The 115,343-nt window shown below is 74.4% G+C and carries 104 protein-coding genes (1 of these 104 running past the window's edge); 40 read left to right on the forward strand and 64 right to left on the reverse strand.

Translation table 11 applies throughout. The features are described from left to right. Window positions 1–167: 167 nt before the first annotated feature. Complete coding sequence (locus ACI792_RS11925; protein WP_456602773.1) at window positions 168–818, reverse strand: ferritin-like fold-containing protein; 651 nt, start codon at window positions 816–818, stop codon at window positions 168–170. Window positions 819–1,295: 477 nt separating this feature from the next. Between ACI792_RS11925 and ACI792_RS11930 the strand changes: the two genes are divergently transcribed. From ACI792_RS11930 to ACI792_RS11945, 4 genes are all read left to right on the forward strand, one after another. Next, on the forward strand, window positions 1,296–2,840 hold the full coding sequence (locus tag ACI792_RS11930) for a DEAD/DEAH box helicase (RefSeq protein WP_456602774.1): 1,545 nt from the start codon (window positions 1,296–1,298) through the stop codon (window positions 2,838–2,840). A 77-nt stretch (window positions 2,841–2,917) separates the two neighbouring features. Beyond that, entirely contained in the window at window positions 2,918–4,039 is a 1,122-nt protein-coding gene (locus tag ACI792_RS11935; protein WP_456602775.1) for an outer membrane protein assembly factor BamB family protein, read from the forward strand. A 49-nt stretch (window positions 4,040–4,088) separates the two neighbouring features. After that, complete coding sequence (locus ACI792_RS11940; RefSeq protein ID WP_456602776.1) at window positions 4,089–5,009, forward strand: alpha/beta fold hydrolase; 921 nt, start codon at window positions 4,089–4,091, stop codon at window positions 5,007–5,009. Further along, entirely contained in the window at window positions 5,006–5,884 is an 879-nt protein-coding gene (locus ACI792_RS11945) for an oxygenase MpaB family protein (RefSeq protein WP_456602777.1), read from the forward strand. The genes ACI792_RS11940 and ACI792_RS11945 overlap by 4 nt, the downstream gene beginning before the upstream one ends. On the opposite strand, the gene ACI792_RS11950 is transcribed toward ACI792_RS11945, so the two are convergent. The 5 genes from ACI792_RS11950 to ACI792_RS11970 all read right to left on the reverse strand — a co-directional run bounded on the left by ACI792_RS11950 (window position 5,881) and on the right by ACI792_RS11970 (window position 9,269). Next, window positions 5,881–6,738, reverse strand: coding sequence for a RecB family exonuclease (locus ACI792_RS11950; RefSeq protein ID WP_456602778.1), 858 nt, complete (start codon window positions 6,736–6,738; stop codon window positions 5,881–5,883). The genes ACI792_RS11945 and ACI792_RS11950 overlap by 4 nt on opposite strands. A gap of 36 nt (window positions 6,739–6,774) precedes the next feature. Beyond that, complete coding sequence (locus tag ACI792_RS11955; protein ID WP_456602868.1) at window positions 6,775–7,632, reverse strand: PHP domain-containing protein; 858 nt, start codon at window positions 7,630–7,632, stop codon at window positions 6,775–6,777. A 50-nt stretch (window positions 7,633–7,682) separates the two neighbouring features. Next, window positions 7,683–8,318, reverse strand: a complete 636-nt coding sequence (locus ACI792_RS11960) for a PH domain-containing protein (protein ID WP_456602779.1) — start codon at window positions 8,316–8,318, stop codon at window positions 7,683–7,685. A 4-nt stretch (window positions 8,319–8,322) separates the two neighbouring features. After that, window positions 8,323–8,481 carry a hypothetical protein gene (locus ACI792_RS11965; protein ID WP_236825822.1) on the reverse strand — a complete coding sequence of 53 codons (159 nt, stop codon included), beginning with the start codon at window positions 8,479–8,481 and terminating at the stop codon, window positions 8,323–8,325. Window positions 8,482–8,645: 164 nt separating this feature from the next. Next, the gene (locus ACI792_RS11970) at window positions 8,646–9,269 is read right to left on the reverse strand and encodes a DUF6758 family protein (RefSeq protein WP_456580595.1); all 624 of its coding nucleotides are present in this window, start codon (window positions 9,267–9,269) and stop codon (window positions 8,646–8,648) included. A gap of 85 nt (window positions 9,270–9,354) precedes the next feature. Between ACI792_RS11970 and ACI792_RS11975 the strand changes: the two genes are divergently transcribed. After that, the gene (locus tag ACI792_RS11975) at window positions 9,355–9,771 is read left to right on the forward strand and encodes an NUDIX domain-containing protein (protein ID WP_456602780.1); all 417 of its coding nucleotides are present in this window, start codon (window positions 9,355–9,357) and stop codon (window positions 9,769–9,771) included. A 22-nt stretch (window positions 9,772–9,793) separates the two neighbouring features. Here the strand turns inward: ACI792_RS11975 and ACI792_RS11980 are convergent, their stop codons facing one another. From ACI792_RS11980 to ACI792_RS12000, 5 genes are all read right to left on the reverse strand, one after another. Continuing rightward, on the reverse strand, window positions 9,794–10,303 hold the full coding sequence (locus ACI792_RS11980; protein WP_091928934.1) for a MaoC family dehydratase: 510 nt from the start codon (window positions 10,301–10,303) through the stop codon (window positions 9,794–9,796). A gap of 91 nt (window positions 10,304–10,394) precedes the next feature. Next, window positions 10,395–10,937, reverse strand: a complete 543-nt coding sequence (locus ACI792_RS11985; protein WP_456602781.1) for a DUF6912 family protein — start codon at window positions 10,935–10,937, stop codon at window positions 10,395–10,397. A 26-nt stretch (window positions 10,938–10,963) separates the two neighbouring features. Further along, on the reverse strand, window positions 10,964–12,343 hold the full coding sequence (locus tag ACI792_RS11990) for a WS/DGAT/MGAT family O-acyltransferase (RefSeq protein WP_456602782.1): 1,380 nt from the start codon (window positions 12,341–12,343) through the stop codon (window positions 10,964–10,966). 63 nt (window positions 12,344–12,406) lie between these two features. Continuing rightward, the gene (locus tag ACI792_RS11995; protein WP_456602783.1) at window positions 12,407–13,708 is read right to left on the reverse strand and encodes an AAA family ATPase; all 1,302 of its coding nucleotides are present in this window, start codon (window positions 13,706–13,708) and stop codon (window positions 12,407–12,409) included. Beyond that, on the reverse strand, window positions 13,708–14,532 hold the full coding sequence (locus ACI792_RS12000; RefSeq protein ID WP_456602784.1) for a flagella basal body P-ring formation protein FlgA: 825 nt from the start codon (window positions 14,530–14,532) through the stop codon (window positions 13,708–13,710). The genes ACI792_RS11995 and ACI792_RS12000 overlap by 1 nt, the downstream gene beginning before the upstream one ends. 201 nt (window positions 14,533–14,733) lie before the next feature. Here ACI792_RS12000 and ACI792_RS12005 point away from each other — a divergent pair, with 201 nt between their 5' ends. After that, entirely contained in the window at window positions 14,734–14,988 is a 255-nt protein-coding gene (locus ACI792_RS12005; RefSeq protein WP_456602785.1) for a helix-turn-helix domain-containing protein, read from the forward strand. Between the two features lie 4 nt (window positions 14,989–14,992). On the opposite strand, the gene ACI792_RS12010 is transcribed toward ACI792_RS12005, so the two are convergent. Further along, window positions 14,993–15,562: a hypothetical protein gene (locus ACI792_RS12010; RefSeq protein ID WP_456602786.1), complete on the reverse strand. Its 570-nt coding sequence runs from the start codon at window positions 15,560–15,562 to the stop codon at window positions 14,993–14,995. Between the two features lie 86 nt (window positions 15,563–15,648). On the opposite strand from ACI792_RS12010, the gene ACI792_RS12015 reads away from it, so the two are divergent. Both ACI792_RS12015 and ACI792_RS12020 read left to right on the forward strand, forming a co-directional pair. Further along, the gene (locus ACI792_RS12015; RefSeq protein WP_456602787.1) at window positions 15,649–16,371 is read left to right on the forward strand and encodes a LysM peptidoglycan-binding domain-containing protein; all 723 of its coding nucleotides are present in this window, start codon (window positions 15,649–15,651) and stop codon (window positions 16,369–16,371) included. 37 nt (window positions 16,372–16,408) lie between these two features. Then, window positions 16,409–16,945 (forward strand): Rv3235 family protein, encoded by a 537-nt coding sequence (locus ACI792_RS12020; RefSeq protein ID WP_456602788.1) that lies wholly within the window; start codon window positions 16,409–16,411, stop codon window positions 16,943–16,945. 12 nt (window positions 16,946–16,957) lie between these two features. Here ACI792_RS12020 and ACI792_RS12025 read toward each other — a convergent pair whose 3' ends face one another. After that, entirely contained in the window at window positions 16,958–17,590 is a 633-nt protein-coding gene (locus ACI792_RS12025) for an anti-sigma factor family protein (protein ID WP_456602789.1), read from the reverse strand. Beyond that, window positions 17,587–18,117 carry a sigma-70 family RNA polymerase sigma factor gene (locus ACI792_RS12030; protein WP_456602790.1) on the reverse strand — a complete coding sequence of 177 codons (531 nt, stop codon included), beginning with the start codon at window positions 18,115–18,117 and terminating at the stop codon, window positions 17,587–17,589. Before ACI792_RS12030 ends, ACI792_RS12025 begins: the two co-directional genes overlap by 4 nt. 299 nt (window positions 18,118–18,416) lie before the next feature. Here ACI792_RS12030 and ACI792_RS12035 point away from each other — a divergent pair, with 299 nt between their 5' ends. The 9 genes from ACI792_RS12035 to ACI792_RS12075 all read left to right on the forward strand — a co-directional run bounded on the left by ACI792_RS12035 (window position 18,417) and on the right by ACI792_RS12075 (window position 27,328). Then, window positions 18,417–19,181, forward strand: a complete 765-nt coding sequence (locus ACI792_RS12035) for a class I SAM-dependent methyltransferase (RefSeq protein ID WP_456602791.1) — start codon at window positions 18,417–18,419, stop codon at window positions 19,179–19,181. Further along, window positions 19,178–20,077, forward strand: coding sequence for a hypothetical protein (locus ACI792_RS12040; protein ID WP_456602792.1), 900 nt, complete (start codon window positions 19,178–19,180; stop codon window positions 20,075–20,077). Before ACI792_RS12035 ends, ACI792_RS12040 begins: the two co-directional genes overlap by 4 nt. A 63-nt stretch (window positions 20,078–20,140) precedes the next feature. Then, window positions 20,141–22,483, forward strand: coding sequence for a CDP-alcohol phosphatidyltransferase family protein (locus ACI792_RS12045; protein WP_456602793.1), 2,343 nt, complete (start codon window positions 20,141–20,143; stop codon window positions 22,481–22,483). Then, complete coding sequence (locus ACI792_RS12050) at window positions 22,480–23,469, forward strand: zinc-dependent alcohol dehydrogenase (protein WP_456602794.1); 990 nt, start codon at window positions 22,480–22,482, stop codon at window positions 23,467–23,469. Before ACI792_RS12045 ends, ACI792_RS12050 begins: the two co-directional genes overlap by 4 nt. Window positions 23,470–23,473: 4 nt before the next feature. After that, window positions 23,474–23,872: a 6-pyruvoyl trahydropterin synthase family protein gene (locus ACI792_RS12055; protein ID WP_456602795.1), complete on the forward strand. Its 399-nt coding sequence runs from the start codon at window positions 23,474–23,476 to the stop codon at window positions 23,870–23,872. Further along, entirely contained in the window at window positions 23,869–24,948 is a 1,080-nt protein-coding gene (locus tag ACI792_RS12060; protein ID WP_456602796.1) for a glycosyltransferase family 4 protein, read from the forward strand. Before ACI792_RS12055 ends, ACI792_RS12060 begins: the two co-directional genes overlap by 4 nt. A 19-nt stretch (window positions 24,949–24,967) precedes the next feature. Further along, window positions 24,968–25,966, forward strand: coding sequence for a lysylphosphatidylglycerol synthase transmembrane domain-containing protein (locus ACI792_RS12065; RefSeq protein WP_456602797.1), 999 nt, complete (start codon window positions 24,968–24,970; stop codon window positions 25,964–25,966). Further along, window positions 25,959–26,678: a RibD family protein gene (locus ACI792_RS12070; protein WP_456602798.1), complete on the forward strand. Its 720-nt coding sequence runs from the start codon at window positions 25,959–25,961 to the stop codon at window positions 26,676–26,678. The genes ACI792_RS12065 and ACI792_RS12070 overlap by 8 nt, the downstream gene beginning before the upstream one ends. Next, on the forward strand, window positions 26,675–27,328 hold the full coding sequence (locus ACI792_RS12075; RefSeq protein WP_456602799.1) for a GTP cyclohydrolase II: 654 nt from the start codon (window positions 26,675–26,677) through the stop codon (window positions 27,326–27,328). Before ACI792_RS12070 ends, ACI792_RS12075 begins: the two co-directional genes overlap by 4 nt. A gap of 54 nt (window positions 27,329–27,382) precedes the next feature. Here the strand turns inward: ACI792_RS12075 and secA are convergent, their stop codons facing one another. After that, window positions 27,383–30,412, reverse strand: coding sequence for a preprotein translocase subunit SecA (gene secA, locus ACI792_RS12080; RefSeq protein ID WP_456602800.1), 3,030 nt, complete (start codon window positions 30,410–30,412; stop codon window positions 27,383–27,385). 83 nt (window positions 30,413–30,495) lie between these two features. Between secA and ACI792_RS12085 the strand changes: the two genes are divergently transcribed. Both ACI792_RS12085 and ACI792_RS12090 read left to right on the forward strand, forming a co-directional pair. Then, window positions 30,496–30,888, forward strand: coding sequence for a pyridoxamine 5'-phosphate oxidase family protein (locus ACI792_RS12085; RefSeq protein ID WP_456580618.1), 393 nt, complete (start codon window positions 30,496–30,498; stop codon window positions 30,886–30,888). A gap of 118 nt (window positions 30,889–31,006) precedes the next feature. Further along, window positions 31,007–31,504: a GNAT family N-acetyltransferase gene (locus tag ACI792_RS12090; protein ID WP_456602801.1), complete on the forward strand. Its 498-nt coding sequence runs from the start codon at window positions 31,007–31,009 to the stop codon at window positions 31,502–31,504. A 34-nt stretch (window positions 31,505–31,538) separates the two neighbouring features. On the opposite strand, the gene hpf is transcribed toward ACI792_RS12090, so the two are convergent. The 18 genes from hpf to ACI792_RS12180 all read right to left on the reverse strand — a co-directional run bounded on the left by hpf (window position 31,539) and on the right by ACI792_RS12180 (window position 52,567). Continuing rightward, window positions 31,539–32,231, reverse strand: coding sequence for a ribosome hibernation-promoting factor, HPF/YfiA family (hpf, locus tag ACI792_RS12095; protein WP_456580620.1), 693 nt, complete (start codon window positions 32,229–32,231; stop codon window positions 31,539–31,541). A 40-nt stretch (window positions 32,232–32,271) separates the two neighbouring features. Further along, on the reverse strand, window positions 32,272–33,069 hold the full coding sequence (locus ACI792_RS12100; RefSeq protein ID WP_456602802.1) for a ComF family protein: 798 nt from the start codon (window positions 33,067–33,069) through the stop codon (window positions 32,272–32,274). Window positions 33,070–33,160: 91 nt separating this feature from the next. Beyond that, window positions 33,161–34,891 (reverse strand): LpqB family beta-propeller domain-containing protein, encoded by a 1,731-nt coding sequence (locus ACI792_RS12105; protein WP_456602803.1) that lies wholly within the window; start codon window positions 34,889–34,891, stop codon window positions 33,161–33,163. Then, window positions 34,888–36,615, reverse strand: a complete 1,728-nt coding sequence (gene mtrB / locus ACI792_RS12110; protein WP_456580623.1) for an MtrAB system histidine kinase MtrB — start codon at window positions 36,613–36,615, stop codon at window positions 34,888–34,890. Before mtrB ends, ACI792_RS12105 begins: the two co-directional genes overlap by 4 nt. A gap of 85 nt (window positions 36,616–36,700) precedes the next feature. Beyond that, entirely contained in the window at window positions 36,701–37,417 is a 717-nt protein-coding gene (mtrA, locus tag ACI792_RS12115) for an MtrAB system response regulator MtrA (protein ID WP_456580624.1), read from the reverse strand. 226 nt (window positions 37,418–37,643) lie between these two features. Further along, entirely contained in the window at window positions 37,644–39,128 is a 1,485-nt protein-coding gene (gene ahcY, locus ACI792_RS12120) for an adenosylhomocysteinase (protein ID WP_456602804.1), read from the reverse strand. Window positions 39,129–39,257: 129 nt separating this feature from the next. Then, window positions 39,258–40,091 carry a class I SAM-dependent methyltransferase gene (locus ACI792_RS12125; RefSeq protein WP_456602805.1) on the reverse strand — a complete coding sequence of 278 codons (834 nt, stop codon included), beginning with the start codon at window positions 40,089–40,091 and terminating at the stop codon, window positions 39,258–39,260. Between the two features lie 64 nt (window positions 40,092–40,155). Further along, on the reverse strand, window positions 40,156–42,030 hold the full coding sequence (locus tag ACI792_RS12130; RefSeq protein ID WP_456602806.1) for a glycosyltransferase: 1,875 nt from the start codon (window positions 42,028–42,030) through the stop codon (window positions 40,156–40,158). Window positions 42,031–42,153: 123 nt separating this feature from the next. Further along, on the reverse strand, window positions 42,154–44,430 hold the full coding sequence (locus tag ACI792_RS12135) for a hypothetical protein (RefSeq protein ID WP_456602807.1): 2,277 nt from the start codon (window positions 44,428–44,430) through the stop codon (window positions 42,154–42,156). After that, complete coding sequence (locus ACI792_RS12140) at window positions 44,427–44,849, reverse strand: GtrA family protein (protein ID WP_456602808.1); 423 nt, start codon at window positions 44,847–44,849, stop codon at window positions 44,427–44,429. Before ACI792_RS12140 ends, ACI792_RS12135 begins: the two co-directional genes overlap by 4 nt. Next, window positions 44,849–45,961 (reverse strand): glycosyltransferase family 2 protein, encoded by a 1,113-nt coding sequence (locus tag ACI792_RS12145; RefSeq protein ID WP_456602809.1) that lies wholly within the window; start codon window positions 45,959–45,961, stop codon window positions 44,849–44,851. Before ACI792_RS12145 ends, ACI792_RS12140 begins: the two co-directional genes overlap by 1 nt. Before the next feature lie 173 nt (window positions 45,962–46,134). Further along, window positions 46,135–47,004, reverse strand: a complete 870-nt coding sequence (locus ACI792_RS12150) for an HNH endonuclease family protein (protein WP_456602810.1) — start codon at window positions 47,002–47,004, stop codon at window positions 46,135–46,137. A 90-nt stretch (window positions 47,005–47,094) separates the two neighbouring features. Further along, entirely contained in the window at window positions 47,095–48,270 is a 1,176-nt protein-coding gene (gene manA / locus ACI792_RS12155) for a mannose-6-phosphate isomerase, class I (RefSeq protein WP_456602811.1), read from the reverse strand. An 82-nt stretch (window positions 48,271–48,352) separates the two neighbouring features. Further along, window positions 48,353–49,297, reverse strand: a complete 945-nt coding sequence (locus ACI792_RS12160) for a DUF808 domain-containing protein (RefSeq protein ID WP_456602812.1) — start codon at window positions 49,295–49,297, stop codon at window positions 48,353–48,355. Window positions 49,298–49,372: 75 nt separating this feature from the next. Continuing rightward, on the reverse strand, window positions 49,373–50,518 hold the full coding sequence (locus ACI792_RS12165) for an SIS domain-containing protein (protein WP_456602813.1): 1,146 nt from the start codon (window positions 50,516–50,518) through the stop codon (window positions 49,373–49,375). Window positions 50,519–50,531: 13 nt separating this feature from the next. After that, entirely contained in the window at window positions 50,532–50,741 is a 210-nt protein-coding gene (locus ACI792_RS12170; protein ID WP_456580635.1) for a Trm112 family protein, read from the reverse strand. Next, window positions 50,738–52,117, reverse strand: a complete 1,380-nt coding sequence (locus tag ACI792_RS12175) for a phosphomannomutase/phosphoglucomutase (RefSeq protein WP_456602814.1) — start codon at window positions 52,115–52,117, stop codon at window positions 50,738–50,740. The genes ACI792_RS12170 and ACI792_RS12175 overlap by 4 nt, the downstream gene beginning before the upstream one ends. A gap of 99 nt (window positions 52,118–52,216) precedes the next feature. Then, complete coding sequence (locus ACI792_RS12180; RefSeq protein WP_456580637.1) at window positions 52,217–52,567, reverse strand: DUF3499 domain-containing protein; 351 nt, start codon at window positions 52,565–52,567, stop codon at window positions 52,217–52,219. Window positions 52,568–52,859: 292 nt separating this feature from the next. On the opposite strand from ACI792_RS12180, the gene ACI792_RS12185 reads away from it, so the two are divergent. Both ACI792_RS12185 and ACI792_RS12190 read left to right on the forward strand, forming a co-directional pair. Then, complete coding sequence (locus ACI792_RS12185; protein ID WP_456602815.1) at window positions 52,860–53,255, forward strand: metallopeptidase family protein; 396 nt, start codon at window positions 52,860–52,862, stop codon at window positions 53,253–53,255. A gap of 64 nt (window positions 53,256–53,319) precedes the next feature. Further along, a complete protein-coding gene (locus ACI792_RS12190) occupies window positions 53,320–54,153 on the forward strand; it encodes a hypothetical protein (RefSeq protein WP_456602816.1) in 834 nt (277 codons plus the stop codon). Between the two features lie 28 nt (window positions 54,154–54,181). On the opposite strand, the gene ACI792_RS12195 is transcribed toward ACI792_RS12190, so the two are convergent. From ACI792_RS12195 to ACI792_RS12210, 4 genes are all read right to left on the reverse strand, one after another. After that, on the reverse strand, window positions 54,182–55,027 hold the full coding sequence (locus tag ACI792_RS12195; RefSeq protein ID WP_456602817.1) for an SDR family oxidoreductase: 846 nt from the start codon (window positions 55,025–55,027) through the stop codon (window positions 54,182–54,184). Further along, entirely contained in the window at window positions 55,024–56,019 is a 996-nt protein-coding gene (gene rfbB, locus ACI792_RS12200; protein WP_456602818.1) for a dTDP-glucose 4,6-dehydratase, read from the reverse strand. The genes ACI792_RS12195 and rfbB overlap by 4 nt, the downstream gene beginning before the upstream one ends. Window positions 56,020–56,151: 132 nt before the next feature. After that, window positions 56,152–56,964, reverse strand: coding sequence for a hypothetical protein (locus ACI792_RS12205; RefSeq protein WP_456602819.1), 813 nt, complete (start codon window positions 56,962–56,964; stop codon window positions 56,152–56,154). 123 nt (window positions 56,965–57,087) lie between these two features. After that, the gene (locus ACI792_RS12210) at window positions 57,088–57,318 is read right to left on the reverse strand and encodes a WhiB family transcriptional regulator (protein WP_456580700.1); all 231 of its coding nucleotides are present in this window, start codon (window positions 57,316–57,318) and stop codon (window positions 57,088–57,090) included. A gap of 382 nt (window positions 57,319–57,700) precedes the next feature. Here ACI792_RS12210 and cofD point away from each other — a divergent pair, with 382 nt between their 5' ends. From cofD to ACI792_RS12225, 3 genes are read left to right on the forward strand one after another with little or no spacing between them, the layout of a single operon-like run. Further along, complete coding sequence (gene cofD / locus ACI792_RS12215) at window positions 57,701–58,651, forward strand: 2-phospho-L-lactate transferase (protein WP_456602820.1); 951 nt, start codon at window positions 57,701–57,703, stop codon at window positions 58,649–58,651. Continuing rightward, window positions 58,648–59,718, forward strand: a complete 1,071-nt coding sequence (locus tag ACI792_RS12220) for a coenzyme F420-0:L-glutamate ligase (protein WP_456602821.1) — start codon at window positions 58,648–58,650, stop codon at window positions 59,716–59,718. Before cofD ends, ACI792_RS12220 begins: the two co-directional genes overlap by 4 nt. Window positions 59,719–59,756: 38 nt before the next feature. Continuing rightward, window positions 59,757–60,362, forward strand: a complete 606-nt coding sequence (locus ACI792_RS12225; protein WP_456602822.1) for a dTDP-4-dehydrorhamnose 3,5-epimerase family protein — start codon at window positions 59,757–59,759, stop codon at window positions 60,360–60,362. A 28-nt stretch (window positions 60,363–60,390) separates the two neighbouring features. Here ACI792_RS12225 and ACI792_RS12230 read toward each other — a convergent pair whose 3' ends face one another. From ACI792_RS12230 to ACI792_RS12255, 6 genes are all read right to left on the reverse strand, one after another. After that, on the reverse strand, window positions 60,391–61,551 hold the full coding sequence (locus tag ACI792_RS12230; RefSeq protein WP_456602823.1) for a hypothetical protein: 1,161 nt from the start codon (window positions 61,549–61,551) through the stop codon (window positions 60,391–60,393). Window positions 61,552–61,715: 164 nt separating this feature from the next. Further along, the gene (locus ACI792_RS12235; protein ID WP_456602824.1) at window positions 61,716–62,924 is read right to left on the reverse strand and encodes a hypothetical protein; all 1,209 of its coding nucleotides are present in this window, start codon (window positions 62,922–62,924) and stop codon (window positions 61,716–61,718) included. Window positions 62,925–63,072: 148 nt separating this feature from the next. Beyond that, entirely contained in the window at window positions 63,073–63,963 is an 891-nt protein-coding gene (locus ACI792_RS12240) for a DNA-3-methyladenine glycosylase family protein (protein ID WP_456602825.1), read from the reverse strand. 70 nt (window positions 63,964–64,033) lie between these two features. After that, window positions 64,034–64,804 carry an SDR family NAD(P)-dependent oxidoreductase gene (locus ACI792_RS12245; protein ID WP_456602826.1) on the reverse strand — a complete coding sequence of 257 codons (771 nt, stop codon included), beginning with the start codon at window positions 64,802–64,804 and terminating at the stop codon, window positions 64,034–64,036. A gap of 22 nt (window positions 64,805–64,826) precedes the next feature. Beyond that, window positions 64,827–65,951, reverse strand: coding sequence for a mannose-1-phosphate guanylyltransferase (locus ACI792_RS12250; RefSeq protein WP_456602827.1), 1,125 nt, complete (start codon window positions 65,949–65,951; stop codon window positions 64,827–64,829). A 25-nt stretch (window positions 65,952–65,976) separates the two neighbouring features. Next, window positions 65,977–66,942 carry a glycosyltransferase family 2 protein gene (locus ACI792_RS12255; RefSeq protein WP_456580651.1) on the reverse strand — a complete coding sequence of 322 codons (966 nt, stop codon included), beginning with the start codon at window positions 66,940–66,942 and terminating at the stop codon, window positions 65,977–65,979. 97 nt (window positions 66,943–67,039) lie between these two features. Between ACI792_RS12255 and glf the strand changes: the two genes are divergently transcribed. Further along, window positions 67,040–68,227, forward strand: a complete 1,188-nt coding sequence (gene glf, locus ACI792_RS12260) for a UDP-galactopyranose mutase (protein WP_456580652.1) — start codon at window positions 67,040–67,042, stop codon at window positions 68,225–68,227. 30 nt (window positions 68,228–68,257) lie between these two features. Here glf and glfT1 read toward each other — a convergent pair whose 3' ends face one another. The 4 genes from glfT1 to ACI792_RS12280 all read right to left on the reverse strand — a co-directional run bounded on the left by glfT1 (window position 68,258) and on the right by ACI792_RS12280 (window position 71,986). Then, window positions 68,258–69,163 (reverse strand): galactofuranosyltransferase GlfT1, encoded by a 906-nt coding sequence (glfT1, locus tag ACI792_RS12265; RefSeq protein ID WP_456602828.1) that lies wholly within the window; start codon window positions 69,161–69,163, stop codon window positions 68,258–68,260. Then, entirely contained in the window at window positions 69,160–69,927 is a 768-nt protein-coding gene (gene wzt, locus ACI792_RS12270) for a galactan export ABC transporter ATP-binding subunit Wzt/RfbE (RefSeq protein ID WP_456580654.1), read from the reverse strand. The genes glfT1 and wzt overlap by 4 nt, the downstream gene beginning before the upstream one ends. A gap of 10 nt (window positions 69,928–69,937) precedes the next feature. Further along, entirely contained in the window at window positions 69,938–70,762 is an 825-nt protein-coding gene (wzm, locus tag ACI792_RS12275; protein WP_456602829.1) for a galactan export ABC transporter permease subunit Wzm/RfbD, read from the reverse strand. Between the two features lie 87 nt (window positions 70,763–70,849). Further along, a complete protein-coding gene (locus tag ACI792_RS12280; RefSeq protein ID WP_456602830.1) occupies window positions 70,850–71,986 on the reverse strand; it encodes a glycosyltransferase family 4 protein in 1,137 nt (378 codons plus the stop codon). Between the two features lie 135 nt (window positions 71,987–72,121). Between ACI792_RS12280 and rfbA the strand changes: the two genes are divergently transcribed. Then, window positions 72,122–72,985, forward strand: a complete 864-nt coding sequence (gene rfbA / locus ACI792_RS12285; protein WP_456602831.1) for a glucose-1-phosphate thymidylyltransferase RfbA — start codon at window positions 72,122–72,124, stop codon at window positions 72,983–72,985. 131 nt (window positions 72,986–73,116) lie between these two features. Here rfbA and ACI792_RS12290 read toward each other — a convergent pair whose 3' ends face one another. Then, complete coding sequence (locus ACI792_RS12290; protein ID WP_456602832.1) at window positions 73,117–74,334, reverse strand: glycosyltransferase family 4 protein; 1,218 nt, start codon at window positions 74,332–74,334, stop codon at window positions 73,117–73,119. Between ACI792_RS12290 and ACI792_RS12295 the strand changes: the two genes are divergently transcribed. The 4 genes from ACI792_RS12295 (at window position 74,257) to ACI792_RS12310 (ending at window position 78,754) form a co-directional block, all read left to right on the forward strand. Then, entirely contained in the window at window positions 74,257–75,219 is a 963-nt protein-coding gene (locus ACI792_RS12295; protein ID WP_456602833.1) for a glycosyltransferase family 2 protein, read from the forward strand. The genes ACI792_RS12290 and ACI792_RS12295 overlap by 78 nt on opposite strands. A gap of 208 nt (window positions 75,220–75,427) precedes the next feature. After that, complete coding sequence (locus tag ACI792_RS12300; protein WP_456580660.1) at window positions 75,428–76,240, forward strand: ABC transporter permease; 813 nt, start codon at window positions 75,428–75,430, stop codon at window positions 76,238–76,240. Further along, window positions 76,237–77,571 carry an ABC transporter ATP-binding protein gene (locus ACI792_RS12305; RefSeq protein WP_456580661.1) on the forward strand — a complete coding sequence of 445 codons (1,335 nt, stop codon included), beginning with the start codon at window positions 76,237–76,239 and terminating at the stop codon, window positions 77,569–77,571. The genes ACI792_RS12300 and ACI792_RS12305 overlap by 4 nt, the downstream gene beginning before the upstream one ends. 13 nt (window positions 77,572–77,584) lie before the next feature. Further along, the gene (locus ACI792_RS12310) at window positions 77,585–78,754 is read left to right on the forward strand and encodes a class I SAM-dependent methyltransferase (protein WP_456602834.1); all 1,170 of its coding nucleotides are present in this window, start codon (window positions 77,585–77,587) and stop codon (window positions 78,752–78,754) included. A 21-nt stretch (window positions 78,755–78,775) separates the two neighbouring features. On the opposite strand, the gene ACI792_RS12315 is transcribed toward ACI792_RS12310, so the two are convergent. Together ACI792_RS12315 and ACI792_RS12320 are read right to left on the reverse strand one after the other, a co-directional pair. Continuing rightward, on the reverse strand, window positions 78,776–80,089 hold the full coding sequence (locus ACI792_RS12315; RefSeq protein WP_456602835.1) for a glycosyltransferase: 1,314 nt from the start codon (window positions 80,087–80,089) through the stop codon (window positions 78,776–78,778). Window positions 80,090–80,136: 47 nt separating this feature from the next. Next, the gene (locus ACI792_RS12320; RefSeq protein ID WP_456602836.1) at window positions 80,137–83,151 is read right to left on the reverse strand and encodes a rhamnosyltransferase WsaF family glycosyltransferase; all 3,015 of its coding nucleotides are present in this window, start codon (window positions 83,149–83,151) and stop codon (window positions 80,137–80,139) included. 254 nt (window positions 83,152–83,405) lie between these two features. Between ACI792_RS12320 and ACI792_RS12325 the strand changes: the two genes are divergently transcribed. Beyond that, entirely contained in the window at window positions 83,406–84,524 is a 1,119-nt protein-coding gene (locus ACI792_RS12325; RefSeq protein WP_456602837.1) for a glycosyltransferase family 4 protein, read from the forward strand. Here the strand turns inward: ACI792_RS12325 and ACI792_RS12330 are convergent. The 3 genes from ACI792_RS12330 to ACI792_RS12340 all read right to left on the reverse strand — a co-directional run bounded on the left by ACI792_RS12330 (window position 84,514) and on the right by ACI792_RS12340 (window position 90,088). Further along, window positions 84,514–86,937, reverse strand: coding sequence for a hypothetical protein (locus ACI792_RS12330; RefSeq protein WP_456602838.1), 2,424 nt, complete (start codon window positions 86,935–86,937; stop codon window positions 84,514–84,516). The two genes, ACI792_RS12325 and ACI792_RS12330, sit on opposite strands and share 11 nt — an antisense overlap. After that, window positions 86,934–87,233 (reverse strand): hypothetical protein, encoded by a 300-nt coding sequence (locus ACI792_RS12335; RefSeq protein ID WP_456602839.1) that lies wholly within the window; start codon window positions 87,231–87,233, stop codon window positions 86,934–86,936. The genes ACI792_RS12330 and ACI792_RS12335 overlap by 4 nt, the downstream gene beginning before the upstream one ends. A 317-nt stretch (window positions 87,234–87,550) precedes the next feature. Continuing rightward, a complete protein-coding gene (locus ACI792_RS12340; protein ID WP_456602840.1) occupies window positions 87,551–90,088 on the reverse strand; it encodes an N-acetylmuramoyl-L-alanine amidase in 2,538 nt (845 codons plus the stop codon). A gap of 611 nt (window positions 90,089–90,699) precedes the next feature. Here ACI792_RS12340 and ACI792_RS12345 point away from each other — a divergent pair. The 3 genes from ACI792_RS12345 (at window position 90,700) to ACI792_RS12355 (ending at window position 93,800) form a co-directional block, all read left to right on the forward strand. Beyond that, a complete protein-coding gene (locus ACI792_RS12345; protein WP_456580669.1) occupies window positions 90,700–92,094 on the forward strand; it encodes an LCP family protein in 1,395 nt (464 codons plus the stop codon). Continuing rightward, window positions 92,094–92,891: a TIGR03089 family protein gene (locus tag ACI792_RS12350; RefSeq protein ID WP_456602841.1), complete on the forward strand. Its 798-nt coding sequence runs from the start codon at window positions 92,094–92,096 to the stop codon at window positions 92,889–92,891. Before ACI792_RS12345 ends, ACI792_RS12350 begins: the two co-directional genes overlap by 1 nt. Before the next feature lie 87 nt (window positions 92,892–92,978). Further along, window positions 92,979–93,800 carry a DUF1028 domain-containing protein gene (locus tag ACI792_RS12355; RefSeq protein ID WP_456602842.1) on the forward strand — a complete coding sequence of 274 codons (822 nt, stop codon included), beginning with the start codon at window positions 92,979–92,981 and terminating at the stop codon, window positions 93,798–93,800. Window positions 93,801–93,839: 39 nt separating this feature from the next. Here the strand turns inward: ACI792_RS12355 and ACI792_RS12360 are convergent, their stop codons facing one another. Genes ACI792_RS12360 through ACI792_RS12370 form a run of 3 tightly spaced genes read right to left on the reverse strand, consistent with a single transcriptional unit; the run spans window position 93,840 to window position 96,752 of the window. Continuing rightward, the gene (locus tag ACI792_RS12360; protein WP_456580672.1) at window positions 93,840–94,994 is read right to left on the reverse strand and encodes an acyl-CoA dehydrogenase family protein; all 1,155 of its coding nucleotides are present in this window, start codon (window positions 94,992–94,994) and stop codon (window positions 93,840–93,842) included. A gap of 23 nt (window positions 94,995–95,017) precedes the next feature. After that, window positions 95,018–95,524, reverse strand: coding sequence for a 5-(carboxyamino)imidazole ribonucleotide mutase (purE, locus tag ACI792_RS12365; protein WP_456602843.1), 507 nt, complete (start codon window positions 95,522–95,524; stop codon window positions 95,018–95,020). A 10-nt stretch (window positions 95,525–95,534) separates the two neighbouring features. After that, on the reverse strand, window positions 95,535–96,752 hold the full coding sequence (locus tag ACI792_RS12370; RefSeq protein ID WP_456602844.1) for a 5-(carboxyamino)imidazole ribonucleotide synthase: 1,218 nt from the start codon (window positions 96,750–96,752) through the stop codon (window positions 95,535–95,537). Window positions 96,753–96,832: 80 nt separating this feature from the next. On the opposite strand from ACI792_RS12370, the gene ACI792_RS12375 reads away from it, so the two are divergent. Continuing rightward, window positions 96,833–98,002 carry an acyltransferase family protein gene (locus ACI792_RS12375; RefSeq protein ID WP_456602845.1) on the forward strand — a complete coding sequence of 390 codons (1,170 nt, stop codon included), beginning with the start codon at window positions 96,833–96,835 and terminating at the stop codon, window positions 98,000–98,002. Between the two features lie 63 nt (window positions 98,003–98,065). Here ACI792_RS12375 and ACI792_RS12380 read toward each other — a convergent pair whose 3' ends face one another. The 4 genes from ACI792_RS12380 to ACI792_RS12395 all read right to left on the reverse strand — a co-directional run bounded on the left by ACI792_RS12380 (window position 98,066) and on the right by ACI792_RS12395 (window position 103,732). Beyond that, on the reverse strand, window positions 98,066–101,026 hold the full coding sequence (locus ACI792_RS12380; RefSeq protein WP_456602846.1) for an AAA family ATPase: 2,961 nt from the start codon (window positions 101,024–101,026) through the stop codon (window positions 98,066–98,068). Then, complete coding sequence (locus ACI792_RS12385; RefSeq protein ID WP_456602847.1) at window positions 101,023–102,171, reverse strand: exonuclease SbcCD subunit D; 1,149 nt, start codon at window positions 102,169–102,171, stop codon at window positions 101,023–101,025. The genes ACI792_RS12380 and ACI792_RS12385 overlap by 4 nt, the downstream gene beginning before the upstream one ends. Window positions 102,172–102,247: 76 nt before the next feature. Continuing rightward, the gene (locus ACI792_RS12390) at window positions 102,248–102,823 is read right to left on the reverse strand and encodes a PH domain-containing protein (protein WP_456602848.1); all 576 of its coding nucleotides are present in this window, start codon (window positions 102,821–102,823) and stop codon (window positions 102,248–102,250) included. Between the two features lie 66 nt (window positions 102,824–102,889). Further along, window positions 102,890–103,732: a biotin--[acetyl-CoA-carboxylase] ligase gene (locus ACI792_RS12395; RefSeq protein WP_456602849.1), complete on the reverse strand. Its 843-nt coding sequence runs from the start codon at window positions 103,730–103,732 to the stop codon at window positions 102,890–102,892. Window positions 103,733–103,916: 184 nt separating this feature from the next. Here ACI792_RS12395 and ACI792_RS12400 point away from each other — a divergent pair, with 184 nt between their 5' ends. The 4 genes from ACI792_RS12400 to ACI792_RS12415 all read left to right on the forward strand — a co-directional run bounded on the left by ACI792_RS12400 (window position 103,917) and on the right by ACI792_RS12415 (window position 108,205). Further along, window positions 103,917–105,545 (forward strand): acyl-CoA carboxylase subunit beta, encoded by a 1,629-nt coding sequence (locus tag ACI792_RS12400; RefSeq protein WP_456602850.1) that lies wholly within the window; start codon window positions 103,917–103,919, stop codon window positions 105,543–105,545. Beyond that, window positions 105,542–105,757 carry an acyl-CoA carboxylase subunit epsilon gene (locus ACI792_RS12405; protein WP_456602851.1) on the forward strand — a complete coding sequence of 72 codons (216 nt, stop codon included), beginning with the start codon at window positions 105,542–105,544 and terminating at the stop codon, window positions 105,755–105,757. The genes ACI792_RS12400 and ACI792_RS12405 overlap by 4 nt, the downstream gene beginning before the upstream one ends. Further along, window positions 105,754–106,362 carry a Maf family protein gene (locus ACI792_RS12410; RefSeq protein ID WP_456602852.1) on the forward strand — a complete coding sequence of 203 codons (609 nt, stop codon included), beginning with the start codon at window positions 105,754–105,756 and terminating at the stop codon, window positions 106,360–106,362. Before ACI792_RS12405 ends, ACI792_RS12410 begins: the two co-directional genes overlap by 4 nt. A gap of 82 nt (window positions 106,363–106,444) precedes the next feature. Continuing rightward, window positions 106,445–108,205 (forward strand): acetyl/propionyl/methylcrotonyl-CoA carboxylase subunit alpha, encoded by a 1,761-nt coding sequence (locus ACI792_RS12415; protein WP_456602853.1) that lies wholly within the window; start codon window positions 106,445–106,447, stop codon window positions 108,203–108,205. 66 nt (window positions 108,206–108,271) lie between these two features. Here the strand turns inward: ACI792_RS12415 and ACI792_RS12420 are convergent, their stop codons facing one another. The 3 genes from ACI792_RS12420 to ACI792_RS12430 all read right to left on the reverse strand — a co-directional run bounded on the left by ACI792_RS12420 (window position 108,272) and on the right by ACI792_RS12430 (window position 113,974). Further along, window positions 108,272–110,662: a hypothetical protein gene (locus tag ACI792_RS12420; RefSeq protein ID WP_456602854.1), complete on the reverse strand. Its 2,391-nt coding sequence runs from the start codon at window positions 110,660–110,662 to the stop codon at window positions 108,272–108,274. 79 nt (window positions 110,663–110,741) lie between these two features. Beyond that, window positions 110,742–112,463 (reverse strand): reprolysin-like metallopeptidase, encoded by a 1,722-nt coding sequence (locus ACI792_RS12425; protein ID WP_456602855.1) that lies wholly within the window; start codon window positions 112,461–112,463, stop codon window positions 110,742–110,744. Between the two features lie 107 nt (window positions 112,464–112,570). Then, window positions 112,571–113,974 carry an NAD(P)H-quinone dehydrogenase gene (locus ACI792_RS12430; protein WP_456602856.1) on the reverse strand — a complete coding sequence of 468 codons (1,404 nt, stop codon included), beginning with the start codon at window positions 113,972–113,974 and terminating at the stop codon, window positions 112,571–112,573. Between the two features lie 113 nt (window positions 113,975–114,087). On the opposite strand from ACI792_RS12430, the gene ACI792_RS12435 reads away from it, so the two are divergent. Continuing rightward, the gene (locus tag ACI792_RS12435) at window positions 114,088–114,543 is read left to right on the forward strand and encodes a gamma-glutamylcyclotransferase family protein (protein ID WP_456602857.1); all 456 of its coding nucleotides are present in this window, start codon (window positions 114,088–114,090) and stop codon (window positions 114,541–114,543) included. A 56-nt stretch (window positions 114,544–114,599) separates the two neighbouring features. On the opposite strand, the gene ACI792_RS12440 is transcribed toward ACI792_RS12435, so the two are convergent. Next, window positions 114,600–115,343: the 3' portion of a hypothetical protein gene (locus ACI792_RS12440; protein ID WP_456602858.1), read on the reverse strand. 183 nt of this gene lie beyond the right edge of the window; only the last 744 of its 927 coding nucleotides appear in the window; its start codon lies off the right edge, out of view; it ends in the stop codon at window positions 114,600–114,602.

A 115,343-nucleotide genomic window follows, 5' to 3' on the forward strand; every position in this document is an offset into this window, starting at 1 on the left:
CCCCCCCCCCCCCCCCCCCCCCCCCCCCCCCCCCCCCCCCCCCCCCCCCCCCCCCCCCCCCCCCCCCCCCCCCCCCCCCCCCCCCCCCCCCCCCCCCGGACGCGCTCCACGCCACAGGGGACGGCACGTGGCCGCGGTGTCGGCCGGAGGCCGACGATGTCATCGCGTCAGGGGTTGAGGCCGAGCGCCTTCATCCGGGCCGTGTGGGCCTGCGTGATGCGCTCGATGAGCCGGCCGATCCCCGAGAGGTCGCCGGTGCCGGAGACGATCAGCTCGGCCAGCGGGTCGTGCTCGGCGATCACCGCTTGCGACCTGGTCATCGCCTCCCCCACCAGCCGCCGCCCCCAAAGCGCCAGCCGGCCGGCGACGGTGCGGTCCGCGGCGATCGCGGCGCGCACCTCGCGGACGGCGAAGTCCGAGTAGCCGGTGTCGGCCAGCACCTCGAGCACCAGGCCCCGGTCGGGCTCGGGCAGGAAACCGGCGATCTCCCGGTAGAAGTCGGCGGCCAGCCCGTCGCCCACGTAGGCCTTCACCAGACCCTCCAGCCAGGTGCTGGGCCGGGTGCTCTCGTGGAAGGTGTCGAGCGCCGAGACGAACGGGGCCATCGCCGTCGCCGGGTCCACGCCCAGCTCCTCCAGCCGGGCGGCGAGCCGGAAGTGGTGCCCGATCTCGGCGGCGGCCATCCGCGCGAGCGCGGCCCGGCCGGTGAGCGTCGGCGCCATGCGGGCGTCCTCGGCCAGCCGGTCGAACGCGGTGAGCTCGGCGTAGGCCAGCACCCCGAGCAGATCGGCGACCGCCGTGTTCTCGACCGGGGGCACGGCATCTCCTGGGCTCGGCGACGAGGGACGCGCGCGTGCCCCGGAGGAGTGAGGCACCCGACACCGGGGAGCGCGGCGCCGAGAGGCTATCCGCTGCTCGCGCTAGCATGGGAATCGGCGGGCCTCCGGGCACGCTCGTACATCTGTGCGCTGACGACCGCTGGACGACGCCCCCCGGGCTGTCTCCCGGGCCGTGGCGAGGTCCGGTTCTGCTGGCCGCGTCGGCGCAGGAACCGATCCCGCGACAACCGACCCGGGACGGGCGCGAGGCGGCGACACCGCTGCCGCAGCCGGTCCCCCAGCACACCAGAGGCGAGAGCACTGACCTCCATCGAGCAGACCCCCACCGACACCACCGCCCCGGAGCTGGAGCACGCCGAGACCGGCGCGCCCGCTCCCGAGGAGCTGGAGCAGACCGTCGAGGAGCTCGGCGGCGCCCCCGTCGCCCCTGACAGCCCGCTGTTCAGCGACTTCGACGTGCACCCCGACATCGTGGCCGCGCTGGCCGACGCCGGGATCACCCGCACCTTCGCCATCCAGGAGCTCACGCTGCCCCTGGCGCTGGCCGGCAACGACCTCATCGGCCAGGCCCGCACGGGCACCGGCAAGACCCTCGGTTTCGGCGTCCCGCTGCTGACCCGCGTGACCCCGCCGAGCGAGGGGGCCGACGGCGTTCCGCAGGCCCTGGTCGTCGTCCCCACCCGCGAGCTGTGCGTGCAGGTCGCGCGCGACCTCGGGACCGCCGGCGCCACGCGGGGCATCCGCGTGCAGGCCATCTACGGCGGCCGCGCGTTCGAGCCGCAGATCGAGTCCCTGCGCAGCGGCGTGGAGGTCGTCGTCGGCACGCCGGGCCGGCTGCTGGACCTCGCCCAGCGCGGCGACCTGATCCTGGGCAAGGTCCGCGTCCTCGTCCTCGACGAGGCCGACGAGATGCTCGACCTGGGCTTCCTGCCCGACATCGAGCGGGTCCTCGCGATGGTGCCCGAGAAGCGCCAGACGATGCTCTTCTCCGCCACCATGCCCGGCCCGATCGTGACCCTGTCGCGGTCGTTCATGACCCAGCCGACCCACATCCGGGCGCACGGCAACGACGAGGGCTCGACGGTCCCGCAGACCACCCAGTTCATCTACCGGGCGCACAACCTGGACAAGCCCGAGCTGCTCTCCCGGGTGCTGCAGTCGCGCGACCGCGGCCTGGTCATGGTGTTCTGCCGCACCAAGCGCACCGCCCAGAAGGTCGCCGACGAGCTCGTCGACCGCGGGTTCGCCGCGGCCGCCGTGCACGGCGACCTCGGGCAGGGCGCCCGCGAGCAGGCGCTGCGGGCGTTCCGCAGCGGCAAGGTCGACGTCCTCGTCGCCACCGACGTCGCCGCGCGCGGCATCGACGTCACCGGCGTCAGCCACGTCGTGAACTACCAGTGCCCCGAGGACGAGAAGACCTACGTGCACCGCATCGGCCGCACCGGCCGGGCCGGCTCCACCGGTGTCGCGGTCACCCTGGTCGACTGGGACGACATCCCCCGGTGGCAGCTGATCAACAAGGCGCTCGGCCTGGGGTTCGACGACCCGCCGGAGACCTACTCCACCTCGCCGTGGGTCTACTCCGACCTCGACGTGCCCGAGGGCGCCAAGGGCCGCCTGCCCCGCTCGCAGCGCACCCGCGAGGGTCTGGAGGCCGAGACGCTCGAGGACCTCGGCGAGACGGGGAAGCGCAACCGCCCGGCGGGCCGCGGCGACGCGCGCGGCCCGGCCGAGCCCAGCCGCACCGGCGACGACGAGCAGGCCGGCGGCGGCAAGAGCCGTCCGCGGCGCCGGACCCGGCGCAGCGCGGGCGGGGCCGGCGAGGGCGGTGCGGCCGCCCCGGAGGGCGACGCCTCCGCCGACAGCGTCCCCGCGGCCTCCACCGAGGGCGGCAGCGCCAAGCCGCGCCGCCGTCGCCGCCGCCGTGGCGGTGCCGGACGGAGCGGCTCCGGCGGCGAGGGGGCGGGCGCGGAGCACTCGGGCGCCGACGCCGCGTCCTGATGAAGGACCACCCTCCCCCCCACGCCTCGCACGCTCGGCGTGGGCCCCTGGAGGGCGGCCGTTCCAGCCTGGTGCAGATGCCGCTGCGGGTCTGGATCTGGGTCGCTGCCACGCTGGCGCTGGTCGTCGTCGCCACCCTGCTGTGGCGCGGGTCGGACGCCGCCGCCACCTCGAGCACCACCGCCGCGCCGGCCGACGTCCCCCCGGGGACGCCGGCCGGCGCCGTCTCGTTGGGGTGGTCGGCCGCGAGCGAGCCGTTGCCCGGGGACGTCGTCGCCGAGGGCCGGGTGCTCGTCGGCTCGCCGCACGGCGTGCGGGCGCTGGACCCGGTGACCGGCGCGGAGGCCTGGCACTACACGAGGGACAACGCACGGCTCTGCGGGCTCACCGTGACCGACGGCGTCGCGGTCGCGGTCTTCCGCACGGAGGACCGCTGCGACGAGGCGGTCGCCCTCGACGCCGGGACCGGGGTGCGCGCCTGGACCCGCAACGTGAACTTCCGGCCGGAGGTCACCCTCTCCGCCACCGACCGGATCGTCCTGGCCGGCACCCCCACCGGGATCGTCACCCTCGACCCCCTCGGCGGCGGCATCCGCTGGCGGTACGCGCCGCCGGAGGGCTGCACGCTGCTCGGCTCCGCCGCCGGGGACGCCGGCGTCGCCGTATTCCACCAGTGCGCCGACTCCCCGGACGCGCAGCTGCGTCTGCTCGACGGGTTCGACGGCGACGAGCACTGGACCCGCGACCTGCGGGTGCCCGACGGGCAGACCGCCGAGCTGGTCGGGGCCGCCCTGCTGGTGGCTGTGCGGCTGGGTGAGGAGGTCCAGCTGCTCTCGGCCGCCGACGGCGCCCTCCTCACCACCCTCCCCGCCGGCGCCGGGGACACGGTCGGGCAGGAGGCCACCGACACCGCCGTGCTGATCCGGGCCGGGGGCACGCTGACCGCCCTGGACCCGCAGTCGGCACGACCGCTGTGGGACGTCCCCGCGACCGGCCTGCCCGGGCAGCCGACCACGACCCCGGACGGCGCCCCGGCGCTCCCCGTCCCGACCGCCGACGGCGTCGTCCACCGCGACCCCGCGACCGGCGACGAGCTCGGCCGGTCCGAGGCGACCGCGCTCCCCGGCGGGGCGGTGGCCACCGTCGTCGGCCCCGTCGTGGTGCTCGCGCTACCCGGCGAGGTCCGCGCCTACCGCTGAGGCGGTACCCGTGCGGCATCGCCGCCGCGAGCGGGGTTCACTGGGCACCATGGTCCTGCCCGGCGGCCCCGACGCCCACGCCATGTCCCTCGCCATCGCGCCCGACGACCTCCGCCAGCTCGCGCAGCACGACGCTGTTCCGCGCACGTTCGCCGGTGGCGCCGGGCCGCTCGCCGCCCTGGACACCGGGCGGAGCGCCGAGCGCGGCACGGTCCTGATGGTGGCCGGTTACACGGGCAGCAAGGAGGACTTCGCGCCCCTGCTGCGGCCGCTGGCCGCCGCCGGGTACCGGGTCGTGGCGCTGGACCAGCGCGGGCAGTACGAGTCGCCCGGACCCGACGACCCGGCCCAGTACTCGGTGGAGACGCTGGGCGACGACGTCCGCGCGGTGGCCCGGGTGCTGCGCGAGGAGTCCGGCGCACCGCTGCACCTGGTGGGGCACAGCTTCGGCGGGCTGGTGACCCGCGCCGCGGTCCTCGCCGAGCCGGCCCTCTTCACGACGTTCACGCTCCTGGGCTCCGGGCCCTCGCGGCTGACCGGGCGCCGCGCCGAGCTGCTCGACCACCTCGGCCCGCTGCTGGACGCCGGCGGTGTGCCGCTGGTGCACCAGACCCTGGAGCAGGTGGCGATGACCGACCCCAGGGCGCAGGCCGTGCCGGCGCCGACCCGGGAGTTCTACTCCCGGCGGTTCCTGCGCAACTCCGCCGCGGGGCTCCGCGGCATGGCCGCGGCGATGCTCGCCGAACCCGACCGGGTGGCCGAGCTCAAGGAGACCGGGGTGCCGATCCTGGTGGCGCACGGCGAGGCCGACGACGCGTGGATGCCGCACGTGCAGGCCGACATGGCAGAGCGACTGGGCGCCCGCCACGAGGTGATCGACTTCGCCATCCACTCCCCCACCGTCGAGAACCCACCCCGGACCCTCGAGGTGCTCTGCGACTTCTGGTCGAGCGCCGGAGGCCGGTCGTGAGCCGGCTCGCTCCCCTGCCCTCGCCCGATGACTGGACCGAGGAGGAGGACCGGCTGGGCTTCTTCGGCCCCGGCAGCGTGACGTGGCGGATCCACAGCGACCCCGCCTACCACGTCGGCGCGATGGGGTCCCTGATGCTGCAGGCCCTGCACCCGGTCGCCATGGACGGCGTGGCGCGCAACTCCACCGGGTTCAAGGACGACTGGTGGATGCGGATGACCCGCACCGGCCAGTACATGGAGACGGTCGTCTTCGGCCGGCGCACCGAGGCCCGCCGGATGGCCGCCCGGGTGCGGGGCTACCACCGCAAGCTGTCGGGCGTGGACGAGACGACCGGCCGGGCGTACCGCGTCGACGACCCGGACCTGCTCCTGTGGGTGCACAACTGCGCGGTCCGGTCCATCTTGACGACGGCGCGCCGGGCCGGCGTCGCGGTCTCGGACGAGGAGGCCGACCGCTACGTGGCCGAACAGGTCGCCTTCGCGCACCTCGTCGGCGTGCCGCTGGAGACCGTGCCGCGGTCGGTGGCCGCGCTGGACGCCTACTTCGAGGAGATCCGCCCCTCGCTCGCCGCCACCCCCGCGGCCGTGAAGGGCATCCGCGACCTGTTCCTCCCGCCGATGCCCGGGTGGCTGCAGCTGCTGACGCCGGCCCGGCCGGTGTGGGGCAGCCTGGCCGGGCTCTGCTTCGCCCTGCAGCCCGCCTGGGCCCGGCAGCTGTACTCCCTGCCCGGGCTCGCGCTGACCGACGCCGCGGCGACCGCCGGGCTCAGGGCGTTCCGGGCCGCGTTCCTGGCGCTCCCCGACCGCGCGTACCGGTCCCCGATCGTGCGCGCCGGCTACGCCCGCGTGGCCGACGCCTCGTCCGCGGCTTAGGACTCGTCCTCGGGGAGGAAGCTCCAGGGCTCGCGGGCGGACCCCGCCGCCTGGCCGGCCGGGCAGCTCGACCGGAAGTCGCACCACCCGCACTGCCGGCCCGGTACCGCCGGGAAGGCCGCGTCGGGGTCCTCGCCCGCGGCCACCGCCTCGCTCGCCGCCTGGATGTCGATCGCCACGTCCTCGGCCCGCCGGACGTGGTTGACCAGCGAGCGCTCGGTGTGCTCGAACGCCGCGACGGTGCCGGTGGGCACGTGGTGCAGCTCGACGCGGTTGCACGGCCGGCGCAGCGTGCGGCGGACGGCGAGCACGTAGAGCGCGAGGGCCTGGGAGCCGCGCGCCTCGTCGTCGGTGCTCGGCGAGCGGCCGGTCTTGTAGTCGACGACGACCAGCTCGTCGCCGCGCTCGTCGATGCGGTCGACCCGGCCCGAGAGCGTCATCCGCTCGGTCATCGTGCTCACCGTCCGCTCCCGCGCGCGGGGCTCCTGGGTGGGGTCGACGTCGGCGAGGTAGTCGGAGAGCCAGCCCGCCGCCCGCGCCCGCCAGCGGTCGGACTGCTCGGCGTCGCGGAAGCCGGCCGGGCTCCACGCGCCGATCAGCAGCTGCCGAGCGGCGCCGGGCGTGCGGCGCTCGAGGGGCAGGTCCCACCACGAGGAGAGCACCTGGTGCAGCGCCGTCCCGACCGTGTGGTGGGCGAACCGCGGGCCGCGCGGCGGGCTGGGCCGGTCGACGTTGGCGAACCGGTAGCGCCGGGGGCAGTCGGAGAAGTCGGCCAGCGACTTCGGCGAGGCGCGCAGCAGCCGGCGGGGCATGCCGGGCAGCACCGCCTGGCCGCCGTCGGTCGGGTTGCGCATGCCGGTCACGGTAGCCGCGGGGGGCGACGACCCGGCTCAGTCGCCCCAGGGCGCGGCGCCGGTGCCGGCCGCCACCAGCCGTTCGAACTCCTCCGGGTCGGTCGTGCACGCGCCGAGCGGCGTCGCCTTGTTGGTGCCGTGGTGGTCGCTGGATCCGGTGACCAGCAGGTCGAGCTCGGCGGCCAGGCCGCGCAGGTGGGCGCGCTGCGCGGCGGTGTGGTCGGGGTGGTCGACCTCCAGGCCGAGCAGCCCCGCCGCCGCCATGGCCGCGATCGCGTCGTCGCCCACCACCCGCCCGCGCTTGGTGGCCAGCCCGTGGGCGAAGACGGGGACGCCGCCGGCCGCCCGCACGAGGGCGATCCCCTCGCGGACGTCGGTGTCGGCCTTGCTCACGTAGTAGGGGCTGCGGTGGTGCAGCAGCCCGGCGAACGCCTCGTCGACGGTGCCCACGACGCCCGCGCGGACCAGCGCCCGCGCCACGTGCGGCCGGCCGACCACCCCGCCGCCGGCGTGCTCGACCAGCTCCGCCCAGGACACCGGGTACCCGTCGTCGGCCAGCGCCTGCACGATCCGCTCGGCGCGGCCGAGGCGCTCGTCCCGCAGCCGGGCCCGCTCGGCGGCGAACACCGGGTGCAGCGGGTCGAACAGGTAGCCCAGCAGGTGCACGCTGACCGGTGGCCCGTCGGAGGGGAACCAGCGGCAGGAGAGCTCCATGCCGGGGACGACGGTGAGCCCGGCCGGGCGGTGCTCCTCCGCCGCCGCCCAGCCCGCCGTCGTGTCGTGGTCGGTGAGCGCCACGACGTCCAGCCCCGCGGCCCGCGCGGCGGCGAGCAGCGCAGGGGGGTCGTCGGTGCCGTCGGACACCGAGGAGTGGGTGTGCAGGTCGATCCGCATCACCGGTCAGCCTCCCCCACGGCGGCCCGCCGCACCCGGTGGGCGGCCGGTCACGGCTGCCGCGGCCGGATCGGCGGGATCGGCTCGGTGTCGCGCCGTCCACCGGTGGCGACCGGCCCGGCCGGCGGCGGCGCCTCGGGGTTGCCCTCGTCGTCCCCGGAGGAGGCGCTGCCCCAGTCGCTCCCGAACAGCAGGCCGCTGACCTCCCGGTACAGGTCCCCGGCGCGCGGGAGGAAGGTGATCTCCGACAGGCCCTGCTGCTGCCCGGCGGACTCGAAGCGGAAGGTCCCGTACCCCAGCAGCTGGCCGAGGAAGGTCTCCTTCCACGTGAGGTCGGTGATCCGGCGCAGCGGCAGCAGGGTGACGGTGCGGACGATGACGCCCGAGGTCAGCAGCACCCGCCGCCGGCTGACGATGAAGTGCCGCATCCACCACTCGCCGACGCGCATGCCGTAGGTGCCCAGCGCCACGAGGACGACGAGCATCCCGATCGTGCTCGTCACCCGGTTGTCGGGATCCAGCACGAGCAGCCACCCGCCGACGAGCAGGACCGGCAGGAACTTGAGCGTCGGCACGATGAGCACCGCCCAGTGCCGGCGGGTGACCACGACCGCGTCCTCGTCGTCCAGCAGGTACTTCCGGACGTCCTTGGCGGCCCGGGTCGGCAGCCCGGCGGGGGCGCTCACCGGCTCAGACGAGGGAGCCGACGAACTGCGCGAGGGAGGAGGCGGCGTCGCCGAGCGCCTCGCCGGCGTTGCGCACCAGCTGCGCCGAGGACTCCGGCGCCTGGATCACGTAGAAGAGCACGAAGGCGACGACCAGCCAGGTGAGGACCTTCTTCAGGTTCACCGCCACCTCCGGGGTGCGGGTGAGGCGGCCCGGGTCGCCCGGGCCGGCAGGAGGGCCCGCCGGGTGCGGCGGACGCGTTCGTCCCATGAGTAACACAGGCCCCAGGGTGGGCCCGCCCGACGCGCCGGTCCCCCGGCGGCCCGTCCGGTTCCGGCACCCGCGGGTCAGCGGCCGGGGAGCAGGTGCTCCCCCACCGGGCCCAGCGGCAGGTCGGGGTAGATGCGTTCGCGCAGGTCGAGCAGGTGGAGCTCCTCGACCAGCAGCCACGCCGCGCTCTGCGGCCACATGACCAGCCACAGCCAGACGCCGTAGGCCTCCCCGACGAACGCGGCCCGGTCGTCGCGGGTCGGCACCGCCCACAGCGGGGCGTGCTGGCCGGCGGCCTCGACGTACGCCGAGCTCGGCCCGGAGATGACGTCACCGGGGTCGAGCCCGGGGAGCCCCGCGTAGCCGCAGCCGACTCCGGTGCCGGGCTCCTCGGCCACCAGCACGAGCTCGGCGGCTCCGCCCAGCGGCGCGGGGCCGGCGCAGTCGACGACGATCGCCCGCGCGCCCGGCTCGCCGCCCCACGCCAGGCCGGTCACCGCCCAGCCCGGCGGCACCGGGTCGGGCACCCACGCCGGCACGCGTGCGTCGGCGGTGACGGCGGCGATCGCGTCGTGGGCGACCAGCGCGGTGTGGTGCAGGGGCGTGACGGCGCCGTGCAGGTGGCACCAGGCGTGCGCCTCGGACCCGTGGCGGACGACCAGTGGCTCACCGCAGCGCGGGCAGACCGGCGACGCACTCATCGGGGACACGGTCTCGGGAGCGGCCGCGATCGTCAAGCGCAGCGCGGCGGGGCGACCCCGTCGGCGGCCTGCGTAGCCTGCGGGCGTGACCGACGGCGAGCCGCCCGTGGTGCCCTGCGTCGGCGCGATCGTGCACGACGCGCACCGCCGCCTGCTGCTGGTGCGCCGGCGCAACGCCCCCGGCCGGGGCCTGTGGTCGGTGCCCGGCGGGCGGGTGGAGCCCGGCGAGACCGTCGCCCGCGCCGTCGAGCGGGAGGTGCGCGAGGAGACCGGGCTGCACGTGCGCGCCGGCGCGGAGGTGGGCCGCGTCCGGATCGACGCCGGCGCGGTCGTCTACGACGTCGTCGACGTCGCCTGCGCGCTCGTCGGCCCGGCCGCTCAGCCGGTCGCCGGGGACGACGCCGTCGACGCGGTCTTCGCGGACGCGGCGACGCTGGCCGGGCTGCCGTGCACGCCCCGGCTGGTGGAGACGCTGCGCGGGTGGGGCGTGCTGCCGGACTGACCGGTCAGCACGCCCGCCGTCCTCAGCCGCGGGGCGTGGGCTCCGGGCGGCCGGGCTGCTCGCCGCCGCGGGCCTCGCCGTAGGAGCGCTTGGGCACCATCACCTTGCGCCGGAAGATGCAGACGACCGTGCCGTCCTGCTTGTAGCCGATCGTCTCCACGTGCACGACGCCCCGGTCGTCCTTGGACTTCGACGGCGTCTTGTCCAGGACCGTCGTCTCCCCGTAGATCGTGTCGCCGTGGAACGTCGGGGCGACGTGGCGCAGCGACTCGATCTCCAGGTTGGCGATCGCCTTGCCCGAGACGTCGGGGACGCTCATGCCGAGCAGCAGCGAGTAGATGTAGTTGCCGACGACGACGTTCTTGCCGAAGTCGGTGGTCTTCTCCGCGTAGTTCACGTCCATGTGCAGCGGGTGGTGGTTCATCGTGAGCAGGCAGAACAGGTGGTCGTCGTACTCGGTGACGGTCTTCCCGGGCCAGTGCTTGTAGACGGCCCCGACCTCGAACTCCTCGTAGTACCGACCGAACTGCATGTGCTGGCTCCCGACCTCGACGCTGCGGACGGGTCGTGATCCTACGGAGGCGGCACCGTGCCGCTCCCCCGGGCGGCCGGTCCGCGGGGCCTCACAGCAGCTCGAGCACCGGGCCGATCTCCTGCGTGGCGTACCAGCCCAGCTCGTGCCCCTCGGCCTGGTCGACGACGAACTGCGCGTCCTCGCTGCCGAGGTCGGCCTCCAGGACGACGGCGACGGCGGCGCGGACGTCGCCCTCGGCCTCTGCGTCGTCGATGTGCGCGCTCGCCACGTCCTCGACGCGGATCTCGTGCCGGACGCGGGCCGCGCCCGGGTCGACGTGCGGCTCGTCCATCGGGGTCACCGCGTCGTCGGGCACGTCGGCCGCGAGCACCACCCGCCGGCGCGCGGCCAGGGGATCGAGGTCCAGGAGCCGCAGGCTGGCGCGCGCCGCGGCCAGGAGGGCGGCGTACTCCAGCTCCTCGCCGTCCGCCTCCGCGTCGCTCACCGCGTAGAACCGGCGCAGCTGCGGGGTCACCGCGAAGACGGTCTGCGGAGCGGGCAGCCGCCCCTCGTCGACCAGGGTGCGGAGCACGTTCGTCGTCGCCGGCAGGTACACGCGCACCCGGTCGACCCCCTTCGTCGGTGGAGGCACGACCGTAACGGCCGGCCGGAAGAGGCTCAGGTGGAGGTCTCGACCAGCCCCGCGACCTCCTGCTCGATCAGGTCGGCGAGCACCTCGACGTCGCTGACGCTGTCCCGGTCGGCGTTGAGGCCGAAGAAGACCGTGCCGTCGTAGGAGGTCATCCCGATCGAGAGCCCCTGCCCCCGGGCCAGCGGCACCACCGGGAACACCTCGAGCACCCGGCCGCCGGCGGCGTACAGCGGCAGCTGCGGGCCGGGCACGTTGGTCACCACGAGGTTGAACAGCCGCCGGGAGAGCCCGCGCGCGGCCCGCGCGCCGAGCGCGTGCAGGGTCGAGGGCGCGAAGCCGCCGAGCGCGATGAGGCTGTCCGCGCCGACGGACCGCCCGTGCTGGGTCACCCCCCGCATGGCGTAGGTGAGCCGCGCGAGGCGGACCCGCGGGTTGGGCTCGCCGACCGGCAGGTCCACGAGGTGCGAGGTGACCTGGTTGCCGCCGGCCCCGTCCTCGTCCTGCACCGACACCGGAACCAGGGCGCGCACCGAGGTGCCGCCGACGACCGGCTCGCCGCGCGAGAGCAACCACTCCCGCAGGGCCCCCGCGACGACGGTCAGCAGCACGTCGTTGACCGTTCCGCCGTGGGCCTTGCGCACCCGCTTGAGGTCGTCGAGGTCGGCGGACGCCACCGCGACCCGGCGCTGCCGGCCGATCGTCGCGTTCAGCGGGCTGTGCGGCGCCGGGAGGATCGCCGAGCGGGCCGTCCGGACCAGCCCGCCGGCGACACCGCCGATGCGGACGGCGGTGGCCCGCGCGTCCGTCACCGCCGAGCGGGTGAGCTCCACCAGCGAGGACGGGCGGCGGCGGTAGTCCTCGAACGCCGACCACACCAGCTCCACCCCCGACGGCGGGCGCCGGGGCGACCACTCGCCGGGCGAGGGGACCGGCGCGTCCGGGGAGACGTCCAGCAGCACCTGGCCGATGTCGACGGCGCTGAGGCCGTCCACCAGCGCCGGGTGGGTCTTGGTCACCACCGCGACCCGGCCGCCCTCCAGCCCCTCGACCAGGTAGGCCTCCCACAGCGGGCGCCTGCGGTCCAGGGGCCGGGACATCAGCCGGGAGACCAGGTCGAGCAGCTGCTGCTCCGTGCCCGGCCGGGGCAGCCCCGACCGGCGCAGGTGGTAGTCGAGCGAGAAGTCGGGGTCGTCGACCCACACGGGGTTGGCGAGGTGGCCCGGCACCTCCGCGACGCGCTGCCGGTACCGCGGCACCAGGGACAACCGCGCCTCGACCAGCGCCGCCAGCGCCTCCAGCCCGCCCGGGGGCGCCTCCAGCACGAGCACCCCGCCGACGTGCATGGGGGTGCCGGGTTCCTCGAGGTAGAGGAACGAGGCCTCCAGGGTGCCCAGCCGCTCGACCATCGTTCTCCTCCCCCTGCGGTGCCCCACGCTACGACGGGGACGACGTTCCGGACAGCCCGGTGGTCAGCCCGCCCGCCGGCCGAGCGCACGACGGCGTCCGGCGGCGAGGGCGGGCACACCGGCGAGCTGGGCGGCGAGCGCCCGCAGCTCCGCGCGCAGGGGCGAGCCGGCCGCCGCCTCGGCCAGGGTGCGGCCGGCCGCGAGGGCGGCATCGGTCGCGCGGCGGTCCGCCGGGAGGAAGAACCGCGGGCGCCGGCCGGTGAAGCGCGCCAGCGCGTCGCCGACCTCCTGCCGCGGATCCCCGGGCACCGGCCCTCGGCGCAGCTGGTTGACGACGAGCTCGGGCTCGACGTCGGGCAGCACGTCGTGCAGCTGGTCGAGCGCCCGCACGCACCGCTGGAGGGCCACGGGGTCGGCCCCGGAGACGCACAGCACGGTGTCGGCCTGCTCGAGGACGGCGAGGGTCGCCCCGTTCCGCCGGGGGGCCGCGGTGTCGAAGGAGAGCTCCTCGTCGTCCTCCACGCCGAAGGCGCAGTCCACGACGGTCAGCTGCGCGAGGTGGCGGGCCTCGTCGAGCACCGCGGCCACCGCGGCCGGCCGCAGCTCGGGCCACCGGTCGGCGCGGGCCAGCCCGGTGAGCACCCGCAGGTCCGGGCGCACCGCCCATGCCAGCGCGGCGAGCGCCGCGCCGTCCAGCGTGCCGAGCCCCGCCTGCCGGGCGGCGCCGGCGAGCCCGGGCGACTCGTCGAGCAGCCCGAGCACCTGGGCCACCACGCCGCCGTGGACGTCGGCGTCGACCAGCAGGGTGGGCACGCCGAGCCGGGCCGACTCGTCGGCGAGGCCCACCGCGACCGTCGTCCGGCCCGGGGCGCCGGTCGCGCCCCACACCGCGACGACGCGGCCCTGCCCACCCCGCGGCCGCTCCCGCTCGCCGGGGGCGCCGGGGGCGCCGGACGCCGGGAGGGCCGCACGCAGGTCGGCGACGTCGTGGCCGGGCGCCGGGACGCCCGACACCGCGTCCCGCAGCGCCCGCGCGATCAGTTCGGGGGCGGCGTCCGCCGGCAGCACCTGGGCGACCCCGAGACGGCGCAGCCGCTGCGCGGCGGCCTCGTCGCCGGGCTCGACCAGACCCACGACCGCGACCCCGGCCGCGTGCAGCCGGGCGACCGTCTCCCCGTCGAGCCGCCGCAGCTCCGCCGACAGCAGCACCGCCTGGCCGGTACCGGTGGCGGCGGCGGCCAGCAGGTCGGAGACGTCGACGCAGCGGCGGACCACGGTGACCCCGTGGTCGTCCCGGTCGAGGGCACCGACGAGCTCGGACTCCCAGCCGTCGCCGGTGACGGCGGTGAAGACCTGCAGGGCCATCAGCCGGTCGGTCCCGCCGCGGCGGGCGCGCTGCCGGTCGCCACGGCGGGCGGTGCGGCGGGCGGTGCGGCGGGCGGTGCGGGCACCGGGACCGAGGTCGGCGTCGGGGTCGCGCGCTCCCGGTCGGCGCGGGTGACGCCGACCTCCGCGGTGGCGCCGGCGGGGTGGGCGACCACCACGAGCGGGCGCCCGGCGATGGAGGCGAGCACGTCGGCGGCGTCGTCCGCCGCCACGCCGACGACGACCTGCACCGTGGCGGTCGGTGTCGACAGGACGCCCTGGGCGCCGCCGGACAGCGCCTGCACCGGTGCCGCCCCGACGACGAGCGCGACGCTGCCGACGTCCTGGCCGGCGGCGCCGGCCGCCGGATCGGCGACGGCGTACACGTCGATCAGCTGCCCTCGCCGGAGCCCGGGGGGCACGTAACCCGCCTGGACCGGGAGCGCGAGCTGGACCAGCTCCGAGGGGCCCTCGAGGGCCGAGCGGGGCAGCAGCTCGCCGGCCCGCACGCCGCGGGAGAGGGCGCTGCCGTCGGGTCGGGTGCTGCCCGACAGGTACTTCTCCGCCGCCTCGTCGAGCCGGACGTCGACCACCACGAGGTCCTCGGCGGTCAGGACCGTTCCCGCCGCCAGGTCCTCGGCGGCGCTCCACACCGGCACGGTGGCGTCCGCCGCGCTGACGACCCGGGCGCCGAGCAGCACCGAGGCGAGGACGAGCAGCACGCCGAGCACCAGCCGGAGGTCCAGCCAGCCCGGCGCCCGGACCCGCCGCGGGGTGGGCCCGGCCGGCAGCTCGGTGGTGCCGGGGGTGCGCACGGCGGTCACACGACCTTCTCTCTGCGAGCACGTCGCCGGCCCGGTCGGGCGCGTCGACCCGTCGATGCGGGTCGGTGACGGCGTTGGGACGCCGATGATGCGGTACGCATGCGATCTCGTGCATCCGTCGTCCACACGTTCGGGTGTGGACGGCCGCCACGGACCACCGGCACGGCTGACAGACTGGTCCGCGAACGGATGGAGACGCCCATGCCCACGCCCCGCTTCCTGACCCTCGACGACGTCGCGGAGATCCTCAACGTCTCGTGGTCGCAGGCCTATGCGCTGGTGCGGCGCAAGGAGCTGATCGCCATCCAGATCGGCGGGCGCGGCCAGTGGCGCGTCGAGGTGGACGAGCTCGAGCGCTTCATCCAGCAGAAGTACGCCGAGGCCCGCGCCGGCGCCGTGCCCCCCGAGCCTGCGGCCGGCTCCACCGCCGGGGCCGACGCCTCCGAGCGGGCCTGACGGCTCAGTCCCATCCGGGCCCCAGGGTGCGCACGACGGCCACGGCGTCGACGACCACGGCGGTGACCCGGCGCACCGCGCCCGGGCGGCGCGGCTGGTCCGCCGCGTGCTCGGCCACCTCCACGTAGTCCGCGCCCACCCGGTCGATCGTCCCGGTCAGCAGCGAGCCGTCCTCCAGCACGAGCTGGACGGCGCTGCGGTCGCGCGCCAGGCCGCGCAGGGCCCGGCGCAGGTCCAGGCGCACACGCACCGGGCCCGGGTCCTCGGCCGGCGCCGTCCAGCGCCCCAGACCCTCGACGGCCCGCACCGCCGCCATCGCCACCAGCTGGTCCCGACCGCGGTCGTCGGCGAGCAGCAGCCAGTCGCCCCCCTGGTCGGCGAGCACGCCGCGGACCCGGCCGGCTCCCCGGCAGGTGACCACCAGCTCTGCCCCGAGCGAACCACCGAGCCGCTCGGCCAGCCGCACCGCGCCGATCTCGGCCCGGGCACGCGAGGCCCACTCGGCCCGGTCCTGGGCGTCCTCCGCGGCCTCGAACTGCGCCTGCAGGTCCGCGAACAGCTGCTGCCATCGCATGCTCACAGCCTAGATCGTGCAGATACTTGCGTTTGCCTGCATTTAGTTGCTTTAGTGGCGTGACGTCAACACGGGGGAGGTGGCTCATGCCGGTGCGGCGACTGCTCGGGACGGCCCTCTGCATGGCCGGGATCGCCGCGGTCCTCGTGCTCCTCGCCCCAGTGCCGCCCACCTCGGTCAGCGCCGTCGCCGCAGCGCAGCGCACCGCCGACACCGTCGGGGCCGACGCCCTGGTGGTGCACCTGGTCGGGTTGCTCGCCTGGGTGGTGTGGGGCTGGGGCGCGCTCGGCCTGGCGCTGACCGCCACCGCGGCGCTGCCCGGGGCCGCCGGCGCGCTCGCCGCCGGCGCACTCCGCGGGCTGCTGCCCTCCGGTGCCCGGCGGGCCGCCGCGCTCGCGCTGGGCATCGGGCTCGGCATCGCACCGCCGGTGCTGGGCGCCGCGGCGCCCGGGCTGCCCCTCACCTCCGCGGCCGCCGCGGCCGACCCGGGGGTCACCGCCGGACTCCCCGGGCAGGCCGTGCCCGACTGGCCGGCACCGGTGGCGCCCACCGCGCCGGACGGCGACCCCCGCAACGCCATCCCCGACTGGCCGGAGGCTCCCGCCGCCGGCGAGCACGTCGTGGTGCGCGGCGACTGCCTCTGGACCATCGCCGCCGGCCACCTGGCGCGCACCGGCGGGGCGCAGCCCTCCACCGCCGAGGTCGCCACGGCCGTCGCCGCCTGGTGGCACGCCAACGCCGAGGTGATCGGCCCGGACCCCGACCTGCTGCTGCCGGGCCAGGTGCTCCGACCACCTGCCCGGCCGTGATCCGACCGTCCCCCACCGCCGTCCCCGGGAGCCCTCGATGACCGCACCGTCCCGCACCGTCCCCCCTGCGCCTCCGGCCCTGCGGGTGACGGTCGTCCCCACGCCGCAGCCGCCGGGCGAGCTCCGGCCGGCGCTGCGCCTGGTGCATCCGGAGCAGCCACTCCCCCGGCCGGTCCCGCGCCCGGGCCCTCGGCTGCGCGACGTGGCCGGCCTCCCGCTGGACGAGTTCGGACCGGTCCTGACGGGGCGGGCCGACCTCCCGCCCGCGGCTGCGGCGGCCCGGCGGCTGGTGACCACCGCGCTGGAGGCCCTCGTCGGCCGTCGCCCGCTGACCCAGGTGCAGCCGCTCGCCTCGACCGGGGTCTACGCCGCGCTGTCGGCCCGTCGCCCGCCGCGGTGGTGCACCGAGGGGAGCGCGCCCGTGGTGGTCGGGCCGGTGCGCGTCTGCGAGCCGGTCGACGGCGTGGCGGAGGTCAGCGCCGTCGTCCACCGCGCGGGGCGGGCGCACGCCGTCGCCGCCCGGCTGGAGGGCATGGACGGCCGCTGGCGCTGCACCGCGCTGCAGATCGGCTGACCGGTCGCCCGCTCAGGCGGGCAGGGTCACCAGCGTGCGCCCGTCGCCGCCGACGATCTCCAGCCGGGCCAGCTGCTCGGGTGAGAGCGCGACCGTGCCGGTCCACGAGTGGTCGCCCTCGTCGGTGATCCAGCTGCGGGTGCGGTGCCGCTCGCCGTCCTGGCCCACGGCCACCAGCCAGCACGTCGCTCCGTGCGGGAGGCCCTCCATGGTCAGCGCGATGCTCGAGCCGTCACCCTCCGGGGCGACCGTCGCCCAGGCGTGGAGGTCGCCCGCGCTGCCCTGCAGCGTCGCCGGCTCCGCGGGCCCCGAGGTCAGCACCACACCGGCACCGATGCCCCCGCCGACCACCACCGCCGCCGCGACGGCCCCGGCAAGCAACCTGCGGTGGCGCAGGCGGACCGGCCGGACGGGGACCGCCGAGCGGCGCAACCGCTGGAAGGAGACCTCGCTGGGGACGGGGTCCTCCGGGTGCGCGTCCCCGGGCCGGATGGTGGCCAGCAACGGCGGCAGGCCGCCGAGCTCGTCCAGGGTCCGGCTGCACACGGGGCAGCCGCGCAGGTGGGCCGCCATGCCCATCCGCTCGTCGGGTTCCAGGGCGTCGAGCAGGTAGGCGCCGACGTCGACCTCCCGCGGGCAGCTCACGTCGTGACCCCCCGCTCCTCGAGGACGAGCTTCAGCGCCCTCAGGGCGTAGAAGACGCGGGACTTCACCGTCCCGGGCGGCACGCCCAGGACGACGGCCGCCTCGGCGACGGTACGACCGGCGTAGTAGGTGTGCAGCAGCACCTCCCGGTGCGCCGGGGTCAGCGCGGAGAGCGCGTCGGCGACCAGCCAGCGATCCAGGGCGGTGTCCGTGCCGTCGTCCGCGACCAGGTGCGGCAGGACGGCGTCGTCGACCTCGGTGGGACGGGCGAGGCGCGCCCGGTGGCGGTCGATGACCAGCCGGCGGGCCACCGTGAACAGCCACGGCCGGAGCGGTCCGCGAGCCGGGTCCATCACCTCCGGGTGCCGCCAGGCCTGCAGCAGCGTCTCCTGCACCACGTCCTCCGCGGCACCGCGGTCACCGCCGTTGAGCCGGATGACGAACCCCAGCAGCGGTCCGGCGTGCTCGTCCCAGAGCCGCCGCAGCAGCACCTCGTCGGCCGCCTCCGGCATCCTGGATCGGCTCACCCCGAGGAGCATCCGGCTCACCGCCGTCGCTGTCGATACCGCGGCGCGCGGCTGCCGGCCCCAGCGAGACCCGGCACTCCCGCGGCCACCGGACGCGCCGACGTGGCGGTCGGAGCCGGTCGTCGTCCGCACCGTGGTCACGTCCTCGGAAACGTACGACCTCGGCCGGCGGTTCAGCGTGCGCCCGACCGGGTGAACCGTCCCCGCCGTCGCCCCGTGCTCCCTGGCAGACCGGACCGAGGCCGGACGCACGGCGGAGGACAGGCGGCCTCCCGGACCCGAGGGGTGGTGGGCGCCCGGTGGTGCGGCAGGACGAGCGGGCGCCGTTCCGGACGGCGCTGCAGCGGGCCGGCGAGGCCGCGCACCCCCGCGGGGAGTACGTCGGCCAGGAGAGCTTCATGCGCGCGGGCGAGATCCGGGCCCTGGCCCGCCGCGCCGGCATCGGCCCCGGCGTCTCGGTCCTGGACCTCTGCTGCGGGGTCGCCGGCCCGGGCCGGATGATCACCGCGGAGCTGGGGTGCCGCTACCTGGGCGTGGACAGCTCCGCGAGCGCCGTGCAGATCGCCCGCGGACTGGCCGGCAGCCTGCCGTGCCGCTTCGAGCAGGCGCACGTCCCGCCGCTGCCCGACGGTCGCTTCGACGTCGTGCTGCTCCTGGAGACGATGCTGGCCTTCCCCGACAAGGCGGCCCTGGTCGAGGCGGTCGCCGGCGCCCTGCCCGTGGGGGGCCGCCTGGCCTGCACCCTCGAGGAGGGGACGCCGCTCACCGCGGGCGAGCGCGCCCGGATGCCCGACGCCGACACCGTGTGGCTGATCCCGCTCGCCGCGCTGACCGGCCTGCTGCGCGAGGCCGGTCTGACCGTGACCTGGCAGGAGGAGCGGACCGCGGCCCACCACGCGACGGCGACGGCGCTGCTGCGGTCCTACCAGGCGGACGCCGCCGGGATCTCGGCGGTCATCGGCGCCGCCGCCCTGACCGACCTGCTCCGCGCCCACCGGTCGTGGAGCGACTGGCTGGGGTCCGGGCGGGTGCGCAAGTTCGCGCTGGTGGCGGAGAAACGATGACCTACCCCTACACCCGCTACCTGGCGGCCAAGAAGACCGTGGACGACCGCGCCCTCAACCACCGGGTGCTGGGGGACCTCCGCGGCCTGCTGCCGCCGGACGGCTGCCGTGTCCTGGAGATCGGCGCCGGCCTCGGGACGATGGTGGCCCGTCTGCTCGAGTGGCAGGTCCTCAGCGCCGGCGAGTACGTGCTGCTGGACGTCGACCGGCGGTTGCTCCGGGACTCGCGCACCTGGCTCTGCGGCTGGGCCGGCGAGCGCGGCATCGCCACCGAGCTCCTCCCCGACGGCGTGCGTCTCGGCGAGCTCCGGGTGCGGCTGGTCGAGGCCGAGCTCGGCGACCACCTGGCCTCCGGTCGCGGGGAACCGGCCGACCTGCTGATCGCCAACGCCTTCCTGGACCTGGTGGACGTGCCGGCCGTCCTGCCCGGGCTCCTCCGGCTGCTGGCGCCGGGGGGCGCCTACTGGTTCACCGTCAACTACGACGGCGAGAGCGACTTCCAGCCCGGCCACCCGGCGGACGAGGAGGTCCTGGCCGCCTACCACCGCACCATGGACGAGCGCGTCCGTTTCGGACGCCCCGCCGGGGAGAGCCGGACGGGCCGCCACCTCTTCCACCACCTGCGGGCCGCCGGCGCGCCGGCTGCCTCGGTGGGGGCCTCCGACTGGGTCGTGCACCCCGACCCGGACGGCGGGTACCCGGACGACGAGGCGTTTTTCGTCGAGGCGATCCTGCAGACGGTGGAGGACGCCCTGGCCGGCCCCGCCGCGCCGCCCGGCCTCGCCGGCTGGCTCGCGGCCCGCCGCGGTCAGCTCGCCGGGGGCGACCTGGTCTACCTGGCGCACCAGCTCGACCTCGCCGGGCGCGCCCCCACGCGGCCGGCCGGCCCCGGCTGAACCACCGCGCGCCCGGGGCCGTGCTCCCCGGCAGAGGCCGCCCTGGACCGTCACGGAGGTGCGATGCGCGCTCCCCGGCTCGAGACGGTCCTGGGCGCGCTGGGCACCGCCGCCCTGCTCGGCGTCCTGTCGCTGACCGTCGGGCTGGACGCCGCGGGCTGGTCGGTCGGGCTCGCCTCCGGCTGGGCCGCGACCGCGCTGCTGGTCGTCGGCCGGGCCCGCCGCGGCGAGCCGGTCCTCCCGCCGGACCGGGTGACGCTGGGCCGGGCGCTGCTGACCGCCGGGGTCGCCGGCCTCGTCGCGGACTCCGCGGACCGGCCCCTGCCGGCCACCGCGGTCGTCGTCCTCTCCTCCGTCGCGCTGGTGCTCGACAACGTGGACGGCCGGGTGGCCCGCCGCACCGGGACCGTCACGCCCTTCGGGGCCCGGCTGGACGGCGAGATCGACGCCTTCCTCATCCTCGTCCTGAGCGTCGCGGTCGCCCGGGACCACGGCGCCTGGGTCCTGGCGATCGGCGCCGCCCGGTACGTGTTCCTGGTGGCGGGCTGGGCCCTCCCGTGGCTGGCCGCGCCGCTGCCGCCCCGGTACTGGGGCAAGGTCGTCGCCGCCGTCGCGGGCGTCGTCCTCACCGTCGCGGTCTCCGGCGTCCTGCCCCGCCCGGTCGGCACGGCGGCGGTCGGGGTGGCGCTGCTGCTCCTCGTCGAGTCGTTCGGCCGCAGCGTCGTCTGCCTGTACCGCACCGGCGCGGGACCGCGTACCCGGCGGGCGGTGCGGTCCGCCACCGCGCTGGTCGCGGCGGCGGTGGTGTGGGCGGTCCTCGTCGCGCCCCCTCGGCTGGACCTGCTGACCGCGGCGTCCTTCGCGCGCATCCCGCTGGAAGGGCTCGCCCTGGTGGCCCTCGCTCTCGTGCTGCCCCCGCGCCCCCGACGGGTCGTGGCGGCGGCGGCGGGCGCGGTGCTCGCCGGTCTGGCGATCGTCAAGCTCCTCGACGCCGGCTTCACCGCCCAGCTCGGCCGGCCGTTCAACCCGGTGCTCGACCGGGGCGCGTTCCTGCCGGCGATCGAGGTGGTGCAGGACTCGGTCGGGGAGTCGGCGACCCTGGGCGTCCTCGTCCTGGCCGCGCTCGCCGTCGTGCTGCTCGTCGCGCTCGTCGTCGGGTCGACGATCCGCCTCACCAGCGGCGCCGCCCGGCACCGGAGCCGATCGGTCCGGGGCCTCGCCGCCCTCGGCCTGGCGTGGGCGGTCTGCGCCGCGCTGTCGCTGCAGCTCACCCCCGCCGGCCCCGTCGCATCGGCCAGCGCCGCCGGGCTGGCCCTCGCGCACAGCCGTGACGTCGGGGACGCCCTCGCCGACCAGGAGCGCTTCGACACCGCGGTCCGCTCCGCCGATCCGCGCACCGGTCCGGCGAGCGGGTCGGGGCTCCTCGCCGCGCTGCGCGGCAAGGACGTCGTCATCGCCTTCGTCGAGAGCTACGGCCGGGTCGCCGTCGAGGACCCCGTCATCGCTCCCGGTGTCACGTCCGTGCTGCGCAGCGGCACGAGCAGGCTGGAGCGCGCCGGGTTCCAGGCGCGCAGCGCCTTCCTCGACTCGCCGACCTACGGCGGCTACAGCTGGCTCGCCCACGCGACCCTGCAGTCGGGGCTGTGGATCGACGGCCAGCCGCGCTACGACCGGCTCCTGGACAGCGACCGCCGCACGCTCACCAGCGTCTTCTCCGCGGCCGGCTGGCGGACCGTCGCCGTCAACCCGGCCAACGACGCACCGTGGCCGGAGGGCGCGTCGTTCTACCGCTACGACCGCGTCTACGACCGGCACGGCCTGGGCTACCAGGGCCCCGGCTTCAGCTGGGCGACGATGCCCGACCAGTACACCCTCGCCGCCTTCGAGCGGCTCGAGCTGTTCCCGGGGCACCCCCCGGTGATGGCCCAGGTCGACCTGGTCTCCTCCCACCAGCCGTGGACCCCCCAGCCGACGATGGTGCCCTGGGACGAGGTCGGCGACGGCTCCGTCTTCGCCGCCATGGCCACGCAGGGTCCCTCGCCGGAGGAGGCCTGGCGCGATCCCGGGACCGTCCGCCGGCTCTACGCCCAGTCGATCGGGTACTCCCTGGAGGCGCTCATCTCCTGGGTGGTCCGCCTGGACCACGACGACGACCTCGTCCTCGTCGTCGTCGGTGACCACCAGCCCGTGACGGTGGTGAGCGGCCCCGACGCGGACCGCCAGGTGCCCGTCTCCTTCGTGACGTCGGACCCGGCGGTGCTGCGGAGCATCTCCGCCTGGGACTGGCACGCCGGGCTGCTGCCCGGCCCCACCGCGCCGGTGTGGCCCATGGACGCCTTCCGCGACCGGTTCCTGGACGCGTTCGACGCCGCGCCGGCCGTCCGCGCCGAGGGGCCGGTGCGGTGAGCGACCCGGCGGCGCCGGCGCGGGGCTTCTGGCTGCGCGGGCCGGGCGCCGGGGAGATCCGGGCGGTCCGGCTGCGGGAGCCGGGCCCGGACGACGTCGTGGTCCGGGCGCTGCACTCGGGGATCAGCCGGGGCACGGAGACCCTCGTCTTCCGCGGCGAGATCCCCGAGCACCAGCGCGAGGCCATGCGGGCGCCCTTCCAGGTCGGGGACTTCCCCGGCCCGGTGCAGTACGGGTACCTGAGCGTGGGGGTGGTGGAGCACGGCCCCGCCGCGCTCGTCGGGCAGACCGTCTTCTGCCTGCACCCGCACCAGACCGTCTACGTCGTCCCCGCCGACGCCGTCGTCCCGGTACCCGACGGCGTCCCGCCCCGCCGGGCCGTGCTGGCCGGGACGGTCGAGACCGCGGTGAACGCGCTCTGGGACGCACCGCCGCTGCTCGGTGACCGGGTCACCGTCGTGGGCGCGGGGATGATCGGGTGCTCCGTCGCGCGGTTGCTGGCGCGCTTCCCGTCCACCGAGGTCGAACTGGTCGACGTCGACGAGGCCCGCGCGCCGGTCGCCGGAGCGCTCGGCGTCGCCTTCGCCACGCCGGGCGGCGCCTCGGGCGGGCGCGACCTCGTGGTGCACGCGAGCGCGACCGACGCGGGGCTCCAGCTGTCGATCGACCTGCTCCGGGCCGAGGGCACCGTCCTGGAGCTGAGCTGGTACGGCGACCGGGAGGTGACCCTGTCGCTCGGCGGCGCGTTCCACTCCCGGCGGCTGCAGCTGCGCGGCAGCCAGGTCGGGTCCGTGGCGCCGGCGCGACGGAGCTCGCGGACGTCCCGGGACCGGCTGGCGCTCGCCCTCGACCTGCTGCGGGACGGCTCCTTCGACGCGCTGCTCAGCGGCCAGTCGCGGTTCGACGACCTGCCCGAGGTGATGGCGCGGCTCGCCGACGGCCGGCTCCCGGCCCTCTGCCACACGATCGCCTACGACGAGGAGTGAGCGCGTGTTCGGTGTGACGGTCCGCGACCACATGATGATCGCCCACAGCTTCACCGGCGAGGTGTTCGGCCCGGCTCAGCGGCTGCACGGCGCCACGTACGTCGTGGACGCGACCGTGCGCCGGGCGGAGCTCGACGACGACGGGGTGGTCGTGGACATCGGCGCGGCCGCCGGGCTGCTGCACGAGGTGCTCGGCGAGCTGACCTACCGCAACCTCGACGAGGAACCCGCGCTGGCCGGCACGAACACCACGACCGAGGCGCTGGCCCGCGTGATCGCCGATCGGCTGGCGGAGCGCATCCACCAGGGCGCGCTCGGTCCGGGCGGGCAGGGGCTGGCGGACCTGGCCGTCACGCTGCACGAGTCGCACATCGCGTGGGCGACCTACGACCGTCCCCTGTGAGGCACGTCCGCGTCGTCGTACCGGCGGGGATCGACGACCCCGCCCGGGTCAGCGGCGGCAACCGCTACGACCGCGAGGTCTGCGACGACCTGCGCAGGGCCGGGTGGCGGGTCACCGAGGTCGCCGCCGAGGGGGCGTGGCCGCGGCCCGACCCACCCGCGCTGGAGGCCCTGGCGGGTGCGCTGGACGCGCTGCCGGACGACGCCCTCGTCCTCGCCGACGGGCTGGTCGCCTCCGCCGCGCGGACCGTGCTCGTGCCCCGGTCGCGCCGGCTCCGGCTCGTCGTGCTGGTGCACATGGTCTTCGGCGGCGACGCCGTCGGGGCCGACGACGAGGGGGCGGTGCTCGCCGCCGCCCGGGCCGTGGTCACCACCAGCCACTGGACCCGTGGTCGTCTGCTGGACCGGTACGGCCTGCCGGCGGCCGGCGTGCACGTCGCCCAGCCCGGCACGGGGCCGGCGCCCGTGAGCCCCCGGTCGGCCGGCGGCGGACGGCTGCTGTGCGTCGGGACGCTGGCTCCGGTCAAGGGCCAGGACCTGCTGCTCGCGGCCCTCGCGGACGTCGCCGGGCTGCCCTGGCGCTGCACGCTGGTCGGCTCCCGGGACCGGCACCCCCGCTTCGCCGCCTCGCTGGAGCGCCGGGCCGCGGCCACCGGGATCGGCGACCGGGTCCGGATCACCGGCGTCCGCACCGGGGAGGCGCTGCGACGCCGGTACCAGGAGGCCGACCTGCTCGTCGTCCCGTCCCGGGCTGAGACCTACGGCATGGTGGTCACCGAGGCGCTGGCCGCCGCGCTCCCCGTGCTCGCCACCCGGGTCGGCGGTCTACCGGAGTCCGTCGGGTGGACCGCCGCGGGCCCACCCGGTCTCCTCGTGCCTCCGGCGGACCCCGCAGCCCTCGGCGCAGCCCTCGCGCGCTGGCTCAGCGAACGCGGGCTCCGCGACCGCCTCCGGGACGCCGCCCTGCTCCGGAGGGCGGAGCTGCCGGGCTGGCCGGCGACGGGGGCGCGCATCCGCGAGGTGCTGGCGGCGGCCGGTGCTGAACCGGCTGCGCCCGCGGTCCGTGTGGACCGGTGAGACGGACGGAGGCCGAGGGGTGAGCGGACGCGCGTGGGCGAGGGCACGCGTCCTCGGCGGCGTCCTCGTCCTGGCCTTCCTGGTCTGGCGGTTGGGCGCGGATCCGTTCCTGGACGGCGTGCGCGGGCTCGGCCCGGGGGCGTTGCTGGCCGCGGTCGCCATCGGCGCCGCGACGACGGTCTGCTCGGCCTGGCGCTGGCGCGCCGTGGCCGCGGCCCTCGGGGTCGGGTTGCCGATGCGCGCGGCGGTCGCCGCCTACTACCGGGGGCAACTGCTCAACAGCCTGCTGCCCGGCGGCGTGGTCGGAGACGTCTACCGCGGCGTGCGGCACGGGACCGACGTCGGCGACCTGGGCCGCGCGCTGCGCGCCGTGGTCTGGGAGCGGGTCGCCGGCCAGGTGGTCCAGGCCGCGATGGCGCTGACGGTGCTGACGACGTTCCCCTCACCGCTGCGGGGGTGGGCCCTCGCGGTGGCCGCCGCCGGCGCCGTGGCCGCGGGCGTCGTGCTGGTCACCGGCCGCGGCCTGTCGCGGCGGGGTGCGGTCCGCCTGGCCCGGGTGGCCCGCGCGGTGGCGGTCGAGGCCCGCACGGCGCTGCTGCAGCCCTCGACCTGGCCGCCGGTCCTGGTCGCCTCCGTCCTCGCGGTGCTCGGTTACCTCGGCACCTTCCTGCTGGCCGCCCACGCCGCCGGCGTGCCCGTTGCGCCGCAGCAGCTGCTCCCGCTGGCCCTCGTCGTCCTGCTCGCCGCGGCGATCCCGGTCAACGTCGGGGGCTGGGGACCGCGGGAGGGCGTGGCCGCGTGGGTCTTCGCCGCGGCCGGGTGGGGCGCCGGTGCCGGCGCGAGCGTCGCCACCGCCTTCGGCGTCCTGATCCTGGTGTCCGTGCTCCCCGGCCTCGTCGTCCTCGTCGCCGACCGGAGACACCCGCCCCGGCCACCCGTCGCCCGGGCGGCGGCGCGCCGGCCGCGGAGCGACCACCTGCACGACGAGGCCCGAGAGGACGGTGCCCTGCATGGCTGACCGGCCCTACACCTTGCTCAGCTGCGGCATGTCGATCGACGGCTACCTGGACAGCACGGACGCCACCAGGTTGCACCTGTCCAACGACGCCGACTTCGACAGGGTCGACGCGGAGCGCGCCCGCTGCGACGCGATCCTCGTCGGCGCCGCCACGGTCCGGAACGACAACCCCCGCCTCCTGGTCCGGTCGGCCGCCCGGCGCGCCGAACGGGTGGGGCGGGGGCTCCCCGCGTCCCCGGCCAAGGTGACGCTCACCCGGCGCGGGGAGCTCACCGCGTCGGCCGCCTTCTTCACCACGGGGGACTCCGAGAAGCTCGTCTACTGCCCCAGCGGCGCGGCCGGGAACGTCCGGCTCCGGCTGGGGGAGCTCGCGACCGTCGTCGACACGGGCGAGGCGGTGGACGTGGACCCGGCGGCCGTGCTCGAGGACCTCTCCGCCCGCGGCGTCGACCGGGTGATGGTCGAGGGCGGCGGGACGGTCCTCACCCAGTTCCTGACCGCCGGCCTGGCCGACGAGCTGCACCTCGTGGTGGCGCCGTTGTTCGTCGGCGACTCCCGCGCGCCGCGGCTGGTCGGTGACGGGTGCTTCCCCTGGCGGGCCCACCGCCGGGCGGCCCTGGCCGGGGTCCGGCAGATCGGCGACGTGGCGCTGCTCCGGTACGCGCTCTCCGACCGCTTCTGCACCGAGCACGTCACCGGTGAGCACCGATGACACCCGGCCTGCCCGCCGCGGAGATCCGCACCGAGGTCCGGGTCCCGCTCCGCTTCCCCGACGGCTACGCGACCACGGCCGTGGTCAGCAGCTTCCGCGGCCTCGTCGACCGCCGCGAGCACCTGGCCCTCGGGCTGGGCGAACCCGCGGCCGTCCCGCTGGTCCGCCTGCACAGCGAGTGCCTGACCGGGGACGTCTTCGGCAGCCAGCGCTGCGACTGCGGGCCCCAGCTGCGGGAGGCGGTCGAGCGGATCACGGAGGCCGGCGGGTACCTCCTCTACCTCCGCCAGGAGGGGCGGGGCATCGGCCTCTACGACAAGCTCGACGCCTACGCGCTCCAGGACACCGGTCTCGACACCTACGAGGCCAACGTCGCCCTCGGGCACGACCCGGACGAACGGGACTACACGGCCGCCGCGCAGATGCTGCGCGCTTTGGGCGTGCCCGCGCTGTCCCTGCTGAGCAACAACCCGGACAAGGCGGCCCAGCTGACCCGCCTCGGCCTCACCCTTGCGGAACGGGTCCCGACCGGGGTGCACGTCTCCCCCGCGAACGTGACCTACCTGTCCGCGAAGGCCCGGTGGGGCCACGACGGCCTGCACCGGGCCGCGCTCCTCGCCGGTGGGACGCCCGGGATGCCGGCCGGGTGACCGCGGCACGACGACGCCCCGCCGACCGGCTGGTCGGCGGGACGAGGTCCTTCGTCAGCTGCCGGCCGCCCCGTGGCACTGCTTGTACTTCCGGCCCGACCCGCACGGGCAGGGGGCGTTGCGCGGGGTCTCCTTGGTGCCGGTGACCGTCGCGGTCTTGGCGGCCTTCGCCCGGCCGCTCTCGGCCGGGGAGGCATCGAGGCTGGGCGCGGAGTAGGTGAGGTTCTCCGGTGCGCGGCGCGGCTCGTCGAGCCCCTTGACCGTGAGTTCCGGGGCGGGCTTCTCCGCCACCGGCTCCTCGGCCACCGGCTCCTCGGCCACCGGCTGCTCGGCCGTGGGGGCCGCGGGAGCCGGCACCTCGGCCGCGGGGGCGGTGGGGGCTGCCTCCGCGACGGGAGCTGCCGCGGCCACCGGCGCCCCGGGGGCGGGAGCGGAGCGGCGGGCGGTCGCGGCCGCCGCCGTACCGGCCGCGGCCCGCGCCGCGGCTGCCTGGCGCGCGAGCACCTTGGCCGTGCCCTCCTGCGCGGCGGCCAGGGCCTTCGCCTCGGCCTCGGCCTGCTTGGCCTTGGCCTCCGCCTCCTGCTGGTCCTTGGTCTTCACCTCGAGGTTGAACAGGAAGCCGACGGACTCCTCCTTGATGCCGTCGAGCATCGCCACGAACATGTCGTAGCCCTCGCGCTGGTACTCCACGACCGGGTCGCGGTTGGCCATCGCGCGCAGGTGGATCCCGGCCCGCAGGTAGTCCATCTCGTAGAGGTGCTCGCGCCACTTGCGGTCGAGCACGCTGAGCAGCACCCGCCGCTCCAGCTCGCGCATGACCTCCGAGCCCAGCGCCGCCTCCCGCTCCTCGTACGCGCGGTGGACGTCGTCGAGCATCGCGGTCTTGAGGTCCTCCGCGGAGAGGTCGGACTGCTCGCCGCCGGCCGTCTGCTCGACGATCTCCTCGACGGTGATCCCGACCGGGTAGAGCGCCTTGAGCCCGGTCCACAGCTGGTCGAGGTCCCAGTCCTCGGCGTACCCGGTCTCGGTGGCGCCGTCCACGTAGGCGGAGACGACGTCGTCGACCATGGAGGCCACCTGCTCGTGCAGGTCCGCCCCCTCCAGGACCTTGCGCCGCTCGTCGTAGATGACGGTGCGCTGGCGGTTGAGCACCTCGTCGTACTTGAGGACGTTCTTGCGGACCTCGAAGTTCTGCTGCTCCACCTGGGTCTGCGCCGAGAGGATCGCCCGGCTCACCATCTTGGACTCGATCGGCTGGTCGTCGGGCACCCGGAGGGTGTTCATCATCGACTCCAGCATCGGGCCGTTGAAGCGCCGCATGAGGTCGTCGCCCAGGGACAGGTAGAACCGCGACTCCCCCGGGTCGCCCTGCCGGCCGGAGCGGCCGCGCAGCTGGTTGTCGATGCGCCGGCTCTCGTGCCGCTCGGTGCCGAGGACGTACAGCCCACCGGCCTCGGTGACCTCCTCGTGCTCGGCCTTGACCTGCGCCTTGGCCGCGTCGAGCGCCTCGTCCCAGGCGGCCTCGTACTCCTCCGGCGTCTCCGTCGGGGAGAGCCCGCGAGCCCGCAGGGCCTCGTCGGCGATGAACTCGGCGTTCCCGCCGAGCTGGATGTCGGTGCCCCGGCCGGCCATGTTGGTGGCCACCGTGACCGCGCCCGGGCGGCCGGCCTGGGCGATGATCGCCGCCTCACGGGCGTGGTTCTTGGCGTTGAGGACCTCGTGCGGGATCCCACGCCGCAGCAGGAACTTCGAGAGGACCTCGGACTTCTCGACGCTCGCGGTGCCGACCAGCACCGGCTGGCCGGCCTCGTGCCGCTCGGCGATGTCGTCGACGACGGCCTCGAACTTGGCCTTCTCCGTCTTGTAGATGACGTCGGCGCGGTCCGCGCGCACCATCGGCCGGTTCGTGGGGATCGGCACGACGCCCAAGGAGTAGGTCTGGGAGAGCTCGGCGGCCTCGGTCTGGGCCGTGCCGGTCATTCCGGAGAGCTTGTCGTAGAGCCGGAAGTAGTTCTGGAGGGTGATCGTGGCGAGCGTCTGGTTCTCGTCCTTGATCTTCACCTTCTCCTTGGCCTCGATGGCCTGGTGCATGCCCTCGTTGTAGCGGCGGCCGGCCAGCACGCGCCCGGTGAACTCGTCGACGATGAGGACCTCGCCGTTGCTGACGATGTACTGCTGGTCCTTCTTGAACAGCTCCTTGGCCTTGAGCGCGTTGTTGAGGTAGCTGATCAGCGGGGTGTTCGCCGCCTCGTACAGGTTGTCGATGCCGAGCTGGTCCTCGACGAACTCGACGCCCTCCTCCGTGACGGCGACGGTGCGCTTGTCCTCCTCCACCTCGTAGTGGACGTCGCGCTTCATCATCGGGACCAGGCGGGCGAACTCGCCGTACCACTTGGCGCTGGTCTCGGCCGGGCCGCTGATGATCAGCGGGGTGCGGGCCTCGTCGATGAGGATCGAGTCGACCTCGTCGACGATCGCGTAGTGGTGCCCGCGCTGGACCAGGTCGGCCTTGCTCCACGCCATGTTGTCGCGCAGGTAGTCGAAGCCGAACTCGTTGTTCGTGCCGTAGGTGATGTCGCAGGCGTAGAGCTCGCGTCGCTGCGCCGGGGTCTGGCCGGAGAGGATGCTGCCGACCGAGAGCCCGAGGAAGCGGTGCACGCGGCCCATCCACTCGGCGTCGCGCTTGGCCAGGTAGTCGTTGACCGTGACGACGTGCACGCCCTTGCCCGACAGCGCGTTGAGGTAGGCCGGGAGGACGCCGGTGAGCGTCTTCCCCTCACCGGTGCGCATCTCGGCGATGTTGCCCAGGTGCAGCGCCGCGCCGCCCATCAGCTGCACGCGGAAGTGCCGCTGCCCCAGGGTGCGGGTGGCCGCCTCCCGGACGACGGCGAACGCCTCGGGCAGGAGCGCGTCGAGGGACTCGCCCTCGGCGTGGCGCTCCTTGAACTCGTCCGTCTTGGCCCGCAGCTCCGCGTCGGAGAGGTCGGTGTAGTCGTCGGCGAGCGACTCCACCGCGTCGGCGATTCTGCCGAGGCGTCGGACGAGCTTGCCCTCACCGGCACGGAGGATCTTCGAGAACAGCACGACCCCAGCGTAGGCGGCCCGGCCCCGGCTGCGGACGCGGCGACCGCCCGGGGCACCACGCGTCCCATCCGTACGCTGCAGCGATGGCACGCGATCCGTCCGACCCGGGCCCCGGGCTGCTCGAGTTCCTGACCGAGCGGCACCTGGCGACGCTGACCACCCTGCGTCCCGACGGCACGCCGCACGTCGTCCCGGTCGGGGTCACCTACGACGCGCCGACCAGGACCGCCCGGGTGATCACCTCCGGCACCTCCGCCAAGGCCCGGCACGTCCGGGAGGGGCAGGCGCGGGTCGCCGTCTGCCAGGTCGACGGGCGCCGCTGGACCACCCTCGAGGGGACGGCGGTGGTGCGCGAGGACGCCGCCTCGGTGGCCGACGCCGTCGAGCGGTACGCGCGGCGGTACCGCCCGCCGCGGGAGAACCCGGCCCGCGTCGTCATCGAGATCTCGGTGGACCGCATCCTGGGCAACGCATGACGATGCCCACATGACGTGGGATCCGCGGCCCCGGCCGGAGGCTCACCGCGAGCCTGCGAGTGGTGAGTGGGCCGGGGTCCTTTCGCTGCTCAACGAGACGGTGCGCACCGAGCGGTTGGTGTTGCGCCCCTACCGGTCCTCCGACGTCGACGCGGTGCACCGGGCCTCGCAGGACCCCGAGACCCAGCGCTGGATCTCGACGATCCCGGTGCCCTACACGCGCGAGGACGCCCGCCACTACGTGGAGGAGGTGGCCATGCGCGAGCGGGCGGACGGTACGGGGCTCTCCGCCGTCGTCGAGGCCGACGGCGAACTGGCCGGCACCGCGGGGCTGTACCTGCGCCCCGGGCGCCTCGGCCCGGAGATCGGCTACACGATCGCCCCCTGGGCGCGCGGCCACGGCTACGCCGCGGAGGCCGCGCACGCGCTCGCCGACTGGGCCCTCGGGCTCGGCGCGCCCCGGGTGCACCTGTTCGTCGACGTGGGGAACGTCGCGTCGCGGGTCGTCGCCCGCCGCGCGGGGTTCCGCGAGGAGGGCGTGGTCCGGGGCTGCCTGGACCAGCGTGACGGCAGCCGGAGCGACGCGGTGCTGTTCGGCCGGCTCGCCGGCGACTGAGCGGGGCACGGCCGGGCGGCCGCGCCCCGCCCGGTCAGACGTTCGCCGGCTGCGGCGCGGCGCTGGGCGCCGAGGCCGGGGAGGCGCCGTCCTGCGACACGGGGGCGAGGCGGATGAGCCCGTAGTCGTAGGCGTGCCGGCGGTAGACGACCGTCGGCTGGCCGGTGTCGGCGCACTGGAACAGGAAGAAGTCGTGGCCGACCAGCTCCATCTCGTGGAGGGCCTGGTCGACGGTCATCGGCGTCGCCGGGTGGTGTTTCTCCCGCACGATCTGGCCGGGCAGGTGCTCGTCGAGGTCGGTGACGTGCGGCCCGGTGGCCAGTTCGCGGTCGAGCTCCAGCTGCTGCTCGATGGTGAGCTCGGGGTGGCCGGTGTCCGGCGCGGCGCCGGTCAGGCGCACGCTGTCGGGGGTCCGCCGGCCGTGGTGCACCCGGCGGCGGTCCGCCGCCCGGCGCAGCCTGTTGTCCAGCTTGCCGCAGGCCAGGTCGAGCGCCGCGTAGAAGTCCGGGCCCGCGGCCTCGGCGCGGACCACCGGGCCCTTGCCGCGCAAGGTGATCTCCACGCGCTGGCAGCTGGCCGACTGGCGGGGGTTCTTCTCGTGGAAGAGCTCGACGTCGATGCGGGACAGCTTGGCGTCGAACCGCTCCAGCTGACCGACCTTGTCCTCGACGTGTTGGCGGTAGTGCTCAGGGACCTCGACGTTGCGACCACGGACCACGATCTCCATGAGACCTCCCGGTGGGGGACGGGGATTGGTCGCTTCGACGCTAGTCCCTCCCCTGGGACCGCGACAGTCGATCGAGGTCGTGGTGGAGGACGGTCCCGGACCGGTACCGGGCCCTCCCGGTGGCGCCCCGCGCGGGCCCGGCGGGGGCCCGCGGGGTGGCGGCCACGACCGCCGCCACGACCGTGCCCGAGGCCCCGGGAGCGGTGTCCAGGGCCCGCGCCGCCTCGGTCAGCGTGGCCCCCGTGGTGACCACGTCGTCGACCAGGACCAGCACCGCACCGGGCGGGCGTCGTGCGCCGGTCACCTCGAACGTGCCGGCCAGGTTGGCCCGCCGCTCGACCGCGGAGAGCCCCGAGGAGTCGCGGACCCGGCCGCGCCGGCGCAGCGCCCGGCACTCGTCGGCCGCCAGGCCGGCCGCCCGCAGCTCGGCCACGGCCCGGCCGGTCAGCTCGCGCACGTGGTCCCGGCCCCGGCTCCGGAGGGCGGCGCGGGACGCGGGGACCGGCACCAGCAGGAGCGGCGGCTCGCCGTCCACCCCGAGCCGGACGGCGGCGACGGCGAGGGCGAGCGCCGCACCCAGCGGCACCGCGAGCTCCGCCCGCCCGTGCTCCTTGAAGGCGTTGACCACCGGGCGCACCGGGCCGGCGTAGGCGGCGGCCGCCACGGTGGGCGGGAAGCCCGCCGGGAAGCGCCTGGGCGAGGCCAGGTGCGGCGCGGCCAGCAGCCGGGCGCAGCCGGGGCAGAGGACCGCGCCGGGGAGCCCGCACCCGGCGCAGCAGCGGGGCAGCACCAGGTCGGCCAGCGCCGCCCCCACCCTGCCGATCGTCGCGCTGAGCACCACGGCAGCCTATGGCCCCGTCCAGAGGCTCGGGTCGAGCGTGCGAGGACTGAGGACGACGGGGTCCCTCCTCCTGTGGACGGCGCCCGGCTCAGGACGGGTAGAAGGGCGCCGTCCCCCGCAGCGGCTCGGCGCCGGGGACCAGCGTCACCCACCGGCCCCCGGACAGCTGCCAGACGGTGCCGCCGGCGCTCACCAGCGGCTGCCGCGAGGGGGCGACCGCCAGCGCGGTCGGCTGGCTGGGCAGCCCGGACGTGGAGACCGGGGCCAGGCCCCAGCCGTCGACCCCGACGGTGTACGGGACGATCCGGTCCTCGCCCGCGTCCCCCGCGAGCACCATGAGGCTGCCGCTGTCCCGCCAGCCGACGTCGATGACGCCGGACAGGGTGGGCGCGACGTCCCGCAGGTCGCGCAGCACCACCGCGCTGTCCCCCTCGGACCGGACGACGGTGCCGACGTGGAGCCGGCGGCCCTGCGCCCCCTCGACGACGACCGCGGCACGGACGCCGTCGGGCGAGAGCTGCAGCACGTCCGCCCGCCCCAGCCCGGGGAGGGTCGGCGCGGCGACCGGCTGCGGCGGCCCCCCGGCGGGCACCCGGACCAGCTCGGCGCCGTCCCGCACCACCCACGCCTCCGTGCGCGTCGCGGCGACGGTCGGCGCGCTGATCGAGCTCCCGCCGAGCACGGGGGCCAGCTCGCCCCCGTAGGGCCCGGCGAGCAGTTCGGCGCCGGCCTCGTCGCTGCGGACACCGGTGAGGAAGTTGAGCTGGCCGCTGGCCGCCGCGACGGCGGCACTGTCCAGGTCGTAGCGCCCCTCCCCCGCGGGGCCGGGGACCGCGTCGCCCCGCGGGACCGTGCGGACGGCCCCGGCCTCGACGTAGTGGCCGACCCCGTCGACGGGGACGGCGTCCGGGTCGAAGGAGGCCCAGTCCTCGACGGTCTGCTGCCGGGGCACGCCGCTGGGGGTCACCGGCTCGCCGTCGAGCAGGATGACGACGTTGGTGATCCGCGGCCGGACCAGCTGCTGCAGGCTCCAGACCAGCTGCGCGCAGACCTCGGCGAGGATCGGCGCGGGCTCCGCCGGCAGGCCGCTGAGCTCCACGGTGGCGGTCTGCCCCTCGACCGTGACGGTGGAGCCCAGCTCCACCCCGCTCAGGGGGTTGAGGACGCCGGCGGCCAGCGGCGCCGACGGCCCCGTGATCAGCCGCTCCACCAGCGCCGTGGGCTGGGACTCCCCGCGGATGAGGTAGCGGGGGTCGGGGACGACGCGCGACGCGGTCGGGTCGAGGAAGTAGGCGTCGATCGGGTCGTAGAGCCGCCGGAAGTCGGGCTCGAGCATGATCAGGCCGTCGGGTGGGTTGGTGATCCGCCACTCGCCGTCGACCTGCTGCAGGGTGAAGTCCCGGGTGAAGACGCCCCGCTCGGCGACGGTGAACACCCCGCGGGGGTCGACCGTCCCGATCAGGTTGGCGGTCACCGTGACCGCGCCCTCGTCCGTCGTCACGACGGCGTAGTCGGTGCCGATGACGCTGATCCCGCTGTCGTCGGCCCACGTCTCGGCCGGTCCGGGCGCCAGGTACTGCCGGGCCACCGGGTGGCGGCGCACCGTGCTGGCGGCCGCATCGATGAACTGGCGCACGATCTCCTCGGCGCTGGCCCCGGGCACCGGGGCGACGGGCTCGATGCCGACCGCCTCGGGCACCCGGGCCGGCGCCTGGGTGATCAGGACCGTCGCGGAGTCGGTGGGCACGGTGGAGCAGGAGACGAGCGTCAGCAGCGCGGTGAGCAGCGCCAGGACGACCGCGGGGCGACGGCGGATCACCGCAGCGCCCCCGGCCGGCGCAGCTTCACCGGCCGCAGCGGCAGCGGCGAGCTGGTCAGGTCGGTGCCCGCCACCAGCGGCAGCGTGAGCCGGAACTGCGCACCGGCGCCGGGCTGGCCCCACACCTGCAGCCAGCCGCCGTGCAGACGGGCGTCCTCGAGGCTGATCGACAGGCCCAGCCCGCTGCCGCCCACGGTGCGCACGCGGGAGGGGTCGGCGCGCCAGAACCGGTCGAACACGTGCTGCGCCTCCCCCGGGCTGAGGCCGACCCCGTGGTCGCGGACGGTGACCGCGGCCGCCGACCGGTTGGCCGCCAGGGTGATCTCCACCGGGTGCCCGGCCCCGTGCTCGATCGCGTTGCCGACCAGGTTGCGCAGGATCCGCTCCACCCGGCGGACGTCGACCTCGGCCAGGACCGCCTCGTCCGGCCGGGTGACCACGAGGTCGCAGGCGTGCCGCTCGGCCAAGGCGCTCATCCCGTCGACGACCCGGCCGACCAGCGCGCCCATGTCGGCCGGCGCGGAGTCGAGCACGGCGGCGCCGGCGTCGTACCGGCTGATCTCCAGCAGGTCGGTGAGCAGCGCCTCGAAGCGGTCGAGCTCGGCGCTCAGCAGCTCGGCGGAGCGGGCCACGTGCGCGGGGAAGTCGCCCCGGGCCTCGTGCAGCACCTCGGCGGCCATCTGCACGGTGGTCAGCGGCGTGCGCAGCTCGTGGGACACGTCGGAGGTGAACCGCTGCTGCAGCTGCGAGAGGCCCTCGAGCTGGGTGATCTGCCGCTGGAGGCTGTCGGCCATCGCGTTGAAGCTGGTCGCCAGCCGCGCGAGGTCGTCCTCGCCGCGCACCACCATGCGCTCCTCGAGCTGCCCCTCGGCGAGCCGCTGGGCGGTGCCGGCCGCCTGCCGCACCGGGTCCACCACCAGCCGGGTGACCAGGACACCGATGCCGACCACGAGCAGCGTGAGGGCGACCCCGCTGATGAGCACCGTGGTGCGGATCAGGCCGAGGCTCTCCTGCTCCTGCTGGAGCGGGAAGACGTAGTAGAGCTCGATGCGGTCGGGGCCGGTGGCGTCACCGGTGACCGGCGCGCCCACCACCAGGCTCGGCCGGGGGTCGCCGACGTCGCCGGGGACCATGTCGTACTTCGAGGCCTGGTTGCCGGCGTCCACCGCGGCCCGGAGCTCCTCGGGCAGCGCGGCGGTGAGGGGCCGGCGGTTCGTGGCGGGGATCTCGGCCCCGGCGGAGGGCCGGTAGACCATGACGACGTCGAAGTCGCCGGCCGCGCCGCCGCGGTCCAGCAGCTGGTTCACCGTGCGGGCCAGGGTGGCGCGGACGCTGGCGGCGTCGCCGGTCGCGATGCCGGCGACCTCGCTCTGGGCGTACACGACACCGGCCTGGACCTGGTCGATCGCGGCCTGCCGCTTGACGTCGAGCAGCTGGTCCTTGATCTGGCTGAACAGCACCAGGCTGACGATCACCACCACGGTGCCGGCGAGCAGCATGGTGATGGCGCCGATGCGGACCTGCAGCGACGAACGCCAGGTCTGCGCCGCCCGGGCGCCCAGCTCGTGGAGGGTCCGCCGCGTGCGGCGGCGTGCCCGCCCGGCCCGGCGACGCAGCCCGCGCCCGAGCCGGACGAGCTCGTCGCGGGTGCCCGGCCGGCCACCTGCCCCCTGTGGGGGGCGACCCGCACCCGTGCCCGTCTCGGGGGTCCGGGTGGCGGTCACCGCTCCAGTGTCACCCGGCCGGCGCCCGATGCGGGGAGCCCGCACAGGGTGACGCACGACTCGCCCCCGGTCGCGGTGCCGTGGCTCACGGTGGGCCGGCCTTGTAGCCCACGCCGCGCACGGTGAGCACGACCTCGGGCTTCTCGGGGTCCTTCTCGACCTTGGCGCGCAGCCGCTGCACGTGCACGTTCACCAGGCGGGTGTCGGCGGCGTGCCGGTAGCCCCACACCTGCTCGAGCAGGAGCTCGCGGGTGAAGACCTGGCGCGGCTTGCGGGCCAGTGCGACCAGCAGGTCGAACTCCAGCGGGGTCAGCGCGATGGGGACGCCGTCCCGGCTGACCTGGTGCGCCGGGACGTCGATCTGCACGTCGCCGATGCTCAGGTTCTCCGCCTGCCCGGTCTCCCCGCGGCGCAGCTGCGCCCGGACGCGGGCGACGAGCTCGACGGGCTTGAACGGCTTGGTGACGTAGTCGTCGGCCCCGGCCTCCAGCCCCTGGACGACGTCGATCGTGTCGCCCTTCGCGGTGAGCATGACGATGGGCACCGTCGACTGGGTGCGGATGTCCTGGCAGATCTGCAGGCCGTTGCGGCCGGGCAGCATCAGGTCGAGCAGCACCAGGTCGGGCCGGGTCTGCTGGAAGACGCCGACGGCCCGGTTGCCGTCGGAGACGAAGGCGGGTTCGTACCCCTCGCGCCGCAGCACGATGCCGAGCATCTCGGCGAGGGCGGCGTCGTCGTCGACGACGAGGACACGGCCGCGGCTGGGCCCGTTCTGCGGAGCGGTGGGGGGCACGGCGACCATTCTGCGCTGTTCAGGGCGCCGAGGGGGCTGCACCCCACCCGCCAGGGTGGCTGCCGGGACGGCTGGGACCCCCCTTGCCACCCCAGGGCACAGGAAGCTCCCCCTGCGCATCAGGGCCCGAAGACGCAGGTGGAGCTTCCTGTGCCCCCTGTGGTGACGTGCTGGAACGGCCCCTCGCAGGGCCCCACCACGAGCGGAGCGAGTGGTGGGGGGCGAGGGGGTCCTTTCAGTAGCGGTAGTGGTCGCTCTTGTAGGGGCCTTCGACGGGGACGCCGATGTAGTCGGCCTGCACCTTGGTGAGCTCGGTCAGCTTCACGCCGAGCGCATCGAGGTGCAGCCGCGCCACGTGCTCGTCGAGCTTCTTCGGCAGCACCGTGACGCCGGGGGTCTGCCCCTCGTAGGCGGCGCGGTTGTTCCACAGCTCGATCTGGGCGAGCACCTGGTTGGAGAAGGAGGCGCTCATGACGAAGCTGGGGTGCCCGGTGGCGTTGCCGAGGTTCAGCAGCCGCCCCTCCGACAGCAGGATGATCGTGTGGCCGTCGGCGAACCGCCACTCGTCGACCTGCGGCTTGATCGTCGTCCGCTCGACGCCGGGGGTGCGGGCCAGGCCGGCGACGTCGATCTCGTTGTCGAAGTGCCCGATGTTGCCGATGATCGCCTGGTGCTTGGTCCGGCCGAGCTGCTCGGCCGAGATGATGTCCTTGTTGCCGGTCGCGGTGATGATGATGTCGGCCTTGCCGATGACCTCGTCGAGCGTGGTCACCTCGTAGCCGTGCATCGCCGCCTGCAGCGCGTTGATCGGGTCGATCTCGGTGACGATCACGCGGGCACCCTGGCCGCGGAGCGACTCCGCGCAGCCCTTGCCGACGTCCCCGTAGCCGCAGACCACGGCCACCTTGCCGCCGATCATCACGTCGGTGGCGCGGTTGATGCCGTCGATGAGCGAGTGCCGGCAGCCGTAGAGGTTGTCGAACTTGCTCTTGGTGACCGAGTCGTTGACGTTGATCGCCGGGAAGAGCAGCCGGCCGTCGCGGGCCAGCTCGTACAGGCGCATGACGCCGGTGGTGGTCTCCTCGGTGACGCCCCTGATGCCCTGGCCGATGCGGGTCCAGTACCCGGCGTCGGAGGCCAGCGTGCCGCGGAGGACGTCCAGGATGACGCCGTACTCCTCGGAGTCGGCGTCGGTGGTGTCGGGGACGACGCCGTCGGCCTCGAAGCGGGTGCCCAGGTGCACGAGCAGGGTGGCGTCGCCGCCGTCGTCGAGCAGCATGTTCGGGCCCACGACCTCACCGGCCCCGTCACGGAACTCGAACAGCCGCTGGGTGCACCACCAGTACTCCTCGAGCGTCTCGCCCTTCCAGGCGAAGACCGGCACGCCGGCCGGCTGCTCGGGGGTGCCCTCGCCGACGACGATCGCGGCGGCGGCGTGGTCCTGGGTGGAGAAGATGTTGCAGCTGACCCAGCGGACGTCGGCGCCCAGCGCGGTCAGCGTCTCGATGAGGACGGCGGTCTGCACGGTCATGTGCAGGGAGCCGGCGATCCGCGCGCCGGCCAGGGGCTGCGCGTCGCCGTACTCGGCACGCAGCGCCATGAGGCCGGGCATCTCGTGCTCGGCGAGCTGGATCTCCTTGCGCCCGAACGGCGCCAGGGAGAGGTCGGCGACCTTGAAGTCGCCGTCGGTCAGCGTGCGGGTGCCAGTGCTGGCGGTCAAGAGAAGCTCCAGGTCCGGCCCGGCTGAGGAGCCGGGCCTCGGGTCGGATCTGTGGTCGCTGCGATCCCCGCCCACGGCGGGGAGAGCGAGCATGCCGAGGCTTCGGCGGGGCTCGTGCCGTGGTCCAGCCTACGTCGTCGGACGGCCATCCGCGGCCGGTGATGCCTGGCGGTCCTGCCGCAGGGGCGCCCCCGGTGTCACGATCCGGGCCACCACCTGCTCGTTGTTGGACGTGTAGGCCTCGTAGCAGACGGTCGCGCCGGAGGCCTCCAGGTACTCCTGCCAGGCGAGGTGCTCGCCGCCCTCCTGCCAGCCCGGGTAGTTGAAGTACTCGTCGAAGAGCACCACCGACCCGGCGACCAGCCGCGGCCCCACCAGCGACAGCACGGTCACCGCCGAGGAGTACAGGTCGCCGTCCACGTGCAGGAAGTGGACGGGCCCGGGGTGCTGGTCGAGGAAGCCGGGGAGCGTCTCGTCGAACCAGCCGGTGACCAGCTCCGCCCCCTCGACCCGGGGGATCCGGTCCACGGCGAAGGCACCGGCGCGCACGTGCGGCCGGTAGTCCGCCGGCAGCCCCTGGAAGGAGTCGAAGCCGTAGACCTCCCTCCCCTCGCGGGACGCCGCGATGATCCGGAGGGAGCGGCCCTGGAAGACGCCGAACTCCAGCGCCATCCCGCCCGGTGGCGCGATCTCGAGCGCGTACCGCAGCGTGCTCTCGGGGTCGTGGAACTCCCGGCCGGTCGGCATGGCCTGGCGCACCCAGCGGGCAGAGCTCAGCGCGGCCTCCCGTTCACCGGCCGCCAGCAGGTCCCGCCTGGCCCGGAACTCCGCCTCCCCGACGATCCGCTCCACCTCGGAGCGGACGATGCGGGTCATCCGTTCCTCGAAGGGGCGCACCAACCAACCGTCGATCCGCCGCCGCACGGCGCCCCTCACGGTGCCGGCACCCTGCCCGTCCGCCATGCGCTCTCCCTTCCGCGGCACCCGGCGCGAACCGGCTCCCGCGATGTCTCGCCGATGGGTCCTGCTACCGGTCGTCGAACAGCCGCGCCCAGGTGTCCCGGCTGCTCAGCTCCGGCAGACGACGGCGGTACTCGTCGCGGGCGCGCTCACCCTCGCGCGCCAGCCGCCACAGGACCGCGGCCCCCTGCCGGGCGAGCTCGAGCATGCGGTCGCGGTCGAAGGAGCGGACGCGCACGCCCGACTGCGAGGGGTCGGTGACGACGGCGGTGTCGAACCGGGCCACGTGCCACCACTGGGCGTCGCCGGCGGCGATCGCGGCGGTTCCCCGCGGCCGGCGCAGCAGCTGCGACAGGATCCGCTTCCCCAGCACCGCGCGCACCATGGACGGGTCGCCCGCCGACACCTCCTTGGGCATCGCCGCGGCGGGGATGCCCGGAACCGCGGACGCCGGGTGGGTGGCCGTCTCCGGGTGCTCGCTCCACAGCTTCCGGACCACCGAGACGGTCTCCGCCCCGCCGTCCGCCAGGACGTCGGGGCCGCTCAGGAAGTCCTCCACCGCCCGCAGCATGAGCGCTGCGAGGCCGTACCGCATCGACACCAGGTAGTCGGTCAGCTGGCGCGCCAGGTGCTCGACGATGCGACGCCGGTCGAAGTCGCTGTGCAGGGCGCTGACGATCAGGGAGTTGCGGAAGCTGAAGTACCGCGACCAGTCGTCCCAGTTCTTCCACGCGAAGTCGGCGTGCCAGACGCCCGCCCCGGGGAGCGTCACGGTGGGGAACCCGGCCGCCCGCGCACGCAGGCCGTACTCGATGTCGTCCCACTGGAAGAACATCGGCAGCGGGTACCCGATCGCGTGGACGACCTCCGAAGGCACCAGGCAGGTCCACCACGCGTTGTAGTCCGCGTCCACCCGGACGTCCTGCTGCTCCTCGGTGAGGTCGGCGTCGGCGAGGGCGCCCGCCACCGGCCGGCCGGCGCGCAGGATGGCCAGATCGGCCGTCTCCGCACCCACGTGCAGCCGGTCGGGGTGCAGCAGGTTGAGCATCTGACCGCCCACGAGCAGCGGCTCGTCGGCGCAGTCGGCGAGCGCCCGCAGCCGCAGCACGCTGTCGGGCTCCAGCCGGATGTCGTCGTCCATGAGCAGGAGGTCGACCGGGCTGCCCGCCGCCTCCCCCAGGGCCTCGTAGATGCCGCGCGTGAAGCCGCCGGCACCGCCGAGGTTGGGCTGCCGGACGTAGCGCAGCGCGGCGCCGAGCGCATCGCGGACCGCGGCGAAGCCGGCACGGGAGTCGACGGTGTCGGTCCCCTGGTCGACGACGTACACGGCCCCGAGGTCACCGGCGACCTCGGGATCGGAGGCGAGCGTCTCCAGGGTTGCCAGGCAGTCGTCGGCCCGGTTGAAGGTGCAGATGACCACCGCGGTCCCGCGGCGCGGCCGGTGGGCGGCCACCGACCAACGGACCCGCTCGACGGTCATCCTCGAGTCGGCGGTCTGGAGCTCCAGCCACAGCGCCCCGCCGTCGACGAACCGGTCCAGCGCGACGGTGAGCGCCACGGTGTCCTGCGAGGCGTCGTCGGCGCTGTGCGCCGCCACCGTGCGCGGCCTGCCGTCGCCGTCCGAGGCGACGACCCGCAGCGTCCCCGACCCGCTGACGACGGCGGTGACCTCGACCTCGCGGACCGACGTCCAGCGCTGCCAGTAGGACGCCGGGAAACGACCGAAGTAGGTGTTGGTGGTGACGACGGCGTGCCCGTCGACGACCACCCGGTCGCGGTCGCGCAGCATGACGCCCTGGGTGGCCACGCTGTACAGCTCGTCGGGCGCCTGGGGCGTGGGGCCGCGGAACAGGGTCCGCTGCGCGACCAGCCTGCCGGGACCGGGCGGTCCTCCGCCGTCCCGACCCTCCGGGCCGGTCGCCTCACGCGTGTGCAGAACCATGGGCCGAACGATCCTCCCACCAGACGAACGGCGCCCGAGGGCGCCCTTGATGATCAAAACTAGACGGGCTCACGCCGTTCGGCAGAGGAGCGCCCTCGGGGCGGACGCACGGGCCGGGGGTCGTCACGGAGAGCGAACCCCTGTTCCCGTCCCACCACGGCCGGTGCGCCACCGCAGCGAGCGGAACCAGAGGAGCGCCTGGAGCGCGGCCACCGTCGCCGCTCCCGCGGCCACGGCGGCGCCGGCCCGGAGTCCCGGCGGCCGGTGGGTGAGGACGAGCGTCCCCTCACCTTCCGGGACCGCGGCCACGATCAGGCCGGCCGGCCCGTCGACGAGGTCCACCTCCCGGCCGTCGACGGTCGCGGTGTAGCCGGGCCAGGCGAGCCGTGCGAAAGCGATGCGCCCGGCCCGGTCCGCGTCGTAGCGGACCGTCTCCTGCTGCGGACCGGCCGCGCTCCCCAGGACCTCCACGCCGGACGAGCTCCACGAGACCCGCCCCGTGCCGTCGAGCGGCTGCTCGCGCACCCACACCGTCCGGACGTCGTCCCTCTCGAGCACCTGCCACCCCGGCGGCGATTCCTGCGCCGCCGGGCCGGGCAGCAGCGAACGCTGGATGACCAGCGTGGAGACCCGCATCGCGTCGACCAAGGGCACCGGGATCCCCTCACCGGCCGGTTCCCACAGGCGGTCGAACGCTTCCGGGCAGACGGCGCCGCGGTAGTCCATGCACAGCTCCGTGCCGAACTCGAGGAATCCGATACCGCTGTAGCTGCCGACGGCCCGGGCGCCGGCGGCGCGCGGCAGGTTGCCGAAGAGGATCTCCCCCCGGGCCATCTGCTCGCTCGTGACGCCCTCGAGCGCGGCCAGCTGGAGCACCGTCCCCTCGTAGCCGACGGCACCCGCCGCCATGCGGTCCAGGTCGTGCGGCGGGTAGGTCGCGGGGTCGGGAGCCGGCTGCGGGAGGGTGCTCGTCTGCAGGAACAGCACGAGGACCGTGCCGACCACGCCGACCGCTCCGAGCGCCGGCATCCCGCGGCGCAGCCCCGACGCCAGCGCCGCGGCGACGAGTGCGGCCACCAGCACCAGCCCGGCGAGGTGGATGCGGTCCATCTCGGCCGGTCGCACCGCCCAGGCGAGGTACGCGCCGACCAGCACGACGGCACCGCTGGCGGCTGCGCGTCGCCGGACGCGGTCCGTGGCGAGGCCGGCGGACAGCACGACGGCGAAGCAGACCGCAGCCGCGAGGTACAGGTGCTCGATCAGCCGGACGGGCCAGCGGAACAGCCACAGGTTGGAGGGGCCCAGGGCGGCCAGCAGGAAGAAGCCACCGACGACGGCGAGGCTGACCAGCGAGCGGGGCGGGCGGCGCAGCGCATGCCACCGCAGCCAGGGCAGCAGGGGCAGCACGAACCAGGCGAAATAGGTGGAGGGGACGCGTTCCACGAGCGCGCCGTTCCAGTTGAGCATGGCCGGCAGGTACGTGGGCGAGCTGGCGGCCACCAGGTCGCCCACGTCCGGGACGAGGAACGTGTCGTTGGCGACCACCGCCAGGGTCTGCCGGGCCGACACCGGGTTGGTGCCCAGCAACGGCAGGAACACCGCCAGGGCGAGCGCTCCGACGCAGGCGCCCATCACGACCAGGTGGGCCAGCCTGGCGAACCGCCGCTGGAGGAGCAGCTCGACGGCGATCGCCCCCAGCACCACCACCAGCCCCAGCGCCGCGTAGGGGCTGCCGGTGGTCATCGCCAGCGCACCGAAGAGGAAGGGCACGAAGGGGTTGAGCCGGCCACGGGAGTGCCGGCGGGCCGCCCACCAGAAGTGGGTCACCCAGGTGAACGCGAACAGCCCGGCGGGCCAGCCCGATGCCTCGTACCAGAGCGTGAAGCCCGACACCGGGACCGCGGTCGCCACCAGGACGGCCGGGATGCGGCCGGCCCCGTACTCCCGGGCCAGCAGGAACACGCCGGCTGCCAGGACGGCGAGCATCTCGATCATGACCACGGCAGAGGCCAGCGAGAGGTCCTCGAAGAAGGACACCAGGACGAAGTTCAGCAGGTTGACCGGGTTCCAGATGCCCAGCAGCGCCTCGGCGGCGTAGTTCCCGCCCACCCATCCCGCCGGGTCCATCGTCGGCCACCGGCCGTCCCGCAGCTGCTCGCCGAAGACGTGCCAGAGCGGTGCGAACTGCTCGACCTGGTCCCCGACGTAGAAGAAGTGCTCGCCCCGCCACTGCGGGATGGTCCCGATGACCGCCGTCAGGACGCCGACGCCGAGCGCGACGAGCCAGTCGGGCGCCCGCAGCAGAGGTCCGAGGCGACCACGCCGCTCCGGCGGCGACGACCGACCGGCCGTCTCCGACGCGACCGAGGCCCCGGTGGCCTCGGCGACCTCGGCGGTCACCGCCGGCCCCTGGACGCCGACACGGCACCGCTGCCGATGTCACCGGCGGGCCCGGCCGGCCGGCCCGCGAGCAGCCGGCGGGAGAGCAGGAAGGTCACGGGGATGGCGGCCGCGGCGGCGACCAGCGGGGCGACGCGCTCGGCCAGGCCCAGCCACTCCACCAGGACCACCACCCCGACCGTGGTCAGGAGGTAGTTCGTCGCGTTGGTGAGCGGCCAGAGGGCGAACTTCCGCCACGTGGGCCGGGTCCTGAACGTCCACAGCGTGTTCAGGAAGAAGGAGCCGACCATGGCGACGACCAACGCCAGCAGGTGGGCGACGAGGTACGGCACGACGACGTGCAGGAGCAGGTAGGTGCCGTAGTAGACGCCGGTGTTGATCACCCCGACGACGGCGAACCTGGCGACATGCTGGAGCATCAGCCGCGGCCGGCCCTCGACTCCCGCTGCCCGGTGACCGGCTCCGACTGCCACGGGTCCTCCGCGTCCCCACCGACGGCGCCACCGTGGGCTGCCGGCCCACCAGGTGCCGCGGAGGCCACGTTGTTCTCGAACAGCAGCGTCTCGCGCACCGGCGCCCGGGTGCGGCGGGGCGCCTGCACCCCGGGTTCGTGGTCGCTCGCCTCGGCGACGATGAAGTGCGGGCGCTGCTTGGCCTCGAAGTAGATCCGCCCGACGTACTCGCCGATGACCCCCAGGAAGAGCAGCTGGAGGCCACCCAGACCGAGGATCGCCGTGACGAGCGTGATGTACCCGGGGACCGCGATGCCCCCGAAGACGGCGGCGACGATCAGGTAGCCCACGTACGTGAAGGACAACGCCGTCACCAGCAGACCGACGTAGATCGCCAGGCGCAGGGGGGCGTTGTTGAACGACATGATGCCGTCGACCCCGTAGTTCAGCAGCCGGCGCAGCGTCCACTTGCTCCCGCCGGTGCCCTGCCGGGACTCGTTGCGGTAGTCGACGTGCGCGGTGGGGAAGCCGATCCAGGAGAACAGCCCCTTGGAGAACCGGTTGTACTCCCCCATCTGCAGCAGCGCGTCGACCGCGCGGCGGCTCAGCAGCCGGAAGTCCCCGACGCCGTCCTCCATCTGCACCTCGACCAGCGAGTTCGCCAGGCGGTAGTAGAGGCGGGCCAGCACGGTCCGGGCGAGCGCATCCCCCTCCCGCGTGCGCCGGGCCACGACCTGGTCGTAGCCCTGCCGGTGCAACGCGAGCATCTCCACGAGCAGGCGCGGCGGGTGCTGGAGGTCGGCGTCCATGATCACGACGACGTCGCCGGAGGCGTAGGCCAGGCCGGCCAGCATCGCCGACTCCTTGCCGAAGTTCCGGCTCAGGGAGACGTAGCGCACCCGCGGATCGGCGTCGTGCAGCAGTCGCACCACCCCCATCGTCCGGTCGCGACTGCCGTCGTCGACCAGGACGATCTCCACGTCGACCCCGGCGTTCTCGACGGCGTCGAAGACACGCGACACGAGCTGCGGGAGCACCTCTTCCTCGTTGTGGCAGGGCACCACCACGGACAGCAGCATGCGTTGTTCCTCCTCCGGTCCGGCTCCCAGCCTCCCAGGTCACCGCGGACCGTGACACGGACCGGGCCACGGTCATCGGTCCAGGTTGCTACGCCGACGGCCATCCCGCCCGCCGGACCACCGGGTCGCCCCCGCACGGGTCGCGGCTGCCCTCGGCCCGACGGCGGGGCGGATCACTCGCAGCCGACGCCGTCGCCGTCACCGTCCAGGCCCGGCGACCACCCCGGGTCACCGGCGCGGATCGGAGCTGCGCCGTGGGCACGGACCGCGGAGCAGTCCCCGTAGGCGGCGGTTCGCGGTGCGGTCTCGCTCGCCGCCGTCCCCGCACCGACCGGCAGCGGCTCGCCCGGGCATCCGGCGAGCACCCTGGCGATCGCGTCACCCTCGGCCGCGGTCATCCACAGACCGTAGGCAGCCTTCACGGCGACCTGCCGGGCCACGTAGGCGCAGCGGTACCGACCGTCCGGTGGCAACCAGGTCGCGGCGTCTCCGTCACCCTTCTGCATGTTGAGCGGCCCGTCGACGGCGAGCAGGTTCAGCGGGTCGTTGGCGAAGCGGATCCGTCGCTCCTCGTCCCAGCTCCGGGCGCCCTTCTGCCAGGCGTCCGAGAGCGCGACCACGTGGTCGATCTGCACGTCGTCACTGGTGTCCTGGCCGCGCTGGAAGGCGATGGTGCGCCCCGAGTACGGGTCGGCGAGGGTGCCGGTCAGGACGACGCAGTCCCGGGTCCCCGGCTCGGTCGTCTCCCCGGTCAGGTCGCGGGCCAGGACGTCGTTGCGCGTGTCGCAGCCGTTGCGGTCGGTGTCGACCCAGCCGGGGCCGAACTCGTCGCGGTCGTAGCCGGTCCTCGGGGCGCGGCCCTTCACCTCCAGCCCCTCCAGGGCGGCCAGGGCCGATCCGGCGACCGGCGCGGGCGCCTCGGCCGTCACCCCGGTCCGGTCGCCGCTCCCGGCGACGTCGACCACCTCGCAGCCGGTCAGCAGACCGAGCGCGAGGACCGCACCGGCCAGCCGGCGGGAGCGGGATTCGGGTCGGACGTGCACGCAACTCCCCCAGCAGCCGGACGGCGACCGGGCCGACGCTAGGCCGGGAGCACGGCCGCCCCTCGGCGCAACGCCGGGGTGGCCGGCGTCTCAGCTGAGGTTGGTCGTCGCCCGGTAGAGGACGGCCGGACCGCGTGCGGTGACCGGTGCGCCGGCCGGGAGGAAGGCGGCGCGCCCCTTCTCCAGGGTCAGCTCACCGTCGACCGAGGCGAGGACCGCGACCCCCTCCGTGCACAGCAGCAGCTGCGGCCCCCGCGTGGTGAGCACCCCCGCCTGCTCGTCGAGGTGCACGCGGGTGAGGTCGAAGTCCTGGACGGGGACCGGGTAGCGCAGCCCGCCGGGGCCGAGCACCGGGTGGATCACCGGGACCTTGCCGTCGGTGAAGTCGAGGACCTCGATCAACGCCGCCAGGTCGACGTGCTTGGCCGTCAGCCCACCGCGCAGCACGTTGTCCGAGCTGGCCATGACCTCGACGCCCGCGCCCGAGAGGTAGGCGTGCAGGTTCCCCGCAGGGAGGAAGACCGCCTCGCCGGGGGCCAGCTTGAGGTGGTTGCACATCAGCGAGATGACCACCCCGGGGTCACCCGGGTAGGTCTCCGCGAGGCTCGCCGCCCACCGGTAGGTGTTGATGAACTCGGGGTCGTGCGCCGCCACGAAGCGGGCGGCCGCCCTGGCCACGGCGGACACCAGCTCGGTGCGCCGCTCGCCGGTCAGCGCCAGCAGCTGCGGGATCGCCGCGCGCAGGCCACCACGCGCCAGGGCGGCGATGGTCGGCTTGAGCTCGGGGACCTGCAGTTTGGCCAGGCAGTGCAGCGACTCCTCGACCGGCCGGAAGCCGCAGAGCGCCTCGAACGTGGTGAGCGCCAGCAGGAGCTCGGGCTTGTGGAAGGGGTCCTTGAAGGTGCGCGTCGGGTCGTCGTGCGGGATGCCGGCGGCCTCCTCGGCCGCGTAGCCGGCCTCCGCCTGCGCCGTCGTCGGGTGGGCCTGCAGCGAGAGCGGCGTCTCCGCGGCGAGCACCTTCATCAGGAAGGGGAGGCGCGCGCCGAAGCGCTCCACGACCGCAGGGCCGAGCAGCCGGTCGGGCTCCTCGGCGATCGCCTTGTCCAGCGGGCGGCCGTCGGAGAGCACGCTGGGCTCATCGGGGTGCGCGCCCACCCACAGCTCCGCGTGCGGGCGTTCCGCGGGGACGGGCTCACCCAGGAGTTCGGGGATGACGGTCCGGCTCCCCCACGGGTAGAACCGCACGCCGTTGCTCAGCTGCCACATCGTCCGGACAGATTACGACCCGCCCCGGCGCCGCCGGGCGCAACTCACCCCCGAGGGGAAGCGAGTCCACCCCCAGCCTCTCTCAGTGCGCCTCGGTGCCGGCCTTCGAGCGGTGCACCGTCAGGTTCATCACCAGCACGACCAGGGCCCCGACCACGAGGCCGAGGAGCGCGCTGGCGAGCGTGTTGACCAGCCACCCGACGACCCCGCCGAGGGCGCCGGTGGCGTCGTGGGCGGCCTCCTCCAGGTGGTGCACCACGTCGTACAGCCCGTGCCAGCCCAGCTCCTCGGTGCCCACCAGGATGATGTGCCCGCCGACCCAGAGCATCGCGGCGGTGCCGACGACGGTGAGGGCGGACAGCAGCTTCGGCATGCCCCGCACCAGGGCGCGGCCGAACGCGGCCACGCGCTTGCCGGTCCGCTGGGCCAGGCTGAGCCCGACGTCGTCCATCTTCACGATCACGCCGACCACGCCGTACACGAGGACGGTGATGCCCACGGCGACGACGACGAGGATGATCGCCCGTGACCAGAACGCCTCGGCGGCCACCTCGTTCAGCGAGATGACCATGATCTCGGCCGACAGGATGAAGTCGGTGCGCACCGCCCCGGAGACGATCGTCTTCTCGTCCGGGAGCGCGTCCTCCACCGTCGCGTGCGACTCCTGGTGGCCGCTGACCCGGTGCCAGATCTTCTCCGCGCCCTCGTAGCAGAGGTAGGCGCCGCCGATCATCAGGATCGGGGTCAGCAGCCACGGCAGGAACTGGCTCAGCAGCAGGATCGCCGGGAGGATGACCAGCAGCTTGTTGCGCAGCGAGCCCAGGGCGATCTTCCGGATGATCGGCAGCTCGCGCTCGGCGTTCAGGCCGTGCACGTACTGCGGGGTGACGGCCGTGTCGTCGACGACGACGCCGGCGGCCTTCATGCTGGCCCGCCCGGCGGCCGCGCCGATGTCGTCGATGGAGGCGGCGGCTGCGCGCGCCAGCACTGCGACGTCGTCGAGCAGGGCTACGAGTCCACCGGCCAAGGGAGTTCCTTCCGATCGGTCAGCACCGGTGTGCTGTCGCAATGATGGTGGACCGTCCGGGGCCCGCGCGCGTCCTCAGGGGCGCTGGGCGCGCTCGAGGTCGAGGGCGAGCGCGAGGTAGACGGCGCTGAAGTCGGCGACCGCCAGCTGGCGCGCCACCCGCGGCAGCCGGCCGAACCGCTCGGGCTCCCCGTGCTCGGCCAGGCCGCTGACCGGCACGCTGCGGGCGGCGGCGGTGCTCAGCACCTGCTGCATCGCCTCCCCCGCCGAGCGCGGCTCCCGTTCTCCGGCGTCGTCCTGCCCGCCGGCCTCGCTGTCGCGGATCGTCAGCAGCCGCAGCCGCCGGCCGGTGTCGTCGGCGCGGTCGCGGAAGAAGTCGTCGGCGGCGTCCTGGGGCGCCAGCGGCCCCCCGAGGACGGCGCAGGCGGCCACCCGCTGGTCGGGCAGCCGGAACTCGGTGGCCGGCAGACCCGCGAGGGTGGCGAGCTGGTCGGCGATCCGGGTGGCGGCAGCGCCCGCCAGCGGCCCCTCCGAGGCGATCACCGGCAGTGCGTCGAGCAGCTCCAGGGCCAGGCTCTTGGCCGGGTTCACGAACGTCTCCCGCGCCGGGCCGCACTCCCCGGCCACCTCGTCCAGCGCGGCCGCGACCACCTCCGGGTCGGCCACCCCCTGCGCCAGCAGCCCGAGGTCGGTGGCCAGCTGCAGCATCGGGGTGAGCAGCGACCACAGGGTGGCGTGCCGGACCCGGGTGCGCGGCAGCGCCACGTAGGGCGCCCGCGCGGAGGCGCACACGCTGCGCAGCGGTGCGTCGTCGCCCCCGATGCCGACCAGGGAGACCCCGCGGCGGGCGGCCTCGTAGGCCGGCGCGACCGCGTAGGCGCCGGCCCCGGTGCGGGTCGCCACGACGGCGATGTCGCTCGGGCCGGTCCACACCGGCAGCGCCGGACCGGGGACCACGTCCACGGTGACCGGGCTCGAGGGGCCGAGGAGAGCCCGCAGGACGGAGGCGGCGACGGCGCCCTCCCGCCGGGCGACGACGACCAGCCCGCGGGGCCGGCCGCCCTCGGTGACCCGTTCCAGGCCGGCCTCCTCGGTCAGCCGCGTGGTCTCCCGCACCTGCGCGCCCGCCCCGGCGACGGCCGGCAGCAGGCCGCGCGGGTCGCGGGCGCGCAGCAGCTCCAGGTCGTCGAGGACCTCCTCGGCGAACTCCGGCGAGGTCACCGCGTGCCGGTCCTCATCCGCGCTGCCGCGCCTCGTCCAGCAGCAGGACCGGGATGCCGTCGCGGACGGGGAAGGCCCGGTCACAGGTGCCGCAGACCAGCTCGCCGGCCGCCTCGTCGACGGTCAGCGGCGTGTGGTGGGTGTCCGGGCAGGCGAGGATCGCCAGCAGCTCGGGGTCGAGCCCCAGGGGGCCGCCGGCCGGGGTGCTCTGGGTTCCGGTCATTCCCGCTCCTGTCCCGCGCGCACGGTGCCGAGCACCCGGTCGCGCACCTCGCTCATCCGCGCCTGGTCCGGCGCCTCGACGTTGAGCCGCAGCAGCGGCTCGGTGTTGCTGGCCCGCAGGTTGAACCACGCGCCGTCGGGCAGCTCGACGGTCAGGCCGTCGAGCTCGTCGACCGTCACGCCGTCCTCCTTCTCGAAGAGCTCGCGCACCGCCGCCGTCCGCTCCCCCGCATCGGCCACCGTCGAGTTGATCTCGCCGGAGGCCGCGTAGCGCGCGTACGCGGCGGTCAGCCCGGACAACGGCCGGCTCTGCTCGCCCAGCGCCGCCAGCACGTGCATGGCCGCGAGCATGCCCGTGTCGGCCCGCCAGAAGTCGCGGAAGTAGTAGTGCGCGGAGTGCTCGCCGCCGAAGACGGCGTCGGTGCGGGCCATCTCCGCCTTGATGAACGAGTGCCCCACCCGCGTGCGCACCGGCTGCCCGCCGTGCTCGCGGACGATCTCGGGCACCGCCCGCGAGGTGATCAGGTTGTGGATGATCGTCGTCCCGCGACCCTTGGCCAGCTCCCGCACGGCCACCAGCGCCGTGATCGCCGACGGGCTCACCGGCTCGCCCCGCTCGTCGACGACGAAGACCCGGTCGGCGTCGCCGTCGAAGGCCAGGCCGATGTCGGCGCCGTGCTCCACGACGCCGCGCTGCAGGTCGACCAGGTTCGCCGGGTCCAGCGGATTGGCCTCGTGGTTGGGGAACGAGCCGTCCAGCTCGAAGTACATCGGGACCACGTCCAGGGGCAGGTCGGCGAGGACGACGGGCACCGTGTGCCCGCCCATCCCGTTGCCCGCGTCGACGACGACCTTCAGCGGCCGGATACCGGAGAGGTCGACCAGCGAACGCAGGTGGGCGGCGTACTCGGGCAGGACGTCCCGCGACGACACCGTGCCGACCCGCTCGGGGGCGCGCTCGTAGGCGTCCCGCTCGGCCCACTCCCGGATGGTGACCAGCCCGGAGTCCTGGCCGATGGGGGCGGCCCCGGCCCGGCACAGCTTGATGCCGTTGTACTGCGCGGGGTTGTGGCTGGCCGTGAACATCGCCCCGGGCAGGTCCAGCGAGCCGGCGGCGAAGTACAGCAGGTCGGTGGAGCCCAGCCCCGCCTCGACGACGTCGACGCCGCGCCCGATGACGCCCTCGGCGAAGGCGCGGGAGAGCGGGATGGACGACTCGCGCATGTCGTGGGCGGTCACCACCGCCGTCGCGCCGGTCTCGGCGTGCACGAACTCGGCGAAGGCCGCGCCGATCGCCCGGGCGACGTCCTCGTCCCACTGGTCGGGGACGACCCCGCGGACGTCGTAGGCCTTGATGAGGGCCGAGAGATCTCGCACCCCACGACACTATCGGCGCGCCTGGCGAGGTGCTGGAACCGGCCTCGTCCCAGGGTCCCGCGGCGTGCGGAGCGCGTCGTGGGGTGGGGCGCGGTCCTTCTAGGGCAGGTCGGGAAGGACCCGCAGGTGGCCGCGGCGGATGCCGCTGCCGTCGTCGGCGGGGTCGCGCGGCGGCTCGGGCCGGGCGGCCTCGCGGACGGCGTCGGCGAGGGCGAGCAGGTCGTCGCCGGTCGGCCCGACGTCGTCGATGTCGATCTCGTGCCGGACGACCTCCCAGCCGCGCGGGACGGTCAGCCGCTCGGCGTGGAACTCGCACAGGTCGTAGCTGTGCGGCTCGGAGTACGTCGCCAACGGGCCCACGACAGCGGTCGACTCCGCGTAGACGTAGGTCAGGGTCGCCGCTGCCGGTTGCGCGCAGCCGCTGCGCGAGCAGCGCCGTGACTGCCTCACCACCGGTTCCTCACGCAGGGCACAGTAATCGCGCCCGGCCGTGCGCGACAGCAGGCGCACCGGGAAACCGGCTGTGGCGCCCCATCCTGCACGATGACCCCGTGGGCATCGTCACCGGTCGGACGCGGGGTGCGGCCCCGCACGGCCGGACGCGGGGAAACCTCCGGCGGACGGTCCCGGGCCCCGGCGTGTCGGCTCCCGCCGTACCCTGCGTGCAGTCATGAGCCACCCCTCGCGCCGCCGCCCCCGTTCCCGCCGCGACCGCCACGGTCGCGGCCTGCGAGGACGCCTGGTGCCCGCCCAGGTACCGCTGTCGCGCAGCCGCGCCGAGCAGTTCGACGACCTGGTGCTGGACGCGGTCGAGGACCTGGAGCGCCGCTGGGAGCGTGAGCTGGCCGGCGTCGAGTTCGCCGTCGAGGACGTGCCGTGGGTGGAGCACACCGATCCCGACGAGGCGCTGCTGGACGCCGACGTGCTCGACGACGCGGGCGTCCCCCTCGCCCGCCTGCTGCCGGCGCGCCGCGAGAAGGGCGAGGACGTGCCGCCGCGGATCGTGGTCTACCGGCGGCCGCTGGAGCTGCGCGCGCACGACCGCGAGGACCTCGCCGACCTGGTGCGCGACGTCGTCGTCGACCAGGTGGCCACCCTGCTGGGCCGCGACCCCGAGGAGATCGACCCCGCAGGCTGATCACCCGGCGGCTCCGGACCGGTGTGCCGCCTGCCCGGCAGGCGCTGCTGGGATGCTGGGCATGATGGACGTCGGCACCGCATCCGTGGGGATCGCCCTCGGGGCCGTCCTCGTGGCGCTCGTCCTGGCGTGGGCCCGATCCGCCCGCGGCCGCGCGCGCGATCGGTCGCGCGCCCGCGTCGACGACCTGGCGGACTTCCTGGAGCACCCGCCGGGCACCCGGGAGGAGCCGCCGCGGGCCGCCGGCTGGGTCGGTCTCGCGCCGGGACCACCCGCCCCGCTCAGCGGTGCCACCGCAGGCCGGTGGTGGGTAGCGGCCGGCGCCGCCGTCACCGCGCTGGCGCTGGCGGGCGCCGTGGTGGTCGCCACCGGTGGCGGCGGGGGGCGATCCACCCTCCCGGTGGCCACCCGCCCCGCCGGCCAGGAGCCGGACGCCGGGACCCTCGAGGCGGACCTCGCGTTCGCCGGCCTGGTGCTCGAGCAGCGGGCCGTGGGCATCACGGCCGCCTACCCCGAGGCGCAGCTGACCACCGGCGGCGAGGGGACGCGGCTGACGGTCCGCCTGCCCACCTACAACTGCCTCGCCGCGGTCGCTCCGCCCGACCCGGAAGCGGCCGGGTGCGTCGCCGCCGCCGTCGAGCAGGGCACCGTGCAGACGCCCGACCTCCGGCTCGAACGGAGCGGCGGCCGGTTGCTCCTCAGCGGGGAGCTGGCCACCTGGACGGACCCCACGGGGTCACCGCCGGAGCCCACCGGCCGGGTCTACCCCCTGCAGCTGACCCTGTCCCCCGGGGACCAGGTCGCCGCCGGAGGCTGGCGCGACGTCCTCGGCCGGCTGGAGCTCGGAACCGAGAGCGCCCCGGCCGACGAGGGCAGCCGGGTCCGCGCCGCGGGCTGACGGCGCCGCCTGCCCGCAGCCCGGCCGCTCAGACGGAACCGGTCAGGTACTGCTCCAACGCGTCCCGCCAGCCGCGCGGCCGGTAGCCCGTCGCGCGGACCTTCGCCAGGTCGAGCACGGAGTTGAGCGGCCGCGGTGCGACACCCTCCTTGCCGCCGAAGTACTCGGCGGTGCTCACCCCCGTCACGTCATCGGCGGAGCGCCCGCGGGCGGCGTACACGAGCCGGGCCACGTCGGCCCAGGAGCCGGGTTCGCCGTCGCCGGTGAGGTTGTAGGTGCCGTAGGGGGCCCGGGTCTCCACCAGGTGCCGGATCCCGGCGGCGAGGTCCGCCGTGAAGGTGAGCCGGCCGATCTGGTCGTCGACCACCGACGGCGAGATGCCACGGTCGGCGAGGCCGGCCATGGTGCGCACGAAGTTGCCCCCCTCCCCCACCACCCAGGTGGTGCGCACCAGCCAGTGGCGCTCGACGGCGGCCGCGCGCGCGTCGCCGTCGGCCTTGCTGCGGCCGTAGACGCTCAGCGGCGAGGGCGGCAGGTCCTCCGGGATGGGCCCGGGATGCGTGCCGTCGAAGACGTACTCGCTGGAGACGTGGACGAACGCCGCTCCGGCCCGGTCGGCAGCCTCCGCGAGGTGCCCGACGGCGTCGACGTTCGCGGCACGGACCGCGGCCAGGTTCGCCGGGTCCTCCGCGGCGTCGACCGCCGTCCACGCGGCGGCGTTCAGCACGACGTCGACGCCGGTCCAGTCGAACGCCGCCACGGCGGCGGGATCGGTGACGTCGAGGGCGGCCCGGTCGAGGGCGACCGCGCCGGGGAACTCCCGCCCCAGCGCCCGGCCCAGCTGCCCGCCCGCGCCCAGGACGACGGCGTTCACTGGCCGCGCGCGGCGTAGGCGGCCTCGACCTGCTCCTTCTGCGGCCGCCACCAGTCCTCGTTGCCCCGGTACCAGTCGATGGTCGCCGCCAGGCCGTCGCCGAACTCGGTGTAGCGCGGGGTCCAGCCCAGCTCGCTGCGCAGCTTGGTGGCGTCGATCGCGTAGCGCAGGTCGTGGCCCACCCGGTCGGTGACGTGGTCGAACGCGTCGGCCGGCTGCCCGGTCAGCTCCAGGATCAGCCGCAGGACCTCGAGGTTGTTCCTCTCGCCGTCGGCGCCGATGAGGTAGGTCTCACCCGAGCGGCCCTTGTCCAGGATCGTGTGCACGGCCGAGTTGTGGTCGTCCACGTGGATCCAGTCGCGCACGTTCTCGCCGGCGCCGTACAGCTTGGGCCGGAGGCCGGAGAGCACGTTGGTGATCTGGCGCGGGATGAACTTCTCGACGTGCTGGTAGGGCCCGTAGTTGTTCGAGCAGTTCGAGATCGTGGCGTGGATGCCGAAGGAGCGCACCCACGCCCGCACCAGCAGGTCCGAGCCGGCCTTGGTCGAGGAGTACGGGCTGCTGGGGTTGTACGGCGTCTCCGGCGTGAACTTCGCCGGGTCGTCGAGCTCCAGGTCGCCGTAGACCTCGTCGGTGGAGATGTGGTGGTAGCGCACGCCGTGCCGGCGCACCGCCTCGAGCAGGGTGAACGTGCCGACGACGTTGGTCTCCAGGAACGGCGAGGGGTCCCGCAGCGAGTTGTCGTTGTGGCTCTCCGCGGCGAAGTGCACGACGACGTCGCTGCGGCCCACCAGCCGGTCGACGACGTCGGCGTCGGCCACCGACCCGTGGACGAACTCGATCTGGTCGCGGACCCCCTCCAGGGAGGCCTCGTTCCCGGCATAGGTGAGTGCGTCGAGCACGACCACCTCGTACTCGGGCCGCTCGCGCAGCGTCTGGTGCACGAAGTTGGCGCCGATGAACCCGGCACCCCCGGTGACGAGCATGCGCATCGCTTGCTGAACCCTTCGTCGTCGCCTCCCGTCGAGGCGACGCCCCGACCGGCACCCGCCGTCCAGCGGGCTGTCGTGTCCGGATCGACGGTAACCGAACCGCATCCCGCCGCGCGTTCCGCAGCGCCGACCTCAGCGCGGCCAGGACCGGGCCGGCGCGGTGAGCGCGACGACCGGCGCGCCCAGCTCGGTCCGCAGCCCCCCGTCGGGGGCACGGCCCCACCACGGCCAGCGGTCGTCCCCCTCGACGAGGGTGAGCAGACCGGCGCGTGCACGCCCGCCCTGCCGCACGACCGCGACCTCCACCCGGCCGACGGCGGCGTGCAGCCGGGCCACGCTCCGGAGGTGGTCGCGCGTCCGGCGATCGGGTTCCGCCTGCAGGAGGTGCGGCAACCACCGCTCCAGCTCCCGGGGATCGCGGGAGCGGTGCACCGAACCCACCTCCTCCAGCCCGTCGACCAGGCGCGAGCTCCGGGCGTTGGCCACGACCGCGGTGGGGAGGCGCGCGGACAGCGCACGGACGGTGGGGTCGCCGAGCGGCAGCCCGGTGAGCCGTAGCGACCAGGGGCCGCGCAGGGAGTCCAGCAGGGCGAGCACACCGGCGGCCAGCAGCTCCGCGGCCTCGTCGTCGCGCGCCGGGAGCCGCGCCGTGGGCCGGCCACCGGGCAGGGGTGGCCGCCGCTGCCCGAGCACGGTGACCGCGGTGACGAGGCCGCGCCGCCGGAGGTCCAGGAAGGCCGCCGCGAGGGGTGGGCCGCCCGCGGGGCCGTCGACGACGACGGCGGCCGGGCGGGCGGGGGGCCACCGCGTGCCGCCGTCGTTGAGCACGGCGGTCAGCCACGGCGCGCGGGCGGTCAGCGGCGCCTTCAGCGCCGCGGCGAGCGGCTCCGCGGCCCGGACCTCGCGGGCCACCCGGGCTCGACCGACGGCGATCCGGGCGACCATGCCCCGAACAGAACCACAGCCGCCGGCGAGGGGCGCCGGCGGCTGAGGTGAGTTGCTGGAACCGGCCCCGCCCAGAGGCTCGTCGCGAGCCTGCGAGCGATGAGGAGGGCGGGGTCCTTCTGCTTATACGGCGCGGCGGCGCAGGCGGCGCCGCTCGCGCTCGGAGAGGCCGCCCCAGATGCCGAAGCGCTCGTCGTTGGCGAGGGCGTACTCCAGGCACTCTGCCTTGACCTCGCAGCCGGTGCAGATCTTCTTCGCCTCGCGGGTGGAGCCGCCCTTCTCGGGGAAGAACGCCTCCGGGTCGGTCTCGGCGCAGAGCGCGCGCTCCTGCCACGACTGGGTGTCGGCCTCCAGGCCGAACCCGAGGAAACCGACGAACGGCTGCCCCGTGCCCTGGCCCAGGGCCGTGCCCGAACCGTGCCCGGAGCCCGCCAACCGGTCGGTCGACCGCTCCGAGCCGTTCACGTAGTCGCTCAACCACGACACCTCTGCCATGACGGTGCGTCCCCTCTCGCTCTCGTCACGGTGCGCGGCCGGCAGGACGTCCCCGGGCCGTTCAGCACTCGTCGACACCGCGGGAATTACACGCGTGTCGTTGCCCGGCCGTCAACTTCGCCCGGTGTAAGCGACACGCCACACCAGCCCCATCCGCACCAGGGCGTTCGTCACATCTCGTGGCACCCCCCGACACGCCCGGCGAACAGTCGACAAGTGCTCATCGGGCACGATGCGTTTCGTGCAGATCGTCGTGCTGGCCGGTGGTACCGGAGGGGCTCGGTTCCTACGGGGGGTCCGCGCCGCGGCTCCCGGGGCCGAGATCACGGCCGTGGTGAACACCGGCGACGACGTGACGCTGCACGGGCTGCGCATCTGCCCCGACCTGGACACGGTGGTCTACACCCTCGGCGGCGGGATCGACGAGGAGCGGGGCTGGGGGCGGGCCGACGAGTCCTGGACGGTCAAGCAGGAGCTCGCCGCCTACGGCGCCGACCCCGACTGGTTCGGCCTCGGCGACCGCGACCTGGCCACGCACCTGATCCGCACCCGGATGCTCGACGCGGGCTACGCACTCTCGGCGGTGACCGCGGCGCTGGCCGACCGCTGGCAGCCCGGCGTCACGGTGCTGCCCATGAGCGACCAGCGGGTGGAGACCCACGTGGTCGTGACCGATCCCGAGAACGGCCGGCAGCGGGCGATCCACTTCCAGGAGTGGTGGGTGCGCCACCGCGCGGCCCTCGACCCCGCCGCCTTCGTGCAGATCGGGGTCGAGGCGGCTCGCCCGGCGCCGGGTGTCGTCGAGGCGCTGGCCGCCGCCGACGCCGTCCTGCTCGCGCCGTCGAACCCCGTGGTGTCCATCGGCACCGTCCTGGGCGTGCCGGGGCTCCGGGACGCCCTGCTGGCCTCCCCGGCCCGCATCGCGGGCGTTTCCCCCGTCGTCGGCGGCGCGGTCGTGCGGGGCATGGCCGACCGCTGCCTGCCCGTCCTCGGCATCGAGGTGAGCGCCGAGGGCGTCGGCCGGCACTACGGCGCCCGCGCCGACGGCGGCCTGCTCGACGCCTGGTTGGTCGCCGAGGACGACCCCGCGGACGTCCCGGGCGTCGACGTGCGCCGGGTGCCGCTGCTCATGTCCTCCCCCGACGCGACGACGGCCCTGGCCCGCGCCGCGCTCGACGCCTGCGCCCGGTGAGCGGGGGCCTTCTGCCGGCCGGCGTCTCGGTGCTGCCCGTCGCCGGGCTGCCCGAGTTCGGCCCGGGAGACGACCTCGCCGCGGCGCTGGCCGCCGCCGCGCCCTGGCTCGCCGACGGCGACGTCGTCGTCGTCACCTCGAAGGTGGTCTCGAAGGTGGAGGGGCGGCTGGTCCGTGTCGAGCCCGGGGCCGACCGGGAGGCCGTCCGGCAGCGGGCGATCGATGCCGAGACGGTACGGGTGCTCGCCCGCCGCGGACCGCTGAAGATCGTGCAGACCCGGCAGGGCTGGGTGGTCGCGGCCGCCGGCATCGACGCGTCCAACGTCGCCGCGGACACCCTGGTGCTTCTCCCGGAGGACGGCGACGCCTCCGCCCGGCGGCTGCGGTCCCGGTTGCGCGAGCTCGCGGGGGTCGACGTCGCCGTCGTGGTCAGCGACACCTTCGGCCGCACCTGGCGCGAGGGGCTGACCGACGTCGCGGTCGGCTCGGCCGGGATCACCGCCCTGGACGACCACCGCGGCGCGGTCGACGCCCACGGCAACCGGCTGGAGACGACCCGGGTCGCGGTGGTCGACGAGCTCGCCTCCGCCGCGGACCTGGTGAAGGGCAAGCTGGCCGGCGTCCCGGTCGCGGTGGTGCGCGGGCTCCCCCTGGACTCCCCCGCCGAGGACGCCGACGAGGGCACCCGGCCGCTGGTGCGCCTGCCGGCCGACGACCTGTTCCCCTACGGCGCGCGGGACCTGGTGGGCTCCCGTGAGCCCGCGACCGAACTCGTGCCGCGCCCCGGGGACCGGGAGGCCGCGGCGGCGGCGTTCCGGGTGGCCAGCGCCGCGCTGCCGGAGTTCCCCGTGGTGCTCCGGCACGGCGGGGAGGGCGACGGCGCCGTCGACGTCCATCTCCCCGACGCGGTGACGACGACGAGCGCCCTCAACGCCGGTGCCCTGGTCGGCGCCGCGATCGTGCAGCTGCACGCCGAGGGCTGGGCCACCCGCTGGGAGCCGGCGGCCACCGCCGGGGGGACGTCACTGGTCGGCAGGCTCTGGCTGGGCAGCCCGCACCGACCGTGACCGGGCGACCTCGACGGGGCGGTAGGTAGGTTGCCGGCATGGAGATCCGCGAACTCGCCGTCCCGGACAGCTACGTGCTCGACCTCGTGCCGCACGGGGACTCGCGGGGTCGTTTCACCGAGTGGTACCGGGCCGACGTCCTCTCCGGGGCGACCGGTTTCGGCCTCACGCTGGCCCAGGCCAACCACAGCGTCTCCGCCCGCGGGGTGCTCAGGGGCGTGCACTTCGCGCTGGTCCCCCCGGGGCAGGCCAAGTACGTGTACTGCCCCAGCGGCAAGGTGCTCGACGTGATCGTCGACGTCCGGGTCGGCTCCCCCACGTTCGGGGTGCACGACTCCGTCCTCCTCGACAGCGAGCAGCCGAGGGCGGTCTACCTCGCCGAGGGCCTGGGCCACGCGTTCGTGTCGCTGGCCGACAACAGCTCCGTCACCTACCTGGTGTCCTCCGGCTACTCCCCCGGCCGCGAGTTCGGGATCAACCCGATGGACCCCGAGCTCGACCTCCCGTGGCCCGGGGACATGGAGTTCGAGTTCTCGGCCAAGGACCAGGCCGCCCCGTCGCTGGCCGAGGCGCGGGAGCAGGGGATCCTGCCGACCATGGAGGAGTGCGCGGCCCGGTACGCCGAGCTGCGGGCGGAGACCTGAGGGTCCCCGGCCGCAGCTCGGCCGCGGATCAGACCGCGCCGCCGAAGAAGACCGAGTCCTCGAAGAAGTCCGGCGCGACCTCCAGGCGGAGCTGACCGGCCTCGCTCTCGAGCACCTGGAACAGGAACGTCGCGGTCAGGCTGCCGCCCGGTGGGATGGAGCCGGAGAAGTAGTTGTCCGGGTCCGATCCACCGCTGTCGAAGGTGAGCGACGCGGCGTTCCCCGCACCCCCACTGGTCAGGATGACGTCATCGAGCGGCTGGAAGGTCGTCGATGTCTTGTTCGTGAAGGTGATGGTGAAGAGCACTCCGACATAGCCGGCCGACGGCGATGGCGCAGCCGTCGAGGAGACGTGCACCCGCTGCGGCTGCTGCACCGTGACAGCGACTCCGTAGGGGAGCGTGGCGGTAGCGCCGAAGTTGAAGTGCGAGACGGTGAAGGACCGGCAGCCGAGTACCGGGTTCCGCGTGCCATCCCCCACGTTGATCGCGTACAGGCAGAGTTGGTGGACGCCGGGGAGCGGCGGGGTCAGGATCCCTGAGAAACCGTGGTGCGGGCCGTACGCAGGGAAGACCGCGGCGATGTCGGCCCGGCTCTGCCCGGCTGTCACGTCCGCGGCGAACACTCCGTCCACGTACGCGTGGACGTTGATCGGGGCCGGAGTCTCCGGGTCGAGGGTCCAGCCCCGGAAGTAGAGACCCTGGCCGATCAGGGCGACCTGCTCGAGGTTGCCCACCGGGTTCAGCGCTGCGGACCCGCCGACGGTGACGTTCCGGCAACCCAGGAGCGGATTGGCGTCACCGATCCCGACGTTGATCGCGTAGACGCAGACCTGGTGTCCACCGCTGCTCAACGAGCCCAGGTCGAGGGCCCAGCCGTGCAGCGGCCCGTACGACGGGTAGGCGGCCGCAACGTCGTATCGGGGGTCGTCGGCCGTGGCCGTCGCTGCGAGACGGCCGTCGACGTAGGCGTGGACGTCGATGGCGGCGGCCGTCTCCGGGTCGAAGGTCCAGCCGCTGACATGGAGTCGGCCGTTGTAGCTGAAGCCGTCCACGTTCCCCACCGGATTGAGCGGCGAGGCGGCTGCGGCCGACCCGCTCAAGCCGACAACCATCATCGCCGCAGTGACTGCGACGCCGAATTTGCGCATTGCTCCCCGTTTCTTCTCGCCACCGGGCAGTGGCCGCACGGAAAGTAGCCCGCCTCGATGTCCGCAGGACGCTCTCGCGATGAGGCACCGCACTCGTGGGCCGGGAGTGGCGATTGAGCTGCGGGGGCACCATGTCGTGCCCTTCCCGAAGAGTCGATCGTGGTGCCAGGCAGACCTCGTCGAGCCCGACGGTCAGCCGGCAGTCACAGCTCCTCGGGTTCGCAGGCCACCAGGTCGTTGTCCGGGTCGAGGTCGTTCACGTCGCCGTAGTACGGCAGGGCTTCCTCGAAGAACTGCTGCGCCGCCGCGCGCGTCGCGAAGTCCGTGCAGGACCGGTACGGCGGTCGCGGCGGGGTCTGGGGCCCGCCGTCGTGCGGGACGGTGATCGTCCGGCAGCCCAGGTACACCTCGCGGACCGTGCCCCCACCGAGGTTCGACGTGAGGAGGCACACCCGGTGCGTTCCCCGCGGGGGCGTGTCCACGAGCACCTGGACACCGTGGTGCGGGCCGTAGGAGGGATAGACGGCGGCCACGTCGTGACGCGGATGCTCCGCCCGCAACGCACGGACGACCGGGACGCCCACCTGGACGGCGACCGAGATGGGCGCCGGCGTCTCCGGGTCGAAGGTCCAGCCCCGCACCAGGAGCCCGCGATCGGTGAGCTCCACACCGTCGAGGCTGCCGACCGGGTTGAGCCCCGGATCCGGAGCGACGGTGAAGTCCCAGCAACCGAGCAGGGTGTCGCCCGTGCCGCGGCCGACGTTCACCGCCGTGATGCAGGCCCGGTGCACGCCCGCGAGCAGCGGACCGGCGTCGATCTCCCAGCCGCGCCAGGGACCGGTGCCCGGGTGGGCAGCCTCGACGTCCGGCCGCCATCGGTCGGCCAGCTCGTAGGAGATCGGGAGGCCGTCCACCGTGCCCCTCACCCAGATCGGCTCGTAGGTCTCGGGATCCAGAGCCCAGCCGCGCAGGAGCAACCGGCCCTCGTACCGGGCGGACTCCACGTTCCCGATCGGGTCGTGGCCGCCGCCGGGCACCACCACGTCACGGCACCCCAGCAGCGGGTTGGTCTGACCGCGCCCGACGTTGATCGCGTACACGCACACCCGGTGCGGTCCTGGAGGAAGCGACCCGAGGTCGAGAGACCAACCGTGGGCGGCCCCGTAGGACGGGTGGACGGCGGCCACGTCCGGACGGTTCCCGTCAGCCGTGCCCCAAGCAGCCCACCGCCCGTCGACGTAGGCGTGCACGGAGATGGCCGCCGACGTCTCCGGGTCGAAGGTCCAGCCGTTGACGATCAGCCGGTCGACGTAGCCGGCCGAGTCGAAGCTGCCGACCGGCTCCAGCGGCACGGAAGCGGCCGCGCCGGGGGCGACGGTGAGTCCGACAGCGGCCAGCAGGACCACGAGCACAGACCTGCACGTGCGCACGTCACTCCTCAGCGTTCTGCCGCCCCGTCCGGCAGGCCGCCGCGGTCCGCGCACGCCGGAAGGTACAGGCCGAACGATCGCCCAACGCGCGGCGCGTCGCCACGATGAGTGGTGACTCGCGCCGCTTGGTTCAGATGCGCCGGTGGTCGGTCGGCGCGAAGCGCGGGCCACGCCGGGGGCGCCGTGGCCCGCCCGCCAGGAGCAACCGCACCACCCGCTGCCGTTGGCCGCGCCAGGGCTCCAGCAGCGCGAGCATCTCCTCGTCGTCGGTGTGCCGCCGCCCGGTGAGCGCGAAGCCGACCACGTTCTTCAGGTGGTAGTCCCCGACGCTCACCGCGTCGGGGTCGCCGCACGCCCGCTGGACGACCTCGGCCGCGGTCCAGACACCGATGCCGGGGACGGTCCGCAACCGCCGCTGCAGCTCGGCCGAGTCGCACCCCTCGTCAACCTGCAGCCGGTGCGCGACCCCGGCCACCGCCCGCAGCGCGCGGCGCCGGGCCCCGTCGAGACCGCAGCGGTGCCACTCCCAGTCGGTGACCTCGAGCACCCGGCGCGCCGACGGCACCACGCGCATGCCCTGAGGAGCGGGGCCGGGTGCCGGCTCGCCCGCGAGGCGGCACAGCTCGCGGAAGACCCGGTATGCCTCCGCCGTCGTCACCTTCTGCTCCAGGACGGCGGGCACCAGCGCATCCCACGCGCGGCCGGTGCGCCCCAGCCGCAGTCCCGGGTGCGCATGGTGGAGCTCGGCCACCAGCGGGTGCGATCCCCCCGGCCGGAACTCCTCCGGCCGGTCGTCGGCACCCAGCCAGCCCGGCACGGCCGCCGCCGCGCGCTCGGCCCCGGGACCCCACGCGTCGACCCGCACCGCACCCGCCTCGCGGCTGATCGCCACCGTGGCCGGCCCCTCGACCGTGGTCGTGGTCCGCCACAGACGGCCCTCGGCGACCTGCATCGTGGGATCTGCCGCTCCCCGGCGGTGCGGGGACAGCGCCCGCCCCACGTCCAGCGGCCAGCCCGGCACCCAGGCCACCGTGTGCTCGGCGGCCCGGGTGGCCGGGCTCGTGCTCGTGCTCAGGAGGTGCTCCGGGTGCTCAGCGGGGGGCCATGCGCAGCGCACCGTCCATCCGGATGACCTCCCCGTTGAGGTAACCGTTCTCGACGATGGCGAGCGCGAGCTCGGCGAAGTCCGACGGACGGCCGAGCCGCTTGGGGAAGGGTATGCCCGCGGAGAGCGCCGCCCGCGCCTCCTCGGGCAGCGAGCCGAGCAGCGGCGTGTCCACGAGCCCCGGCGCGATGGTGCAGACGCGCACGCCCACGCTGGAGAGATCACGGGCCGCCGGCAGGGTCATGCCGACGACGCCTCCCTTGGACGCCGAGTACGCCAGTTGGCCGATCTGGCCGTCGAACGCGGCGATCGAGGCCGTGTTGACGACGACACCGCGCTCCCCTTCCTCACCCGGTTCGGTCTGCGCCATCGCCGCGGCGGCCAGGCGCAGGACGTTGAAGGTGCCGATCAGGTTCACGCCCAGGACCCGGGTGAACCCGCCCAGCTCGTGCGGCTCGCCGCTGCGTCCGACCGTGCGCTGCGCCAGGCCGATCCCGGCGCAGCTGATCGCGATCCGCAGCGGCCGGTCCTTGCCGGTCGCCTCGGCGACGGCGGCCTGCACCGAGGCCTCGTCCGTGACATCGGTGCGGACGAAGGTGGTGTGCCCACCCAGCTCCGCGGCGAGCGCCTGCCCCCGCTCTTCGTTCAGGTCCATGATCGTGACCGCGGCACCCCGGGCGGCGAGGGCTCTCGTGGTGGCCTCACCGAGACCGGAGGCCCCGCCGCTGACCACGGCGGCGACGTCGAAGTTCTTCATGTCCCGCAGCCAACCACGGCGGTCAGCTGAAGCGACGGCCGTGTCGCTCCTCCACCGCGGTCAGCAGCTGCTTCACCCGCTCGGCCTCGGTGACGGGGCAGACCGCGGTCACGTCCGCGGTGTGCACGACGACGCTGTCGCGCACCCCCACCAGCGCCACCAGGTGGTCGGGGTCGTCGCTGAAGACGACGTTGCCGGAGCTGTCGAGGAGGACGGTGAGCCCGCTGACGGCGTTGCCGTCGCCGTCGTGGTCCAGGGTGTGGGCCAGCGCGGGCCAGGAGCCGACGTCCAGCCAGTCGACGTCGAGGTCCGCGACCAGCACCCGCCCGGGTTCAGCGGCGGCCGGCTCGAGCACCGCGTAGTCCACGCTGATCTTCGGCAGGGTCGGGAAGACCGCGGCGAGGACGTCGTCGCGCGCCTGCCCCGCCGGTGCGGCCACGATGCGCGCCAGCCCCTCGGCCGACGCCGGCAGGTGCTCGGCCAGCGCCTCGAGGACCGTGCCCGCCCGCCAGACGAACATGCCCGAGTTCCAGAGGTACTCCCCCGAGGCCAGGTACTGCCGCGCCGTCGCCAGGTCGGGCTTCTCCCGGAAGGAGTCGACCTCGGCCACGCCGGCGGTGCCGCTGGATGCACCGCGCCGCACGTACCCGAACCCGGTGGCCGGGCCGGTCGGGGTGATGCCGAGCGTGACCAGCGCACGTGGCCGGTCGCGGAGCACCTCGAACGCGGTGCGCAGCACCGTGGCGAAGCGCTCGACCGGGCGGATGACGTGGTCGGCGCTGACGACCGCGAGCTCGGCGTCCGGATCCACGTCCGCGACCAGCGCGGCGGCGAGCCCCACGGCGTTCGCCGTGTCCCGGGGGACGGGTTCGAGGATCAGCCGGTCGGCACCGAGCCGCGGCAGCGCGGTGCGCACCTGCTCGCCGTAGCCGGCCGCGGTGCAGACCCAGATCCGCTCGGCGGGCAGCACCGCCTCGAGACGGGCGAACGCCTCGGCGAGCAGGCTGTGGGCACCACGCGGGGCACCGGTGGCGGCACCCTGCTCCTCGTCGGCGATCACGTCCAGGAGCTGCTTGGGGCGGGCGGCCCGGGACAGCGGCCACAGCCGCGTACCGGAGCCACCGGCCATGATCACTGCGTGGCGCACGTGGGCCCCCCTCGTCCTCGAACGGTCATCCCGGGGACGCCCCGCCCACCTCGTCACCCCGCCGGCGCCACGGACGCCGGCGCGAGCGGGGCAGCGCCTCCGCGGACCTCTGGGGCGGTGCACCGGCCCCCACGCGAGCGCTCACGTAGGAGACCAGCATCCGGCCACCGAGCCCGGCGCGGAGGGCCACGCGCAGCGGCAACCGCGACGGCCCCGGATGGCGGCGCACCAGGTAGCGCAGCGCGCTGGTGTGGTGGACCCGCTGCATCCGGTGCGGGTCGCGGCGGGTCGAGTGGCCGCCCTCGTGCTCGACCACGGCGGTCGGGGCGTAGACGTGCAGCCAGCCGCGCTCACCGAGCCGGGCAGCCAGGTCGACGTCCTCGAAGTACATGAAGTAGCCGGGATCGAACCCGCCCACGGAGTGGAACGCCTCGAGGTCCACCAGCAGGCACGAGCCGGAGAGCCAGCCCGCGGTCCGCTCGCGCGGCTCCTCCCGCTCCCGGCGGTACCGGGCGGTCCACGGGTTGCCCGGCCAGACCCAGCCGAGGAGGGCGTGCCCGGTCCCCGTCGACAAGGAGGGGAGGTCACGCGCCGACGGGTACAGCCGGGCGTCCGGCGAGCGGATGGCGGGGCCCACGGTCGCCGCCCGCGGCCACCGCCGCGCCACCGCGATCAGCTCGTCGACCGACCCGGGCTCGAAGCGGAGGTCAGGGTTCGCCACGAGGGCCCACCCGGACCGGACGTCGGCGAGCCCGGCGTTCACGGCCGCGCCGTAGCCCACGTTGCCACCGGTGCGCAGCAGCCGGACGTCGGCGACGCCGGAGGCGGCCCGCTCCGGCACCCCGTCCGTGGACCCGTTGTCCGCGAGGACCACGTCGAGCGGCCGGGTGGTCGCCGTGCGGAGGGTGTCCAGGAACCCGGTCAGGGACTCCCCGGGCGAGTACGTCACGGCCACCACGCGCAACGGCGGGTCGGCGGGCACATCGCTCACCCTGCGGACAGTACGTCTCGCCCGGCCCACGCCCGGGAGACGGGGGCCTCGGCGCTCGCCCGGTCGGACCGGACCCCCACCGGTAGTGTCGGGCGGCATGAGCACGGACGCCCCTGACCTCGTCGTCGTCGGATCCGGCTTCTTCGGTCTGACCGTCGCCGAACGGGCCGCGAGCCAGCTCGGCAAGCGCGTGCTGGTCATCGACCGCCGGTCCCACATCGGGGGCAACGCCTACTCCGCACCCGAGCCCGAGACGGGCATCGAGGTGCACGTGTACGGCGCCCACCTGTTCCACACGTCGAACGAGCGGGTCTGGCAGTACGTCAACCAGTTCACCGAGTTCACGAACTACCAGCACAAGGTCTACTCGATCTACCAGGGGCAGACCTACTCGCTGCCGATGAACCTGGCCACGATCTGCCAGTACTTCGGCAGGAGCTTCTCCCCCGACGAGGCCCGCGCCCTCGTCGCCGAGCAGGCCGGAGAGTTCGACACCGCAGAGGCGGCGAACCTCGAGGAGAAGGCCATCTCCCTGATCGGCCGGCCGCTCTACGAGGCGTTCATCCGCGGCTACACGAAGAAGCAGTGGCAGACCGATCCCACCGAGCTGCCCGCCGCCGTCATCGCGCGCCTGCCGGTGCGGTACACGTTCGACAACCGCTACTTCAACGACACCTACGAGGGTCTGCCGAAGGACGGCTACACGGCCTGGCTGCAGCGGATGGCCGACCACCCGAACATCGAGGTGCGGCTGGACACGGACTGGTTCGACGTCCGCGACGAGCTCCCCGCCGACGTCCCGACGGTGTTCACCGGCCCGATCGACAAGTACTTCGGCTACGAGGCCGGGGAGCTGGGCTGGCGGACGCTGGACTTCGAGACCGAGGTCCTGCCCACCGGGGACTTCCAGGGCACCTCGGTCATGAACTACGCGGACGAGGACGTGCCCTGGACCCGGATCCACGAGTTCCGGCACTTCCACCCCGAGCGCGACTACCCGACCGACAGGACCGTCGTGGTGCGGGAGTTCTCACGGTTCGCCGAGACCGGCGACGAGCCGTACTACCCCATCAACACGCCCGAGGACCGCGCCAAGCTCGAGCGGTACCGGGAGCTGGCCGCCAAGGAGGCGGCGGAGAAGCGGGTGCTGTTCGGTGGCCGGCTCGGCACCTACAAGTACCTGGACATGCACATGGCGATCGGGTCGGCGCTGACCATGTTCGACAACCGGATCCGGCCGTTCTTCGACCAGGGCGCCTCGCTCGACGGCCGCCTGGAGGACTGACGGAGGGCGGCGCCCGCCGCGACGGGCCGTTCAGCGGCGGACGAACCGCTCCCGCCGGCCGGCACGGGTCAGCCTCAGCCAGTCGCGGAACCCGGCCGGGTCGCGCCGGGACACCAGGAAGAACCAGCTGAACCGGATCATCTCCAGCGGCCACAGCCACCTCATGCCGGGCTGAGCCATCAGGTAGCCGCGGTTGCGGTACGTGAAGAAGCGCTTCACCTCGTCGTCGGGGTACTGGGCGGACAGCGCTCCCCGCAGGATCGGCTTGAACTCCCGGGAGCCGCTGGGATGCAGGTACGCCGTCCCCGTCGTGGTGCCGAACCGCAGGCCGGAGCGCATGAGCCGCCGGTGCATCTCGGTCTCGTCGCCGCGGAAGAACATCCGGTAGTCGGGCACCCCGATCACCTCGAGGGCGCGGGCCCGGAACAGCGCACCGTTGAACAGCGAGGCGTAACCGTCCAGCAGGTGGATCCCGCGGAAGTCCTCGTGCCAGTGCCGCCAGCGGAGCCCGCGACGGAGCGGGAAGGCCAACCGCTCGGGGTGGTCCATGTCCAGGACCATCGGGGAGATCTCGTCCAGGTCGAGGGCCTGCGCCTGCCCCAGGAGGGTGGCGAGGACCTCGTCGTCGGCCGGCCGGCCGTCGTCGTCGGCGCACCAGACCCAGTCAGCCCCGAGCGACAGGGCGTACAGCATGCCGAGGGCGAAGCCACCCGCCCCGCCGAGGTTCCGCTTGGAGGGGAGATAGGTCGTCGGCACCCCGATCGAGTCCACCACCCGCTCGGTCTCGATGTCGTTGCCGTTGTCGACCACCACGACGTGGTCGACCGGGCGGGACTGCCGGCAGAGGGCGTCCAGGCTCCTCGCCAGGGTCGCGGGACGGTCCTTGGTGCAGACGACGGCCACCACGAGCTCCCCCGGGCCACCGGGCAGGCTCACGAGGAGCCACCGTGGTAGAGCCCCAGGACCTCGTCGAGGGGGCCCTGCGCCCGCACCTGGCCGTGCTCGAGCCAGAGCGCCGAGTCGCACAGCTGGCGCAGGAAGTCCTCCGAGTGCGAGGCGAAGACCAGCAGCCCGGCCCGCTCGACGAGGTCCGCGAGCCGTTCCTTCGCACGCTCCAGGAAGGCGGCGTCCACGGCGCCGATCCCCTCGTCCAGCAGCAGGATCTCCGGATCGATGCTGGTCACCACCCCGAGCGCCAGGCGGATGCGCATGCCGGTCGAGTACGTGCGGAGCGGGAGCGAGAGGAAGTCGCCCAGCTCGGTGAACTCGGCGATGTCGTCGATCCGGCCCTGCATCTGCCGGCGCGTCATGCCCAGGAAGAGGCCCCGGATGAGGATGTTCTCGTAGCCGGAGATCTCCGGGTCCATGCCGACGCCCAGGTCGAAGACGGGCGCGACCCGGCCCCGGATCTCGGCGGTTCCCCGTGTGGGTTCGTAGATGCCGGAGAGCAGGCGGAGCAGGGTCGACTTCCCCGCGCCGTTGTGCCCGACGAGTCCGACCCGCGCTCCGTGGCCCAGCTCCAGGGTCACGTCCCGCAGGGCCTCGACGATCGGCACCTTCCGCGCGCTGTCGATGTTGCCGCCGACCAGGCCGAGCACGGTCTTCTTCAGCGACCGGCTCTTCCCGTCGAAGACGGGGAAGTCGACGCAGGCTCCGGTCAGGGAGATGCCCACATCCGTGTTCGTGGACGTCGTCGTCATCGCAGCGCCCTCATACCCAGTAGGCGACCCGCGCCCGGTACCGCCGCAGGACGAGGAGGGTCAGCAGCCAGCCGAGGACGGTGATGCCCGCGACCACCAGCCAGTGGTGCCACACCTGCTCCTGCCCGAGCATCGGCCTCCGGACGATCTCGACGAAGTGCATGAGCGGGTTCAGCTCCACCAGCCGTGCCCGTTCGGCGATCGTCGGGTTGGGGCTGTTCAGGAAGTCCTCGTAGATCCACACGATCGGGGTGAGGAAGAACGCCAGTTGCACCACGCTCTGCACCACCGGCGTGAGGTCGCGGAAGCGGGTGCTGGCGATCCCGAAGAACAGCGCGACCCAGACCCCGTTCACGGCGAGGAGGAGGAAGGCCGGCAACACCAGGAGGCTGCTCCAGTCGAGGGGCTGGGGGAACACCAGGAGCATGATCGCGTAGACCACGAGGTTGTGCGCGAGGAACAGGGACTGCCGCCACACGAGCCGGTAGACGTGCACGCTCAGCGGCGCGGGCAGGTGGTGGATGAGGCCGACGTTGCTGATGAAGACGTCGGCGCCCTCGATGATGCAGCCGCTGATGAAGCCCCAGACGATGAAGCCGACCAGGATGTAGGGCAACTGCTGCTCGAGGGGGTTGCCGAACAGTCCCGCGTACAGGATGCCCAGCGCCACGGCCGTGACGGCCATGCTGATCGAGATCCAGACCGGCCCGAGGACCGACCGGCGGTAGCGCTGCCGGATGTCCTGCCAGCCCAGGTGGCCCCACAGGGTGCGCTGCTGCCAGCCGGCCCGGAGGTCCCCGAACGCCCTCCCCAGCGAGATGCTCGGCGCGGTCACCGGGCGCGGTGCGTCGACGAGAGGAGCTCCCACACGCGCCGCTCTCCCCTCCACGTCCGACGAACGGAGCCCACCGGAGCTCGCCGGTCAGGCTGATGCAGCGAGAGAGTACGTGCGGAGGTGCCGTTCGGTACAGGCGGCCCAGGTGAAGGTGCCCGCGCGGGTGATCGCCGCGGCGGACAGCTCGGCGCGCCGCTGCGGCCGGTGCAGCAGGTCGCCCAGCGCGGCGGCGATCCCCTCGGCGGTGGGCTCGGTGTACGCGACGGCGTCACCACCCACCTCCGGGAGGGCCAGCGACGTGGTGGTGAGCACCGCCGCCCCGCAGGCCATCGCCTCCAGCACGGGGAGCCCGAAGCCCTCGGCGAGGCTCGGGTAGGCCACGACGTCGGCCCCGCCCAGGAACCCGGAGAGCAGATCGAGCGGGAGGTAGCCGGGCATGTGGACCTCCAGCTCCCCCGGCACCTCCGCCAGCGCGTCGTCGATGCGGGAGTCCCAGCCACGCCCACCGGCGATCACGAGCGCCGGCGGCTCCGGGAGGTCGCTGACTGCGGCGCGCCAGCCCTCGACCAGGGCGGGCACGTTCTTCCGCGGCTCGATGGTGCCCAGGAACGCCACGTACCGCGACGCGCGGAGTCCGAGGTGCTCCCGCGCGGCGCGCACGCCGTCCTCGTCCGGGACGTGGAAGGTCGAGGGGTCGACGCCGTGGTGCGCGACGTCGACCTGGCCGTGCACGGCCCCCGTGACCCGCGCGAGCTCGTCCAGCGTGGCCTGCGAGGGCACCACGCACCGGGCGGCCAGGCGCAGCGACGCCCTGGTCCAGGTGCGGAAGAAGGCCCGCTTGACCGACAGGTGGACGTCGGGGTGCGTGAAGAAGGTGGCGTCGTGCAGGGTCGTCACCACGGGTACACCGCTGCGCAGCGGCATCGTGTAGTGCGGGCAGTGGACGACGTCGGCGCCCACCCGCTCGGCCAGCCGGGGTAGCCCGGTCTGCTCCCACAGCATCCGCGCCGGGCGCCGGGCAGCACCCCGAGGGGCGGCCACCACGTCGGCGCACGGCGCCAGCTTGCCGTAGTGCTCCAGGTCCCGGTGCTGGCAGACGACCACCAGGTCGGCGCCGGCGTCCCCCAGACCCCTGATCAGCTGGTCCACGTAGCGCCCCACGCCCCCGCGGTTCTCGGGGACCGCGGTGGCGTCCATCAGCACCCGCACATCGGCGCTGCGCATGATCACCACTCCGTTCGGCCGCCTGCTCGCCCACGGTACGTACCGGCAGCGGCGGACGCCCGGACCGACCGGCGCGCCCGCCCGGGAACTACCGCCGAAAAGGGCGCGCGAATTGGGCACAGTTACCCTTGCGCGGTGCGAGGGATCATTCTGGCCGGCGGTAGCGGCACGCGGCTCTATCCGATCACCAAGGGCATCAGCAAGCAGCTGATGCCGATCTACGACAAGCCGATGATCTACTACCCGCTGTCCTTGCTGATGAATGCGGGTATCCGGGAGATCCTCATCATCACCACCCCGGAGGACCGGCCCTCGTTCGAGCGGCTGCTCGGCGACGGGACCGACATCGGGATCGAGCTGTCCTACGCCGTCCAGCCGCGGCCGGAGGGCCTCGCGCAGGCGTTCGTGATCGGGGCGGACTTCATCGGCGACCAGCCGGTCGCGCTCGTGCTGGGCGACAACATCTTCTACGGGACCGGCCTGGGCCAGAGCCTGCGCGCGAACACCGAACCGCAGGGCGGGCACGTCTTCGCCTACCACGTGGCCAACCCCAGCGACTACGGCGTCGTCGAGTTCGACGAGGCCGGCCGGGTCATCTCCATCGAGGAGAAGCCCGCCACGCCGAAGAGCTCCTACGCCGTCCCCGGCCTCTACTTCTACGACAACCAGGTCGTCGACATCGCCGCCAAGATCCAGCCGAGCCCCCGCGGCGAGCTGGAGATCACCGCGGTGAACGACGAGTACCTGCGCCGCGGGCAGCTGACCGTGACGGTCCTCCCGCGCGGGACGGCGTGGCTGGACACCGGCACGCACGTCTCGATGATGCAGGCCGCCGAGTTCGTCCAGGTGGTCGAGGACCGGCAGGGCTGGAAGATCGGCTGCATCGAGGAGATCGCCTGGCGTCGGGGCTACATCGACGACACCCAGCTCCGCGCGCTGGCCGAACCCCTCGTCAAGAGCGGCTACGGGAGCTACCTGCTCCGCGTGCTGACCGACTGAGCTGCACCACGGTCGACGACATCAGGCGACCGTGGTGCAGGCGGGCGGACGATCGGGCAACCCTGCCGTCGGCGTAGCTGCCGTGGACGCACACGTGCCGCGGGCTGCCCGCAGGTCCCCCCGCACCAGCGTCACAGGCGGGCGTACAGCGACCACAGCCGGTCGGCCACCGCGTCCCAGGTGAAGTCGGCGGCGCGCGCGAGCCCTGCGGCACGCAGCGCAGCCCGCTCCCCGGGATCGGCGATCAGCTCCTCCAGCGCCCCCGCGAGGGCTTTGCCGTCCCCGGCGGGCACCACCCGGGTGGCCCCACCGCCGACCTCGACGAGGGCGGGGGCGTCCGAGGTCACGACGGGCACCCCTGCAGCCATGGCTTCCACGACCGGGAGCCCGAAACCCTCCGCCCGGCTGGGGACGACGGCGAGCACGGCGCCCGAGAGGACGGCGGCCAGGTCGGCGTCGGACACGCCGCCCAGCAGGCGCACGCTGCCGTCCGGCAGGCCGAGGTCCGTCGCCATGGCGGAGGGATCGATCCCACCCCATCCCGGATGACCCACGACCGCGAGCGGCGGGAGTTCGCCACCCGCCGCGGCGAGCGCCGTGAGCAGCACGTCGAGGCCTTTCCGGGGCTCCAGGGTCGCGACCGTGACCAGGTGGCCACCGGTCAGCCCGAGCCTCGTCAGGCGATCGGCGGCATCGGCGGGTGCGCGCAACCGGTCACTCACCCCGGCTCCGGCGACCACCACGGGCGCCCGCAGCTCGACGTGGTCGCGCAACTCGCGGGCCACCGCCTCGGTGGGCACCACGACGGCGTCCGCGTCACGGCCGACCCGCTGCGCCATCGCGCGGTGCCAGCGCACCCCCCGGGGGGTGAGCGTCCCGGGGTGCGTCCACGGCACCGCGTCGTGCACGGTCACCACGAGCGGGACCCCGCGCCGGCGCGGAGGAGCCAGCAGTGTCGGTGCGTGGACGACGTCGGCGCCCCGCGGACGCGGTGGAGCACCCACTTGCCACGCGACGGTCAGCGGCCGTGCGGGCAAGGGCAGCCTCCGCGGGCCGCGCACTCCGGGCCGCCGAGCCGCCCCGGCATCGCGGTGCCACGCGGTCCACCCGGTCACGGAGTCCCCCGGGGACGCCCGGCGCGCCAGGGCCTCGGCGACCTCACCGGCGTAGCGCCCCGTCCCGCCGGGCACCCGGGACAGCACCTGCTCCAGCACGACGGCGACCCGCACCCGTCTCAGCCTACGGGCAGCGGCACGCCTACCGTGCCGACCATGAGGACCACGCCGAACCCTCCGGCCGGCGGCGACGACGACGTGACCGTCGTGGTGGTGACCTGGCAGGGGGCACACCTCCTCACGCCTTGCCTGGACTCGTTGCGGCGTCAGACGTTCCCCCACCGCGTCCTCGTCGTCGACAACGCGTCCACCGACGGGACCGCCGAACTGCTCGCGGCGCGGCCCGACGTGCGGGTGATCCGGACCGTGGAGAACCTGGGGTTCGCCGGGGGGGTGCAGGCCGGGATCGACGCCGTCGACACCCCGTTCGTCGCCCTGCTCAACAACGACGCGGTGGCCGACGACCACTGGCTGGAGGAGCTGATGACCGCAGCCCGGGCGCACCCGGGGTGCGCCGCCGTCACCTCTCTCATCCTGCTCGCCGACCGGGCAGTCCCCACCGTGAACAACGCAGGCGTCACGCTGCTCGAAACCTGGTACGGCACGGACATCGGGTACGGCGAACGGCCCCAGGACCACGCCGACCCCCGGGAGGTGTTCGGCTTCAGCGGCGGAGCCGCACTGCTCCGCACGGAGGCGGTCCGCTCCGTCGGGGGCTTCGCGACCGAGTTCTTCCTCTACTACGAGGACACGGAGCTGTCGTGGCGCCTCCGCGACGCGGGGTGGGCCATCCGGTACCAGCCGACGGCCGTGGTCCGGCACGCCCACTCCGCGACCACCGACCAGAGTTCCCGCCTCTTCGCTTACCACAACGAGCGGAACCGGCTGTGGATGCTCATGCGCCGGGCCCCGTGGCCGACGGTCCTCCGTGCCTACGTCCGGTTCCTCCTGACGACGACCTCGCTGGCGCTGCGGCACCGCGGCAGCAGGAGCGGACCGCTGCCCTGGAACATGCGACTCCCCCTGCGGCTGGCCGTCGCCCGGGACGCGCTCCGGTACCTGCCGCGCGCGGTGGCACTCCGGCGGTCGTCAGGCGCTCGTCGACCGCCCCCCGCGTGACGGAAGGGTCCCGAGCGACGGCCGTGGCGCGACCCGCCGGAAGGCGGGGGCCCTGCACCGCCCGGTGTTAGCGTGTGTCGGACGGCGTTGCGAGTCCCGCACGCAGTGAGCACGACACCGGTCCGGGCCCTCGGAGACCCCGATCGGCGGTGATCAACGTGTTGCCGGCGCACCGGCGCACGCGAAGAAGACAGGTGGAATCCGCAGCATGACGCAGGCTGTGCGGGACGTGTGGCAGTACCGCGGGCTGATCGGCAATTTCGCCAACCGCGAGGTCAAAGGCAAGTACAAGGGAAGCCTGCTCGGCTCCGCCTGGTCCCTGATCAACCCGCTCGCCACGCTGGCGACGTACAGCATCGTCTTCGGTTTCATCCTCCGGTTCCCCACACCGGTCGCGGGGAACGGGACGCTCGAGAGCTTCCCGATCTACCTCTTCACCGCCCTCACGGCGTGGAACTTCTTCCACGCCGTGACGACGAGCGGCATGGGAGCACTGGTGAGTGCGGGGCCGCTCTTGCGGAAGATCTACTTCCCGCCGTTCGCGCCGGTCATGGGTTCGGCGCTCGCCGTGCTCAACCAGACGGCGATCGAGTTCGGGCTGCTGTTCCTCGTCTACGTCCTCGTCTGGAACATCAGCTGGACGTTCCTGATGGTCCCCGTCCTCCTCCTCATGCTGGGGGCCTTCGCCCTGGGTCTCGGCATGCTGCTCGCGATCCTCAACGCCCGGTTCCGGGACGTGGCGTACATCGTCACCGTGCTCCTGGGCCTGCTGTTCTACGCCTCTCCCATCATCTACCCCATCACCCTGGTCACCGAGCTCTACGCCGAGCACCCGTGGCTGCGGATCTACGAGTACAACCCCATCACCTCGTTCATCGAGGCGTTCCGCGATGTGCTCTGGGACCTGCAGTTCCCCGGGTGGGGCCGGCTCGCATACCTGGCGACGCTGAGCCTGGCCATGCTCACCGTGGGGTGGTGGTTCTTCCAGCGAAAGGCCGCCGACGTGAGCGAGGACCTGTGACCGCACCACTGGGCAACGACACCGCACCCGGCCGCGCCGAAGCCGCCGACGTGGCCATCGCGGTGCGGGGCGTGACCAAGAAGTTCCGTCTCCACAACGACCGGAAGACGAACGTCAAGGAGCTCTTCAGCGCTCGTCGCCGCCAGTCCCGCCACGAGGAGTTCTGGGCCCTCAAGGGCGTCTCCCTGGACATCCCGCGAGGCAAGACCTTCGGCCTGATCGGGCACAACGGGTCGGGCAAGTCGACGCTGCTCAAGCTGGTCGCCGGCATCCACCGCCCCTCGAGCGGCACGATCACCGCATCCGGCCGGGTCTCGGCCATGCTCGAGCTCGGCGCCGGGTTCCACCCCGAGATGTCCGGCCGCGACAACATCTACCTGAACGGGTCCATCCTCGGGATGACCCGCAGGCAGATCGACGCCGCCATGGACGACATCATCGAGTTCAGCGGCCTCGGGGAGTTCATCGACACCCCCGTCAAGGTCTACAGCTCGGGCATGTACGTGCGGCTGGGCTTCGCCATCGCGGTGAACCTCGATCCCGAGATCCTCATCATCGACGAGGTCATCGCCGTCGGGGACGAGGCGTTCCAGCGCCGCTGCTTCGACCACCTGTACCAGCTCCGCCGGAAGGGCGTCACCATCGTTCTGGTGACCCACTCACTGGCGCTGGTGTCCGACCTCTGCGACGAGGCGGCCTGGCTCGACGGCGGCACGCTGCGCCACGTCGGCCCCGCCCGCGAGGTGGTGGACTCCTACCTCACCGAGGTGAACGCCAAGGAGGCCGCGACGGACCAGAAGGAGAGCGAGGGCGAGAGCGACGCGCTCGTCGAGTCAGCGGCGGACCCCGACGGCTTCGAGGGGAAGACCCCGCGACGCGGCTCCGGCGAGGTCCGCGTGACCGGGGTGCAGTACCTCGACGAGCACGGAGCGGACCGCAAGTTCCTCACGACCGGGCGCCCCTGCACGCTGCGGATCTCCTACGACGCCGGCACCGAGATCCCGGAGGTCACCTTCGGGCTCGCCTTCGTGCACGAGTCCGGGGTCCAGGCCGCCGGACCGAACTCCGGTTACGGCCCGGACACCTTCGCCCTGCCACGCGGCCGAGGCACGGTCGACTACTCGCTCGACTCGTTGCCCTTGCAGCCGGGCGAGTACCTCGTCAGCGCCGCGGTCGTCGACAAGGGACACATGTACGACTACATCGACCGGGCCTTCGTCCTCAAGGTGCGCGCGGAGGACGCCGTCACCGAGCCGGGCCTCATCCGCATGTCTGGACGCTGGACCCACCAGGCTGCGTTGCCGGCGGCCGACGAGCTGACCTCCCACTGAGCGAGGAACCCCGATGATCACCGAAGAAACTCTCAAGTCGCTCCTGCTCGCCCTGGCAGAGAAGACGCACGACGACGTCGAGCGCATCATCACCTCCAACGGCGGGCTGACCGACGAGGAGCGCACGTCCATCCGGCAGGCGCTGGACTCCGCCGACACCTCGGCGGGCATGGCGCGCGCTCTCGGCGACACCCTCCGCGCGGCCGGGGACATCGACTACCTCGCCAACGAGTGCTACCGGGCCGCCTTCTACCTCGGCGACGGGCTCGCCGAGCTGCGTTCGGACGACTTGTTCGGCTACTTCTCCACCAAACGGACCGGTCGGATCCTCGACAAGTGGATCCACTACTTCCCCGTCTACTCGGAGCACTTCGCGCGATTCCGGGGCACGCCGGTGCGCATCCTGGAGATCGGCGTGTACCGCGGCGGATCGCTGGACATGTGGCGCTGGTACTTCGGTCCGGATGCCGTCCTGGTCGGGGCCGACATCGACGAGCGCGCCCAGCAGGTGGCCGCCCCCGACCACGTCGTCGAGATCGGCGATCAGACCGACCCCGAGTTCCTCAAGTCCCTGGTGGAGAAGTACGGGCCGTTCGACATCGTGATCGACGACGGCGGGCACGAGATGCGCCAGCAGATCGTCACCGCGGAGACCCTGTTCCCGCTGCTGGCCGAGGACGGGGTGCTCCTCACCGAGGACTGCCACACCTCCTACTGGGACGCCTACCAGGGTGGGGTCGGTCGTCCGGGGACCTTCATCGAGTGGTGCAAGGACCGCATCGACGACATCAACGGCTACCACCGCCCCGGCCCCGTCGAGCCCGTCTGGACCGACCACGTGGCGAGCATGGCGTTCTACGACTCGATCGTGGTCATGCGGAAGAAGCGGCGATTCGCGCCCTTCGCCGAGCAGGTGGGCCACGCCGAGTTCCTGCTCCTGCCGCGGCTGTCGGCGCAGCACTACACCGAGATGGCCGCGCGGCGGGACGCCGCGATCGCCCAGCGCGAGGAGGCCCGCATGGAGGCCGAGGCGGTGCGCACCGCTCACGAGGCCGAGGTGAAGAAGCTCCACGATGAGATCGAGGAGCTCCGTGCGCAGGTGCCGGCACCGCGCCCCCTCGGCGAGACCCGCCGCTCACCCCTCACGAGGCTCAAGAAGCTGCGCCGCCGCGACGAGGGCTGACGTCGGCCTCCTGCGCGGCGGTCAGCGGCGGGGCACGCGAGCGAGCAGCCGGCGGGCCACCAGCCCGATGCCGCCCTCGCGAAGGGCGGCGGCGATCCGCCGGCGGAGCGTGCCTCGCGGAGGTCCCGCCGGCCGGAGACCCAGCTGGAGCCGGTCCACCGCATCGAGCGCCAGGTCAGGCGCCCGCCGCGGCGCGGAGCAGAACGCCACCAGCGGACGCGCCACCCGGTCCCAGGCCAGCTCGGCGGACAGGTCGCGCGCCGCGTTGCCGAGCGATGAACGCGCACCGGGCGATCCGGCCAGTTCGAGGAGCGCGGCGCTCAGCGCCTCGACGTCCCCCGGCGGCACGACGAGGCCGGCGCCGCGGCCCGACAGCACGTCGGCCAGTTCGTCGCCGGCCGTGGTGATCACGGGAAGTCCGCACCACAGGTAGTCCAGCACCCGTGTGCGGAAGGCGAACTCGGTCTCCAGGTGGTCCCAGTGGGTGCTCACCGCGATGTCGGCGGAACGGAGCCACCGATCGCGTTCCTCGTAGGGCACCCAGCCCTCGTGGAAGACGACGGTCCGGTCCAGCACGCCCGCCTCCTCGGCGGCCCGGCGGGCCTCCCCCGCGTTCCCCTCCACGCCGGCGACCGGATGGCGGGTCCCGAGGAAGAGGAGACGCAACCGCGGCGCACGGTGCTCGACCTCTGCCATCGCGCGCACGAGGGTGACCGGGTCCAGCCACTCGTAGATCCCGCCGCCCCAGACGACGACCACGTCGCCGGGCGCGATCGACGGGTGCGCCCGGGCCAGGGCGTGCCGGTCGCCGTCCACCGGGGGGCGCCGCGGGGTGCCGAACGGCACGACGGCCACGAGGGCAGAGAGATCCGGGGCCCGGTCGTAGGTCACCGGGTTGACCCGGCCGAGCGCGGCGAGATGCCCCAACCACAGGGCGCGTTGGCGCCGCGAGGCGCACAGCACCAGGTCGGCACGGGACAACTGGACGTTCAGCGCCGTGATGCAGTCCCTGACCACCGCCCGGCGAGCTCCTTCACCGAGCCCGCGGGTGCGTTCCAGCTGCTCGAGGTGGAACGGGTCGTACGCATCGACGACCAATGGCACGTCTGACTCGGCCAGCCAGGGGTGCAGCCCGAGCACGTCTCCCTGGACGACGACCGACCCCGCCGACCGGACGAGCTCACGCAGGTGCGCCCGATCGCGAGCGGCAGTGAGCTGTACCGCCGGGTCGCTGATGCCCACCTCGGACAGGGACGCGACGGTGACCGCACCGATCTCTGGTTCCGCCGCGAGGGTGCGAGCGAGCTCCAGGGTGCGGATGGCCGGTCCGGCCATCCGCACGCCCAGCGGCTCAGCGGTGACGAAGAGGACGCCCGGGGCGGTCAGGCGCCCCTCCCTTCGGGGTCGCAGAGGTAGTCGTAGATCCCGCTCAGCGCACGGTCCCAGTCCCCGTGCCGTTCGGCGATGTCCTGGAGGCCTCGCGTGGACAGCCGTTCGCGCAGCGCCTTGTCCCGGCACAGACGCTCCAGCTGGTCGGCCAGGTCGTCCGCCGTGCGCTTGGAGAGCAGGCAGTTCTCCTCGTGCTCGAGGATCCAGTGCCCCCAGGGGTTGTCGAACGCGACGACGGGAACGCCGCAGGCCATCAGCTCCAGGGGCAGGTACGACGGGTGCTTGGAGACGGTGAGCGCCAGGCCCACGTCGCTGTTCCGGTAGAGCTCACCGGTCGCCCGGTAGGCCAGCAACCCGAGGGGCTTGATGTCCTCGTCCGCGCCCTGCCCGGTGGCCCAGGCGCCGGCCGTCACGATGCGGACACCGTCGCCGAGACGACGCTTGAGCTCTTCGAGCGCCAGGGACGCCATCTCCCAGCAGTTCCGCCAGTGACCGGGACGGGCGTAGACGAACACGGTCACCGGCGAACCCGGTGTGCGCTCGTGCCGCCACCGGGCGTGGAAGACCGATCCGTCGACGGCCGGCATGAACCCCATGCCCTTGCCGTCGTAGTCCTCGGCGTAGATCTTCTGCAGGTTGTGGGTGTTGCAGAGCCCGTACAGCCCCAGGCGGTAGGTCTCCTCCGCCAGGGCGTACAGCGTGCTGGCCGGGTAGAACATCGGCTCGAAGTCCTGGATCAGGTAGAACTTCCGCTTCATGTTGGGTGCGTGCGCCAGCGCGTAGGCGGTGACCCAGAGCGTCGCGATCCCGACGTCGGCCTCGGGCACGTCGGACAGGCTCTCCCGCGACCCGTCGTAGAAGACGATCTGCGAGTCGGCCAGTGAGGGGAACGCCGCCGCCAGCGCCGACCGGACGAAGTGGTCCGGAGGGCTGCCCCACACGACGAAGCGGTTCTCGACGCCGTGGTTGCGCGCCAGCTCGTCCGCGATCCGGAGCGCCGAGTTGATGCCGCCGTAGAACGGGCTGTCGATGTCCGGGATGAACCAGTTGACCGTGCGCACCGCGAACGGCTCGGCGTTCTCCCGGTGCAGCGCGTCGATGGCCGCCACGTCGGCCGGCAGTGCCCGGCACATGTCGGCGAGCATGCGCGACTCCGCGGCGTCGTTGCGCTGCCGGAACGCGGTGAAGTCGCGGCCGAGCGGACCGGCCAGGCGCTGCTGCGGGCTGGGTTCGTGCCGGCCCTTCAGGGCGGGCGTGCGGCTGCCCAGGGAGAGGCTGGGGTTCCAGTACGGGTCGCCGCCGAACAGCCAGGTGTTGTAGCGCCAGTAGCTGGCGAAGAAGTCCTGGGTCGGCACGGTCGTGCCGCGGGTGGCCGACTCCAGGTGCCGGATGCCGGAGAACGGTGAGCAGATGTTCCGGCGGCCGTCCAGGACCATGTCCAGGCCCAGCGACACATCGGAGCCGCACAGGACGAACCGCTCGTCGAACCCGCCCACCTGCTCGAACAACTCACGGCGGACGGCGCAGCAGGCCCCGGTCACGGCCAGCACGTTGCGATACCAGTCGGTCGGCCCGTACATCGAGTCGCTGCCGGGCGCCATGCCCTCGAAGACGTGGTCGGCGAACCCACCCATGCCCAGGATCACCCCGGCGTGCTGGATCTTCCCGTCCGGCCCGGTGAGCTGGAGACCCGACACCCCGATCTCCGGCTGCATGGCCCAGCCCACGAGCTCCTTCAACCACTGCGGGTCGAGGACTTCGGTGTCGTCGTTGAGGAAGACCAGCACCTCCCCCGAGGAGGCCCGCACCGCGGCGTTGTTGACGGCGCTGTAGTTGAACGGCTGCTCGTGCCACCACAGGACCTCGACCGGGTAGTCGAGGCCGCGTCCGGCGTACCACTGCTCGTTCTCCGGCGTCTGCCCGCCGTTGTCGACGATCACCACGTCGAAGGCCGGGTAGTCCGTGCCCTCGAGCGACGGCAGGCAGGTCGACAGCATCGGCCGGTTGTGACGCGTCGGGATGATGATGCTGACCGACGGCCATTCCACCGGGGTCCAGCGCAGCCGCACCGTTCCACCGGGCGCCGGCTCCGCCCGCGCGGTGATGCCCTTCCGGTCGAGGTGCTGCTGGACGATGCGCACCGCGTCGTCGTCCGGGACCGGGTCCCGCTCGGGGACGCTGCTCAGGACACGGGTCACCCGGGTCACGCGCTCCGGCTCGCAGTCCGCGCGGAGGAGGAGGTCCCAGTGGCCGGCCTCGCCGGCGTCGACCCGCAGACCCCCTGCGGCCAGGTACCGGGCGCGGCGGATGGCGAAAGCCCGCCCGACGTAGGGGGCGCCGAGCAGGAGCTCGGGGGACCACGACGGCCGGAACCGCGGATCGGTGGGCCGGTCGCCGTCCAGGACGTCGTCGTCCCAGGAGATGATGTCCACGAGCGGGTCGCGCCGGGCCGCCATCGCCACCTGGTAGAGGCAGTCCGGACGGAGCCGGTCACCGGCCTGGAGCAGGACGACCAGGTCAGCGTCGCCGTGGATCACGTGCGTGTTGGCGGACTCGACCGGGATGCCTCCCGCCTGCACGACCCGTCCGCTGACCGCCGGCTCGACCGACGACGGGAGCACGGGGTCGCAGGCCACCGCGGTCCAGTGCTCCCAGGACTGCTCCTCGAGCGAGGCGAGGGTGTCGCCGACGGCACCCTTGCCGGGCAGGATGATCACCTGGACCGACACCGGGTGCGAGGCGCGACGGGAGTACTCGCGCTGGGCGTCCCGCTCCTGCGGGGTCGCCTCGTGCTCGCGCAGCCAGCTGCGGTAGGAGGGCGCGGTCGGCTCGACGACGCCGGGGATGGCCCACAGCGACCGGATCGTGCCGGCGGTGTGCAGCACCTCGCGGTAGGTCGACAGCGCGGCCTTCGCCACCGCGCGCTGCTTGCTCCCCTCGGGCAGCCGGTCGCGGACCGTCTCCCTGACCCGCTGCTTCCAGCCCGTCGGCAGGCTCTCCGGGATCACAGGTGCATCGGTGACGGTGGCAGGTTCACCCGGCAGCCCTGCTGAGTCCGACACCGCCTGCGAGACTGGTTCCAGGGCCTCGGGCGAGGCGTCGGACGAGGAGGAGGTCACGATTAACGGCTCCCGTGGTGGTCGGCTGTGCGATTCATCCGGGAACTCCCCGCGCGACGGGCAGGGGCACCGGAGCCCCCAACCTACCTGGCCCCCCAGGGCGCGGCCGTCCGGATGGAACGGCTGTGCCGGGAGATGCTGACGTGCGTGTAGTTCTCGACGCGACCCCCCTCCTGGGCCCTCGGACGGGGGTCGGCCGGTACGTCGCCTCCCTGGCCCGGGAGCTGGCCGTCGGCCGGGACGACCTCGCGGTCGCCTGCGTCGCGTTCACCGCGCGCGGTCGCCGCGCGCTGCCAGCCCAGCTCCCGCCCGGGGCCACGGCTGTCGGGCCGCCCGCCCCGGCCCGCCTGCTGCACCGGCTCTGGGCCCGGTCGGAGTGGCCGGCGGTGACCCGGCTCACCGGCCCCGCCGACGTCTTCCACGCCACGAACTTCGTGCTCCCGCCCACCGGCCGTGCCGCGGGCGTCGTCACGGTGCACGACCTCTCCTTCCTCCACCGGCGGGACTCGGTCACCCCGGCCGCGCGCGCCTACCGCGACCTGGTGCCCCTCGGCCTGCGGCGGGCGCGGATGGTGCTCACCCCGAGCCGGTCGGTGGCCGAGGAGCTGGCCGAGACCTACGGCGTCGCGGAGGACCGGCTGGCCGTCACGCATCTCGGGGTCGACACCGAGTGGTTCACCGCGGAAGCGCCGGACGACGTCATGCGCCGGCGGCTGGACCTGCCGTCGCGCTACTTCCTCTTCGTGGGCAACCTCGAGCCGCGCAAGAACCTGCCGCTCCTGCTGTCCGCCTACCGCGCCCTGCTGGCCACCCTCCCGGATGCACCCGGGCTCGTCCTCGTCGGGCCGGAGGGCTGGGGGCCGCAGCTGGACCTGGAGGGGATCCCACCGTCCAGGATCCGCCTCACCGGCTACCTCCCGGACACCGACGTGCGTTCAGCCGTCGCCGGCGCCACTGCCCTGGTCTACCCGACCGCGTACGAAGGTTTCGGGCTTCCTCCGCTCGAAGCCCTGGCATGCGGCACTCCGGTCGTCGCGTCCGACCTGCCGGTCATCCGGGAGGTGGTGGGACACGATCCCGCCGTCGCGACGCTCGTCCCGGAAGGGCGCGAGGCGCCCCTGACCGACGCCCTGCTCCGTGCCGCGACGGAGCCGGAACCGTCGGGCGCGCGCGAGCAGCGCCGCGAGCGCGCCCGACGGTTCGACTGGCACGCCACGGCGGCGGCCACCCTGGAGGCGTATCGGAGAGCGGTCAGCCGGTGACCGTCAGGGTCGCGCAACCCAGCAGCGGGTTGACCGCACCGGCCGTGTCGATGGCGTAGGCGCACACGGTCCGCCGGCCCGACAGCGGGCCCAGGTAGGCGGTGTACCCGTGGGCCTCCCCGGCCCCGCTGATCGCCGCTGCGACGTCCGGCCGGGACTGGTCCGCGGTCAGCCGCCCGGCGTACCGGCCGTCCAGGTAGAAGTGGACGTCGATGGAGCGCGCGGGGAGGTCGGGGTCGTACGCCCAGCCCCGCACGACCAGGTGCCCCGCTTCTGCGGTCACCGCGTCCACCGCGCCCCGCGGCTCGACGCTGGGCGCCACGGTGACCGCGAGACAACCCAGCCGGGTGTTGGGTGCGCTGCCACCGAGGACGTTGATCGCGTACGCGCAGGCCTCGTGGCGGCCGGGCGCGAGCACGACCGTGGTGGCGAACCCGTGCGCCGACCCCGTGCCCGGGTGCGCGGCCTCGACGTCCGGGCGCGGCGCATCCGCCGTGACGTGCGAGACCATCCGGCCGTCGACGTAGAGGTGGACGTCGATCGGCGCCGAGGTGTCCGGGTCCAGCGCCCACCCTCGGAGGGCGACGGTCGCCCCCTCGGCGGACGCCACCTCGAGGTTCCCGATGGGGGGGACGCCGACGAGCGCGGTGGAGCAGCCGAGCTGCGGGTTCTCGGTTCCCTGGCGCACGTTGATGGCGTAGGTGCAGACCTCGTGCTCACCGGGGGCGACGGCGACGTCTCCGGAGAAGCCGTGCCGCCTGCCCAGGTCCGCGAACTCGGCAGGGATGTCGTCGCGATGCTGGTCCGCGCGCAGCGCGGCCGCCCACTGCCCGTCGACGTAGACGTGGACGTCGACGGGGCCGGCCGTCTCGGGATCCAGTGCCCAGCCCGAGACGCTGATCGCCCGCGGTCCGCCCGAGACGTCGGCACGGCCAGCGGGTCGCACCTCCAACGTCGTGGTCCAGCACCCCAGTTGCGGGTTGTGCCCGCCCGACGGCGAGTTGATCGCGAAGAGGCACACCTCGTTCCGACCAGGCTGCAGCGGTACGGGTATGCGGAAACCACGCGCCGTCCCCGCGGCCGGGTAGGCCTCTGCCACGTCCGGGCGCGGCTGGTCGGCCAGAGCCTGCGTCGCCCACGCGCCGTTCACGTAGACGTGCACCGCGGTCGGCGAGGAGCTGTCCGGGTCCAGGGCCCAACCGGTCAGCTCCCCCTGCCCTTCGCGGAGCACAGCGGCGTCGATGGACCCCAGCGGCAGCCCCCGGGTGTCCACGGTGCGGCAGCCGAGCTTGGTGTTCGGGGCGAAAGCGCCGACGTTGATGGCGTACACGCAGACCTCGTGGATGCCCTGCGTGACACCGATCGTCCGTTCGTAGCCGTGCGCGCCTCCCCACGCCGGCAGCGCGGCGGCCACGTCGTCGCGGCGAGCATCGGCCGTCACCGAACCCTGCAGCTGCCCGTCGACGTAGACGTGGACGCTGATCGGGGCCGTGGTGTCCGGGTCGACCGCCCACCCCCGGATGTCCACCTGGTTCCCCGTGCGGGCGGTCACCGAGTCGAGCGCACCCAGCGGCTGCCAGGCCGACTCCCCCGGCGCCTGGGTGGACGTGAACCAGTCCGTGAAGTACAGCCAGAAGTTGCGGTTGCCGTACGCCGAGCAGGCGTCCCCGGAACCGTATCCGGCGGCGAGGGCAGCGGCGTTGGGCTGGTAGGGCGTGTAGATGTACAGGCCCGCGGTGGCCTGGTTGTGGATGTAGACCTGGCTGGATCCGCAGTCGCGATTCGGGTGGTACAGCACGGTGTTGGTGCGACCGGCCCGGTACCCGTACGACGTGGGATGAACCTTGTAGACCTGGAACCGCCGTGCCGCGCTGTACACCTGGTTCTGGAACCCGTTGTACGCCGGGTCGCAGGGGGCCGTGTCAGGACATGCGTAGCCCATGGCCTCCCGGTAGCGCCGCTCGTACAGTGACGACCCGGTGTTGGTCACCAGCGACTGTTCCTTCTGCAGCATCACGAGGAGCACCCGGGGACTGACGTTGCACGCCCGGGCTGCCTTGCTGATGATGGTGGCCGCGCTCTCCTGGGACCCGGCCGCATAGCCGGAGCAGTACTGATCCGCGGGTCGGGCGGTGGTGTCCTGGCGGTAGTCCTTGAGGCACGGTGTCCCGTCGGATCCCGCACGGCAGTTCATGCCCTTGAGCTCGATGAACTTCCGGACGTCGTCGGGGCTCATCCCGGCTCCGTCGAAGAACACCGAGTCGCTGATGATGTTGCCGGGGTTGAACTGCCCCAGGTCCGCGGTGACATCGAGGTCGACCCGGTCGGGGGACGAGCCGCCGGCGACGAGCAGACCGGCGGCAGTGGCCATCACCGTGATCCCCAGGGCCAACCGGGTCAGGAGCCGCTTCATCTGGCCGGGACCTCCACGTCCACGGCCGGGGAGACACCCGTCGACGTGTCCGACCGGTAGGACAGGACCGCCTCCCAGGTGCCGGCCGCCAGGTCGGCACCGGCGACCTGCAGGAGCCCGCACGTGGTGGTCGTCGCATCCGGAGCAGCCGTGTTCTCGACGCTGAGGCTCTGGGATCCACGTGACAGCGTCAGCACGCAGCTGCCGTGCGACTCGATGACTCCCGCGACGTAGCCGTTGACCTCGACCGACCCGGTGTCCTCCACCCAGGCCGCGAAGGTGACGACAGGATCCACCGGCGTGGCACCGCGCACCGTCGACGTCTCCGCGGGAACCGGCGCCGGTGCGGCGGTGCGCTCGGGGTCGACACCGGCGGGGGCGGTCGTCCGGGTCGGACCCCCGGCCGCGGCCCCCCCGGCGGCTGTCCCCGGGTCGGCGACCGGAGCCGGGTCAGAGCCACCATGCCCGCTCCACCACCACCACGTCACGATCGCCGCGAGGAGCAGGAGGACGAGGGCGGCACCCCCTGCCCTCCGGCGGCGGTGCGCAGATCGAGACATGGCCGTGCCTTTCATGAGGACCAGAGCCGGGGATCCGGATGTAGCGGTGCGGGTCAGACCTGGACCGTGCGGCACCCGAGGAGCGGGTTAGTCGAGCCGTGCCCGGTGTTGATGGCGTAGGCGCAGACCTGGTGCTGCCCGCTGCCCAGCGGCAGCGTGATCGCGTAACCGTGGGCCGGGCCGGCGGTGGGCACGGCCGCTGCCACATCCGCTCGGGTCTCCGCCGCCGTGATGGCCGCCCCCCAGCGACCGTCGACGTAGACGTGCACCGACGTCGCACCGGCCCCCCGGTCGGGATCCCAGGCCCAGCCGTGGACGGCCACGCCGTGGGTGCCGGCGTCGACGCCGTCGAGGCTGCCGACGGGGTTCCACGCGGATGCGGCAACGGACACCGAACGGCACCCCAGCTGCGTGTTCACGGTCCCGTAGCCGGTGTTCAGTGCGTATGCGCACACGGACCGCGCGCCCGGTGCCAGATCCAGGGTCGCCACGTAGCCGTGCCGGCTGCCCGCCGCCGGGAACGCGGCCGCCACGTCGTCCCGGCGACCGTCCGCACGGAGAGCCTTCGCAGGGACGCCGTCGACGTGCAGGTGGATCACGGAGGCCTCCTGCGGCGTGTCGTCGTCCAGGGCCCATCCCGTGACGGTCACCGTGCGCCCACTGGCGCTGACGGTGTCCAGGCTGCCGCGCGGAGCCCACGGTCCGGCCGGGGCGTCCACCGTCCGGCAACCGAGTTCAGGGTTGGTGGTCCCGGCGTTCTGGTTGATGGCGTAGACGCAGACCTTGTGCCTGCCCGGGCCCGGGCTCTCGAACGACGCCTGGAACCCGTGCGCCGGTCCTGCGTCCCGTATCGCCGCGGCGACATCGGGTCGGTCCAGCCCGGCGGTCACCGCCCCCACTGCGCTGCCGTTGACGTACACGTGCACGCTGAGGGCCGCGGTAAGCGCATCCGGGTCCACAGCCCACCCGCGGAGCGACACGGTGCGCCCTGAGATCGTGGCCGCCTCCAGGTTGCCGACCGGGTCCTTCCCCGGTGCCGGGTCGGTCGCGACGGTGACGTACTGGCACCGCGTCCAGACGTCGGCACCGGAAGGCGGGGCGTTGAGCAGCACCACGCACACCTGGTGCCGGCCCCGTGTGAGGGAGAGGGAACCGGCGAAGCCGTGGCCTGGGCCGGCCTGCGGGTGCACCGCCGCGACGTCCGGTCGGAACCGGTCGGCCGTGGCGGTGACCACACGACGGCCGCCCACCTCGATGCCCACGGCGATGCTCCCCGTCGGGAAGTCGGGATCGAAGGTCCAGCCGGAGAACGACAGCACCGAGCCGTCGAGCTGCAGGGACTCCAGGCCGCCGAGCGGACTACCGCCGGGGGACCGGCCGATGCGCCCTCCCACCATGTCCCGTAGCTGGCCCATGCGGTTGTACGCGTACTGCCCCGGGCAGGCCGTGTTGGTGACGTCTCGGTGCGCGAAGACGGTCGGCACGGTGACGACCTGCCCCGCCGGGAAGCGCGACGTGCCACCGCCGGACGTCAGCTGGGTCGTGCCCTTGGGGTCCACCCCGTACAGATCCAGCTTCCAGGCGATGATCGCGGCGACGCTGTCGAGCATGGCCTGCGGCGTGTCGACCTTCGAGTAGTCCCCCAGCATCGAGACCCCGAAGGTCCCGGTGTTGAAGCCACCGGCGTGCGCGCCGACGACGGTGCTGGACAGCCCGCCGTGACGGCCTTCGAAGATCCGGCCGAACCGGTCGACGATCACGTTGTAGCCGATGTCCCCCCAGCCCCGGCTCTTCGTGTGGTAGGCGTAGATCGACCGCATGATCGCCGGCACCTGATCGGCGGTGTAGCCGTTCGCGTCGGCCGTGTGGTGCAGCGTGGCGGCCTTGATGGTGGGCGCGTACTCGGGGTCCCAGAACCGGATCGACTCGTCCGCTCCCCACTGCGCACGGCTGTGCACCACCGGCATCGCCGACGCCGCGTGCGCCTGGCCGACCGCGTCGGAAGCGCCGAGCGCGGTATCGGCCTCGCTCGTGCCCGGGTCGATCAGCTCGACCTGCACGTCTCGCGGCTGCTCGCCGCCGGCCGCGGTCACCTGCACCTCGACGCCGCTGCTCGGGCCGGTCCAGTACGGCGCGGTTCCCGCCCGCACCTCGGCGGTCTCCGCGGACGGGGACTGCTCGACGTCATCGGCCTGGAGCTCTGCCCACTCCCCCCATCCCCCACCGACGGCGCGCGAGCGGAGCCGCACCGTCACGTCGCGGGTCTCCTCGTCGACACCCCAGGTGACTCCGACGGCGGAGAACTCCTCCCCCCGTGAGCGCGCGAACGTCAGGACCGGGTCCTCTGCTGCCACCGGCTGAGCTCCGGGCCCGGCGTCGCCGGCGACCTCCCCGACCAGTTCGGGCACGATGTCCTCGGCCTGTGCCACGTCGGCCACGGACGTGGGCGCGTCGGCGGAGCCGAGCTCGACGGTGTCGATGCTCGTCTCGACGGGCTCCGCCTCGGGCAACGGCGAGGCGTAGACAGGCAGCACGAGGAGGGTGCCGGTCAGGGCCACGAATGCGGTGGTTCCCGCGATGACGCGACGCACGGTCGACCTCCGGTTGGGTGTCAGCGGGGCGGCAGCTGGCGGGGAAGGAGCCCCGCTCCACTCATCGGTCGACGGCGACACGGACTTGAGCTCGGCACGACCTCGACACGAGGGTAAGTGACTAAAACGTGACAGATCGTGACCGACACGCACGGTCGGCATCGCCGGATTGCGGGAGACGTGAAGCGCCTCGATGGGTGGCAGCGGGGGCGCCGGGTCACCGGGCCGTCGGTCGGGTCGACCCCGGAGGGGCGGCTGCCGGACCCGCACCGCGCGACGGATGGGGCCTGTTGTGCCCTGCGTGACGGACGGCACCGAAGAGGCGCCGGAGTCGCCGGGAACACCCGGTCTCTGCCCTCGGGGCCGCCCGGTGCGACGTATCGTCCCGGCACGTCCAGCCTGACGGGCGAGACGCCCGAACCTGCCCCGAGTCCGGCCCGACGTGAGGACCACCCGTGACCCGCTCTGCAGAGCGCCCCGACGGCGCCTCGAGCCCACTGCCCGCCCGACTCGACCCCCGGGCCGGCCGGCCGCGTCGCTCCCCCGATGGCTCGACCCGGCGCCGCTCACGGGACGGCGCGGTGGATTCCGGTGGCGGCTCCGCTGGCGCCGTGACGGCCGTGCGCGCCATCGCCGCGGTGCTGTCGCTGGTGCTGCTCGGGACCGGGGGCTGGGGCTGGTACCTCGGACGGGTCGCCGATGCCAGCGTCACGCGCACCGACGCGATCCCGACCAGCGGCAACGAGGGGCTCGGGCGCGCCGGTGAGGCCATGAACCTGCTGCTGGTGGGCAACGACAGCCGCGCCAGCGCGACGGAGGACGAGCTCGAGGCGCTCAACACCGAGGCGAGCAACGGGATCAACACCGACACGATGATCTTGGCGCACGTCCCCGCCGACGGCTCACGCGCGTCGTTCGTCTCCTTCCCCCGCGACTCCTACGTCCGGATCCCCGGCTACGGCTGGGACAAGCTGAACGCCGCCTACGCCTACGGTTACACCCAGGAGGCGTCGGAGAACGCCACGGAGACCGAGAAGCAGGCGGCGGGCGCGCAGCTGCTCATCCGCACCATCAGCCAGCTCACCGGTCTGCAGATCGACCACTACGCCGAGGTCGACCTGCTCGGCTTCTTCAACCTGTCCACCGTCGTGGGCGGCGTCGAGGTCAACCTCTGCGAGCCCGCCAAGGACGGCTACTCGGGCGTGAACCTCCCCGCGGGCGTGCAGACGATCAGCGGCGAGCAGGCCCTGGCCTTCGTGCGCCAGCGGCACGGGCTGCTCCGCGGTGACTTCGACCGGATCGTGCGGCAGCAGGTGTTCATCGCCGGGATGATCCGCAAGATCCTCTCCGACAACGTCCTGCTGGACCTCGGCAAGCAGCGCGAGCTGGTCCAGGCGGCCGCCGACTCCCTCACCGTCGACCAGTCGCTGGACCTCTTCGAGCTGGCCGGCCAGATGCAGTCGGTGACCGCCGGCGGCGTCGACTTCCAGACGGTGCCCAACCTGGGGACCGACCGCGACGACCAGGATCGGTCCATCGTGCGGCTCGAGGACGAGGACGCGCTCCACGACTTCTTCGCCGACCTCTCGGCCGAGCCGGAGGAGGAGGCCCCGGCGACGACCGAGGCGCCGCGGACCGTCGACCCCGCCACGGTGACCGTGGACGTCTACAACGGCTCGGGCATCTCCGGTCTGGCCGGTGAGGCGGCCGAGTCGCTGACGGCGGGCGGGTTCTCCGTCGGGACGACCGGCAACGCCGACTCCAGCGACTACGAGCAGACGGTCGTCCGCCACGCCGCCGGCGACGAAGCGCTCGCCCTGACCGTGGCCGCCGCCATCCCCGGCGCGGTCGCCGAGGAGAGCGACGACGCCGCCACCGGTAGCGTGCAGCTCGTGCTGGGCAGCGACTTCAACGGCGTGGGTCAGGCCGTCACCCCGCAGGCACCGACTGCACCGGTGGAGGGCCAGGACGCCCGCACCGCGGCGGACACCGCCTGCATCAACTGATGCCCGCCGCCCTCACCCCCGCGGACCTCCTGGCCGGGGCGCTGGACCGCTCCCCCGCCACCCCCCTGCTGACGTACTACGACGACGCCACCGGGGAGCGGGTCGAGCTCTCGACGGCGACGCTGGCGAACTGGGTGGCCAAGACGGCGAACCTCCTGCAGGAGGAGTTCGACGTCGGCCCCGGCAGCCGGGTCGCCCTGGCGCTCCCGGTGCACTGGCAGACCGCGGCCGTGCTCCTCGCCGTGTGGAGCTGCGGGGCCACGGTGGTCGACACCGCCCCGGAGGACGACGGACGGCTCGACGACGTCGACGTCGTGCTCGCAGCGCAGGACCGCCTGCAGCCCCTCGAGGAGCAGGGGGTCGCGGAGCTGCTCGGCCTGTCCCTGCACCCCCTGGGCATGGGCATGACCGGGTACACCGGCCCGGCGCGGGACTTCGCGCTCGAGGTGCGGGTGCACGGTGACGTGTTCCACCCGTGGGCACCGCCCCGGCCGGACGGTCCGGGCCTCGCCCTGGGCGGCCTGGAGCTCTCCCTCGCCGGCCTCGTGCAGGCGGCCGGCGAGCTGGCGGAGCGGCTGGGCATCGTGGCCGGCGACCGGCTGATGGTGGACGCCTCCGTCGCCGCCGAGGCCGGACCGGTGGCCTGGCTGCTCGCACCGCTGGCCGCCGGCGCGTCGGTGGTCCTCGTCGGCTCGGCGGACGTCTCGCGCCTCGAGCACCGCGCCGCCACCGAGCGTGTCACGGCTACCCTCGGGCACCGGATCGACGGGGTCCGCGAGCTGGGCCGGGAGGCCTGACCGGCCGCGGCCCGCACCCCGCCGCCATGGAGGCCGGAGGACCGTGACCGCAGCGACGAACCCGCCCCGCAGCAGGAGGCGCCGACGGTGACCTTCTCGATCCTCGCGCGCGACCCGGGCACCGGGGAGCTCGGGGTCGCCGTCTCGTCCTGCATCCTCGCCGTCGGCCGCGCGGTGCCCGGCGCCCGACCGGGCGTGGGCGTCGTCGCCGTGCAGGCGCGCAGCCCGCGCGGGACCGGGTACGCCGTCCTCGAGGGGCTGGCTGCGGGCAGCGAGCCCGCGGACCTGGTCCGCCGGGCCACGCACTCGGCCGAGGACGGGGACCGCCAGCTCGCCGTCATGGACGCCACCGGGCAGGTGGCGGCCGACACCGGACCGGGGTCCTTCCCCGCCGGTGGACACCTCCTCGGTGACGGCTGGAGCGTCCAGGGGAACATGCTCGCGTCCGACCGCGTGCTGCCGGTGATGGCCGAGGCCTTCACCGGCGCCACCGGCGCGCTGCCCGACCGGCTGCTCGCGGCGCTGCTCGCCGGCCAGGAGGCCGGTGGCGACCTGCGCGGCCGCCAGTCGGCTGCGCTGCTCGTCGTCGCCGGGGAGCCGGCCACGGAGGAGGACGACGGCCTGCGCGCGGACCTGCGCGTCGACGACTCCGGCGATCCGGTGGCCCAGCTCCGCATGCTGCGCAACCTGCAGCGGGCGTACGACGAGCGGGACTACGAGTACCTGGCGCTCTTCGCCCCGGAGGGCGCCCGCGACCTCTACGCCGCTCTCGCCGCATCCCGACGAGGGGACCGGGACGGAGCCCGCCGGGCGCTGGAGGCGATGCGCAGCCGACCGGGCTGGTCGACATGGCTCGGCGCCATGGCCGGCGACGCCCGGCTGGCTGCGGTCTCCCGGCTCCTGGACTGAGCCGCCGTCGCGCGGCAGCTGCGCCGGCGGAGGGCTCGGCTACCTGAGCAGGCTGCGGGCGATCACCATGCGCTGCACCTGGTTGGTGCCCTCGTAGATCTGGGTGATCTTGGCGTCGCGCATCATGCGCTCGACCGGGAAGTCCTGGGTGTAGCCGGCGCCGCCGAACAGCTGGACGGCGTCGGTGGTCACCTGCATGGCGACGTCGGAGGCGAACGCCTTGGCCGAGGCCGAGAGCCCGGTGACGTCGGGACGCCCCTGCTCCCCCGCGGCGGCGGCGACGTAGACCAGCTGGCGGGCCGCCTGAATCCTCATCTCCATGTCGGCGAGCATGAACTGCACGCCCTGGAACTCGCCGACGGCCTTGCCGAACTGCTTCCGCTCCTTGACGTAGGCGACGGAGGCGTCCAGGGCCCCCTGCGCGACGCCGACGGCCTGGGCGCCGATGGTGGGCCGGGTGAAGTCGAGGGTGCGCAGCGCGGTCTTGAAGCCGGTGCCCGGCGCCCCGATGATCCGGTCGGCGGGGATGGTGCAGTCGGTGAAGTAGAGCTCGCAGGTCGGCGAGCCCTTGATGCCCATCTTGCGCTCCTTGGGACCCACGGCGAAGCCCGGGTCGTCCCGGTGGACGGCGAACGCGGAGATGCCGTTGGCGCCCTTCTCGGGATCGGTGACGGCCATGACCGTGTACCACTCGGAGACGCCGGAGTTGGTGATCCACGCCTTGGTGCCGTTGAGCACCCAGCTGTCGCCGTCGAGGCGGGCGCGGGTCTTCATGGCGGCGGCGTCGGAGCCGGCCTCGCGCTCGGACAGGCCGTAGCTGATCATCGCCTCGCCGGCGGCGATGGGGGCGAGCACCTTCTGCTTGAGGTCCTCGGACGCCGACAGGATCACCGGCATCGAGCCCAGCTTGTTGACCGCGGGGATCAGCGAGGCGCTCATGTCGACCCGGGCGACCTCCTCGATGACGATGCACGTCGCGATCGCGTCGGCGCCCTCGCCGCCGTAGGCCTCGGGGATGTGGGTGGCGTGGAAGCCCGCCGCGGTGAGCGCCTTCTGCGCCTCGATCGGGTACCGCGACTCGGCGTCCACCTCGGCGGCGTGGGGCGCGATCTCCCGCTCGGCGATGTCGCGCACCGCCGCCCGGATCGCCTCGTGCTCCTCGGTCAACGCGTACAGCCCGCTGTTCGTACCCACGCCGACGATCGTAGGACGTCCGACTACCCGCGGGTAGCGAGGCGCTCCTGGAGGGTGAGGTCCCGGGCGACGACGCTCTCGGCGAGCTCGGCCTGGAACCGCTCGACCCGGCTGCGCAGCTCCGCGTCGCCGGCGGCGAGGATGCGCACCGCGAGCAGCCCGGCGTTCCGGCCGCCGCCGATGCCCACGGTGGCCACCGGCACGCCGGCAGGCATCTGCACGATCGAGAGCAGGCTGTCCAGCCCGTCGAGCCGGTCCAGCGGCCGGGGCACGCCGATGACCGGCAGCGGGGTGGCCGCCGCGACCATCCCGGGCAGGTGGGCGGCCCCACCGGCGCCGGCGACGATCACCCGCAGGCCGCGGCCGGCGGCGGCCTCGGCGTAGTCGAGCATCCGGCGGGGGGTGCGGTGCGCCGAGAGGACGTGCGCCTCCCAGGCGACGCCGAACTCCTCGAGCGCCTCGGCGGCCGGCTGCATCACCGGCCAGTCCGAGTCGCTGCCCATGACGATGCCGACGACCGGGTCGCTCATGCCCTGCTCCTCAGTGCTCGTGCTCGTGCTCGTGCTCGAACGCGAACGCCGGGTCGACGACCCCGTCGGCCAGGTACCGGGCCGCGGCCACCGCCCGGGCGCGCACCTCGGCGAGCTCCGTGCCGAGGGCGGTCACGTGGCCCAGCTTGCGGCCCGGGCGCTGCGTCTTGCCGTACCAGTGCAGCTTCACGTCGGGCCAGTGCGCCATGAAGTGGTGGATCCGCTCGTCGAGCGCCGGGCCGGTCCAACCCTCGTCCGCCGCCGCACCGCCGAGCACGTTCGCCATCACCACGACCGGGGCGACCATCTCCGTGGAGCCCAGCGGGTAGTCGAGGACGGCGCGCAGGTGCTGCTCGAACTGGCTGGTGCGCGCGCCCTCGATGGTCCAGTGGCCGGAGTTGTGCGGCCGCATCGCCAGCTCGTTGACCAGCACCCCGTCCTCGGTCTCGAACAGCTCGACCGCGAGCATGCCGACGACGCCGAGCCGGTCGGCGATCCGCACGGCGAGCTCCTGGGCCGCGGTGGCCAGGTCGTCGGGGAGCCCGGGCGCGGGCGCGTACACCTCGGCGCAGACGCCGTCGCGCTGCACGGTCTCCACGACCGGCCACACCGCCACCTGGCCGAACGGCGACCGCGCGACCTGGGCCGAGAGCTCCCGCACCATGGCCACCCGCTGCTCGGCCAGCAGGGTGCCGTGCCGTTCCAGCAGCCCGGCGGCGGCCTCGGCGTCCCCCACGACGAACACCCCCTTGCCGTCGTAGCCGCCGCGGGGGGTCTTGAGCACGACGGGCCAGCCGTGCGCCCCGGCGAAGGCGGCGACGTCGCCCGCCGACCGCACCTCCGCCCAGGCCGGCTGCGGCTCCCCGGCCTCCGCGAGCGCACGGCGCAGCACCAGCTTGTCCTGCGCGTGCACCAGGGCATCCGGGCCCGGGGCGACGCGGATGCCCTCCTCGACCAGCGTGCGGAGGTGCTCCGTCGGCACGTGCTCGTGGTCGAAGGTGACCACCGTGGCCCCGTCGGCCACCGCGCGGAGGGCCTCGAGGTCCTGGTGGTCACCGAGTCGCACGTCGGCGGCGACGAGCGCGGCCGACTCGTCCGGGCCGGCGGACAGCACGCGCAGGGACTGACCGAGCGCGACGGCGGCCTGGGACGTCATGCGGGCGAGCTGACCGCCGCCGACCACGGCCACCACGGGCAGCCCGGTGCGCGAGTCGAGTGGAGTGGCCATGGTGACTGCCGAGACTAAGGGCAGCCCATTCCCCGCTCGTCGGGAGGGGAACGGAGCGTCGCAGCTTCTAGCCTCCCTGCGTGACGGCTCCATCACAGTGCGCACTCCTTAGCGCGCGCACGCCCCGTCCGGGTTCCCGGCTGGCCTTCCTCGACGGCCTCCGGGGGGTGGCGGTCGGCCTCGTCCTGGCCCAGCACGTGGGCGAGCGAGCGTTCCCCGCCTTCCAGGAGCTGACGCATTCCGGCGTCCTGCTGGGCCAGATGGGCGTCATGGTGTTCTTCCTGTGCAGCGGCTTCATCATCCCGGCCAGCCTCGAGCGAGGCCCGGTGTCGGACGGGCGCGGCCGCCGGTTGGCCGCCTTCTGGCGCAGCCGCTTCTTCCGGCTCTTCCCCCTCTACTGGCTCAGCCTGGGCGCCGCCGCCTGGCTGGCCTTCTCCGGTGTCGCCACACCGGCAGCCCCCATGTCGGTCGGCGACTGGCTGGCCAACCTGTCCATGGTCCAGATGCTGGTCGGCGTCCCGAACGCGCTGGTGTCCTACTGGACGCTGGCCTTCGAGATGCTGTTCTACCTGGGCGTGTCGGTCCTGTTCGCCCTCCGGCTCCACCGGCACAGCGTCGCGCTCGCGCTGACTGCCGCGGCGGTGTGCCTGGCGCTCGCCCTGGGCGCCGGCTCTCTCGTGGGCGCGACCCCGCCGACCGGCGCGTTCTGCCTGGCCACCATGCTCACCGGCACGGTCTTCCACCGCTGGCACAGCGGGGCGGTGCCCTCGCGCTCCCTGGTGCTGTGCGTGGCCGCCGTCCTCGCATCGGGGGTCGCCCTGCTGCACGCGGCGGTCGTCGTGACGCCGCAGCCGCCGGATGCCCCGGCCTTCCTGGCGATGCTCACCGCCTGGCTCGGCGCGTACGTCCTGTTCTGCGCCGGCATCGCCCTCCGGCGGCGCGTGGTGCCGGCCCCCCTGCGCCGGCTGGGCGTCACCAGCTACTCGGTCTACCTGGTGCAATGCCTGGTGCTGGCCGCGGTGCCCGCGCTGCCCGACGCCTGGCTGAGCTCGGCGCTGTGGGTGGTCGTCACCCTCGCGGTCAGCGAGCTGACCTACCGATGGGTCGAGCTGCCGGCCGTCGCGCTCGGGCGGCGAAGCCGGCCCCGCGCCGACCTCCCACCGCCGGCGACGGCTCCGGTCACCGCCGCGCCCGCCCTCGTCCCGCCCCCTCGCCGGCCTGCGCCGGCCCGGGAGGAGGCCACCGTCTGATCGGGGACTCTTCCGCGGGGACCGGCACCCGGCCGGGAGCGAGTCCGTCGATGGGGCCCGGGGTCACCCGGCCAGTCGCGAGCCGTTGCGGCCGGCGACGACCTCCAGCCGTGTGGGGATGCGGGTGCGCAGCTCCTCGAGGTGGCTGATCACCCCCACCGTGCGGCCGCCGCGGCGGAGCTCGTCCAGCACCGTCATCACGGCGTCCAGCGCCTGCGCGTCCAGAGTGCCGAACCCCTCGTCCACGAACAGGGTGTCGATCCGGACGCCGCCGGTCTCCGCGGTGACCACGTCGGCGAGCCCCAGCGCCAGCGCCAGGGAAGCCATGAAGCTCTCCCCGCCCGAGAGCGTCTTGGTGGGCCGGCGGGCGCCGGTGTACTCGTCGAGGACGTCCAGGCCCAGGCCACCGCGGGCGCCGTGCCGGCCCTGCGCGTCGCTGTGCAGGAACGTGTAGCGGCCGCCCGACATGTCCAGCAGCCGCCGGCTGGCCACCTCGGCGACCTGTTCCAGCCGCGCGGCCAGCACGAACGACTGCAGGCGCATGCGGCGTGCGTTGGCCCCCCGACCGTGCGTCAGGTCGGCCAGCGCCGTGACCTGGTCGCTCCGGGCGCGCAGCTCGGCCAGCGTGAGCTCGGCTGCGCTCACCCGCCCCACCAGGTCCTCGAGCGAGCTCGTGCAGCGGCGCGCCTGCTCGAGCTCGGCCACCGCCTCCTCCCGCCGGCGGGTGCCGGCGGCGCAGCGGCTCTCCAGCGCGCCGAGGTCGGGGCGCGGGGGGAGATCGGCGAGCTCCGGGTCGGTCAGCCGAGCGCGCAGGACGGCCACCCGCTGGTCGTGACCGTCGAGCTGCCGGTCCAGCTCGGCCAGCCGGCCGGGACCGGCCAGCGCCGACTCCGCCGCCCCGGCGTCGTCGAACCCGGCGGCCCGGGCCCGCTCCTCCGCCGCCCGGCTCGCCGCCTGGGCCTCGGCTCGGGCGCGCAGCTCCTCGACCTCGGCCGCGACCACCGACTCGCACGCCTCCGCGGCGGCCGACAGCCGGGCGACCCGGGCCGCCAGATCGGCGTCGTCGCCCCGGGCGGCGGCCAGCCGGCCGGTCAGCTCCGCGAGGCCGCTGGTCAGCGCGTGGTGCTCGGCGGTCCGGGCGCGCAGCTCCTCGCGGTCGGCGCCCAGGCGGGCCGCCGCCTCCTCCCGCTCGGCGACCAGCTCGCGCAACCGGGACTCGGCCGGGGCGAGACCCCCGGCCAGGCCGGTCGCGCTGCGCACGGCCGCGGTCAACTCCAGGACGCGTGCCGCCTGCTGCTCCGGCGGCAGCTCGCCGGCGCGGGCCCGCAGGCCGGCCAGCTCGCGCTCCGCCACCTCCAGCCGGCCGGTCGCCGCGGTGAACGCCGCCTCCGCGGCGTCGGCGAGCCCCCGGGCGGCGTCCTCGTCGGCGGCCGTGACCCGCTCGGCACCCGGTGCCGCGGGGCGCGGGTGCTCGACGGCACCGCAGACCGGGCAGTCGGCACCGTCGACGAGGCCGGCGGCGAGCTCGGCGGCCATGCCGTCGAGTCGCCGGGCGCGCAGCTCCAGCCACCGTTCCCGGGCGTCGGCCCGGTCGTCGCGCGCCCGGGCGGCGTCGTCGCGCAGCACGTGGAGCGCCCGGTCCAGGTCCGCCGCCGCCCGTGCGGCGACGAGGCCCGCCTCCGCGGACTCCAGCGACGCACGCAGACCCGGCAGCTCCGCGGCGGCCGCCCGGGCCCGGGCCACCTCCTGCTCCTGCCCGGCGAGCAGTGCCGGGAGGGCTGCGACGGCCTGCTCCCCCGCGCGGCAGCGCTCGGTCAGCTCGCGGACCTGCCGTGCGAGCGCGGCGACGGAGCGCTCCAGGGCACGCGCGCGCTCCACCTCCGGGAGGAGCGCCCGCGCCTCGGCGGCCCGGTCCCGCAGCTCGCGCGCCACCACGCCGTCGGCCGGACGGCCCTCCGCGACCGGCCGCCACGTCGCGACGGCGCCGGTCAGGCATTCCGCGGCGCGTTCGGCCGCCCGACCGGCCGCGCACGCGGCGTCCAGCACGTCGCGCAGCGGTTCGGCCCGGCGAGCGGCGTCGCGCTCGGCCCGCAGGGGCGCGAGCGTCCGCGCGCGCCGCTCGAGATCCGCGAGCTCCGCCGAGGCCTGGTCGCGCCGGGTGTGCCGTGCGGCCAGCGCACGGGCCTCGGTCAGCTCGGCGTCGGCACCGGCCACCTCCGCGGCGGCCGCGTCGGCCCGCGCCGTGGCCGACGCGAGCCGCGCCGCCGCGGTCGCGCGGACCTCCGCCACCCAGCGCAGCACGCCACCCCCCGCCCCGGCGCCCACCGACTCGGGGGCCAGCTCCTCGGGCACCTCGACGCCGGCCGCCTGGGCGACGCGGTCGAGCAGGGTGCCCAGCTGGTGCCGGGCGTCCTCGGTGGCCGCGCGGACCGCCGTCCGCTCGTCGGCGAGCCACTCCTCGGCCCGGGCGAAGCGGTCGACGTCGAACAGCGTGCGGAGCAGCTCGGTGCGGTGCTCCGGCTCGGCTCGCAGGAACCGCGCGAAGTCACCCTGCGGGAGGAGCACGACCTGGCAGAACTGGTGCACGTCGAGCCCCAGCCGCGTGCGCAGGTGCTCGGAGCCCTCGTCGATGCGCGTGCTGACCGGCTCCCACCCGCCGTCGGTGAGCCGGGAGACCACCAGCTTGGCCTGCTCGGTCGCCCAGCCCTCACCGCGCTTCTTCGGCCGCTGCTGCTCCGGCCGCCGCACCACGCGCAGCCGCTCCTCGCCGAGGGTCAGCTCGCAGCTGACCTCGGTGCGGGTGGCGGCGTCGGCGTGGTCGCTGCGCAACCGCTTCTCCTCGCCGCGGGCGCCGGGGACCCGCCCGTAGAGCGCGAAGACGACCCCGTCCAGCAGCGTGGTCTTACCCGCACCCGTCGGCCCCCACAGCAGGAAGAGCCCGTCCCGGCCCACCTCGTCGAGGTCGACCTCGACGGTGCCGGCGAAGGGCCCGAACGCCGTGAGGGACAGCCGGTGCAGCCTCATCGGGCCGCCTCCTCGCGGTCGGCGGCACCGAGCGCGCGGGCCAGCAGCTCGCGCTCCGCAGCGCTGGCCGGGACGCCGCGCACCGCACTGACGAACTCCCCGGCGATCTCCAGGGCGCTGCGCCCCCGCATCCGTTCGCGGTAGCTGCCACCCCCGGCCGAGGCCTCGGCGCCGGTCCAGTCCAGGTGCACGCAGTACGGGAACCGGTCCTGCAGCCGGCGCATGGGGTCGGCGGGCCGGGCCGGATCGGTGAGCCGGGCGGAGACGAAGTGGCCCTCCGCAGCCGCGTGCGCCGGGTCGGCGAGCAACTCCTCGAGCGTGCCCGTGAGCACGCTGAGCGGCCGCGGGGTGGGCAGCGGCACCGCGTGCACCCCGGCCAGGCCGGCGGCGTCCAGCTCGACCAGCCAGGCCTGCTTCTGCTGCCCGGCCTCCCCGAAGGAGTAGGCCAGCGGCGAGCCGCTGTAGCGCATCCGCGGGCTGAGCGTCTGCGGCCGGTGCAGGTGTCCGAGCGCCACGTAGTCGACCCCGTCGAAGACCGGACCGGGCACCAGGTCGACGCCGCCGACGCAGATGTCCCGCTCGCTGTCGCTGGCCACCCCGCCGCCGACGAAGGCGTGCGCCAGCACCACCGAGCGCACCCCCGGCCGCAGGAAGAGGTCGGCCCGCACCCGGTCCATCGCCTCCCGCAGCACCGCCTCGTGCCCGCGGGCACCGGGGACCCCGAGCTCGTGCCGGGCCACCTCCGGCTCCAGGAACGGGATCCCGTAGACCGCCACCTCGCCGTGCTCGTCGGCCAGGAGGACCGGCTCGTCCGACCGCGCCGTCGCCGCGCGCACGTGCAGGCCGGCGGCGCTCAGCAACCCCGAGAAGGTGCCCAGCCGCCGGGCCGAGTCGTGGTTGCCGGGCGTCAGCACGACCTGCGCGCCGGTGCCCAGGAGCCGGCCGACCACCCGGTCGAGCACCGCCGTGGCGTCGGCCGAGGGCACCGCCCGGTCGTAGACGTCGCCCGCGACGACGACGACGTCGACCTCCTCGCGGGCGACGACGGCGGCCAGCTCGCCCAGCACCTCCTCCTGCTCGGCGAGCAGGTCGGTGCCGTGGAGGGTGCGGCCGATGTGCCAGTCGGAGGTGTGCAGCAGCCGCATGGGCGCAAGGTAAGGAGGGGGTCCGACAGAACCGCCGAGGCGCGCCGTGACGGCCCCGTCACATCGGGTCCGCGGCTCAGAGCACCTCGGTGGAGCGCCAGCCGCCCTGCGGCGGCCAGTCCTCGTCCCCGCGGATGTAGCCGGCGGACTCCCGGGCCCGCCGCTCGGCGTCCTCCTCGACCATCACGTTGAGCAGCTGCTGCACCCGGTCGCTGTCGGGGATCCGGTGGAGCACGGTCGGGCCGCTGTCTCCGGCGGTCTCGATCGTGAGCGAGCCGGAGTTGACGATCCGCTCCCACAGCGTCTGGGTGTAGGAGACGTCGGTGATGCGGGACAGCCCCAGGTCGCGGCCGCGGCGGGCCAGGATCCCCTCGCGGAACAGCAACCGGTGGGTGGTGACCACGTAGTGCGTCGTCCGCCAGCGGAGCAGGGGGACGACCACGAGGACGAGCAGGAGCACGACGGCGACGCAGACGATCGCCAGCCGGAACATCCCCTGCTGCCGCCCCGGGGGCACGAGCGCCGCGCCGAACGACGCGCCGCCGACGACGAGCAGGAAGAAGAGGACCGGCCGGACGAGGGTCAGCCAGTGCGGGTGCAGGTGGCGCACGACCTCTTCGTCGTCGGCGAGCAGCTTGTCCGGGTACGGCACCCCACCAGGATGACGCCGGACCGGCCTCCCGCGGGGCGATCGGCCCCTCGGCGCGTCCGGGCGGGTTCAGGCCGGGCGGACGTGCCGGACGTCGCCGCTCGCGAGCTCGACCTGCCCCTCGGCGGTGTCCAGCACCAGGCGGCCGTCCCAGTCGATCGCCCGGGCGGTGCCGAGGAGCGCCGACCCGTCCGGCATCGTCACCTCGACCGCGCTGCCGACCGTGGAGGACCAGGACAGGTAGTCGCGGGCGAGCCCGGAGACCACCGGGTCGCCCAGTGCCTCCACCCAGCCGCGGTAGCGCCGCTCGACCGCGCGCAGGAAGGCCAGCAGGACGGGCCCGCGGTCGACGGTCCCACCGGTGACGACCGACAGCGACGTCCCGGTGGCCGGCAGCTCGGCGGAGGTGGTCGAGACGTTGAGCCCGACCCCGACGACGACGCCGGAGGACCCCCCGGTCCCGCCGACCGACTCGGCGAGGATGCCGGCGAGCTTGCGCCCGTCCCCGGCCAGCAGGTCGTTGGGCCACTTCACCGACGAGAGCACCCCCGCGACCTCCCGCACGGACTCGGCCAGCGCCACCCCGGTGAGCAGGGGCAGCCAGCCCCGGCGGGCGGCGGGCACGTCGGGGCGCAGGAGGAAGGAGACGGTCAGCCCGGCGCGGGGCGGCGACGTCCACACCCGGTCGAGCCGGCCGCGGCCGGTGACCTGGTGCTCCGCCACCAGGACGGTCCCCTCCGGGGCGCCGTCGGCGGCGGCCGCGGAGAGCGCAGCGTTCGTGCTGCCGATCTCCTCCACGACCTCGACCGAGCGCCACAGCGCGCTGTCGCGCGTGAGGGCGGCCTGCAGGGCGGGCGCGTCGAGGGCGGGCCGGTCGAGGTCGGACCAGCGCGAGGAGGACGTGTCGGGCACGAGGAGACCGTAGCCAGGGACGGCGGGGCGGTGGACGCTCGCACCGGCAGCAGGACACCGGACGGAAGGGGACGAGCCGCTCCCCTACGCTACGGATCTCGTGGCCCGGCATACGAGGTCACGCCCCGAGCACAGCAGCGCCGCCACGGCGGCCGACGAGCGCCAGCGAGGAGAACGAGGACGCGTGAGTGCCGCCGAACTGGAGAGCGCCGGGGAGCACGTCCCCGACGACGTCGACATCCACACGACCGCGGGCAAGCTCGCCGACTTCGAGCGCCGGGTGCAGGAGGCCGTCCACGCGGGCTCCGAGCGCGCGGTGGAGAAGCAGCACGCGGCCGGGAAGATGACCGCCCGCGAGCGGATCGAGGCGCTGCTGGACCCGGGCTCGTTCACCGAGTTCGACGAGTTCGCCCGGCACCGGTCGACGAACTTCGGGATGGCCGAGAAGCGGCCCTTCGGCGACGGCGTGGTGACCGGCTACGGCACCGTCGATGGCCGGCCGGTGGCGATCTTCTCCCAGGACGTCACGGTCTTCGGCGGGAGCCTCGGCGAGGTCTACGGCGAGAAGATCGTGAAGGTGCAGGACTTCGCCATCAAGAACGGCTGTCCCGTGATCGGCATCAACGAGGGCGGCGGCGCGCGCATCCAGGAGGGCGTGGTCTCCCTCGGCCTCTACGGCGAGATCTTCCGGCGGAACGTGCACGCCTCCGGCGTCATCCCGCAGATCTCGCTGGTCATGGGCCCGGCGGCCGGCGGGCACGTCTACTCCCCCGCGCTCACCGACTTCATCGTCATGGTGGACAAGACCAGCCAGATGTTCATCACCGGCCCCGACGTCGTGAAGACCGTGACCGGCGAGGACGTCTCGCTCGAGGAGCTGGGCGGGGCGCGCACGCACAACACCAAGTCCGGCGTCGCCCACTACCTCGCCGAGGACGAGACCGACGCGCTCGACTACGTCAAGGCGCTGCTGTCCTACCTGCCGAGCAACAACCTCGACCCGCTCCCGGCGGTCGAGATGGCGCCCGTCGAGACCGTCCTCCCGGATGCGCTGACCGACGAGGACCGCGAGCTCGACACCTTCATCCCGGACTCGGCCAACACCCCCTACGACATGCACACCGTCATCGAGCACGTGCTCGACGACGGCGAGTTCCTCGAGGTGCAGCCGCTGTTCGCGCCCAACATCCTCATCGGCTTCGGCCGGGTCGAGGGCCGGCCGCTCGGCATCGTGGCCAACCAGCCCACCCAGTTCGCCGGCACGCTGGACATCGACGCCAGCGAGAAGGCCGCGCGCTTCGTGCGCACCTGCGACGCCTTCAACATCCCGGTGCTCACCTTCGTCGACGTGCCGGGCTTCCTGCCGGGGACGTCGCAGGAGTGGGAGGGCATCATCCGGCGCGGGGCGAAGCTGATCTACGCCTACGCCGAGGCGACCGTCCCGAAGGTCACGGTGATCACCCGCAAGGCCTACGGCGGCGCCTACGACGTCATGGGCTCCAAGCACCTGGGCGCCGACGTGAACCTGGCGTGGCCGACCGCGCAGATCGCCGTCGTCGGCGCGCAGGGTGCGGTCGGGATCCTCTACCGCAAGGAGCTCGCCGCGGCCGAGGACCCCGACGCCAAGCGCGCGGAGCTGATCGCCGAGTACGAGGACACCCTCGCCAACCCCTACATCGCCGCAGACCGCGGGTACGTCGACGCGGTGATCCCGCCGTCGCACACCCGCGTCCAGGTGACCAAGGCGCTGCGCGTGCTGGCCAACAAGCGCCAGACGCTCCCGCCCAAGAAGCACGGGAACATCCCGCTGTGAGTGAGGGAACCGCACCCCTGCTGCGGGTGGTGAGGGGTGAGCCGACGGCGGAGGAGTTGGCGGCGCTGACCGTCGTCGTGGCCGCGATGTCGCAGCGGCGCACCCGCCGCCGGCCGACGCCGGTCGGCGCCTGGGCGTCGTACGGCGACGCGCACCGCCGGCCGCAGACCGCCGGGCACGGCGGCTGGCGCGCCGCGGGGAGGTTCGCGTGACCGCGGACCGCCGGCTGGTGCTGGCCTCGGCGTCGCCGGCCCGGCTCTCCCTGCTCCGGCAGGCCGGTCTCTCCCCCGAGGTCGTGGTGAGCGACGTCGACGAGTCGGCCTACTCGGCCCCGCGCGTGGCCGAGCAGGTCGCCCTCCTGGCGGCCGCCAAGGCCGCGGCGGTCGCCAAGCGGGAGATCGACGCCCTCGTCATCGGCGCGGACTCGCTCCTGGAGTTCGGCGGCAAGCCCCAGGGCAAGCCGGCGGACGCCGCCGAGGCCCGCGACCGCTGGCGGCGGATGGCCGGGCGTTCCGGCATCCTGCACACCGGCCAGGCGCTGTTCGACGTGCGGGACGGCGCCGTGGTGAGCCGGGACATCGCGGTCGCCTCGACCGTCGTCTACTTCGCCGACCCCACGCCGGCCGAGGTGGAGGCCTATCTGGCCACCGGCGAGCCGCTGGCCGTGGCGGGGGCCTTCACCCTCGACGGGCTGGGGGCGCCCTTCGTCCGCCGCGTCGAGGGCGACCCCGCGGCCGTGGTCGGGCTGTCCCTGACGGTCCTGCGGACGCAGTTGTCCAAGCGAGGTCTGACCATCACCGATCTCTGGCGTCGCTGAGCATCGCGGCGTCGCTGAACCACCCCGCCCGACGCGGGCACTGACAATCGTTCGACCGGCCCACAGAAGAGGGAGAGCACCGGTGCAGAAGGTCCTCATCGCCAACCGCGGCGAGATCGCGGTCCGCGTGGCCCGCGCGTGCAAGGACGCGGGTCTGACCAGCGTGGCGGTCTACGCCGAGCCCGACCGCGATGCGCTGCACGTGCGCGTCGCCGACGAGGCCTTCGCGCTCGGCGGCACCACGCCCGGTGACTCCTACCTGGTCATCGACAAGATCCTCGACGCCGCCAAGCAGTCCGGCGCCGACGCGATCCACCCCGGCTACGGCTTCCTGTCGGAGAACGCCGACTTCGCCCAGGCCGTCATCGACGCCGGGCTCACCTGGATCGGCCCCTCCCCCGAGGCGATCATCGCCCTCGGCGACAAGGTGCAGGCCCGGCACATCGCCACCAAGGCCGGCGCTCCCCTCGTCCCCGGCACCAAGGACCCGGTCGGCGGCGCCGACGAGGTCGTGGCGTTCGCCGAGGAGCACGGCCTCCCGGTCGCCATCAAGGCGGCGTTCGGCGGTGGCGGCCGCGGCCTCAAGGTCGCCCGCACCATGGAGGAGATCCCCGAGCTCTTCGACTCAGCCGTGCGGGAGGCCGTCTCGGCCTTCGGCCGCGGCGAGTGCTTCGTCGAGCGGTTCCTCGACAAGCCCCGCCACGTCGAGGCCCAGGTGCTCGCCGACCAGCACGGCACCGTCATCGTCGTCGGCACCCGTGACTGCTCCCTGCAGCGCCGCAACCAGAAGCTGGTCGAGGAGGCCCCGGCGCCGTTCCTCACCGACGAGCAGCGCGCGCGGATCCACTCCTCGGCGAAGGCGATCTGCGCCGAGGCCGGCTACCACGGGGCCGGCACGGTCGAGTACCTCGTCGGCGCGGACGGCTCCATCTCCTTCCTCGAGGTCAACACCCGCCTGCAGGTGGAGCACCCGGTGTCGGAGGAGACCAGCGGCATCGACCTGGTCCGGCAGCAGTTCCGCATCGCCGACGGCCTCCCCCTGGAGATCACCGAGGACCCGGCGCCCCGCGGCCACAGCATCGAGTTCCGCATCAACGCCGAGGACGCCGGCCGCAACTTCATGCCGGCTCCCGGCCCGGTGGACCGCCTGGAGATCCCGCAGGGGCCCGGCGTCCGCTGGGACTCCGGAGTCGAGACCGGTGGGGAGGTCGCCGGCGCGTTCGACTCGATGCTCGCCAAGCTCATCGTCACCGGCGCCACCCGCGAGGAGGCGCTGCAGCGCGCCCGCCGGGCGCTGGACGAGCTGGTCGTCGAGGGCATGCCCACGGTCATCCCGTTCCACCGGGCCGTCGTCCGCGACGAGGCGTTCACCAGCGAGCCGTTCACCGTGCACACCCGCTGGATCGAGACCGAGTGGGACAACCAGGTCCCGCCCTACGACGCCGCGCCCGCCGGTCAGGACGAGGAGACTCCCCGGCAGACCGTCGTCGTCGAGGTCGGTGGCCGCCGGCTCGAGGTGTCGCTGCCCGCCGGGCTCGCCGCCGGCGGCGGGGGCGCGGCCCCCGGCGCGACCGCCAAGCCCCGCAAGCGCGGCGGCGGGGGTGGCGGCTCCGCGGCCTCCGGGAACTCCCTCACCTCGCCGATGCAGGGCACGATCGTCAAGGTGGCCGTCGAGGACGGCGCCACCGTCGAGGCCGGCGACCTCGTCGTCGTCCTCGAGGCGATGAAGATGGAGCAGCCGATCACCGCGCACAAGGCCGGCACGATCTCCGGTCTGGCCGCCGAGGTCGGCGCCTCGGTCACCAGCGGTGCGGTCATCTGCACGATCGCCGACGCGGACTAGCGCACCCGGCACGACGGGAGCCCGTGACCGCACGCGGTCACGGGCTTCCGTGCAGGACCGGCACGGTCAGACGGTCACGTCCCGGCAGCCGAACGATGTGTTGGCCGAGGAGACCTCCTGGTCGATGGCGTACACGCAGACCCGGTGCGCCCCCGGCGCCACCTGGCCGGACCAGCCGAACCCGTGCACCGGGCCGGCGTGCGGGAAGGCGCCCCCCACGTCCGGCCGGTCGCCGTCGGCCCGCAGCGCCACCCCGGCGCCGTCGACGTACACGTGCACTGCGACCGGGGCGGTCGGGGAGTCAGGATCGAACGTCCAGCCCGACAGCGACAGCGTCGTCCCCGACGCCGACAGGGTGTCCCAGCTGCCCACCGGCCGGGCCAGCCCCACCGCCACGTCCCGGCAGCCGAAGGGCGTGTTCGCGGAGGACACCTCGCGGTCGATGGCGTACACGCACACCCGGTGCATCCCCGGCGCCAGGTCGGCCGACCAACCGAAACCGTGCGCCGATCCGGCGTGCGGGAACGCCGCCCCGACGTCCGGCCGATCCCGGTCGGCCACGAGCCCGACGCCCTTGCCGTCGACGTAGACGTGCACGTCCACCGCGCCCGTCGGGGAGTCCGGGTCGTAGGTCCAACCCGACAGCGACACCGTCGTCCCCGTGGCCGACAGCGAGTCCCAGGTGCCGGTCGGCCGGGTGAAGGCCACGGCCACGTCACGGCAGCCGAGGGAGGTGTTCGTCGACGGGACCTCGCGGTCGATGGCGTAGGCGCAGACACGGTGCATTCCGGGCGCCAGGTCGGCCGACCAACCGAAACCGTGCGCGGACCCGGCGTGCGGGAAAGCCGCCCCCACGTCCGGCCGGTCCCCGTCGGCCTGCAGCGCCACCCCGGCACCGTCGACGTACAGGTGCACCGCCGACGCCGGATCGGGGGTGTTGGGGTCCAAGGCCCAGCCCCGCACCGTCAGCGTGGTCCCCGACGCCGAGACGGCGTCCAACGAGCCGATCGGCCGGGTGGGCGCCGTGGGCACCGTGGGATCCCCCGCCGTCGCCACCCGGACGGTCGCCTCGGTGGCCGAGGCGGCGACGACCGTCACGGTCAGGTCGGTACCCGAGATCGGCACCGCCCGGGCGAACGGCAGGGCGACCTGCAGATCGCTCCTCCAACCGGACAGGCTCGACGGCGTGGCGTCGAGCAGGAACGACGTGGCACCGTGCGCCGCCCTGTCCGCGTCCGTACCGGCACGGCGGAGGAGGACACCGCTCTCCAGGCGGAGGCGGTTCGCCTCCGTCCCCAGCCACGCGTCCTGGAGGTCGGGGGTGCGGTACTCGAGCCAGTAGGCCCGGCCGTGGGAATCCGTCAGCCGCAGGGCACGGGTCCCGGTGCGTCCTGAGGTGGGCGACAGGGTGACCAGGGTCCCGGACGACGTGACCGAGACGGACTTCGTGTGCTCGGGCGGCAGCACCCCGAGCCGGGCAGCATGCGGGGCGCTGAGCGAGCCCACCTGCTCCCAGGAGACGCCCATGACGTCGTACCAGTCGTTGTAGTCGGTGACCGCGCAGGTGCCGCCCTCGACGGTCCCGTCGCACTGGTGGCTCGACGAGTGCCAGAGGCTGAAGTTGTGCCCGAACTCGTGGGCGACGAGGGACGTGGCGGTGCCCCGGGCGTAGAGCCTGCCCCCGGCTCCGGGCCCGGTTCCCACCTCGGCGAGCCCGTGGGGGCACCGGGAGGCGTCGGTGGATCCGTTGCTCACGTAGAGCATGAGGTGCTTGCCGGGGGCGGCCGTGAAGTTGACCGAAGGGAGCTTCGCCACCTCGTTCCAGAGCCCCACGTAGTCCGTGCACTTCGCGGTCGTGGTGATCCAGTCGTGGGAGGCGGAGACACCCAGGCCGATGGCCCCCTGGCTCTCCTTCGACCAGAACTGCGCCACCGGCCCGTTGACCGCATCGACGACCTGCTGCAACGTCGTGCTGTCGGTGGTCCCGCCGCCGGCGACCACCATGACCACGGTGACCTGGTTCGTCACCGTCGTCGCGGCCTCTGCCGTCGCCGGCTCCTCCGCGGGCGCCGGCTCCACGATCTCGGCGGCGAGGACCTCCCGGGCGGGCTCGATGACGCCCTCGGCCGCCGCGACGTCGGTCACCTCCCCGCCGACCGTCACCTCGACGGTGGTGCCGACCGCGATGTCCTGGACGTCGTCGGTCGGGATCCTGACCGCATCGCCGGTCTCCGGCTCGATCCAGGTGAGCGGCTGGGAGAAGAGGTCTTCTCCGGCGGAGTGGTGGTCCTCGGGCTCGGCCCAGGCCTGCACCAGCTCGCCGGTGACCGTCTCGGCGGCTGCGACGGGCTCGTCCTGCGCCCGCGTCGCCGGGGTGGAGAGCACGGTGAGTGACACGGCACCGGCGGCGACCAGGACGGACGCCCGCAGAAGTCGGGAACGGGGGGTGACGCGCACGCGGAGCTCCTGGGCCGAGGGGACTACCCCCTGTGCATCGGCGGGCGCCCGGCGGAACTGAACCGGTCGGACGGGACCGTCACCCGCGCAGGCGATGCCGACGCACCACCTGCACCAGCAGCAGGACCGAGCCCGCGAGCACCGCCCCGGCGGCCGGCAGCGCGAAGCCGGTGGAGGAGGTGGAACTGTCGGCGACCGGCTCCAGGGGGATGCCGGACCGCGGCGCCGCGACGTGGACCGGAGGGGCCAGCGGCAGCGGCGGCTGCGGCGTCGCCTCGGGGGCGCGCTGCCCGGCGGGCTCCTCGGCGGGACCCGGGGCCACAGGCGTGGCCGCCGCACCGCCCCGCGGGGTGGCGTCCTGCCCGGCCGGGGCCTGTGCCGCGGCCACTGCGGGCCGCGCCGCCGGGACCACGTCCACCACGGCCCGGCCGCCGTCGACGCCGCGCAGCGTGAGGGTGAAGTCCCCTCCGGAGAGCGGGATCGCGACCCCCAACGGCAGCGCGAACTGCAGATCGGCGTCCCAGCGGGCGGCCGGGCCGGGCGTCCCGTCCAGCAGCAGCGAGGTGTCGGGGAACGGACCCGTCCGGCGGAGCAGCACCCCTGCGTCGAGGCGGTAGACGTTGTCGCGGGTGCCGAGCCAGGCGTCGGGCCCGGTCGCGGCCCGGAACTCCAGCCAGTAGGCGTCGCCCTCGGCGTCCACCAGCCGGAGCGCCCGCAGGCCGGCGCCGCCACCCAGCGGCGCCAGGGTGACGCTCGTGGCCCCCTCCCCGACCGCCACGGTCCGCTGCGCGTCGCCGGGGAGAACACCCAGCGCCGCGGCCTGGACGGCGTTGAGCGAACCCAGCTGCGCCCAGGAGGCGCCCATCACGTCGTAGTAGTCGCGGTAGGCGGCGGTGCGGCAGGAGCCGCCCTCCACCGCGCCGTCGCACTGCTGCCCCGAGGAGTGCCCGAGGCCGAAGTTGTGCCCCAGCTCGTGCGCGATGACCGAGGCACCGCCGTCGCGGACGTAGAGGCGCCCGCCGGACGCCGGCGAGGTGCCGACCTGGGCCAGCGCGTACGAGCAGGCCGGCTGGTCGGCGGCCTGGCCGCTCAGCCGGAGCATCAGGTGCTTGCCGGGGCCGGCGCTGAACCCGACCTCCGCGGCGACCTCGTCCCAGAGCCCTTGGGGGTCCGTGCAACCGGCCGTCGTCCGCACCCAGGCGTGCCGGGCGGTCACGCCGAGGGTGACGGCGCCGCCGGTCTGCTCGGCCCAGAACCGGGAGACCGGGCCGTCGACGGTCGTCACGACGTCGCCGAGCCGCGTGCCGTCCGGCTCCGTCCCCGCCGGCGCCACCAGCACCACGGTGACCTGGTTGGTCAGGCCGCCGCGCGGAGCGGGCGGCGGCTCGGGCGTCGCGACCGGCGCCGGGGAGAGGACGTCGCTTGCCAGCACGGTGCGGGCGGGGTCGTGCCCGTCGGCGCTCGCCTCGTCCTCGACGGTCCTCCCGACCGTCAGCTCCACCGTGGAACCCGCCGGGACGTCGGCGACCTGCTCGGCCGGCACGCGCACCGCGCCGTCGGCGGTGGTCACCCAGCTCAGCCGGGCCGCGTCGTCCTCACCGTCGGCGTGGTGGCCCCCGGAGCCCTCGGCCCAGACGTGCACGAGCTCGCCGCGGACCGTGGTGGTGCCGCCGTCCGCGAGGGCCGCGCCCGGCACCACGACGACGCCCAGTGCGGCGGCGAGCACCGCGCCGGCCAGCCCGAGCGCGCGGGACGGACGACGGAGGCCGCGGGGACGACGGAGGTCGTGGTCAGGAGACATCTACTCCTGACTCGGCGGCCCGGGGCCGCGTCGGCACCGGATCGGGGATGTTGAGCCGAACTCCCGTCACACCCGGCGCAGCCGCCCCGGCCGCCCCCAAGGCTCCGCTACGCCAGGTCGTCGGCCCCCATCAGGCGACGCCCCGCCTCGGTGATCGAACCCGACAGCGACGGGTAGATGGCGAACGTCTGCGCGAGGTCGTCGACCGTCAGCCCCTTGGTCACGGCGAGCGCGATGGGGAGGATCAGCTCCGACGCGCCCGGGGCCACGACGACGCCCCCCATGATCACGCCGGTCGAGCGGCGGGCGAAGAGCTTCACGAAGCCGTCGTGCAGGTCCCCCATCTTCGCCCGCGCGTTCGTGGCCAGGGGCAGGCGCACGGCCTCGACGTCGGCGTTCTCGGCGAGCGACTTCTCCTGCACGCCGACGGTGGCGATCTCGGGGTGGGTGAAGACGTTCGCGGCGACCGTCTTGAGCTTGATCGGCGCGACCGCCTCGCCCAGCGCGTGCCACATGGCGATCCGCCCCTGCATGGCGGCCACGGAGGCCAGCTGGAAGACGCCGGTGACGTCACCGGCGGCGTAGATGCCGGGTACGGAGGTCCGGGAGACCCGGTCGACGACGACGTGCCCGGACTCGGTGACCTGCACCCCGTGCTCCTCCAGGTTGAGCCCGGCGGTGTTGGGCACGGTGCCGACGGTCATCAAGGCGTGGGAACCCTCGACGCAGCGCCCGTCGGTGAGTGCGACGAAGATCCCCTTCTCGGTGCGCGTGACGCCGGCGGCCCGGCCGCGCTCCAGGCGGCCACCGCGGGACTGGAAGACCTGCTCGAGCACCTCGGCGGCGTCGGAGTCCTCGCCCGGGAGCACGCGGTCGCGGGAGGAAACGAGGGTGACCGGCACGCCGGCCTCCAGGTAACCGGAGGCGAACTCCGCGCCCGTGACGCCGGAGCCGACGACCACCAGGTGCTCCGGCGCCTCCTGCAGGTCGTAGACGTCGCGCCAGTCGAGGATCCGCTCGCCGTCGGGTTCCGCCCCGGGTAGGACACGCGGGTCGGCGCCGGTGGCGATGAGGACGACGTCGCCCTCGACCTCCTCGGTGACGTTGCCGTCGTCGTCGAGGATCTCCACCTCGTGCGCGGCCAGGCCGGGCTCGTCGTCGGCCAGCCGCCCCCGTCCGGGGACGATCCGCACGCCCTCGGCGTCCAGCCGGGCGTGGATGTCGGCCGACTGCGCCATCGACAGGTTCTTCACCCGCTGGTTGGCGGCAGGGAGGTCCAGGCTCACGGTCGCGAGCTCCGCGCCGTGCACGCCGAGGACGGCGGAGTCGCGCACCGACGTCATCGCGCCGGCCGCCGCGATCAGGGCCTTGGAGGGCACGCAGTCGGTGAGCACGCTGGCGCCGCCGATGCCGTCGCGCTCGATGACGGTGACCTGCGCACCGAGCTGCGCGGCGACGAGCGCGGCCTCGTAGCCGGCCGGGCCACCACCGATGATGACGATGCGGGTCATGGGTCCATCTTCCGTTGCCGAGCGGTGGGTCGTCGCCATTGTCCCCGGTGCGGGCCCGGTCGGCGTCACCCGCCCACCGGCGCCCGCCGGGTCGCCTGGCTAGTCTCGCCGGGATGGGCCTCTACGCCGCCTACGGATCCAACATGGACCCGGCTCAGATGCTGCGCCGGTGTCCGTCGTCCCCGCACGCCGGCACCGGCTGGATCCGCGGCTGGCGGCTGACGTTCGGCGGCGAGGACCTCGGCTGGGAGGGCGCGCTGGCGACCCTCGTCCCGGAGGACGACGACTCGCCGGGCGTGTTCGTCGCGCTGTACGACCTCACCGAGGCCGACGAGCGGGCCCTGGACGCCTGGGAGGGTGCCGACTCCGGCCTCTACCGCCGGGTGCACCTCCGGGTGCACACGCTGGGCGGAGACGTGGTCGCCTACGTCTACGTGCTCGACGCGTTCGAGGGTGGGCTGCCCTCGGCCCGGCACCTGGGCGCGATGGCCGACGCCGCAGAGGCCGCCGGCGCGCCTGACGACTACGTGCGCGAGCTCCGCTCCCGGGACTGCCGCAGCGCCTTCTGACCCCACCTCCCCCGGTGATCATGGCGCCGTGACTCTCCCGGGCCCGTCCGGAGCGGTCACCGCACCATGATCGCGGCGGGACGGGCGGTGAGCTGACGGCGCACCTGCTCCACCATCGCCTCCGCGCGGCGGTAGACGTCGACCGCGGTGAAGTGCAGGAGCCGCCAGTCCCGCTCGCTCAGCCAGTTGTGGCGGTCGCGATCGGCGGCGAGCTGCTGCCGGGTCATGTGCGCCTCCAGCCCGTCGAACTCCGCTCCGACGCGGTGGTCCTCCCACCCGACGTCGAGACGGTGCCGTCGGCCGCCGTCCTGGACCTCGAGCTGGACGGCCGGCGGCGGCAGACGGGCCGCCAGGAACCGCCAGCGCATCCGGGACTCCATCGGTGACTCGGACCGACCGTCAGCGGCCGGGATCAGCTCGTCCAGCCGTGCCACCCCGCGGAGCCCGCGCTGGCGCACCCGCTCGTGGGCGAGCTGCTCGCGCGTGCAGGCGCCTGCGCGCAGGGCCCGGTCGAGGGTCGCGAGCGCATCGATCGGCGCGCCGAGCCGGGCGACGTCGCATGCCGTGCGCGCACCCGGCGTGCACCAGACTCCGTCCAGGAAGACCGCATCGGCGGTGTCGAGCGCCGACGGGTGCACCTGGAGCTGCCGCAGCAGCCGGTTGTCCATCTCAGCCGGCCCCAGGAAGTGCAGACGGTCGGTGGCGGCCGCGGTGTCCGACCGCAGGTCGAACCCCCACAGGAGGGCCGCTGTGCTGTGGCAGGCGACCAGGTCGCCGCCGAGCCAGAGCGCGGCGGCCCG

Source organism: Blastococcus sp. SYSU DS0669 (genome assembly GCF_054050895.1).

Bases quoted from the DNA above. Each gene is read 5' to 3' on its own strand.
- ACI792_RS12020 (WP_456602788.1), top strand. From the start codon at position 16,409: ATGACCGCACCGTCCCGCACCGTCCCCCCTGCGCCTCCGGCCCTGCGG.
- ACI792_RS12130 (WP_456602806.1), bottom strand. From the start codon at position 42,030: ATGGTTCTGCACACGCGTGAGGCGACCGGCCCGGAGGGTCGGGACGGC.
- purE (WP_456602843.1), bottom strand. From the start codon at position 95,524: ATGAGCGACCCGGTCGTCGGCATCGTCATGGGCAGCGACTCGGACTGG.
- ACI792_RS12280 (WP_456602830.1), bottom strand. From the start codon at position 71,986: ATGCGCAGCGCCGATGTGCGGGTGCTGATGGACGCCACCGCGGTCCCC.
- ACI792_RS12370 (WP_456602844.1), bottom strand. From the start codon at position 96,752: ATGGCCACTCCACTCGACTCGCGCACCGGGCTGCCCGTGGTGGCCGTG.
- ACI792_RS12015 (WP_456602787.1), top strand. From the start codon at position 15,649: ATGCCGGTGCGGCGACTGCTCGGGACGGCCCTCTGCATGGCCGGGATC.
- ACI792_RS12425 (WP_456602855.1), bottom strand. From the start codon at position 112,463: ATGTCTCCTGACCACGACCTCCGTCGTCCCCGCGGCCTCCGTCGTCCG.
- ACI792_RS12070 (WP_456602798.1), top strand. From the start codon at position 25,959: ATGGCTGACCGGCCCTACACCTTGCTCAGCTGCGGCATGTCGATCGAC.
- ACI792_RS12310 (WP_456602834.1), top strand. From the start codon at position 77,585: ATGATCACCGAAGAAACTCTCAAGTCGCTCCTGCTCGCCCTGGCAGAG.
- ACI792_RS12005 (WP_456602785.1), top strand. From the start codon at position 14,734: ATGCCCACGCCCCGCTTCCTGACCCTCGACGACGTCGCGGAGATCCTC.
- ACI792_RS12045 (WP_456602793.1), top strand. From the start codon at position 20,141: ATGCGCGCTCCCCGGCTCGAGACGGTCCTGGGCGCGCTGGGCACCGCC.
- ACI792_RS12430 (WP_456602856.1), bottom strand. From the start codon at position 113,974: ATGACCCGCATCGTCATCATCGGTGGTGGCCCGGCCGGCTACGAGGCC.
- wzt (WP_456580654.1), bottom strand. From the start codon at position 69,927: ATGACGACGACGTCCACGAACACGGATGTGGGCATCTCCCTGACCGGA.
- ACI792_RS12380 (WP_456602846.1), bottom strand. From the start codon at position 101,026: ATGAGGCTGCACCGGCTGTCCCTCACGGCGTTCGGGCCCTTCGCCGGC.
- ACI792_RS11970 (WP_456580595.1), bottom strand. From the start codon at position 9,269: ATGAGTGCGTCGCCGGTCTGCCCGCGCTGCGGTGAGCCACTGGTCGTC.
- ACI792_RS12350 (WP_456602841.1), top strand. From the start codon at position 92,094: ATGCCCGCCGCCCTCACCCCCGCGGACCTCCTGGCCGGGGCGCTGGAC.
- ACI792_RS11995 (WP_456602783.1), bottom strand. From the start codon at position 13,708: ATGGCCCTGCAGGTCTTCACCGCCGTCACCGGCGACGGCTGGGAGTCC.
- ACI792_RS12295 (WP_456602833.1), top strand. From the start codon at position 74,257: ATGAGGACCACGCCGAACCCTCCGGCCGGCGGCGACGACGACGTGACC.
- hpf (WP_456580620.1), bottom strand. From the start codon at position 32,231: ATGGAGATCGTGGTCCGTGGTCGCAACGTCGAGGTCCCTGAGCACTAC.
- ACI792_RS12190 (WP_456602816.1), top strand. From the start codon at position 53,320: ATGGACGTCGGCACCGCATCCGTGGGGATCGCCCTCGGGGCCGTCCTC.
- ACI792_RS12125 (WP_456602805.1), bottom strand. From the start codon at position 40,091: ATGGCGGACGGGCAGGGTGCCGGCACCGTGAGGGGCGCCGTGCGGCGG.
- ACI792_RS12205 (WP_456602819.1), bottom strand. From the start codon at position 56,964: ATGGTCGCCCGGATCGCCGTCGGTCGAGCCCGGGTGGCCCGCGAGGTC.
- ACI792_RS11990 (WP_456602782.1), bottom strand. From the start codon at position 12,343: ATGGTCGAGCGGCTGGGCACCCTGGAGGCCTCGTTCCTCTACCTCGAG.
- ACI792_RS12225 (WP_456602822.1), top strand. From the start codon at position 59,757: ATGGAGATCCGCGAACTCGCCGTCCCGGACAGCTACGTGCTCGACCTC.
- mtrA (WP_456580624.1), bottom strand. From the start codon at position 37,417: ATGGTCGCCGTGCCCCCCACCGCTCCGCAGAACGGGCCCAGCCGCGGC.
- ACI792_RS12435 (WP_456602857.1), top strand. From the start codon at position 114,088: ATGGGCCTCTACGCCGCCTACGGATCCAACATGGACCCGGCTCAGATG.
- ACI792_RS12040 (WP_456602792.1), top strand. From the start codon at position 19,178: ATGACCTACCCCTACACCCGCTACCTGGCGGCCAAGAAGACCGTGGAC.
- ACI792_RS12330 (WP_456602838.1), bottom strand. From the start codon at position 86,937: ATGAAGCGGCTCCTGACCCGGTTGGCCCTGGGGATCACGGTGATGGCC.
- rfbB (WP_456602818.1), bottom strand. From the start codon at position 56,019: ATGCGCATGCTCGTCACCGGGGGTGCCGGGTTCATCGGCGCCAACTTC.
- ACI792_RS12170 (WP_456580635.1), bottom strand. From the start codon at position 50,741: ATGACCGGAACCCAGAGCACCCCGGCCGGCGGCCCCCTGGGGCTCGAC.
- ACI792_RS11980 (WP_091928934.1), bottom strand. From the start codon at position 10,303: ATGCAGTTCGGTCGGTACTACGAGGAGTTCGAGGTCGGGGCCGTCTAC.
- glf (WP_456580652.1), top strand. From the start codon at position 67,040: ATGAGCACGGACGCCCCTGACCTCGTCGTCGTCGGATCCGGCTTCTTC.
- ACI792_RS12145 (WP_456602809.1), bottom strand. From the start codon at position 45,961: ATGCTGCTGTCCGTGGTGGTGCCCTGCCACAACGAGGAAGAGGTGCTC.
- ACI792_RS12075 (WP_456602799.1), top strand. From the start codon at position 26,675: ATGACACCCGGCCTGCCCGCCGCGGAGATCCGCACCGAGGTCCGGGTC.
- ACI792_RS12300 (WP_456580660.1), top strand. From the start codon at position 75,428: ATGACGCAGGCTGTGCGGGACGTGTGGCAGTACCGCGGGCTGATCGGC.
- ACI792_RS11955 (WP_456602868.1), bottom strand. From the start codon at position 7,632: ATGCGGATCGACCTGCACACCCACTCCTCGGTGTCCGACGGCACCGAC.
- ACI792_RS11935 (WP_456602775.1), top strand. From the start codon at position 2,918: ATGCCGCTGCGGGTCTGGATCTGGGTCGCTGCCACGCTGGCGCTGGTC.
- ACI792_RS12245 (WP_456602826.1), bottom strand. From the start codon at position 64,804: ATGAAGAACTTCGACGTCGCCGCCGTGGTCAGCGGCGGGGCCTCCGGT.
- ACI792_RS11940 (WP_456602776.1), top strand. From the start codon at position 4,089: ATGGTCCTGCCCGGCGGCCCCGACGCCCACGCCATGTCCCTCGCCATC.
- ACI792_RS12140 (WP_456602808.1), bottom strand. From the start codon at position 44,849: ATGCTCCAGCATGTCGCCAGGTTCGCCGTCGTCGGGGTGATCAACACC.
- ACI792_RS12085 (WP_456580618.1), top strand. From the start codon at position 30,496: ATGGCACGCGATCCGTCCGACCCGGGCCCCGGGCTGCTCGAGTTCCTG.
- manA (WP_456602811.1), bottom strand. From the start codon at position 48,270: ATGTGGCAGCTGAGCAACGGCGTGCGGTTCTACCCGTGGGGGAGCCGG.
- ACI792_RS12315 (WP_456602835.1), bottom strand. From the start codon at position 80,089: ATGGCCGGACCGGCCATCCGCACCCTGGAGCTCGCTCGCACCCTCGCG.
- ACI792_RS12385 (WP_456602847.1), bottom strand. From the start codon at position 102,171: ATGCGGCTGCTGCACACCTCCGACTGGCACATCGGCCGCACCCTCCAC.
- ACI792_RS12010 (WP_456602786.1), bottom strand. From the start codon at position 15,562: ATGCGATGGCAGCAGCTGTTCGCGGACCTGCAGGCGCAGTTCGAGGCC.
- ACI792_RS11950 (WP_456602778.1), bottom strand. From the start codon at position 6,738: ATGCGCAACCCGACCGACGGCGGCCAGGCGGTGCTGCCCGGCATGCCC.